Raw genomic sequence first — 83814 nt, forward strand, 5'->3', positions numbered from 1 at the left:
ACACCCAGCCAACCAGACACCCCAATCACAGGCCGACAGCAGCTGACCGTTCTACACCCTCAATCATGAAGAGCCCTGTTAGTCGCGAGAACGACAGTCCCGAGGAAGTAGCTCTGTTTCGATTCGTAACTAGTCTTGAGGTCGTTCCAAAAGTCGACTACTTGCTGGCGGTCGTTCTTAGTGTCTGAGCTCGGCCTCTCCTCGATGGTCGACCATGAGTATGAGCGTTGATAGAAAGGCACCGCCAACGATTCGGTACGGAGTAACGCCGCGATACCCGAGGCCTCGTACTTCAGGAACTGCTGTTCGACCATGGCACCTCGTTAGTTGACGCTTGGGACTGCGGTCAGGTTCAACAATCCAATCAGATGGTCGAGTGTCGCAACCGAGGGGATTGGTGACGCGCTTCAAAGCTGCCGCGGACGTAAGCGGACCGCTTGGAGGGCGCGTAATTGACGGCGCGGAACCCCTTTGGGGGTGCTGTTGTTTGATCCCCTCCCCAAACAACCCCGAAACCATCTGCCCGATATTCGTTCTCGGCCACGCCGGATAGCCCCGCCTCGAATGAGACGCGGCTGAGCTGTGGCGCACGGGCGAGGTGATCAATCGTCGCGGGTGCGGCCCGCGGCGCAGGCGGGGGATTGGGCTACTGCGCGCAGGCGGGTTATTGCGTCGAGCTCTGCTAAAACGACGCTGGCCCCCGCACGATGGTGTGCGGGGGCGTGTGTTCGTCCTAGATGTGCGTCGGGCCAGTGAGCGTGTAGGCGATGGGCATGAGCTCGTCGAGCTCTGCGGCGGCGGCCAGCGCCCGGGCGGCGTGACGCCGCAGGCCGGCGGCGTCGAGGTGAACGTCGGCGAACATGGACATTGCGCCACGTGACGCTCTCGGCGTCCTGGAATCCGGCAATGGTCAGCTCGACGCCGGCGGTGCTGCGGCGGGTGCCGCGGAAGTATCGGTCATAGTCGCCGGTGTCGAAATCGTCGCGCCAGTCTCGACGTGCTGGGCGTCGACTGGCGCGGCGATGGCCGCGAGCGTGGCGGGTACGTCGCATTCGGCGGTGTGGTCGCCGATACCCCCGCAGCAATGGCGGGTGGCGCTGTCGACGGCCAGGCTGGATCTGCCCATGCTTCGTCGGTTGCGATTCTGTCCAGAGAGGCCGGTGATTTGGCCATGTGGCGTGGTTCCCGTCTATCGGGAAGCTCGCTCAGGGGCAATGTGGTGCAAATGTGGTGCAAGCTCTATGTAGCCGGGCTATCTACCTTGTTTGACCTGCACGAACTGTGGTGCGCGATACTGGGATTGAACCAGTGACCTCTTCCGTGTCAGGGAAGCGCTCTCCCGCTGAGCTAATCGCGCCGGGTCCAACTTTTGGAGGTGGAGACGGGAATCGAACCCGTGTGCACGGCTTTGCAGGCCGTTGCCTCACCACTCGGCCACTCCACCGCTGGGGTTGATGCCACTGCACCTTCGAGCGGATGACGGGATTCGAACCCGCGACCCTCACCTTGGCAAGGTGATGCGCTACCAACTGCGCTACATCCGCGTGCCTCGGGTGAGATCGTCACCCGGTGCGGGAAGGAACATTAGTCCAACCATGCGAAGAACCACAAATCACTTGGAACCGAAGGGCAATCAGAGTCAAAACAGCTGGTAAATCTCCCGTGAGAGGGAGAACCCGTGGCCGCTGGTCGTATCGCGACAGGCGATCCCGGCCTCGGAGCTGTCGCACGTGAGCCGCCCACGGGTCAGCGAGTCGCCGTAGCCGAGCACCCGTTCGCCGCCCAGGGTGGTGTCGCCGGCGCAGACGAACGCCGCTCGTTCGCCCGGCGCCAGCCCGATGCCCTGGCCGTAGTCGAATTCGCAGTCGGCGGGCCGAGGCGGTGGGTTCCAGTCGCGGTCGACGATGTCGCAGCGGGCGTAGTCGGCATCCAGGACGCAGCCGACGTTGCCGCTCGGGGAGATGAACGTCACCAGATCGTCGGCGTCGGCCGCGGCCAGCGGGATGGACACGGGCAGCAGCGCACACGACCCGACGACGGCGGCGATAACGGCGGGCGTCCGGCGGTTCATCGGCCAGACGCTACCGCCGGGCCGGCGGCGTGGCTGGGTAACGGCTGTGAAGGCAGGTGCTGACGGTGCGATTCGGAGCCGGTGTCGGCGCCGTGCTAGTCTTCCCTCTCGTTCCCCGGTCTCGTAGCTCAGGGGGAGAGCGTCCGCCTCACACGCGGAAGGTCACTGGTTCGATCCCAGTCGGGACCACCACAACAACCCCACTCTCAGGTGGGGTTTCGTGGTCTCAGGCCGAGAAGATCGGCAAATCCACTCGGCCAATATCCGGCCAAACTGGCGGATGGTCGTGGACGGTGGGATCGGTCTCCGTTGCGAGCCGCTCGGGCCGCTTCGTCATTCAGTCACCGCCGGAAAGCTACCCGGCCATCGGAGTCTCGTCGGCTCGACCTTTCGTCCGAGCCCACCCAACTACTGGAGGAGTCTGCAATGACCGCTGCACTGAACCCCGGACGTCCGTTCACCGGTGGTGAGCGTGAACTACTGGAGGACACGCTGGACCTGCATCGTGCTGAGCTGGTGCGTGCGGTCGAGGACCTCTCCGATGCCGAAGCGCATGAGAAGCGGGTGCCCTCGCTCACCACGCCCATCGCGCTACTCAAGCATTGCGCCGTCGCCGAACGGATCTGGTTTCAGCGCACCCTGGGCGGCATGAGCGTCGGGCAGTGCGACGGTCCCGCGGAGGGTGGAGATCCGAGCTTCCGCGTCGCTGAGGGCGAGAGCCTTGCTGCGGCGATCGCCGAATACCGTGCCGCGTACCGACGTTCGCAGGAACTCGCAGCCGGTCGTGAGCTCGGTGACACGGTCGCCCATCACATCGTCGGAGCGGTGAGTCTGCGGTTCATCTATCTGGGCATGATCGCCGAGGTTGCCCGGCACGCCGGGCATGCCGACATCCTGGCCGAGCAGATCAGAGCGGACCGCGCTTATCGCTGAGGCGGCACCCCCGGAATCGACGGTGAGGCCGACAAGTGGCTGAGTTCCCTACCTCAAACCCGGCATGGGTCCGTGGTCCCTGACGTAGTCCTGCACTCCTTGGACGCAGCCGCGACGGAGCTCGCGGTTGCGGCGGAGGCGCGGATTGTCGCCCAGGTTGATCTTCCCGATCAACGCCAATCGACACGCGTCCTCCGGGGCCTGGCCCATTGAACCCAGCGCACCGGCCTTGTGATAGCCAACGTCGTAGCCCTCCTGGTACCAGTCCGTGGAGGACGTGTTCTGCGCCAAGAAGTACCAACCGACCCCACCCGCCAACAGGACGACGGCGGCGATCACCGCGAGCACTCGGGTGCGCTTCTTGTGCCTCGCCTGCGCAGCGGCCACATCGTGCACCCACTGCGGTGGCACGTAGGGTGCAGGCGCGCCGGGTGGATACGGATGTGCTTGCTGCGGAACGGGTTGGCGGTGCTCGGTCCACTGGTGCCCGTCCCACCAACGCACGCCACCGGTGATCGGATCGGGGAACCAGCCTGGGGGAGTGTCGGCGTTTTGAGTCATCTAGGCGTGGCTCGCACGCACGTAGGTGTGCCACCATTCGGCATAGGCCTGGGCCTGTTGCACGTCCTGGTTCAGCTTCTTGCGGGATTGCGAATTGTGAATGAGAGCAACCCAATTGAGAATCAGGATCGACAGGAAACTCCACCAGCCGACGATGAGGTTCTGGGTCTGAGCCGATCGCAGGGCGGCGTTGCATTGGGCATAGGTTCCCTGGACGGTTCGGCGCTGGTTGAACCAGAAGATCAATGCACCGATATGGCTCATCGTGGTGACCTGGAAGATCGGTACCTCCGGCGGCGGTGGATAGCCCGCGTACGGATTCGGCTGATGGTATGGGCCTGCCACGTGATCTCCCCCTGTTGTCGTGCTCCCCGTCTAGCAGCTTAAGGGCACGCCGGAGGTGGTCGAGACACGAATCCGGCCGAGCCGTTACCCCGTGACGGCGCTCAGGGCCGCATCCAACGTCGGCACCACGCCCAAGACACCCGCGAAGCCGATCAGATCGAGTGGGCGGCTGGTGGCCGGTCCATCGGCGACCACCGCGAACCGGATGCCGGCGGGCAGGGCATCGTGCGCGGCGACCAGCACGCCCATACCCGTAGAGGCCAGGAAGTCGACGGCGCTCAGGTCCACGATGATGGCTTGCGGAGTCTCCGCGATGGCCGCCGTCAATGCAGCCTCCAGCTGCGGTGACGTGATCATGTCGACGGTTCCGGTCACGGCCAGCACCGTGACGGCACCGATCCGGCGCTCGTCGATCGTGCAGGTGGCTGGATCTGGGGACATGGCCGCCTCTCGGTTGCTCTGCACTTCTTCAGGCGACGATAGTGGCGGGCGGGACCGGTGTGCTCAGCGGGTCAGTGCCGGCGGAAGGACATGAGTCTGCTTCCGATCCGAAGGAGCGGACAATCCACGTTGGAGCTAGTTGAAATTCACCGGCGTGAAGCCGCTGGCATCAGTGTACGTCGGAGGGAGCCAGGCCGGCTCGTCCGGCAGCACGGTCTCTGGCCGCACGGGGTACTTCTCCTTGCTGAAAATCTGCTCGTTGACCCAGTAACCGCCGCTCGACGTGCAGCTATAGGTACCGCAGCTTGTTCTGAACGGAACTTGGTGCGCGGGCGTCCAGATCATGCGAAAACGAATCCAACTGCCGTCAGCCAACATTGGGCCATCGCAAATGCTGCGCGTTTGACTACCGAGAAAACCCCAAGGCACTGACTGGCAGCCAGGGGTTACGTCGGCATTTGCTGACGCCGGTGAGATGAGCGTGGCTGTGGTGGCCAAGATTGCGGTCAGGCCAAATGTAACTCTCATCGTTCCCCCTTGTGACGTGGTAAAAGACCGTAACAGGGGGGAGTCGGGTGTCGCGGAAGTATGGAAAACTACCCGAGTGGCGCAAGTTGCTGTCGGTACCTGTGTGGTCAGAGTTGGCGGAGGTTCATCGAACTACGTGATAAGGCAACCAATTTGATGTCCAGGGCGATCGCAAGCCGCGATATCCCATAACTCGATCCACCGCACTGCTAGATTGTCGGCTGTGCTGGGCAACCGCGTCCCGGGATGGCTGGTAACACGAAACGCGTTTCGCTTAAGTATATTTGGACCGTCTGGCCAGGGGTGCCCAGTGGCAACTTGATGCGTCAATGTGTCGCGGTGTCAATCGTTGCCGGCCAAGGGTTAGTCAAGGAGGCCGGCGTGATGCCGCCGCAACGCCGCAGTGTCAGTCGTTCGGATGAACTTCAACGGTCGCGTTCGCATAGCGGCGGACGGACTGGTGGCTTTCAGCCGGTGAACACCGGCTCGGACACCGGTGCGGTCAGCATCGCCGCGAGCATGGTGATGATCTCGTCGACGGGCCCGACCGAGTCCGCCGAGCGCTCGCGCTCGGCGAGCAGGGCGAACATCGTGGTACCGAGGGCCGCGATGCGACGGCGCCGCGCCGCGGAATCCGTGGTCGGCACGGCGCGGGCCAGGCGGTCCAGCACCTCACCCCAGGCCGAATCCCGTGCCCCGTCGGTATCGGTGGGCAAGTACACCGCCGAAGCGCGGAGAAACGTTGCGTAGCAGTCGCTCTCGACGGTCGTCAGGGGGAGCACCAGCACGCGCAACAGGGTGTGGACATCGGCGGAAGGGCCGACCGCGTCGAGCATCAGCCGTCGTTCGCGCTCCATCGGCTCGAGTCGACGTCGCACCACGGCATCGATCAACTCCTGGCGGTTGCTGAAGTAGTAGTTGACCGCTGAGTTGTTGCGCTGGCCCGCGGCCAGTGCGATATCGCGCAGCGGCACCTGCGCGCCGCGCGCGGCGATCAGCTCCTCGGCCGCGTTCAGTATCGCGGTTCGGGCCTGCTCACCTCGCCTCATGGTCTGGAATGGTAATGGCGGCTGACAAAATAAGCGACTGTGCTTAAATTGCGTGTGACGAGCTGAGGAGGCGCCATGACGGCCGACATCGACGAGGTCCGGGAGATCGACACGGGTCGGCCCATGCAGCGCTTCGCGCGCGGCTGGCATTGCATCGGGCTGGCCGAGGACTTCCGTGACGGGACTCCGCATGCCGTCAACGCGTTCGGCACCCGGCTGGTGGTGTTCGAGGACTCACAGGGCCGCCTCCGGGTGCTCGACGCCTACTGCCGGCACATGGGTGGCGATCTGTCACAGGGGTCCGTCAAGGGTGATTCGGTGGCGTGTCCGTTTCACGACTGGCGTTGGGACGGTGCGACCGGCAAGTGCTCGCTGGTGCCCTATGCCAAACGCACACCGCGGCTGGCCCGCACCCGGCGCTGGCTCACCGGTGAGGTGAACGGCCAGCTACTGGTGTGGCACGACCCCGAGGGCTCCCAGCCCCCGGCTGAGCTGTTCCCGCCGACCATCGATGGTTACGACGAGGGCCGGTGGTCGCCGTGGTCCTGGAATTCGATCCTCATCGAGGGTTCGCACTGCCGCGAGATCGTCGACAACAACGTCGATATGGCTCATTTCTTCTACATTCATCACGCGTACCCCACCTACTTCAAGAACGTCATCGAGGGCCACACCGCCTCGCAGTTCATGGAATCCAAGGCCCGCCCGGATACCACCAAGCACTACGAAAAGCTCTGGGAGGGAACAAAGCTGCGCTCGGAGGCCACCTATTTCGGGCCGGCCTACATGATCAACTGGTTGCACAACGACGTCGCGCCCGATTTCACGATCGAGGTGGCCCTGATCAACTGCCACTACCCGGTGACCCACGATTCGTTCGTCCTGCAGTGGGGTGTCGCCGTCCAGCTGATCCCGGGTATGCCACCGGAGAACGCCGCCAAGCTCGCCACGGCGATGAACCGGTCATTCGGCGAGGGCTTCCTGGAGGATGTCGAGATATGGAAGCACAAGAGCCGCATCGACAACCCGCTGCTGACCGAGGAGGACGGCGCGGTGTATCAGCACCGGCGCTGGTATGAGCAGTTCTACGTCGACCTCGCCGAGGTCACCAGCGATATGACCGATCGTTTCGAGTTGGAGGTGGACACCACGCACGCCAACGAGTTCTGGCAGCGCGAGGTGGCCGACAATCTCCAGCAGGCCGGGGCGTGATGGCCGACCTGCAAGACAAGGTCGCGTTGGTCACCGGGGCCTCGTCCGGTCTCGGAGCTGAGACCGCCCGGTTGTTGTCGCGCAGGGGCGCAACGGTTTTCGGTATCGGCCGGGATGTCGCTCGCCTGGCGGAGGTGTTCGCCGACGTGCAGCACGGTTCGTATGCCGTCGTCGATGTGACCTCGGCGCAGGCTTGCCGCGACGCGGTCGACGCGTGCGTCGCGCGGTGGGGCGCACTCGACATCCTGGTCAACGTGGCGGGACGGCATCAGATGCGCCGCACGGAAACACTGACCGACGAGGATTGGGCCGACGACATCGCCGTCAATCTGACCGGTCCGGCGTCGCTGTGCCGGGCCGCCTTACCGCACCTGCTCCAACGCGGCGGGAACATCGTCAACGTCGCGTCCATCGCCGGCGTGGAGGGCCAGGCGTACTCGGCCGGGTATTGCGCGGCCAAACACGGCCTCATCGGGCTCACCCGGGCGCTCGCGGTCGAGTACACCAAGGACCGCCTGCGGGTGAACGCCGTCTGCCCCGGTGGGATGCTGACCCCGCAAATCGAGCAGTTCAGCCCACCCGAGGATCCGGACTTCGACCTGATCCTGCGTTCGGCCGCGCCACGCGGATTCATGCAGCCGCTGGACGTGGCCAACGTGATCGCCTTCCTGGCCAGCGACGCGGCGGCCGCCATCCACGGTGCGGTCTACCGGGTCGACAACGGCAAGGGCGCCGGTTAGCGGTCAGCCCACCACGGTCCCGACGAGAAGTCCGATCGCGTAGGTGATGGCCAGGGCCAGACCACCGCCGACGATGTTGCGAAGAACGGCTCGACCTCGCGGCGCACCGCCGAGGCGAGCCGACACCGAGCCGGTGATCGCGAGGGCCACCAGAACAGCCACCACGGTCACCGGGATCCGCGCGCTCGGCGGCGGCAACAGGATCGCCAGCAGCGGCAGCAGAGCCCCGGTGATGAAGGCGGCCGCCGAGGAGAAGGCGGCCTGCCAGGGGTTGGTGAGATCGTCCGGGTCGATCCCGAGTTCGGCCTCGACATGGGCCGCGAACGCGTCATGGGCGGTGAGTTCGGAGGCCACCGCCTGAGCCGTCGACTCCGACAGGCCCTTCGCCGCATAGATCTGCTTGAGCTCCTCCAGCTCGGCCCTCGGGTCGTCGCGCAGCTCGCCGCGCTCCTTCGTCAGGAGGGCCTTTTCTGTGTCACGCTGCGTGCTCACCGACACGTATTCGCCCAGTGCCATCGAGACCGCGCCGGCGGCCAGCCCCGCGATACCCGCCATCAGGATGGGCCCGCGGTCCACCGTGGCCGCGGCGACCCCGACGACGATGCCTGCGGTGGAGACGATTCCGTCGTTGGCGCCGAGCACCCCGGCCCGCAGCCAGTTCAGCTTCGAGGAGACGGAGCCGGTATGCGGCTCGGCAGGATGCGACATAGCCATCAGATTATGCACCGCGGAACCGTTCTGCCAGCAAACGTAGCCTCACCAAAGTGTTGGCGGGCAACGTCATTCGGCTGGCTATGCGAGCCCGCCGACCGGATTTAGTGACTTTGTGCCCTAGTTCCGGCCGCCACCGTTGCCCAGAGTTGAGACGTTCGGGCGCCAGCACCGCGACATGGCTGTGCCGTCGCCAAGCCGTCGTGGAAAGAAGGTCGCGTGGTAGCCGAAGCGCCCCCGATCGGAGAACTTGAGGCACGGCGTCCGTTCCCGCAGCGGATGGGCCCCAAGGGCAATCTGGTGTACAAGCTGATCACGACGACCGATCACAAGCTGATCGGCATCATGTACTGCGTCGCGTGTTTCATCTTCTTCATGGTCGGCGGGCTGATGGCGCTGCTGATGCGTGCCGAGCTCGTCCGGCCGGGTTTGCAGTTCCTGTCCAACGAGCAATACAACCAGTTATTCACCATGCACGGGACGGCAATGCTGCTGTTCTACGCCACCCCGATCGTGTTCGGTTTCGCCAACCTGGTGCTGCCGCTGCAGATCGGTGCCCCCGACGTCGCCTTCCCGCGGTTGAACGCGTTGTCGTTCTGGCTGTTCGTCTTCGGTGCCTTGATCGCCCTTGCCGGGTTCATCACCCCCAACGGTGCGGCCGATTTTGGTTGGACGGCATACACCCCGCTCTCGGATGCCGTGCACAGCCCTGGTGCCGGGGCCGACTTGTGGATCCTGGGGATTGCCGTCGGCGGTCTGGGCACCATTCTGGGCGCGGTCAACATGATCACCACCGTGGTGTGCATGCGTGCCCCGGGTATGACGATGTTCCGGATGCCGATCTTCACCTGGAACATCCTGGTGACCTCGGTCCTGGCGCTGGTGATCTTCCCGCTGCTGACCGCGGCCCTGTTCGCCTTGGCCGCCGACCGCCGGCTCGGCGCCCACGTCTACGACCCGGCCAACGGTGGCATGGTCCTCTATCAGCACCTGTTCTGGTTTTTCGGCCACCCCGAGGTCTATGTCATCGCGCTGCCGTTCTTCGGGATCATCAGCGAAGTGGTGCCGGTGTTTTCCCGTAAGCCGATCTTCGGCTACACCACCTTGATCTACGCAACGTTCGCAATTGGTGCGCTGTCGGTGGCGGTGTGGGCGCACCACATGTACGCCACCGGCGCGGTGCTGCTGCCGTTCTTCAGTTTCATGACGTTCCTGATCGCGGTGCCCACCGGGATCAAGTTCTTCAACTGGATCGGCACTATGTGGAAGGGCACACTGACGTTCGAGACACCGATGTTGTTCTCGGTGGGCTTCATGGTGACATTTCTGCTCGGTGGCCTGTCGGGTGTGCTGCTGGCCAGCCCGCCGCTGGACTTCCACGTCACCGATTCGTATTTCGTGGTGGCGCATTTCCATTACACGTTGTTCGGCACCATCGTGTTCGCCACGTATGCGGGCATCTACTTCTGGTTCCCGAAGATGACCGGCCGCCTGCTCGACGAACGGTGGGGCAAGCTGCACTTCTGGCTGACGTTCATCGGTTTCCACACCACCTTCCTGGTGCAGCACTGGCTCGGTGATGAGGGCATGCCGCGCCGCTACGCGGACTACCTGCCCACCGACGGGTTCACCACGCTGAACGTCGTCTCCTCGATCGGCGCGTTCATCCTGGGTATCTCGACGCTGCCGTTCGTGTGGAATGTGTTCAAGAGCTGGCGCTACGGCGAACCGGTCGTGGTGGACGACCCGTGGGGTTACGGCAACTCGCTGGAGTGGGCCACCTCGTGCCCGCCGCCGCGGCACAACTTCACGGAGCTGCCCCGGATCCGTTCCGAGCGGCCGGCGTTCGAGCTGCACTACCCGCACATGGTGGAGCGGATGCGCGCCGAGGCGCACGTGCGGGCGTCCGGCCACACCGGCGAATCCGGAGCGCCCGATCGACTGACGTCACATCGTCCGGGGTAGCGCCGCAGCGACCGCCTGCTGATCCACGTCCTGGCGCGCGACCAGCACCGCCAACTCAGCGCGATCGGCGTGTGCGGCGCCACCCATGATCGATGCGATATCGGATGAGCGGACGCCCTCGACCACCACGACGCCGCCGATATCCGGGTTGGCATGTAAGAACTGAGCGATCCCGGTGGTGGTGGAAATCGGGTAGATGCGCAATGTCGGGAATCGGTGCTGCCAATCCGACACCAGATCGTCCAGCGCCTTCTCGGGCTGCGCCGCATGCCCATGCGGCGCCACCCCGACCGCCAACACCGGCCAATTCCGGTACCGTGCCTCGGCCGCAGCGGCGACGACGATGGCCGAATCGTCCGTTCGGCCATCCACCGGCACGATGATCCACGGCTGTGGTTCGCCGGCGGGCGTGCCCTCACCACGGCGAATGATCCCCACCGGGCATGCCGCCAACTCGGCGAGCGTTGCCGCCGTCGATCCCAGCACCGACCGGGCCACTCTGCCCATGCCCGACGATCCGACACAGATCATCGCGGCGTCGCGGGATTCGGCGAGCAGCACACCGGACGGGGAGCCTTCTGCGATGGCCGACTGCACCGTCACGCTCGCGTCGAGTCGATCGACGACACGCCGCGCCGATTCCAACGCATCCTTGGCTTCGTCGACTTTCTGCCGGTACTCGTCGGCCGACAGCATGCCCGTCAGATCGGTACGGATCACATAGACCAGCCGAAGAGCGGTGCTCTGGCGTAGCGCCTCCTCGACCGCCCAGCGGGCCGCATTCTCGGCCTGTGCGGAGCCGTCGATCCCGACGATGATCGGCTTGGTGGCGGTCGTTGACATCTGATGTCCTCCCAGTTCGGATCGAATGCGGCGGTCAGCGTGTGGATCCGGCGGATGGTCGTTGCGGCATCCATCCGATCAAGGCCAGGTACAAGCCGAGCACACCGACGAGTACAAAAACGATGCGCCAGAGGGTTTCCGCGCCGATCGTGTGCTCGGCAATCGTGGCGAAGACGGCGGGGAAGGCCAGTAGCAGGATGCCACGCACCACCATCATCCAGCCGAGCAGCGACACCACGATCGCCGCGAAGCCATGCCAGTACGGATGCAGGGACACGACGACGAGTCCGGCCAGCAGTACGAAGGCGCCGACCACCCACGACCAGACCGGCGTGGATTCGAAGTCGTCGAGGAGGCGCTTCATGTCCCAGCTGCGTGCCGTGACGGTGACGGCGACGATGGCGAAGAACGGACCGAGGACGCGTGCGAAGGCGCGGGTGGCGGCGGCCGGCGACGATGCTGTGGACATCATGGCGGGTATCCTTCTGTCCGAAACTCCATCACATGTGAAAGCGGCTTGCGCGGCGACAGGGCGAGGGGCCAGGACGACGAATTCATCGACGTGCCATTGACTTCCGTCCCGGCTTGCCCAACCCTGACGAGAAGCTGCGGGGTGCCGCGCTGGCCGATCAATGCGCGGAGCAGTTCCCTGGGCTGTGCGAGCTCGGTCAAGTGGGACAGCGTGCAGGAAGCGTGGCCGGCCATCGTACATTCGAGCAGAACGGCCGAGAGTGCCTCGCCGCAGCGCAGTAGATCGTGGTGCGAATCTCCTTGGGAGGTGGACAGCACCACGACCTCGGAGCGGTCGCCATCCGGACTCCACCAGGCCACCTCGGACCCGTAGGTGTGGTCGTTGTGGCGGAGTTCTGCAGTGAGCCTCGACATTTCGGCTAGCTGCGGCCGGTCGACAGCCAATACCGTGTCGAACATGACGTGGTAGGGAATGACCGCCTGGCGCAGCCTCACCTCCAGGTCCGGCCAGTCCGCCGGCGCACGGAAGTGGTTCAGGTCGGTTCGGCGAGCCAAGATCGCCTCGGCGCGCGCACACGCCCGGTGCGACACCTCACCGGTCATCTCGTGGACGTGGATGGTCGCCAGGTGCAGCGGCACATCAGGGTTCGGAAATCGCTGTACATCGGCTTCCCACCCCGAAGCCGACAACGCGACCACCAGATGATCGAGGGCCGCACCACAGCTCAGATACACCTCGCGGCCGAGGGGATCGATGTTGGTCAGTGCCCGCCCGATGTCGGCATACAGGTGAATCGTCGATGATCCTTCGGCCACCCAGCGCCAGGGCTGACTGTTGTAGAGCGACGGTGCGCGACAAGCCATCTCCACCGCATCGCACAGGACTCGTGCCTTGAGCTCGGTTCCGATCATGCCGGATACCTCCTCCGGACGTCCGGAAAAGCCCCCCGCGCCCGGTGGCGCAGGGAGTCCAGGTCGAACACGTCGAAGCCGCCAGGTGTCGTGACGAGCCACCCCCGCTCGACGAACTTGGCGAGCGCTTGGCTCACGGCCTCGCGCCTGGCACCGGCAAGCTGCGCGAACTCATGCCTCGTGAGCGAGTGGTACACATGCACGGTCCCGCGAGCATCCTGGCCATCCTGGCCGAATCGGTCGGCGAGACTGACGATCTGCCGCGCAACCCGGGTTGCAACGTCGGCGGCCACCACGCCGGCCATCTCGGCTTCGCGGTTCTGCAATTGACGAGCAAGCGCCTGTAGCCACCGCTGTGCGAGGTCGGGATACCGGTCGGCCAACCGCCGCAGCGACGCGCTGGTCAACCATCCGGTCCGTACCAGTGTTTGGCACGTAGCAGTCTCGCTCCGAGGGCCGGGGTCGAACATCGACAGTTCGCCGACGACATCGCCGGGACCCCTGATGTCGCGGACCACCTCGTTGCCGTGCGCCACCGTGCAGGACATCTTCACCAGGCCCGAAATGATCACGTATACCCGGTCGCCGGGCTCGCCCTGACCGAAGAGCCGATGACCGGAGGGGAAGTCAGCGAGGTGAAAGGCGGTACCGCAGATGTCGTCGAGATGCGTTGCCATCATCGTGTCCTGCCCGTCGAACAGCCAACTGCGCATGACGACGGACTCCCACGTCGCCCGGGGTGTTGCCCGAGTCGCTGCTGGGTGTCGCATCTGGCGTGACATCGGTGCGCGCGGATGCAATCGGGCGACAGCGGTGCCATCGGTCTGGACGCTCATGGGTCGACTCGCTCGGTGGTGTGCTTCACGGCGACCGTCCCTTCGGTGTCGGTTCTCTTCCCGCAAACCATCGTGCATCGCGGGGCGGCTCACAAAGGAGGGTCCAAAGTCCTCAGTCGGGTGGCGGAGTAGCTCTTCACCCATTCGGGACCTTCGCCTCTACGCGCCGGTCGGTCCTGGGCGAAGAGTCGCTGCATGGATCACTTGTCACCTTTGGACGCAGCATTTCTGGAGGCCGAGGACGCCGACCGGCACGTGAGCCTTGCTCTCGGGGCCGTGGCGGTGCTCGAGGGCCCGATGCCGGCCTATGACAGCGTCGCGGATTCGATCGCGACCCGGGTCGCGAAGGTGGCACGGTTACAGCAGGTCTTGCTTACCCATCGGCTGGATCTGGCCGCGCCACAATGGAAAGCCGATCCACACTTCGACCCGCATCACCACATTCACCGCGCGGCACTTCCGCATGGTGGTGATGACGGGGCGTTGTTCCGGTTCGTTGCCGACGTCATGGAACGCCGCTTGGACCGCGATCGGCCGCTCTGGGAATGCTGGATCATCGAGGGTGTCGAGGACGGACGCTGGGCATTGTTGATGAAGATGCACCATTGCATCGCCGACGGAATCGCCACCGTGCACATGCTCTCCGGTCTGAGCGATCAGGGAAATCGCGGCACCTTCGCCACCGAGATCCGTGCCGCAGCGGCGACAGCCGACGGCGATCCGAAGGTGGCAGGCGTGAGCCTGAACCCGTTGGTTTGGGTGAATGCGCTGTGGCGGGGCGCGGCAGCGCTGCCCGGTGCGGCGGCTACGGCGGTCACGGGCGCCGCGCAGCTCGCGATGGGACTGCTGGATCCAGCCGCCGGGTCGTCCCTGAGGGGGCCGGTCACCACGATGCGGCGCTACAGCGCCGCGCGGGTTCGGCTGCGGGATGTCGAGAAGATCGCCGGTGTCTTCGACGTCACGCTCAACGACGTGGCCTTGGCGGCCATCACTTCCAGCTACCGCGACGGCCTTCGGCGTCGTGGCACCGAGCCACAGCGAACGTCATTGAGGACGCTCGTACCGGTATCCGTCCGTGGCAGTAATGCGTTGGACAGCACCGACAATCGGGTGTCATTGATGCTGCCGCTGCTTCCGGTCGAGAAGCAGGATCCGGTACAGCAGCTCCAGTCGGTGCATCGCCGACTGGCGAGATCGAAGAAGACTGGCCAGCGGGAAGCGGGCAGCATTTTCGTGGGTGCGGTCAGCGCGCTGCCCTTCCCGTTGACGGCTTGGGCGGTACGGGTGCTCATGCGATTGCCGCAGCGTGGTGTCGTCACCTTGGCAACCAATGTGCCGGGCCCCCGGCGCCGGCTCAAGATCATGGGCTGCCGGGTGCTGCGCATCTTGCCCGTTCCGCCGATTGCCCTGCAGCTGCGCACGGGGATCGCGATCCTGAGTTACGCCGACGGGCTGTACTTCGGCATCACCGCGGATTATGACGCGGCCTCTGACGTCGACGAGCTGGCACGGGGCATCGAGCTGGCGGTGCAGCGGCTCAGCGCGCTCGCAGCACATCGGTAGCTGGCACCGGCACGATGACCGAGAGGGGGACCATCGGCCACCGCAGGTTGGGACTTTGGTCGCTATTCCCTTATGGGAGCGGTCAATACCGTTGGCCACGTAGGTAAGTCCACTTTCCGAAGGAGACACGATGACCCAGACCACGAAATCCCAGCCACCGGCGACTCAGCCGGCCGATCTGTTCGATGAGGTTCGAGAATCAGCCCGGGCGGGCCAGCACGCGGCCGCTGAGGCGCTGCGCAAGTTCAGTCGGACCCTCGACGAGGCGATTCCCGAGGCGGTCCATCCGCTGCGGACCAAGATCATCGACGCGGCAGTCGACTTGGCCGATACGCTGGCGGCCGCGCAATACCAATTCAATCGCAAGCTCATCCGCAGTGCGGACCGTGCGTTGACCCGCACAGATGGCGACGAGAAGTAAACCGCGCCGGGGCGAGCCGTGACCCGACGCGGCTCGCCCCCCGGCCGCTCGGGATCGCCAGGGAACAGGACGTGCCGTGACCACCTTTTTGCGCAACAGTGACGCGTTCATCTGGTCCATCGGTGCTGATCCCCGCATGCGATCGACGATCGTCTCGTTGATCCTGCTGGACCGATCACCCGACTTCACAACTGTTGTCGGACGTTTCCAGAATCTGAGCCGCAGCGTGCCGATGTTCCGTGGCCGCGTGGTGCCCTCACGGTGGCCGCTACCACCGCGCTGGCAGCCAGACCCCGAGTTCGATCTCGCCTTCCACGTTCGCCGGGTGGGTGCCCCGGGCGCCGGCGACCTCGATGCGGTCCTGGAGCTTGCCCGGGTGGCCGCGATGGCCGATTTCGATCCGGCCCGTCCGCTATGGGAAGCAACGCTCATCGACGAGATGGCCGGCGGGGGAGCAGCGTTGCTGTGCAGGATGAACCACGCGCTCACCGACGGCGTGGGTGCTGTCGAGATCAGCCGGCTTCTTTTCGATGATCCGCAACAGCTCGGGTGCCGGCCGCGGTGTGCCGCCACCGTTCCGCTCGAATCCGCCTGGCCTCCGCTGATAGGCCCAATCGGCGAGGTTGTTTCCGCGTCGGCCGGTGCAGCGGTGCGGGCACTGCAAGGTTCGTTGCGAACAATGCCGGGACTGCTCGTTCATACCACCCGGCATCCGGCCGGCTCGGTACGGTCGGCCGGCGCGACCGCCGCATCACTGTGGCGCGCCGCCGGCCCGCACCGGCGCGGATCGTCGTCGATGTGCCGGCGCGGCAGCGTTCGCGCGATCTTCGTACACGAGGTTCCGACTCAGGCGCTGCACCGGGCCGCGGCGATCGCCGGTGGCTCGCTCAACGACGCCTTCCTCGCCGCCGTCACCGCAGGGTTACGGCGCTATCACGCCGACCGTGGCACGGTGACGGAGTTCATGGTGACCATGCCGATCAATCTGCGGAACGCGACGGATCAACTGGGCGGAAACCGGACAACGTTGATGCGGTTCCGCATTCCCGCCGGACCGGCCGATCCCGCGGTGCGGATGCACGACATCCACCGGTTGACCGGCGCCCAGCGCGCGGAGAAATCTCTGGCTTACACCTCGGTGCTGGCCGGCGCGGTAAACCTGGCACCGCGCTGCTACATCCGATCCCAGTTCGGGAATGTCGATTTCATCGCCAGCAACGTGCCCGGCCCGGCCGCGCCGGTGAGTCTTGGCGGTGCCACCGTGCGGCGTCAATACGCCTTCTCGCCCACGCTCGGGTCGGCGTTCAACGTCACGCTGCTGTCCTACAACGAGGTGTGCGGCATCGGGTTCAATGTGGACACCGCGGCGATACCGGACGTCGAGTTGTTCCGCGGGCACCTCATCGCTGGTTTCGCCGAGTTACTTGCGCTGCACAGGTGAGCCTGCGACTCGATTCACCAATAGCCAAGTTCGTTATCAGCCGGCGCTTCCCGAGCCAGGTGGACCGCGGTCACCTTGTATTCGGGCGTGTGCGTCGTCGGGTCACGGCCCGTTCCCAGCAGTGCGTTCACCGCGACGTCCGGACAGCCGAAAGTGGTGAACACCGTTGCAGACGGCAGGCCGTCGTCGAGACGGCACGGCATGGTCACGGTGCCGTGGCGGCTGCGGATGCGGACCGTTTCTCCCTGGACCAGGCCCAGGGCCGTCGCGTCCCCGGGTGATATGTCCAGAACCGGTGTACCGCTCAATGCTGCCGTCGCGGATCGGCTCGTCATGGTTCCGGCATTGAACGTGTATAGCTGGCGGCCCGTGACGAGGGTGAACGGGAAGCGTTCGTCGCTCATTTCGGCGCTGCGTCGATAGTCGACGCGACGCAAGCTGGCGCGTGTACCGATTCCGGGGAATGCGTCGACGTGCAACACCGTCGTTCCGGGATGTGAGCCGTCCGGACACGGCCACTGGAGGCCGCCGGGGTGGTCCAGGCGGGCGTAGGTCATGCCGGCGCCGGCCGGCCAGACACGACGGATCTCATCCCAGACATCCGCGGGTTGCCGATACGAGAATGCCGGCCCCCACCCGCATGCGGCGGCCGCTCGGCTGATGATCTCGGCGTCGCTCTTGGCCGATCCCGGCGGCCGCACCGCAGCGCGGAATCGTTGGACACGGCGTTCGGAGTTCATGAAGGTGCCGTCCTTCTCGAAAGCCGAGGCCGCCGGCAGGAAGACCGTGGCGCAGTGCCGGGCGGTCTCGTTCAAGAACAGATCCTGTACCACGAGCACGTCCAACTCGTCCAGGGCCTGCCGCACGACGGTGGTCTGGGGTTGGGTCAGCAGGATGTCCCATCCGATCACCCAGAGGGCCTTCAGCGTGCCGCTACCGGCGGCATCGAGCATCTCCATGGCGTCCAGACCGGTCGCGTCGGGAATCGGAGCCCCCCAGATGGCGGCGGTGTGATCCTTGGCCGTTTCCAGGGGGACGGAACCGGTCAGGTGGTGCGGTTCGCATCCCATCAGGGCGGCGCCTTGGACATTGTTCTGGCCTCGCAGGGGATTGCACCCGGTACCCGGCTTCCCGATATTGCCGGTGAGCAGGGCCAGATTGGCCAGGCACATGACCGCCTCGGTGCCCTGCACCTGCTCGGTCACGCCCAGGCCGTGAAACTGCAGCGACGGGCCCTGCTGGGCGTACAGGCGTGCGGCGCGCCGGACGTCGGCGGGATCCAGGCCGGTCACTTCCGCGGTCCGCTCGGGCAGATAGGCCGCGATGAACGCGCCGAAGTCGTCGAACTGGTCCACCCGCCGAGCGACGAAATCCGCTGCCACCAAACCCTCGTCGAGAATCGCGGCCGCCATCGAGTTCAACACCGCCACCGAGGTTCCCGGCCGCGGCTGGAGATGGACGTCGGCGGACGCGGCAAGCTCGATGCGACGCGGGTCGATGACGATGAGGTGCGCACCGCGCAGGACTGCCTGCTTGATGCGCGCTCCGACGATCGGGTGCGCCTCGGTGGCGTTCGAGCCGCACACCATGATGGTGCGGGCCATCTCGATGTCGTCGAATGAATTCGTTGCCGCACCGGTGCCGAACATCGACTTCAGGCCCGCGGCGCTCGGCGCATGACATACTCGCGCGCAGCAGTCGATGTTGTTGGTACCCAATGCGACCCTGGCGAATTTCTGGGCCAGATAGTTCTCCTCGTTGGTCGCTCGTGCCGAACTCAGCACTCCCACCGCCGCCGGGCCCCTCCGGTCGAGGACCTTCCGGAAGCCGGCGACCGCCGCTTCGATGGCTTCATCCCAGCCGACAGGACGCCACCGACCGGCGGTGTCGCGCAGCATCGGCGTGGTGATCCGATCCGGTGCGTGGGTGAAGCCGTACCCGTAACGTCCCTTGACGCAGAGGTGGCCCCGATTGACCGGCGCGTCGACGAGCGGGCGGATCTCGGTGATCCGACCGTCACGGGTACCGACCGACATCTCACATCCCACCGCACAGTACGGACACGTGGTGCGGGTCCAGTCGGTCGGCGGCGCTTCGGACGCCGAACCGCTATCGGTGAGGGCCTCGGTCGGACAGGTGTCGACGCACGCTCCGCAGGAAACACACGAACTCGCAGCCAGGGTGGTGCCCGAGTCGGGCACGACCTCCGATTCGATTCCACGGCCCTCGATGCGCCAAGCGAATTGGCCTTGCAGCTCGTCGCAGATCCGCACACAGCGCCAACAAGAGATACAGCGGTTCAGGTCGACGTGGATTGCCGGATGCGAGTGATCGATCAGGTCGATCACCGCAGTGCCGGTCGGGACGACAGTGTGGTCGGCGAGAAGCCGATGGAACGGCAGGTCGGGGGAGTCGGACACCGCGCTGGCCGGATAGCGCCCAACCAGCATCTCCAGCAGGGTCTTTCGGAGTGCGTGCAGGGTCGGGGTAGCGGTACGCACGACCATCGCGTCGGTGACGGGTGTGGTGCAGGCGGCGGCCGGCCGGTGCGCACCCGCGACGTCGACCACGCAGAGCCGGCATGTGCCGGATGGGCGCAGTCTCGGGTCGTGGCACAGGGTGGGGATGTCGATGCCCGCCGCGTCCGCTGCCGACAAGATCGAAGTGCCGTCGGGACAGGTCACCGCGAGCCCGTCAATGGTCAGTCGGGGCACCGTAGAGCTCCTTGCCGTAATGGGTGATCACGCTGAGGGCGAACTCAGCAAGGCCGCCGCCGTGCCCACACAGGCTGGTAGCGGCCAGTGCTTGCACGATGGATTCCCATTCGCCGCGCTCCGAGCGGGCCAGCGGCCGGCTGAACAGGGTTTCGATGCGGGCCGTGCCCACCCGGCAGGGGGTGCAGGCACCGCAGGATTCATAAGCTCCGAACCGGAACACGTGGTGTACCAGATCAACGATCGAGGTGCTGTGGTCGAAGGCGATGATCCCACCGTGACCGACACCGGCACCGATATTGCGCAGCGGGTCGAACGCGAACGGCACGTCGAGACTCCCGGGGGGCACGACCCCGGCCAGCGGACCGCCGACGATGACACCGCTCAGTTCGCCGGCCACGCCGCCACCGAGACGTTCGACTATCTCCCGCAACGGGATTCCGAATTCCACCTCGTAAAGCCCGGGGCGTGCGAACAGCGAATTCAGTGCTACCGCCTTGGTGCCCCGGCTGGATCCCGATCCCATGGCGGCGAACTCGCGGCCACCGTGGCGCAGAATCCACGGCACCCCGGCCAGGGTCTCGACGTTGTTGACGACGGTGGGCAACCCGAACAGCCCGGACTGCGCCGGATACGGGGGGCGCGGTCGGACCATCGGCCGCCGGCCTTCCAGGGCGTTGAGGAGCGCGGATTCTTCACCGCAGACATAGCTGCCGTGACCCTGGACAACGGTCACCGTCAGACCACGCGCGGGGCCGAACACCGCCGGGCCGAGGATTTCGGCGTCCTCGGCCTCGGCCACCGCGGCACGCACGGCCGCCAGCGCGCCCGGATACTCCCGCCGGACATACACATACGCCAGTTCGGCGCCCGTGGCGAAGGCTGCGATGGCCAATCCCTCGAGCATCGCGTGCGGGTCGTTCTCCAACAGGATGCGGTCGATGTAGGCGCCGGCGTCGCCTTCATCCGCATTCACCACGACCACCCGCGGGCCTGCCGGGCCCGTCCGGGCGGAACGCCATTTACGGCCGGTCGGGTAGCCGGCTCCACCCCGCCCGCGCAACTGTGATTCCTCCACCTCGGCCAACGTGGCCTCGGCGCCGATGCTCAGGGCACGTCGCAGCCCCTCGTAACCCCCGTCACGGAGGTACGCCTGCAGTTCGGGAGCTCCAACCGTTGCGCAGCGGCCGAGGACAACAGCGGTGCTACAAGCGATCTCGACGACCGGCTCGGTCGTGTCATCTCCACGTGCGGGAGCGTCATAACAGCGGCCCAGACAGTACAGCCGTGGGTCGGCCGACTCCGCGCCGACCCACCGTTCGGGATCTCGGTGGCGGGCCACAAAGCACGCCGTTCCCTGACAGGGCTGGGCACCGATATCGACCGCCGAAAGGTGGTAGAACGATCGCGCCAACGGCGGGCGGCGGTCGTCGTGCCGTGGTGTCGCCACACCGACGAGTCTCGGCCTGGCCCGCCCGGCCCGCTAGGGGCCAAAGTCACCTCACCATGGGCCGTACCGGGGAGCGATGAGCACCGAGCAGTTCAGGTCGGTGAGTGCGGCATAAAGGCCTGGGTCGCCGAGTTCGGTCAATTGATTGGCGGTGTCATGACCCAGTACGACCAGCCCGACGGTATCGACGTGTTTGGCCAGGTAATTGATGGGGCTGCCGGCCACCGCGACCGCCTCGATATCGACTTCCGGATACAGCCGGCGATACCGGTCCAGCGCGTGCTCCAGGTTCAGTTTGGCATGCCTGGTGCCCTCGGCAGTGGCGTGACTGTCCTGGATGTCGGTGAATCGGGGTCGCCAGCCGGTCACGACTCGCAGCGCGGCGTGGCGTAGTCGGGCTTCGTCGATCGCGTGCCCGAGCACGGTGGGACATTCCGGGGAGTCGGTGAAACCCGTGACAATGGAACGATTCCGGTGTGCGGGTTCCTCTCCGTTGACGATGGCGACCAGGCAATGGGATTGGTCGAGCAACTGCCCAAGTACCACGCCACGGTGTGTGCTCGGAGCTTCACCGAAGCAGGCAGCATCGACGCAGAGCATTGCGGCCGACTGCGATGCCTTCGCCAGTGCGGCGAGCAGGCGTTCGTAGACGATCTCGACTTCGATCTTCACCGGGCGGTTGGTCGATTCGATGGCCATTGCCGCGTGCCGTACGGCGCTCTCGGCGACGGCGAAATCGTGTGCGGTGCAGAGACTGTCGAGCTGAGCCGGCTCATGCGGCTCGATCGCGTACAGGAGCCGCAGCGGAAGGTCTCGGACCAGCGCCTCGTCGACGGCCCACAGGGCAGCATTGAGCGCTCGGCGTGACCCGTCGATGGCGACGACGACGGCCGGGGATGGGGGTGCGATATCGCGCATCTGGTACTCCGTAGCGGGCTTGTTGGTGCTTGCCCTCGAACCTAGGTTCCCACGCCGCGGCGGGACGAGGGCCGAAGGTCCCTTCGAGGTCGCCGTTGATCACCGCGATGGCGGCACCGATGGGTGATTGATGACTTTGGGCCCTCGTGGCCCGGTCCACCGGGGACCAGAATGCTCCTCAAAACGTACCCGCGCGGACCGGAGGTGCTCACCATGAACCGTGCTGACCAAGTGACCGGAAAGCGGTTCGGCGTCATCGTCGGAGCCGACGGATCACCCGCTTCCCGGGTCGCGGTCGACTGGGCGGCCCGCGAGGCCGAGTCACGCCGCAGCACACTGACCGTGGTGCATGTGGTCCCGACGGGCACGATGGTGTCCTGGATGGACGTGCCGATCACCGAGGGCTACTGGGCCGAACGCGACCGACGCGCCGAGAAGGTGATCACCGACGCCCTCACGCTGGTCGCCGACGCGATCTCGGATCGACCGGCCATTACGGTTGCGCGCCGCATCATGGAAGCTCCCACCATCCCCACATTGGTGCAGATGTCCGCGGCAGCCGAGATGGTCGTGGTCGGATGCCGTGGTCTCGGCGGCGTCAGCCGACTGCTGCTCGGCTCGGTCTCCACCGGTTTGGTGCACAGGGCACACTGCCCGGTTGCCGTCGTGCGCGACGAAGATCCGTTGATGCCGGATCCGGCGCATGCGCCGGTGGTGGTGGGAACCGACTGCTCACCGGCGTCCGATTTGGCCACCGACATCGCATTCGACGAGGCCGCACGCCGCGGTGCGCAACTCGTCGCCGTGCACGTCTGGAGCGACCAGATCGACGATCTCGCCGATTACCTCTGGACCGACGGCGAGCAGTCGGCCCGACGTGCGCTTGCCGAGTACCTCGAACGCTGGACACTTCGGTATCCGAAGGTGGCGGTTCGTGCCGTGGTGGAGCGCGACCACCCTGCACGACGCCTGCTCGAGCACGCCGACAAGGCGCAGTTGCTCGTCGTCGGCAGCCACGGCCGGGGAGGCTTCGAAGGCATGGTGCTCGGATCGGTGAGCTCTGCGGTCGTGCACGGGGCACGGATGCCGGTGATCGTCGCCCGGCGATCGTGATCTCCCCGCGCACCGCTTCCCGCTCAGGTGTAGCCGCCGCCCTCCTCGGGATCGGCCGCCCACAACCGTTCGTCGTCATCGTCGACGGTCGTGCGCTGTTCGAGCACATCGGCCGGATCGGCCTCGATGCTGCCGATGGGCTCGTCGGCGAACAATGTGGGCGCAACCATCCCGTCGGATTGCTCGGCGAGGTCGGCTTCGTCGGCGCGGGGGATCGCCTCCATCAGGTTCGGGCGCGGCTGAGGGTGATGTCCCGGCTGCGAAGTGGGCAAGGCCGTCGGATTCTTGGTGCCATTGCCGGCGTAGCGTCTGGCGAGCAGCGTGCCCCACGACTGCTCGGCGGCGGCCAGAACCGCACCTCGTATGCCTGGCGTGATCGTGTCGTCCACCATCGCCATGAGCGCTTCGGCCAGCTCGATGACCGAGACGTTGTGACGTTTGGCCGCATCGACAAGCTCGGCGAACGCGTCATCGCGGTGGCATTGTCCGAGCGCGACGAGAACGCCCTCGGCAGCGCCGAGGCTGCGCCGTGGGTCTCGCACGGTATCTCTGTGAGAGCTGCGATGTCCCGATGATTGCACGTTCGCTCCGTTCCTCGTGTTAGTGCGGTCGCGTCAGTCGTTGCGCGCAACGATCAGTGGCGTATCGATTTCGTGGGCGATCACCGAACTCACCGACCCGAGCAGCATGCCGGCGAAACCGCCGCGGCCGTGACTGCCGAGGACCACGAGCTGCGCCGTTTCCGACTGCGCCAGAATATGTTCGACTGGGTGGTCGCGCACGAGGATCTTCCGTACGGCGACGTCGGGGTAGCGTTCCTGCCATCCGGCCAGCCGTTCGGACAGGATCTCACCGGCCTCGGCTTCGACCGCCGACCACGGTACGGGCATCACCTCCGGCCACTCCACATCACTGAAGGCATGCAGTGCGACCAGTTCGGCGTGCCGCCACGAGGCCTCGTCGAAGGCCAGCGCCGTCGCACGCTCGGATGCGGGCGATCCGTCGACACCGAGCACCACCGGCCCGTTCTCGTGTGCCGCGGCAACGGTGCCGCGGATGATCGCCACCGGGCAATGCGCGTGGTGCAGCAGCGCGGTGCTGACCGATCCCAGGAGCGCACGGCCCACCGCGCCCATCCGTCGACTGCCGACCACCACCATGCCGGCTTGCTTGGTCAGGTCGATCAGCGTGGGCACCACTGCGGCAACCGGTGTCTCGGTGTTGATGTGCAGCTCGACGCCGGGCACGCTTTCGCGGGCGATGCGCACGGAGTCGGCGATGATCTGGTCGGCTTGTTGTTGCTGCCAAAGGCCGAATTCCTCGCTGATCGGTGAACCGAACATCCCGGGACCGGACCAACCGGCACTGAGGGTGCTGATCACGTTGACGATGGTCAGGTCCTGGCCACGCCGGGCTGCCTCGGTGGCCGCCCAGCGCACCGCGTCGTCGGAAGCTCCCGACCCGTCGACCGCGGCGAGGATGCCCTGCTGGAGTTTGGTGTTGAGGCTCATGAACTATTCCTTTCATTGTGGGGATCGATGGTGTGCTCGGTGGAAGTCAGCGTGGATATCACCGCACGACCAGAACCGAGCACCGGCCGTGGGGGAGAGGTGAATAACTCTGTGGGCCAATAATTGTGGCCACCTTGTCGGCGTCATCCGCACCGAGTACGGCCAGTTGGATCTGTCCGTCGGCGTTGTCGGCGAGGAACCGGGGCAGGTCGGCCAGTGTCGGCACCGGGTAGACATGCACATCGGGGTAGCGGTGCGTCCACTGCTCGACGCACTGCTCGAGCGCCGTGTACGGGGTCTTCCCGAAGTCGTCTTGCCAGACTCCCACCGCTATCAGCGGTGCGTGCCGATTCCTGGCTTCGTCCAAGGCAGCACGGAAGACGGCATCGTCGCGCTGCGCGCGTCGGAAGCCGACCACGATGACCCCACCGTTGCGGTTCGTCGTGACGGCATCATCGTGCCGTACGACGGCCACCGGGCAGTCCGCGTGTTCGGCCACCGACTCGGCCGTGGAACCGAGCACCTTTCCGGCCACCCAGTCGATCCCGGTCGATCCGACGCATACCAGGGCCGCATCGCGTGATTCCGCGATCAGCGCGGCCGCGGAATGCCCGCGCCGGACCACCGGGTAGGTGGACACCGGTTTGCCCGTTGCCGCAATGGCTTCGACGGCGTGCTGCAGCGCGCGCTCGGCGGACTCGTTCTCGATCTGGGTGTCAGCGTGAACGGTTCCCGGCAAACGTTCGTCGTCCACAACATAGACCAGTCGTAGCGGCGCGTCCCGCCTGATCGCTTCGTCGACACCCCATAACGCCGCATTCACCGCGGCGTCGGATCCGTCGATGCCCACGACCACCGGTGGGTTACCGGAACGCCGGCGCATCAGGAACTCCGGTGTCCTTGCGGCAATCGGTGACTCGACCACCGTCGAGGACGGTCATGGGCGTCGGTGGCCAGGTGCGGTGGTCGCCGCACGGGTGCACACCACGGGCCGTCCGCGGCCGGTGATGGGCGCGGTAGAGGACCGCGACGCCGACCGTGGCCATCAGGCCGGCGAGAACGGGACGTTGTTTGCCCATGGTGACCCCGTACCTAGAACGACATGTTCACTTCGACGATTCGACCGTGACCCGCTTCTCGGGTGTCGCGGGTTCCGTGAGCGGAACCGACACGCTGAGGATGCCTTTGTCGTAGCTGGCCTTGATGCCGTCCTCCTCGGCCCCGGCCGGCAGCGTCACCGAACGCGTGAAGGATCCATAGGAGAACTCCGAGCGGCCGTTGGATTCCTTCTTTTCACTGCGCTCGGCCTTGATCGTGAGTACTCCGCCCCGGACGGTGATCTCCACGTCCTTGTCCGGATCGACCCCGGGGAGTTCGGCCTGCAATTCGTACTTGCCGTCCGCGATGGCGTCTTCGACCTTGATGATGTGGCCGTTGAACATCGGTCGAAGGGTGGACCAGGACGGGAAGCCCGACAGGAACTCGGACAGATCCGGCCACGCCGGCCGATGGTGCTGCGCAACTGCGACGTTGTTCATGGTGTGCTCCTTGTATCGATTGGCGTTCTGCCATCACGAATTCGACCACTGGGCGCAGTGCCTGACTAGGGACCGAAGTCCCTGGCCTGGAGGCCGTTTGTCGGGCGAATAGGGTCTGCTGCACCAGTCGGGAATGCCCTTCCAGGCGGTGCCGGCGTACTCGCCGGTGACCTTCGGCCCTAACGATGCGGGCACGTAGGGCGTACCAACGAAGGCATGACTGACGTGCCGCAGGCCGCACCTACCTTCGACGTTGAGATTTCCACCGACGGTGACTTTCCGGATGTCGGTGACTACGCCCGCACCAAGTTGGGCAAGCTTGCCCGGCTCACCCACGTACCGGTGTCTCATGCTCGGCTCAGGCTGAGCAGGCACCGCGACCCGGCCGTCGACCATCCTGTCGTCGCGCAGGCATGCCTTGATGTCGGTGGGCGGGTCATCTGCGCCGAGACGGAAGCAGCAACGGCGGGCGCGGCCATCGACGAGCTGGAATCGCGGTTGCGGGTCCGGCTGATGCGCGTGTTGGAGGCCAGAGGCTGGCGGCACCGTTCCCAGGACGCTCCGCCGTGGCGGCGGCCGACCGAGCGTGTCGATGCGCCTTCCGAATCGGTTCCCGGCATCGCCCGGCGCAAGTCCTTCGCGATGGCTCCGTGCACCGTTGACGTCGCCGTCGGTGAAATGGAGTTGCTTTCCTACGATTTCCACCTCTTTCACGAGATCGGTTCCGGCACAGCGGCCCTGGTGTACCGCGGCGGTCCGACCGGTTACCGGCTGGCCTTGGTGGCACCGGGGCTGGCTGCGCAGGTGGCCGCGTACCGACGGCTGGTGACGATCAGTCCCCATCCGCTGCCGTGCCTCACCGAGTGCGAGGCACGCGATCGCCTGACGCAACTCGATCTCCCCTTCGTGTTCTTCATCGAGGCCAGTCAGGGGCGCGCCTGCGTGCTGTACCGCCGCCACGACGGTGACTACGGGCTCATCACACCGGCGGGCCAGCAGCAGCCGGTCGTCTTCAACACGAAAACATCTATGACGAAACGGAGTGACTCATGACCACTGCACGGGCTCTGGGCGGGCATCAGCCCAGGCGAATGTTCCGGGATCGCCGCGAGGCCGGTCGTGTCCTGGCCGAGTTGCTGGGTAGCTACCGCGGCAAGGAAGGCGTCGTCGTGCTCGGCCTGGCCCGCGGCGGCGTGCCGGTGGCATGGGAAGTCGCTGCGGCACTGGGTGCTCCGCTGGACACTTTCGTCGTCCGGAAGTTGGGTGCGCCCGGACACAACGAATTCGCGATGGGTGCGCTGGCCACCGGTGGCCGGGTGGTGGTCAACGACGACGTCATCCGGGCGCTGCGGGTCACCCCACAACAACTGCGTGACGCCGCGGAACGAGAAGGCCGCGAACTCGCGCGGCGCGTCGGCGCCTACCGAGCGGGCCGGCCACCGGTGGAATTGGCGGGTAAGACGGTGATCTTGGTCGATGACGGTCTGGCGACCGGGGCCAGCATGTTGGCCGCCGTCGAGGCACTGCGCGAGATGGATCCCGCCGAGATCGTCGTCGCGGTTCCCGCGGCCCCCGAGTCGACATGCCGCGAGTTTGCGGCGCTGGTGGACGATCTGGTCTGTGCGTCGATGCCCACGCCGTTCCTCGCCGTGGGAGAGTCGTTCTGGGACTTCGAACAGGTCACCGATGACGAGGTGCGTGAACTTCTCGCCACGCCGACCGTGGGCATCGCCACCGCCAAGCTTCGGATCGCCGAAACACCGGCAGAGATCATCGCCCGCTGCGCTGTCGATGCCCCTTCGGGTATACCGCCGACCGAGGCGCTCGAGGAGATCATCGGCGATGCCAGGGTCGTCCTGATCGGCGAGGGCTCACACGGCACCCGCGAGTTCTACGAGGCGAGGGCGGAGATCACCAAATGGCTGATCCAGGAAAAAGGCTTCTGTGGTGTCGCCGTGGAAGCCGACTGGCCGGACGCGTATCGGGTGAATCGGTACGTCCGTGGCTACGGGGCTGACGCCTCTGCAGACGAGGCTTTGAGCGGGTTCGAACGCTTCCCCGCCTGGATGTGGCGCAACACCGTGGTGCGCGACTTCGTCGGATGGCTTCGCTTGCACAACACCGAGCGTCGGGCGCAGGGCCGGCGCGAGGCCGGTTTCTACGGGCTGGACCTCTACAGCCTGCACCGGTCGATGGACGAGGTCATCAACTACCTGGAGAATGTGGATCCCGACGCGGCCCAACGGGCCAGGGAGCGATACGCCTGCTTCGATCGCACGTCCGGCGACGACGGACAGGCCTACGGTTTCGCCGCCGCGTTCGGCGCCGGCATGTCGTGTGAGCGACAGGTGGTCGAGCAGTTGGTCGAGCTGCAACGTGCCGCGCTGCAGTACGCGCGTCGCGATGGTCTGTTGGCCGAGGATGCGTTGTTCTATGCGCAGCAGAATGCGCAGACCGTCCGAAACGCCGAAGTGTACTACCGGGCCATGTTCGGCAGCCGCGTCACGTCGTGGAACCTGCGGGACCAACACATGTTCCAGACCCTCAAGACCTTGCGTGCCCATCTGCACCGACACGACCATGATGAGCCGGTCGGGATCGTGGTGTGGGCACACAACTCTCACGTCGGAGACGCCAGGGCGACCGAAGTCGGTGCGGACGGGCAGCTGACGCTGGGTCAACTGGTGCGGGAGAGTTACGGTGAGCAATCCCGGCTGATCGGCTTCACGACGTACAGCGGCACGGTCACCGCCGCCAGCGAGTGGGGCGGCGTGGCCGAACGCAAGGTGGTCCGGCCGGCGTTGAACGGCAGCGTCGAAGAACTCATGCACGAGGTCGACAGGCCCGAGTTCCTGGTGTCGTCACAGATCACTCGTGACGTCGCCGAGCCGCTGGACGCCGTCCGTCTGGGGCGGGCGATCGGCGTCATCTACCTGCCGGCCACCGAGCGGCAGAGCCACTATTACCACGTGCGGCCCGGTGACCAGTTCGACGCGATCATCCACATCGACCGGACCACCGCGTTGGAGCCCCTCGAGCCCACCAGCACGTGGGCCGCCGGAGAAACACCGGAAACCTATCCCACCGGCCTCTGAGGGATCCGGTGATTCTCACCCTGACGATGAATCCGGCACTCGATGTCACCGTCGAGGCTGGTCATGTCCGACCTACGGACAAGATCCGTTGCCGTGCAGAGCGATACGATGCCGGTGGTGGTGGCGTCAACGTGGCCCGATTCGCCCACGCCCTGGGCGCCGACGTCCTGGCGGTCCTCACCGCGGGTGGGTCGACGGGGACACACGTCGTGGAACTGGTCGATGCGGCGCACGTGCCCAATCTGCCCATCGCCGTAAACGGGATCACCCGGCAGAGCCTGACCGTGAACGAGTGTGCAACGGGACAGCAGTACCGTTTCGTGTTGCCCGGGCCCGTTCTGACTGTCGAGGAACAGCGGCGGTGCCTCACCCTACTGGCGGACGCCGCGGTGTCGGCCGACTTCGTCGTCGCGAGCGGTAGCCTGCCGCCCGGCGTCCCGCCCGACTTCTATCAGCGGGTGGCTGACATCTGCCGCCTGCGGAATGTCCGCCTGGTCGTCGACACCTCCGGCGGAGGGTTGACACACATCACCTCGGGCGTGTTCTTGCTGAAGCCGAGCCTGCGGGAGCTGCGCGAATGTGTCGGTCGTCCGCTTGCCTGCGAAGCCGATCAGGTGGCTGCGGCGCAGGAACTCATCGACGCCGGCAGGGCCGAAGTGGTTGTGGTTTCGCTCGGCGAGGAGGGCGCGCTTCTGGTGACGGCACACGACAGTTCACGCATCGCTGCCATTCCGGTGTCCGCGGTCAGTGGGGTGGGCGCCGGAGATGCGTTGGTCGCGGGTCTGGTCGTCGGGCTGGCCCGGGAATGGCCGCTTCCTGCGGCGGTGCGCTACGGGATTGCGGCGGCGACGGCGAAACTACAGACACCGGGCACCTCGGCGTTCAGCCGGACCGAGGTCGACTGCCTTTTCGATGGTTTCGACGCTACTGCGGGGCGCTGAACGCGATCGCAATCACGGTTTCCAAGGACCATCAAGCCGCCACGGCGACATCGATCGACAGGGCATCAGCCAATGCGTGCGCCGCGGCCCAGTTGCCTTCGCACACCGTGCGGGCGAAGTCCGAGGCGATGCTGCTGTGCACCCCGAGTTGTGCCAGCCAGTTCGCCACCGTCGTGTCGAGCTGATCGGCCGATACGCAGACACAGCGTTCCCGGTGCAGGCGATCGGTGAGAATGTACCTGGTGGCCGGAGTGGTGCCCTTGCGCCGGCCCAAGCAGATGAAGGTCTTCATCGGTAGCTCCTCGGTGAGTCCGTCTCCCAATCACATCAATTCGGATCGCCGTCGGATACGGCCGTATATCCCTGCCTTGGAGAGCCTTTGGTCCCTGGTGTCGGTGTGGCGACGGGACGGGCGCCGTCGTCGAGACCGCAGACCCATAGCGGATCGGGCCGGCCGGTTCAGGACGTGGCGACGCCGACCAGGTGGCGGATGAACCAGTCCCGGGCCAACAGTGCTGCCTGCTCCAGGGTGCCGGGCTCCTCGAAAAGGTGTGTTGCGCCGTCGATGACAGCGATGCGGCATTCGGCCGTCATTGCCGCCTGGGCGCGGCGATTGAGTTCCAGCACGATTTCGTCGCGTCCGCCGACGATCAGCAAGGTCGGTGCGGTGACATCGGCCAGTCGCGGGCCTGCGAGATCAGGACGTCCTCCGCGGGACACCACTGCCGCGATGTCGATTCGCTCGTCGGCGGCCGCCGCCAGCGCCGCACCGGCTCCCGTACTGGCGCCGAAGAACCCGATCGGTAATCCGGCGGTGTCCGGATGGTTCGTGAGCCAGCCGGTGACATCGATGAGCCGGTGCGCCAGCAGCCCGATATCGAAGACATTGGCGCGGTCGGCTTCCTCGGCTCGGGTGAGCAGGTCGAACAGCAGTGTCGCGAACCCGGCGTCGTTCAGCACTCCTGCGACGTACTGGTTGCGCACACTGTGCCGGCTGCTACCACTTCCATGTGCGAATATGATTGCGCCGCAGGGGTTGTCTGGGATGGTCAGGAGACCATCGAGTTCGGCCGTGATGGTTGTCACCCGCACCTGCGCGGTTGTGAAAGCGTGGGACTGCTGCATGTGAGTGCTCCCTGGTAAGCCCGGTCCGAACCGGATCATTCATCGACCACAAGACTTTGGTCGGCGTTCTCGATCACGTGCACGGCGGCCTCCTCCGCAGACGCGGCTCCACCGCAGATGCCGACGTCCGTTGCGACGAGTTGTGCTTCGGTATCCTCACCGTGTCCGAGGTCGGGGGCGACGAGTCGTCCGGCACGGGCGCGTCCCACCTCCTCATGCCGGGGGAACTCGGCCTCCTGCTCGGCGGCATCGGAGCGGTGCAGTTCGGCCTCGTCCAGCGGCACGTTGAGGCGTGCTGCCGGATCGGGCTCCTCCTGCGCAAGAAGACGATCCATATCGCCCGACGGTATGAGGGCGGCCGTTCCGACCGGCCGTTCCGGCGCCGAGAACCCCTCGTCGAGCGCGTCGGTGACGCCGCGGTCCACCAGCGTGTCCTGGGGCTGCAGCTGATCCTCCATGTCAGTGGTGTCTGGGCCGGTGACAGGAGCGCCTGTCAGTTGCGAGTCACTCATCTGCCGTTCCTCGTGTGTACGTGTCATGACTGGTTGTTGCCGATCCTGGGCCGTTGGCGAGGCGCCGCTCTAGGGTCCTTGGACCCTCGATGACGCGGCCCTCGGATAGCGCAGCAGCGCCCCCACTCCGTCGGTGAGCGACGGTCCGTCTGGTACCCGAACCACAGATGCGCCCGAGAGCACGGCCAAGAAGGGCAGGGCTTCATCGGCCGGTGCTACCCCAACAGGCGCTTCGCCGAACTCGGAAAGGGAGTCGGCATCCGGAGCGATGATGCCGAGATCGTGTCCGGTGACCACCGTGGCGCTACCCAGCGGCCCGACCATCAGCGTCTCCACGGCACCGTCGGACAACGCCGCACATACGTCCGGCAACCCCTGGACTGCCAGCCCCGACCGGCGCGCCGTCTCGGCCTCGTATCGGGCCACCGCGTCGGCGACCCGTTCCTGCTCCAGGCGTGCGAATTCCGCGGCCACTCGTTCGGCGACCTCCCGTTCGGTGGTGCGGCGGCCCTGTGCACCGCCCGGAAGGGGGACGGCCAGCGTGCCGACCCGGGCTGGCAGCGCCGAGATGAGCTCGGTGCGGGCCCGCACTTCACCGCAGACGAAGACGATGGCGGCATCGCAGCCATCGACGGCGGCGGTGACCTGCTCGGCGACGAAACGGATGTTCATCCGCACCGCCTCCTCGGCGGAATGTTCGACATCGCCGTAACCGTGCCAGCCGGCGGCGGCCGGTTTGTGGACCGGAAAGCCCGGTCCCTCGACGGTTTCCGTGCGAGTTCCGTGGTGTCCGTGCACTGCGAGATCGGCGCCGAGATGATCGACGGATACGAACACGTACGGCCGGTGTGCGGCCGAAACGGCCAGCACGGGCAACAGATACGGGTAAGAGGACACCCGCAGTATCGTGGCCACCGGCACCGTGGCGAGCTGCTCGTCGAGCAGCACGCCGTCGGGCCCGGCGATGATCAACCGGCCCTTTCGGCCCGCCGCTGGGAGACTGCGCACGACGGCCCGTTGCAGGGTGGCGATCACGTCTGCGGACACCGCGTTGTCCTCCAGTTCCCTGGCGATGACCGTCCAGCGGGCGTGTGCCTGTTGCGCCGCGTCGTGTGTTTCGTGGCTGTCGTCGACGAGCAGCGAGACGAACGGCCCGCGTGCCTTGGTGATTGCGTGCAAAGCGTTATCGGTCATGTCCGGCCTCCTTGGTCTCGGGCGCCAGGTCGAATTCGGCGAACTGGTCGATTCCGAATCGTTCGAATACCTGCCGACGTCGCTCAGGCAGCGCGGCAGCGGCCACCGCACTGTCGACGACGCGTGGGCTGACCACCTCGCAGCGTTCGCCGCCGGCGGTGACGGTGGCGGTTCCGGCGGCGCGGGAGTTGAGGAACCAGTCCGTGTCGGCGCCGTAGGGCAGCGGGATGAGTACGCCCGTCGCGGTCCGGATCGCCACGACCGGGGTCCGATGAACGATGCCGGTGCGGCGCCCGACGTGCTGGATCACCGCGGCGTACCAATGTTTGCGACCCGCCAGTTTGAGCATCAGCGGATTGAGTAGATGTTTGTTGAACCTGCGCATCGTCGAATGGCCTGGGCGGGTGGAGTTGTTCGGCATCTCTCGATGGTGATCGAACGTGGCTCCCGTGAGCAGGGGTAAAGGGCACCCGCCGTTGAGGACCAAAGTCCCTTCGGTGCACTGGTGACTTTGGTCTCTATGCCCCGTTCGGTCCACCGGAACACGATGGATCAGCACCGGTTCCGGAGGGAGTGACGATGGGTACCGCGACCGCCAGAGTCAGCCTGACTCGAAGCCAGCTCGACGACGTGGCCTGGCAGTTTCTTCGGTCGGAGTTCACCGACGATGTCTATGCGCACTGGCCCATCGACCGTCGGCTCGACGTTTTCCTGCTGCATCGTGGCTACCGCCAATTGCACGACGACGGTTCGGCGTGCAGCGCATTGCTCGACCGGGTGATGGACAATTTGCCGGTTGCCGCGCAGATCGGTGTTCTACCGGTACGCAACGCCGGACAATCGTCGTGAACGTGGTCACCGAAGAGGTCAAGGACTTGGCCGTCACCCCGAGTCTCGTTGACCACGGCGCCAACGACGACCACACGGTCGAGCGGCAGATCGACCTGGACTGGTTGAAGGTCCTTGGCGGGGTACACCCGCGGTTCGGCTTCGACATCCCCGAGTTCGACCACGACAGATTGCAGAGCCTGGCCGACATACTCGGGTACGTATTCAGTCGAACGGAACTTCGCCCGAGGTCTTCCCCCGCCTGAGGCGTGCATCCGCGGCGCGCTGACGTGCCGCGAGGGCGTGCAGGCGGGTTTCGGTGGCCTGCTTGCGTGCTTTCCGCGCGCGGGCGACGGTGCGCCGGGCGAGCACTTTGCCGTCGCCGGGATCTCCCTGACTCCGCCTGCGGTAGGCCCGCTGCCTGCAGGCGCTGCCGCAATATTGCGCGTCGGCACGACCGTAGAAGGTGGTGCCGCATTGCCAACAGTGCAACCGCTGCGCGGGCATAGTCCAATATGTTACGGCTATCCGTAACGGCACCTCATCGTTCGCATTCTGTCTGCAATTGACGCCGGCGACTCTTTTCCGGGGTCGATTTGGCTGGCACACTCCAGAAGGGAGTAATCCAGCACCGCAGGGGACCGGATGACGGAGGACAGCAGACCGAGCTCGGCTTTCGCGTGGCGGCGGCCGGACGAGCTGCGGCGCATCCACGATCAGCTCGACGAGCTTGCGGCCGACCGGGATCAACTGGGACTGCTGCTCCAACTGGCCATCGAGATCAGCTCCGATCTGGAGCTGGATCCGACACTGCATCGGATCGTCCACGCCGCGCTCACGCTGACCACGGCACGCTACGGCGCGATCGGGGTGTGGGGGCCCGATAACCTGCTCACCTCGTTCGTGCACGAGGGTATGGACCCGCGCACCGTGCAGCGCATCGGTCACCTGCCGGTCGGCAAGGGGATATTGGGGGCGCTGCGGGAACGGACGGATCTGTTGCGCCTGGAGGATCTCGCCGAACACCCCGCCTCGGCCGGCTTTCCGGACGGTCACCCGCCGCTGCGGTCTTTTCTCGGCATGCCGATCCGGATTCGGGGTGAACCGTACGGCAGCCTGTACATGGCCGATGACCGGCCCGGGCACCGCTTCACCGCCGCCGATGAGCTGACGGTCCGCGCGCTGGCGTCGGTGGCAGCGGTCGCGATAGACAATGCGCGCTTGTTCAAGCAGATGCGGATGGCCGCGTCGTGGACGAATGCCAGTCGGGAGATCACCGCCGCAGTGCTCTCCGACGACCATCCCGAGTTGCTACGGCCGCTGCGGCTCATCGCCGAACGCGCTCTCGAGCTCACCGACGCTGAGCAGGCCATCGTGCTGATCCCCGATGACCCGGATGCCGTCGTGGACGAGGTGCAGACGTTGCTGGTGTCCGCCGCCGTCGGCACGTATGCCGACGACGTGCTCGGGCAGCGCATCCCGGTGAGCGGCTCCACCACCGGAGAGGTCTTCCGCTCCGGTGAGCCGATGATCACCGAGACGTTCCGCCGGCCGATCGAGGCCTTCACCGATGCCGGTGAACGTCCGGCGATCGTCGCACCGTTGCGGGCCGAGCAGCACACCCTGGGCGTGATCGCCGTGGCACGCAACGCTTCTGCGCCGCCGTTCGACACCTCCTATCTCAGCCTGGTGCGCGACTTCGCCGGCCATGCGGCCATCGCGCTCACAATTGCCAGGGCCCGGCGCGACACCGCGGAACTCAACCTGCTTTCCGACCGAGAGCGCATCGCCCACGACCTGCACGACCAGGTGATCCAACGCGTGTTCGCGGTGGGGATGGATCTGCAAGGGGTCATCGCCCGCATGCGTAACCCCCAGTTGGTCCAACGGGTTTCCCGGTCGGTCGACGAACTGCAATCGGTGATCACCGATATCCGCACCACCATCTTCAATCTGCAGAAGTCGTCGGCAACGCACGAGGGTTTCCCGTCGCGTATCCATGACCTGTTCGAAAGCCTCACCGAAAACATCGATGTGGCCGCCTCGCTGAACGTCAGCGGTCCGCTGAGCGTCGTCACGGCCACCCTCGCCGACCATGCGGAAGCCGTTTTCACCGAGGCGCTGAGCAATGCGATCCGCCACTCGGGCGCCACCGAGATCATCGCGAGCATCACGGTCGATGACGAACTGTCCATCACGGTCTCCGACAACGGCAGAGGCATACCGCCCGACAACCGGCGCAGCAGCGGGCTACGCAATCTGGCCCGGCGGGCCGAGTCGGCCCATGGCGAGTTCACCGTCGGAGATCGCGCGGGTGGCGGTACCGAAGTCGTATGGAGTGTGCCGCTCACCGTGGAATGAATCCGCGCCGGTGCGGCCCGCGGCGTCCGGGGTTCGGTGAGCGGTCGTGGGACCAAGGTCCCCACGCGCACAGACCAAAGCCAGTCGTGATGGACCCTCACGCGGTCATAGCCTCAGGTGATCACTGACGTGTTCGGATGACCGAAAGTCTTGCCCATGGACGCCTCCACCCCGCCGGTCGTTGCCTACGTCGACGGATCGTCGTCCTCGAAGGCTGTTGTACGGTACGCGGCACGGGAGGCGACCGGCCGCGGAACCGGCCTATTGCTGCTCGCCGCGCTGCCGGTTTTGGACGGCACCCGTACTACCCGCGAACGGCAGGCCGCGGAGGTGCTCCGCTCGGCAACGACGGAGGCTCTCGGTGCGGCGGGTGCCGATCTGCGGGTCGGTACCCGAGTCGATTGCGGCGCTGAGGCAGACATTCTCGTCACCCGCCCGCACCGGGCAGCGCTGCTGTGCCTCGACGCGCAGGACGCGCGAGCATCAGCAGTATTGGGTGCGGCGCGGTCACCGGTGCTGTTGTTATGGAATCCGCAGCGACAGCGGTGGGCGTCCGAGGACGGATGGGTGGTCGCGGTCATCGCAACGGAGGCGGCTGCGGCGAGGGTGCTGCACGCTGCGATGCGCGAGGCGCGGCTGCGCGACAGTGCCGTGATGGTGCTGGCTCCGCACGGAACAGAACCCGATGCGTATACGCGCGAGGCCCGATCGGTCTGTCCGGAGGCTGATCTCGATGTATGGGTGATGCCGCGGCCGACGGACCTGATCGCGATGGTGTTGCAGCATCCCGATCTGGATCACCTGATCGTCACCACAGCCGATGACACGGCACTGCTGGCTTCGCTGGTCGGAAACCGGGAATTGGACGCGATGCAGGCGCGGCTGGAGGTACTCGTGCTGCCACGGGCAGAGAACGATGACGAACGATGCGACGACGACAAGTCAGGGCCAGAGATGACATTCGGCCCTGTTCGACGCGAGTTCAGCGGGATTACCGTGCATGACAACCGAATAGAAGGGCTGCGACGATGAACGATTCGAACCAACCGGGCCGAGATCGGGCTGTCGGCGTGTGCGTCGACGAGCACGTGCGGTCGTCGCGCTGAATCATGACCACGATTCGCGCGTCCCGGCGTCGTTGGTATCGCTCGGTGGCGGCGGTAGCCGCTGTCACGTTCGGTGTCGCCGGGCTGGTCGTCGCGGCGATGGTGGTGATCGGTCGGTCCGGCGCCCCGCAGGACACGGGCCATATCACCCGGTCCGAGCGTGCGGCGTTCGTGCAATGGTGGTCGGTCACGTACGGCGAGGTGACGGCGTTACAAAATGCGCTCGACGAAGCGCAGCGTTCGGTGCAGCGCGGTGACCGGCCCGGACTCACCGCGGCATGCCAGAGGATGCATGACATCGCCGCCGTCGAACTCGTCGCCCATCTGCCCGCACCGCAACCGGATCTGAGCGCCGAACTCGAGGCGGCGGCCACAGACGCTCACGCCGCGGCGCATATGTGCCTGTCGGTATTGGAGCAGACGCAGAACAGCTACGACGCGGAGTTCGTGTCCGATGTCGATCAGGCGGATCGGCAGTTGAGAGCCGCGGTGGAGAACGCCGACAAGTACCTTGCCGGGGAGTCCACAGAATCGGCCGGCCAATGACCGTCGATGGTGTCGTGTCCGGATCGGGTGGTGACCGAGTGCTCCTGCGTCCGGCCAGTTCTCGCGGATAGCGTCGACACGATGAGATCGCCACTGCACGGAGTGCTCCGACCGCTCACCCGGACCGGTGGGTACTACGCACGGTCCTGGCGGGACTACCTGTACGGCGACTCACCGGATCTGCCCGTCGCCCGGCCGACGTTGGCCCTGACGGCCGAGGCCCTCCGCGATGAGGTTGCGTTGATCGGTCTTCGCGCCCGCCGCCCACTCGGCGACGAGCATGAGTTCGAGCGGATTCACGGCGAAGTTGTCGCCGCGCTGGAGTTCTACGGTGCCCGCGGGTGTTTGGCCGAGCCCACCAGCTTCTTCACCGCGCCAGGTCCGTTGGCGGATGTCGAGGTGACCCCAGTACGGCGCGGAAGCCGGTTCTACGCCCGGATGCGCTGGGAAAGCGGCTTTGCTCCGGGCCCAGGTGAGCCCGGCGGGACGCGATGGACCACGTATCGCGCGAACGCCAGGGCATATGGACTTCTGCTGCGCCACCACGAGCCGCGTCCGTGGTTGGTGTGCGTGCACGGAACCGAAATGGGCCGGGCGGCCATCGATCTCGCATTGTTCCGGGCCTGGTATCTGCACGATGCACTGGGGCTCAATGTGGTGCTCCCGGTGCTTCCAATGCACGGACCCAGGGCCAAGGGATTGCCCAAAGGTGCGGTCTTCCCCGGCGCGGACATTCTCGACGATATCCACGCGACAGCGCAGGCCGTATGGGATATCCGCGGTCTGTTGGCCTGGATCCGCCAGCAGCAGCCAGGGGCCGCGGTCGGACTGTACGGACTGTCACTGGGTGGTTTCATCGCCGCGCTGGTGGCAAGCCTTGATCGGGACCTGACGTGTGCGGTGCTGGGCGTGCCGGTCGCCGACCTCATCGACCTGCTGAGCCGGCATTCCGGTCTGGGCCGCGATGATCCGCGACGCCGAACAATCCTGTTGGCCACCGCGCTCGGTCGGATGATCTCACCGCTTGCCCTGTCGCCACGTGTCCCGCCCGCCGGGAGATTCATCTACGCGGGTCTGGCGGATCAGGTGGTGCACCCCCGCGAACAGGTCACCAGACTGTGGGAGCACTGGGGCCGGCCGCAGATCGAATGGTATAGCGGTGGGCACACCGGGTTCTTCCACTCGCGCCCGGTGAACCGCTTCGTGGTCGATGCGTTGGTGCGGTCCGGCCTTGTCGCGCAGGGCGTCGGTCTGCCGGGTCCCGCTGAGTTGGCCGACTCTGCCCAGACGACAGTCAGCGCGAGCGCACCACCACGATCGGTGCCTTCGCCGCCTGGGCCACGGTGCCGCTGACGGAGCCCAGAAGGGCTCCCGTCACCGCCCCGTATCCATGACTTCCGACGACGACAAGTTGCGCGGTGTCGGACAGTTCGACCAGTCGTCGGGCCGGCTGGTCGGGAACCACCACGCGCTGCACGTTCACCTGTGGGTAGCGGCGTTGCCAGGAGGCCAGCTGTCCGGCGACCTCGGCATCGACGTCCGGTCGCAATTCATCCCAGTCGAAGCCGGGCAGCTCGAAGGCCCCCGCGGACCACCACGCGTGCAGGGCGACGAGATCGACACCGCGGCGACCAGCCTCCTCGAACGCCAGGGTGGTCGCTTCCTCGGACGCGGTGGACCCGTCATAACCCAGCAGGACCGGGGCACGGGAGCCCGACGGCCGGTGTCCGTCGTGAATCACCGCCACGGGGCAATGGGCGCGATGCACAACGGCGGTGCTGACACTGCCCAGAACGGTACGGGCGAGCGCTCCGCGGCCACGTGCCCCCACCGCGACCATTCCGGCCGTGCGTGACGCGTCGATCAACGCGGCGGCCGGCGCTGCCTGCGCGTACTCGCTGACCACGTCGACGGATCCGTTCGTCGCCTCGCGCACGGTGCGGGCAGCCGCGTGCAGAATGTCCTTGCCACGGTCGAGCTGCCATTCCAGATATCCGCTCGGCGCCGGTGCCACCGGCCAGGCGGCGATCGGCGGCGCGGCGGCGTGCAACAGGACCAGCGTTGCACCGTGCAGCGCCGACTCGGCGGCGGCCCACTCCAAGGCGACCTGTCCGGGATCCGAACCATCCACGCCGACAACGATTTTCTCGATCTTCACGTGTTGCCCTGCCGTCCTCTCTCGGTTCCGGGAACGAGCGGCTGCCCAGGACTCTAGTCGTAGCGCTCGACCGCGACCTAGAGCCATATGTCCCACATGCGACCGCGCCCGTGAAGGGACTTCAGGCCCTAGTGCCCGGGTCACACGGGGTGATGTGATTCCCCGACGTCCCGCGACACGCCGGGGACGAGCGAACAAGGAAGTGGGCTGATGGATACTTCGACTGGCGTCTCGGCGGAGAAATCTGTCTCAGAGCGGCGCGGCGGAAGCCCCGTGTGGCTCAACTGGCTGTTGGCGCTGTTGACCGTGCCGGTTGCGATGGCGGTGATGCTGTTCGCTTTCGCCGCCGTGATGGGCCTTGCGCGATGCACCGAGGGTGCGTGCCCCCATATGGGTCCCGGGGAATTCTGGTTCGGGATTCTCGGGTACGGCCCGCCATTCGTGGCTTTGGCGGCGATCGTCGCATCATTCTTCACCGCATCGCGCAAACACGCGGTCTGGGTCCCGGTGGTGGCACTCGGACTTCTGGCCGCCGATCTCGCCGTCCTGGCGATCACCTTCCGGGCATAGGTCCCTTGCCCCGACGACCTCCGACCCTTGACGGCGCCGCTCATCGAACGCGCATAGTCGAAGGGCAGCACCATTCGAAGCAGAGGTACGGCCATCATGTCCGGTTATCGTCTCGACGCCGAAACGGCGAATGCCGCGTTGTCACTGGCAACGCGCGCGCCATCGGTACACAATTCACAACCCTGGCACTGGCGCGTCGGACCGCACAGTGTGCACTTGTTCGCCGAGCGGTCATTGCAGCTCGAGCACACCGATCCTGATGGCCGCGACCTTGTCGTCAGTTGCGGCATCGCGCTGAACCATTGCACCGTCGCGCTGGCGGCACTGGGCTGGCAGGCCAAGATTCATCGGCTTCCCAACCCAGAAGAGCCGGATCACCTCGCGTCGCTGGAGCTTCACCGCAGCCCGGCCGGGGAGACGGATATCTCACTGGCGTCGGCGATCCCGCGCCGCCGAACCGACCGGCGGCACTTCAGCGCGTGGCCGGTACCACCGGGGCACGTCGCCATGATGGGTGCCCGCGCAGCGAGAATGGGTGTCACGATGCGGCGCATCGATCCCGACGAGGATTTCCGCGCAATCCTGGAGCGCGCCCGGCGCCGGCACGGCGAGGACGCCGGCTACCTGAGCGAACTGGCGGCGTGGAGTGGGCGTTACGGTGCGGTGGCAGGCGTTCCTGCGCGTAACACCCCGGAGCCGGACCCGGCCGCCCAGGTGCCCGGGCGTATCTTCGCGGGTGCGGCGCTGTCTCAGCCCGAGGATTCGACCGCCGCGGACGATCACGGCGTCGTGCTGGCACTCGGGACCGCCGCGGACGATGCGGTGGCGCGTCTGCGAGCCGGTGAAGCGACCAGTCAGATCCTGTTGACTGCAACATCCATGGGACTGGCAAGCTGCATCTTCACCGAGCCGTTGGAGCTTCCCGAGACACGTGATCAGTTGCAGGCCAAAGTGTTCAGCGGTAGCCATTTCCCCCAGGTGTTGCTACGCATCGGTTGGCTGCCGCCGAACGCCGACCCGTTGCCTGCGACCCCCCGGCGCGCGATCGGTGATGTTGCGGGCCGACTGGACGGCGAACCGTTGGACTAGCACCCTGGCCAAAGGTCGACCCAGGCGGTGACCTTGGACCCTAAGCGTTTTGGCCAACGTCGGACATGCTGGGGACATCACTACCGGTCGGCTATTGGAGGAGCGGACGTGGACAGTTTCATCATCGGTCTCGGCGGCGTTGCCGGAGCCCGCTTGCTCAGTCGTAATCCGCTGGTGCGAATCAGCGACCGAATCGAGGATCTGGCCATGGTTCTCGCGATGGTGTTCGTCGTTTTGGCTACACCGGTTGCGGCGGCCGTCGGTACCGCGGTCCACGACACCCAGGCACACCGGTACGCCGACCAGGCGGCAACCCGCCACCTGGTGCAGGCCACCGCCCAAGACGACACCACGGTCGTTCAGCAGCGCACCCAGAGCACCGAGAGCACCGAGAGCACGTACGCCGCGCGGGCTCGCTGGACCGCCGCCGGCGCCGAACACGAGGGCGTGGTGCCCTGGCCGGGCCCGGCCGAAGCCGGTGCACAAACTGATATCTGGGTGGATTCGGCGGGCCTGAACACCAAGGCTCCGACCGATGTCCGCCAAGCGGTCTCCGACGCGGTGGCGGTGGCCGCGCTGCTGTGGGGCGGCACCGCCGCCGCATCGGCCGGCTCCGTTTGGGTGGTGCGGCGGCGCCTCGACCGGGTCCGACAGGCAGCGTGGGATCGGGAGCTCGCCGCGGCGCTGGACGGACCCGGCGGCCGGGCACCACATCGGTTCGACAGCTGATGAGTCTCAACACCACGGACCACGGTCCGGCACCGTCGCTGCTGGGGGACGAGCTGGACGGCTTGGTATCCATGCTGGCGACGAGGTTTCCCGGGCACTCCCGGATGGAGATCACCCAGCTGGTGACGACGACGTATCACCGACTGGCGGGCGGTGCGCGCATCACCGCCCATCTCATTCCGCTCACCCTCAACGTCAGTCGGCGAGCGCTGACCCGGCAGCAGCGGTCGCCGGCTGGCTCATCGGATATGGATGGACTGCCCCGAGGCCAAACGCTGAACGTGGCCCCGGCATTCGACCTCGATAGTGGGTGCCCCGGTGGGATCGGCGGTGACGTCGGCTTCCCGCCCGCTGATCACCAGATGCAGACGGTGGCCGCGGTACCACAGTGAGCACGTCAGCTGACCCTCGGCCTCCGGCCACATCGGGCCCAGCACCAAGCGGTCACCCCGGGTCTCCAGGCCGGTAAAGCAACGCTGCAACAAATCGACGCTGCCCGCCATGGCCGCCAGGTGAATGCCTTCGGCCGTCGAACCGTGTTGAACGTCGGAGATATCGGACTTGAGCACCTCTGCGAAGTACCGCATGGCCTGATCGCGGTTGCCGCGCGCCGAGACCCAGGAATGCACGACGGCGCTCAAGGTGGACCCGTGCGACGTGCGGGCCGCGTAATACTCGACGGTCCTGGGAATCTGCCACGGGCGGAAGCGGTAGCCCAGTCGGGCGAAGATGTCACGGAGCTCGTCTGCGGACAACAGGTAGAACAGCATCAGCACGTCGGCCTGCTTGGCCACCTGATACCGGTTCACATCGTCGTTCTCCGATTCCAGAATGCGGTCCAGCCGCCCGATGTCGCCGTAGCGCCGGCGGTAGGCGGCCCAATCGAGCTCGGCCAGATTCTGATACCCCTCGAACTGGCTGATGACCCCGTCGTGGAAGGGAACGTACATGCGCCTGCTCACCGCGTCCCACTGCGCCAATTCCGCCGCGGTGACGTGTAACCGCTCCAGCAGATCCAATCGGTCCGGCAGCGGCAGCGCGTCGAGCGCATCGAAAGCGCGCAGGATCACCCACACCGCCATGACATTCGTGTAGGCGTTGTTGTCGATGCCCTGGCCTGGCGCATCCGGGTAGCCGGAATGGAACTCGTCGGGTCCGATCACACCGTCGATCACGAACCGGTGCCGCTCGCCGTCATGCCGGGCGCGGCTGGCCCAGAACCGGGCAATCTCCACGATGATCTCGGCCCCGTGGTCGATCAGGTACTGGCGGTCGCCGGTGATCTGGTAGTAGTGCCACGCGGTGTAGGCGACAGCGGACCCGATGTGATGGGCCAGGTGACTGCTGTCCGGAATCCAGCGTCCAGACAGCGGATTGAGGTGCAAGCGCTGGCTCTGCTCGCTACCGTCGCTGCCGGATTGCCACGGGAACATCGCACCCACGTACCCGGCGGCGGCCGCGGCCCGGCGGGCGTGCGGCAGCCGCCGACTGCGGTAGGCCAGGGCACAGCGCGCTGTCTGGGGTAAGCGCAGGCTGAGTAGGGGGATGATGAACAGCTCGTCCCAGAAGATGTGGCCTCGGTACGCCTCGCCGTACAAACCGCGCGCGGGTACCCCGGCGTCCAGGTCCACGACACTGCCGGGAACCGATTGCAGAAGATGCATGATGTGCAGGCGCAATATCGTCTCGGACTCCGCCGCGGCCGGCATGCCGAAATCGAACTTGTGCCACAGCTGCGTCCAGACGATGCGGTGGTCATCGAACAGCTGGGCGTACCGGCCGAGATCCGGCAGCCGCTCAGCGGCAGTCTCCCCGGGAACCGATATCGCGCGGGCGCGACCGGTCACGATGACGGCGCACTTCTCGACGGTCAGCGGGCGGCCGGCGACGATGTCGGTGGTGATGTCGTGGCCCGCGCCGGACGGATCGTTGCGGAATGCAGACGTCATCTCGGCCGCGCGGTCGGGCTCCCACACGGTGGTGCGGGCAGCCACCGCGATCGGGATGTGCGACTGCGTCGTTCGTGCCTCCACGAGCACTGCATGACGGGGAAGTTCACTGATCGAGATGGCTTCGAGATGCCGGCCGGACAGCGCCCGGTAGCGCGCTACACCGGAATTGGTGGTGGTCGAGTCGATGGTCGAGCGGATCTCGACACTGCCCGACCAGTTCTCGGCGACCAGTGTCATCTGCAGCGCGCAGACGTGCGGGTTGTGCATGGACACGAACCGTCGCTGGGTTACGGAGGTACGACGACCCGCGCCGTCTTGAAACCGTAACTCGCGCCGGCATTCCGCGTTCCGGATGTCGATGGTTTGACGGTAGGAGAGCAGCTCGGCGGTGTCCACGTCGAACCATTGCCCGCCGTCGATGCGGAAGGTCAAGGGCAGCCAATTGGGGAGGTTGACGATGCTCTCGTTGCTGACCGGTACGCCGTCGACGACATCGGTCAGCCGGTTGTACACACCTGCGGCGTAGGTGCCGGCGTAGTGGGCGGCGGAATGGCCACCATCGGGTGCGGTGGCGCGGCTCGCCAGAGCGCCGTTACCGACAGCACACAACGCCTCACGCAGTCGCTCGGTCTGCGGTTGATACCCCTCGAAGGAGATGAACCAGCCTTCGGCGGCCGACCGCGCAGGGGACAACGCCACCGCCAGGTGGGTGAGCAGCCGGGTGGTGCCGTCGACCCCTTTCAGGGTGAATTGAGCTGCGGTACAGCGATCGCCGTCTTGGTGCCGGACCAGGATGCCGATGCCGTCGCGTCTGACGGCGTCGAACGCCACCTCGTCGGTCCGTCCGTCACCGATGTAGATCGGCAGAATCCCGTGGTCGGCGGTGAGTTCACCGACGATCGACCGCACCGCTCCCACAACATCGGCGATCTGGTTTCGATGGAGGAGGCCGTTCGGGTCGAGCACTTCCGAACCGTGTGAACCGGCGTACCACAAGCCGGGTATCCGCACTGCAGCTCTGACGTCGGACAGGGTACGGCCACTGATGACCGTGACGGGGCAGACGGCGCTCAGCGCGCGTACCGCGTCGGCGGCTTCCGGACCCAGCGCCGCGGCGGTGGCATCTCCGCCGGCGTGCGACAGCGCGCCGTCGAAATCGAGGAAGACGGCCGGTCGTCGGCCGGCCAGGACCGAATCGATCTGGTGCAGGCTGTCCAGGGCGTCGGGCAGCGTGCCGATACGGCGATCGGTCCGATCGGTGCCGACGGCAGCGGCGTCTGCGATCACGCCGTCGGCTCCCGCAGCGGGTAATTCTCGGTCATGATGGCCGTGCTCACTCCCGTACGACGATCACCGGTACGGAGGACAGCTGTGCCACGGTGGAACTCACCGAGCCCAGAAGCATCCCGGAGAAGCCGCCTCGGCCCCGGTTGCCGACGATCACCATTTGCGCCGTGCGTGATTCGGTCACCAACCAGTGCGCGGGACGGTCACACGGTAGCCTGCGCTGAACGTCGACGTCCGGATACTGCTCCTGCCAGCCGGCGAGGCGCTCGGCCAGGGTTTCGTGTGCCTGCTCCTCGTAGAGGTGCCAATCCATCTCCACCGCCGGGAACACGGCGGTGTCGCTCCACGCGTGCATGGCCACCAGATCGACACCCCGCAGCGACGCCTCTTCGAACGCGAGCCGGATCGCGGCTTCCGACGCGGGCGACCCGTCGACGCCGACCAGGACCGGGGCGGTGGTATCGGTGTCGACACCGGCCCGCACGACGACGACGGGGCAGTGGGCATGATGAAGCAGGCCGGCGCCGACCGATCCGATCGGCAGATGCCGGTGCGCGCCGGTCCCGCGATTTCCCACCACCATCATCATCGCGTCCTTCGACACCTCATAGAGGGTGGGGATGACCGGCGAGGGTACGGACTCCGTGCGCACCGGGGGCACATCGGCATCACCGGCGGCCGCGTGGAAGATCTTCTGCGCCTGTTCGAGGACCTGTCGTGAGTTGTCGTCCTGCCATTCGGCGATCTCAAGCTGTGCCGTGGTGATCGGCCAGGTCACGATGAGCGGTGCGATGACATGAAGCAGCGTGACCGGGGTCTGGCGCAGCGCGGATTCCCGTGCGGCCCATGTCACGGCGGCCTCCGATGCCGGCGAACCGTCGACGGCGACCAGGATGCCGTATTTCTTTGCTGGCGTGGACATCGAGGTGCTCCTTCGCTGGATGACGCTGTATAACCCTGTCGCAGTTCATCGTTTCGCGGATCGGCACCGGTCGATAGGGCAGAAAGTCATCACCGCGGAGCGGTCGTCGTGCCTTGCAGCAGGGTGAAGTAGTTCTCCTCTTCGGCGATGAAATGCACGGCCAGCAACTCGTCCAAGCCGTACAGGCAGGCAAGCAGGTCCTCGTGCTGAGCTTCGCCGATGCCACCCCGATCGTCGGCCACGGTGACGTGGGTGTGTAGCCGGCGCACCAACCGGTCGATCTCGGCGTGCATCCGGCTCATCGTCGCGGTGGCTTCCGGTCCACCCAGCGGGGCGGCCAGTGCGGGATACAGGCCGCGGTCTTCGGCGCGCTCGTGCGGCAAGACGACCTGTTGGGCGAAGGCGTCGGCGCGCCGCACCATCGGCAACGCCCCTACGAGGTCGCCGTCGGACAGGCGATGTGCCGCCGCGCGAAAGACGCCCAACTCCCCGCGCATGCGGTCGTGCTCCGCGGAGAAACGACGAAGTAGTGCTTCGGTGTCAGGCGCCAAGGCGGGTCCGCCGACGCCCGGCGTGTTCAGCGCCCGCAGTGCGTTGAGGATGACCGCCAGATCGATCATCTCCTGTAACAAGGCACCGATGGTGGGCGCCAGTAGCCCCAGCGCGGCCAGACCCATGGCCAGCAGTGATAACCCCATTCCGATGCCGGCGCTCTGGATGGCGATGCGCCGTGCTCGGCGCGCAATCAGCATCGCATCGGCCAGTCGGTCGATGCGCCCGGTCGCCAACACGACGTCGGCCGCTTGTGAGCTCGCCGTCGATCCGTATCCGCTGAGCGCGATTCCGACCGAGGCCGCCGCGAGGGCCGGCGCATCGTTGACGCCGTCACCCACCATCGCGGTGACGGCTTTGTCCCGCTCGGCCCGCACGCCCGCCACCTTGTCGGCCGGGGTTTGCTCCGCCCGCAGTTGATCAAGCCCCAGTACCGCGGCGATGTGTTCGGCCGGAGCGAGGCGGTCACCGGTCAGCATGACCATGCGGTTGATGCCTGCGGCGCGCAATCGACGAAGGGTGCGGGGTGCGTCCACCCGCAACGGGTCCTGCAACAGGATGGCACCGATCAACGCGTCATCCGCCGACACCCACGCAATGACTGATCCGTCGAATGCCGCACGGGTCAATGCGTTACCCGCCCACTGGGGTGGGCTCGACGGCAGCGACCGGCTGCCGACCGTCACTCGCGTCGCCTCCACGGTGGCCGCCGTGCCGGTCCCGGCGCTTTCCACGACGTCTTGCGGCATACCGAGGACGATTCCGCGGCTGTGGGCTGCCTCGACGATGGCCTGGGCCAGTACATGTGGCGAGAACCGGTCAGCGGTGGCGGCCAACCGCAGCACCTCGGTCTGCGTCCACCCCGGTGCGGTCAGGACGTCGGATCCGATCGGCCGGCCGGTGGTGAGTGTGCCCGTCTTGTCCAGCACCAACGTGGTTGCTCGCCCGAGGTTTTCCAATGCACCACCGCTGCGGACGATCACTCCGATCCGGGCGGCCCGCGACAATCCCGACACGATCGCCACCGGAGCCGCGAGCAACAACGGGCATGGTGTCGCGACCACCAGGACAGCGACGGCACGCTCGGCCGATCCGCCGAGCAACCACGCAGCACCGGCCACCGCGAGCGTCAACGGCAGAAACCAGGCCGCAAACCGGTCCGCCAAGCGGACCACCGGTGCACTCTGGGCGGCCGCTTCCTGGGCCAACCGTACGATGCCCGCATAGGTGCTGTGCTCGGCGGTCGCCGTGGCCTCGATCTCGATCGCCGCACCGGCATTCACGGCTCCGCTACGCACCGCGTCACCCGATTGTCTTTCGGCATAGACGGATTCCCCGGTGAGCACCGACTCGTCCAACGTCGCCGCATCGGAGGAAATCAATCCGTCGACGGGCACCACCTCGCCGGGGCCGACGATCAACCGATCGCCGGCCACGAGGTCCTGCAGCGGTACGGTCGTCACCCCGTCTTCGTCGACTCGTCGCGCGTGATGTGGCACCCGCTCGGTGAGTGCGCTCAGGTCGCGGCGGGCGCGCCGCTCCGCCGCGGCATCCAGCGCGCGGCCGGTGGCCAACATGACGGCGATCAACGCGCCGGCGAGATGCTCGCCGATCGCGAGTGTGCCGAGCAGACTCAGCACGGCGATCACGTCAGCCCCGAACCGGTGCCGCCTCATCGCGGTGATCACCCACCACGTCGCCGGCACCAGGGCCACCAAAGTCCCTGCGCTCCAGAACCGCTCGGCGAGGCCGCGGTCGCCCAGCCACCGAGCGAGCCCACCGCTCGCCAGGGCGGCGAGCGTGAGCACCAACAGTGCGGCGGGAACACGCCGGGCGACCTGGTCGGCCACCGCCTTCCATCGCATCGTCACGGCACGACCGCCGCCACCGCGGCCGGCTGCGCCGATCGTTGTTCGGCTGCGCGTTTGACGGCCAACAACAGCCGCCGATTGGCGGCGGAAATCAGCGGGCCGGCGAGCGCGGTCACCAGAAACTCGGCCGGATGCCGCAACCCCACCCGGGTCCGGACGAGCAACCGGCACCGGTCATCCCAACGGGGCGCCAGGTGGATGGACCACACCACCTCCCAAGGCACCGACGGTGGGGCTCCCTGCAGCACGATCACCGCATCGGGGGTCACGTCGACAACCGGTAACGCGATACCGTCGCGCGAACCGAATCGGCCGGGCGGGACAAGCCACGCCACGTCACCGACTGCGAGTTTTCCTTCGCCATCGGCGCGCAGCAGCCGCACCACCGACGGCCACACTTGGTCCACGGGCCGGTCGACCCACACGCCCTCTGTCGACGTCACCCGCGGAGCATGCAGTCGCTCGTCACCGGTCAGCGCCGTCCCGCATTCATCCTTCGTCGTACCCCAATTGCGCCAGTAGCGCCGCGCCCCGTAGAGCACCGCCGCCAACGCTGCCAGTCGCACCACGCAGATCCTCATGGGTACACCATGGCGCTGGGGACCGGCCCGGCACTAGGGCCACTGGTCCCCACACTGGAAGCCACGCTGGGAAGGGACTTCAGTCCCTAGCGCAGTCGCCGCGGGTGTAGTCGGATGGAGCTATGAATCCGCCCGGCGCGTTATGCCCGCACACCGATGGCGAAGACAGTGGCAAGCACTGGACCATCGACGTGCGCTTCGACGAGTACCAGGGACAAACCCGCGCTCGAGCGGAACTGCGGCGGTTGGGCAGGACATCGACCGGCGTCGGGTTCAGCCGGGTCGGAAACCGTAATCCCAGAGTTGTCGCCATCGTCGACGAACTGGCTGCCGCCCGTGCCCTGGCTGATCTGGCCAACCGGTTGACGGCCGAAGGCGCACACGACATGGATTCGGTCACAGGTACACCGTGAGGGCGTCGAATCGACGGGTGCCTATTCTGCGTCTTCGTGCCTGGGCTGATCGAGCTTGGAGATGAACACCGCTGCCTGGGTGCGTCGTTCCATTCCGAGCTTGGTGAGCAAACGTGACACGTAATTCTTGACGGTCTTCTCGGCCAAGAACATCCTGGCGGCGATTTGCTTGTTGGTGAGCCCTTCACCGATCAGTTCGAGCAGCACACGCTCCTGCTCACTGAGCTTCGACAGGGGATCGGAGCGTCGCGTCGTGCCGCGCAGCTTGGCCATCAGCACAGCGGCCGCGCGATTGTCCAGCAGTGAACGGCCCATCCCGACGTCCTTGATCGCCTGGGCCAGTTGCATGCCCTTGATGTCCTTGAGCACATAGCCGCTCGCGCCGGCCAGGATGGCGTCCAACATGGCCTGGTCGGAGGTGAAGGATGTCAGCATCAGGCAGCTGAGTTCGGGCAACTGCGAGAGCAGGTCGCGGCACAGCTCGATGCCGTTGCCGTCCGGCAGACGCACGTCGAGGACCGCCACGTCGGGTCGGGTAGCGGGAATCAACGTCATGGCTTGGGCCACCGAACCGGCCTCGCCGACGACGCGCAGTTCGGGGTCGGCGCTGAGCAGGTCGACCAACCCGCGCCGGACCACCTCATGGTCGTCGACGAGAAAGACCCGCAGGGCCCGGTCCTCCGTGGCGTTGTCCGCACTCATGGTATCGACGTTAGCGGGCTTCCACGGGTGCGGCGGCGGAATATGACAGGCGGTGATCATGACGCTTTGCCAGTCACCGAACCGAGACGCGTTCGCCGGTCACCAACTGGATCTCCGAAGCGGTCGCGGCGTAGAGCTTGCCCGCGATGTCCGACAATGCCCGCGCGATGGCGAGATTCTCGCCGACCTCTTCCGGGAAATGATCTTCCGGATCGAGGGTGGTCCGGCCTCGGCCGACCAATTCGCCGTCCTCCCAGTCCATCCGGGCGACCGCTGTGGTGCCTTCGCCGACCCGGTCCACGTCGATCTTGACGGTCAGCTGGGCTATGTGCTTCTTGGAGTGCTTGTGGCTCATGGCGTTTCCTTTCGAGTGACTGGCCCGCGGGCTCAGCGATTGACAATCAGGACTTCGGCCAGCGGCCGGCGCGGGGTCGGGGAAGGCGCCTGGTCATCGGCGGGTGCGGTGCCCACCCTGATCAGCACTTCCGGCAGCGGGTGGCCGGTCAGTGAGCTGACGATGTCGCTGCCGGCCGGCACCTCGGTCAGATGGGTCAGTGTGCACGTCGCGTAGCCGTCCATGGTGGCCGTCAGCAGCGCCGCGGATAGTGCTTCGCCGCAGCGGAGTACGTCTTGGCGGGTGTCGTCATAAGCGGACAGCACCACAATCAGCGAGCGGTCCTGTGGCACTTCGCGCCGTTGTTCTTGGTGGTGGGTGACCGGGAAACGGCGGCCCAGCTCGACCCGGTCCCGCTCTGCTGCTGAGACCAATGCGCTGTGCGGGATGCCGGTGGTGGGATCGAGAGAGGAAGTCCACCAATCCAATTCGGCATGGTAAGCGGAGTCGTACAGTCGTGCCGCCTCGGTGCCGGCCGCTGCTCTGACGAGGGCCGGTCGGGCGTCGTCGCCTAGGACGTCGAGGATGGCGGCATCGGCCACGGCCTGCCGCAATGCCGTCGCGATGGCATCGGCATTCGTCGGTGCGGCGAACGGGAGCCGATCCGTGCGGCGGCGGCCGATGGCCTGCGCCCGCAGGTGGTGGCCCTCGGTGACGTATTCCAGCGGGGCGAAGTCGATCGAGGCGAGATGGCGGTGGTCGTTCGGGTTCGGATAACGGTCGACGAACGATGTCCATCCGGCGGCTGCCATCGCCACCTGCAGGTGGTCGAGCACGGCACCGCAGCTGATCAGGGCCTGACGACCCGAGGAATCGGATCTGACGAGCCGGCTGGCATCGAGATGCAGCTCCAGCGTGCCCGATTCGGCGACCCAACGCCACGGCTGGCTGTTGTGAATCGACGGAGCCCGGCATGCCAGGTGCACCGCCTCCTTGAGGACGTCGGTGCCCACCGTGGTCTGCGGCATGATCGCTCCCTTCATCGTCGCTGTCGGCACGTCTCCACCATGGCGTCGATGCGAACCGCGCGTAAGGGCCATAGGTCCCACAAATCGGTGAACCCGGCGGCAACCCCGTTGAAAAGAGTCTTTGTGCCCTGAACAACGAGGACCATCGGCGCGCTACGCGGGCCCCTGGACCGCTGTCGTTGGCCGGTGCCGACGGCCAGCATGGTGGATATGCAAGCAGCACCGGACGCCGCGGCCGTTCACGAAACACACACCGGTGTGGTGGTGTTGGTGGGTGACCGAGCTTTCAAGGCGAAGAAACCGGTGGTCACCGATTTCCTGGACTTCCGGACCGTCGAGGCGCGCGAAAACGTCTGCCAACGCGAGGTACAGCTGAACCGCCGACTGGCCCCGTCGAGCTATCTGGGAGTGGCGCACCTCAGTGGTCCGCAGGCCGGCACCGCGGAGCCGGTCATCGTCATGCGGCGTCACCCCGACTCGGCGTGCTTGGCCACCTTGGTCACCGGTGGCCGATCCGTGACCGCGGAGCTGGACCGCATCGCCGCGGTGCTGGCGGCGTTCCACCGTGACGCCGAGCGCGGCCACGCGATCGACGCCTGCGCGACGGTGGATGCCGTCGCCGACCGCTGGCACGAAAACCTGACCGAACTCACCCGGTATACCGGCGACATCCTGGCCCCTGACGCCGTCGTGGAGGTCGAGCGGCTCGTCCAGCGGTTCATCGCGGGTAGGCAGCATCTCTTCGCGCAGCGCGTCGCGGATCGGCGGATCGTCGACGGCCACGGCGACCTGCTGGCTGCCGACGTCTTCTGCCTGCCCGACGGTCCGGCGCTGCTGGACTGCCTGGAGTTCGACGACCACCTGCGCTACGTCGACGGCATCGACGACGCCGCCTTCTTGGCGATGGATCTGGAGTTCCTGGGCCGTAGAGACCTCGCCGAGCATTTCATCGCGCAGTACAGCATGCTCGCCGGCGACCAGGCACCGTCGGCGCTGACGGACTTCTACATCGCCTACCGCGCCGTGGTACGTGCCAAGGTGGACTGCATCCGGGTACACCAAGGGCGGGAAGAGGCACGTGCCGACGCCCGCCGGCATCTTGCCATCGCGCTCGCGCATCTGTTGGACGGTGCGGTCCGGCTGATCATCGTCGGTGGCGGTCCGGGCACCGGGAAGTCGACGCTGGCACAGTCGTTGGCGCGTGAGATCGGAGCGCACGTGGTGTCGACCGATGACGTTCGCCGGGAATTGCAGCGTTCCGGACGCATTGGCGGGGCCACCGGGGCCCTGCATGCCGGCCTGTACACCACTGAGAACGTCGATATCGTCTATGACGACGTGCTCCGGCAGGCCCGGCTGTTACTGGACAACGGTCAGACCGTGATCCTCGACGGCACGTGGCGCAATCCCGACCACCGCGCGCAGGCCCGCCGGCTCGCCGCCCGCTGCTCGGCGACGATGCTGGAATTCGTCTGCACCACAACGCTCGACGATGCCAAAGCGCGAATCTCGGCACGCGGTGTCACGTCGTCGGATGCCACGGCAGAGATGGCGGCTCCGTTGACCGTCGATGCCGACTCCTGGGCCGGTGCGCACCGCATCGACACCAGCAGACCGATACAGGACAGCATCGCCGAAGCGCGAAAGCTGTGCTGTGTCACCATCTGACACCCAGTCCGTCGAACGCGTCAGTCGGAAGGAGTCCCACACATGAAAGCTCTTGTCTACCAAGGCCCTGGGCAACGGTCGTGGCAGGAGGTGGCCGATCCGCGGATCGAGAGCCCGACCGACGCGATCGTCCAGGTTGACGCGGTCACCATCTGCGGCACCGATCTGCACATCTTGAAGGGGGATGTCCCCGAAGTCGAGCCCGGCCGCATCCTCGGCCACGAGGCGGTGGGTACCGTCACCGCCGTCGGCTCCGCGGTGCAGAACCGCAAGGTCGGCGACCGGGTACTGGTGTCCTGCATCAGTGCCTGTGGGCGGTGCCGCTACTGCCATGAACGGCACTATGGGCAGTGTCTCGGTGGCGGCGGCTGGATCCTGGGCCACCTTATCGACGGCACCCAAGCCGAATATGTCCGAGTTCCGTTCGCCGACAATTCCACCCACCCGGTCCCGGCCGGGGTGTCCGACGATCAGATGGTCATGCTCGCCGACATCCTGCCCACCTCCTATGAGGTTGGGGTCCTCAACGGGACTGTCCGGCCCGGGGATGTCGTCGCCATCGTCGGAGCCGGCCCGATCGGCTTGGCCGCCATCCTCACCGCACGCTTGTACAGCCCCCGCACCATCGTCGCGATCGACGTGGCCGATTCGCGATTGGACGCGGCGCGCAAGTTCGGCGCGGACGTCGTCGTCAATCCTGCAGCGAAAAGCGCACGTGCGATGCTTGATTCACTGACCGACGGGCTCGGCGCGGATTGCGTGATGGAGGCCGTCGGCACCCCCGGCACGTTCGAGGAATCGGTCCGGCTGGCCCGGGCGGGCGGGCACGTCGCGAACATCGGGGTGCACGGCGCCCCGGCGACTCTGCATCTGGAAGACATCTGGATCAAGAACCTGACCATCACGACCGGGCTGGTGGACACATACTCCACCCCGACGCTCATCGACCTGGTCGCGGCTCACCGTATCGACACCGCGCCGATGATCACCCATCGATTCGCCTTCGACGAATTCGAGGCAGCCTACGACGTGTTCAGCCGGCCGGCCCAGACCGGTGCCCTGAAAGTGCTCTTGGCGGCCTCGAAATGAACACATCGATGAGCACGTCACCCGCGCCGGTGCGAGATGCGACGGAGACCTGTGCCCCGGTCCGGGACCTCGCCGACATCCGGCTCACCGATGCCGATCAGGCCGGTGGAAAGGGCGCCAATCTCGGGGAGCTCATCGCCGCCGGCTTGCCGGTGCCGCCCGGATTCGTCGTGACGTGTGACGCCTACCGGGCCTCGATGCGCGCCGGTGGTGTCGACGCCGAACTGGCTGCCGTGCACCGCGAAGCACTGGGAATCGTCGACGACCCGGCACGTCTGGACGAACTGTGCAGGCGCATGCGCGAGTTGGTGCACAGTGCAGACCCGACCCCGGAACTCCGCGACGCCATCGTGGCGGCCTACCACGCGCTCGGACCGCATGCGCTGGTGGCCGTCCGTTCTTCGGCGGCCGGCGAAGACGGCAGGGATGCCTCGTTCGCCGGCATGAACCGGTCGGTCACCAACATCACCGGCGAGCACGACCTCCTCGATGCGGTGGCCGGCTGCTGGGCGTCACTGTTCACCCCGAGAGTGCTCACCTATCGGGCCGCCCGCGGTTTCACCGAGGCGCCCGAAATGGCGGTCGTCGTCCAGCGCATGATCGCCGCGGATCGGGCGGGCGTCGCCTTCACGGCCGATCCGAGCACCGGAAACCGCGGTCATCTCGTCATCGAAGCCGCATTCGGCCAAGGCGAAGTCGTAGTGTCCGGGAAGGTCCAACCCGACACCTACGTCGTCGAGAAGGCCACCGGGCGGGTCGTCGACACCAACATCGGTATCAAGCCGTTCAAGATCGTGCGCGGCGACGACGGGCGTGACGCGGTGGTGGAACTGGATCCCGACCATGTCAACGCTCAGGTGCTCTCCGATGAGGATCTGCACCGCATCACCGAACTGGCGATCGCCGCCGAACGGCATTACCGGGACCCGCAGGACATCGAATGGGCCATCGAGGGTGAAGCCGCATGGCTCGTGCAGGCCAGGCCGATCACCACGCTGGGTTCGGCACCGACGGCAACGGTGGCGCCCGATGAGCGTCCGTCGCGTGACGGTGTGCTGCTCAACGGTCTACCCGCTGCGCCAGGTACCGCCGGCGGCCGGGTGCGGGTGCTGCGCACCCCCGCAGACGGTCCGTTGTTGCGGGACGGCGAGGTTCTGGTGGCACCGATGACCAACCCGGATTGGCTGCCCACCATCCGCCGCGCTGCCGCACTCGTCACCGAGAGCGGCGGCATGACCTGTCACGCGGCGATCGTGGCCCGCGAGCTATCGGTGCCCTGTGTGGTGGGGGCCCGCTCGGCGACCACGCTGCTGAAGACCGGTGCCCTGGTGACGGTCGACGGCACACACGGCCAGATCCTGGACAGCGCCGTGGCCGCACCGGTCTCGGTGGTCACCGCGCCGCCCGGCGGTTCGGCAGCGCCCGTCACCGCGACCCGGATCTACGTGAACCTGGCATTTCCGGACACCGCCGAGGCCGTGGCCGCCGGCGATGTCGACGGCGTCGGATTGCTGCGCGCGGAGATGATGCTCACCGACGCGCTCGGCGGTCGGCACCCGCGCACCTTGATCGCCCGCGGCGAGCAGTCCACTCTGGTCACCGCGATGACCACGTCGATCGGCCGGATCGCTGCTGCCTTCGCGCCTCGCCCCGTCGTCTACCGGGCCACCGACTTCCGCAGCAACGAGTTCCGTAACCTCGCCGGCGGCCAGGACTTCGAACCCGTCGAGCACAATCCGATGATCGGCTACCGCGGCTGCTACCGATATGTCAAAGAGCCCGACCTGTTCACGTTGGAATTGACCGCGCTGGCCGAGGTACGGGATCAGTACCCCAACGTGCACTTGATGATTCCGTTCGTGCGGACCCGCTGGGAACTCGACGAATGCCTGCAGCTGGTGGACGGCTCCCGGCTGGGCCGGCAACGCGGGCTGCATCGCTGGATCATGGCCGAGGTGCCGTCGGTGGTGCACTGGCTTCCCACCTACATCGGGATGGGCATCGACGGAGTGTCCATCGGCAGCAACGACCTCACCCAGCTGATGCTGGGGGTCGACCGTGACTCGGAGATCTGCGCAGAGGTGTTCGACGAAGCCGATGCCGCGGTGCTGGACGCGATCGGCAGCATCGTCGCCACCGCACGCAAGTTCGATATTCCGTCATCGCTGTGTGGTCAGGCGCCGTCCAGCAATCCGGCTTTCGCCGAACGTCTGGTGCGGATGGGTATCACGTCGATCTCGGTGAACCCGGATGCCGTCGCCAAGACACGTCGTGCGGTGGCGGCAGCCGAACAGCGGCTTCTGCTCGACGTGGTCCGGCACCAGGACGACAACTCGAAAGGAAATCAGCCGAGATGACCGATCTGGCAAGTCCTGTCGTGGTGGGTGTCGACGGTTCGATCACCTCCCTGCATGCCGCACGCTGGGCCGGGGCGCTCGCCGCCAGGCTCGGTGCACCGCTGCAGATCGTGCATGCCAAACCTTATGCCGCGCACAATTTGACCGATGCGATGGCCGCCGTTCGCGCCGCGTACATCGACGTGCAACAGGAGGCGGCACCGAGAATCCTGCAGTCCGCCGCCGGCCGGGTCCGCAACGCGCATCCCGATCTGGAGGTCACCACCACCGCTTCGAGCGATCCGGTCGAGGAGACGCTGCTGACCCTGAGCAGGCACGCGCGGCTGTTGGTGATGGGCGGTGATGACGTCGCACCGGCGTCGGCCCTGTTGGTGGGTTCGCTCACCCTGGAGATGACCGCCCGCGCCGCATGCCCCGTCGTGGCGTGGCGGGGCGAATCACTGCACCCCACAACACAACCGATCGTGGTGGGCGTGGATGGGTCCAGCTACGGCGCGCTTGCGCTCGCGTTCGAACTGGCAGACGTGCTGAGCGCCCCGTTGCGGGTCGTGCACGCCTGGTCCACCCGGATGCCGCCCGGTGAGGTGTCCATTCCCTTCCTGATCGACTGGGAAGCACTGGAGAATCTGCAGTACGAGGAGCTCGGTCGCGCCGTCGAACCGCACCGCAGGCTGCATCCCGACGTCGAGGTCAGCCTGCTGGTCGACCCGTCGAAGCCGCGCCGGGCCCTGTTGCAGCGGCTGGACGACGCGCAACTGGTCGTGGTCGGCACGCGCGGCCGCAATACCCTGACCGCGACGGTGCTCGGATCGACCAGCCTCAACATGCTGCACCACTCGCCCGTGCCGGTGCTGGTGTGCGGCCCGAACAGCAACGCCCGGTGACCTCGCTCTCGACTCGGCGGCGAGGCGACGACGTCGCCGCGCCGCCCGTGTGCCAGCTAAGTGCCGACCAGGCCGCCGCGCAACCGCTCGAGGCGGTGTTCGTCGCCCTGGCCGGCAGCGCAACGGGGCTGACCTCGGGCGAGGCGCTGCTGCGGCAAAAGCGGTTCGGCCCCAACGCGGTCCGCACCCACCGGGTGAGCGCCGTGGCCGTGCTCATCCGCCAACTGCGCAGCGCCCTGCTACTCCTGCTGGCCGCGACCGCGGTGATGTCCTTCTTTCTCGGTGACCCCACCCAGGCAATCATCATCGGGGTCATCCTGTTGGCAAGCATCGGCTTGAGTTTTGTCAACGAGTACCGCGCCGAACGGGCCACCGCGCAGCTGCATTCGCAGGTGCACCACTTCGCGTTGGTTCGCCGCGACGGCCAGTTCGTGAAGGACAGCGTGACGCATCTGGTGCCGGGGGACGTGGTCCGGCTGACCCTGGGCGAGGTCGTGCCCGCCGACATCCGGTTGATGGACGTCGATGGGTTGGAATGCAACGAGAGCATCCTCTCGGGTGAATCCACCCCGGCGCAGAAGTCCGCCGTGACCATCGAGGGCGCCCGCGGCTTGGCTGATGACGCGAACCTGGCACTGATGGGAACCGTCGTCACCGCCGGTGAGGCGGTGGGCGTGGTGTACGCCACGGGGGAGCACGCGCAGTTCGGTCGGCTCGCGGCGGGACTGGGGGAGCGGCACCCCGAGACGGATTTCCAGCGTGGGCTGCGCAGGTTTTCGTATCTGCTGCTCTGGGTGGCTCTGACCCTCACCGCTTTCATCTTGGGCATCAACATCATGTTGGGCCGCCCGCTCATCGATTCGGCCCTGTTCGCGCTCGCGATCGCGGTGGGCATCACACCGCAGTTACTGCCCGCGGTGGTCAGCACCAGCCTGGCCACCGGGTCACGCCGGCTCGCCGCGCTGCACGTGCTGGTGAAGCGGTTGGTGTGCATCGAGGACCTCGGCGATATCGACGTGTTGGTCACCGACAAGACCGGCACGCTCACCAACGGGCGCATCACCTACATCGGTGCGCTCGATTGCCATGGGGCTCAAGATCTTTCCGTGTTGCGGTACGGTCTGCTGGCCAGTGATGTCGATGAGGCCGGCGGTGCCAGCGGTAATCCGCTGGACGCCGCCCTGGCCGAGGGTGCTGTCGGTTCCGTGACACTCGGCGATGTGCGCCGCGTCGCCGCGCTGCCATTCGACCATGCTCGGCGGGCGACATCGGTGCTCGTCGATGACGACGGGCGACGGCTGCTCATCGTCAAAGGCGCCCCGGAACAGGTACTCGCCCGCTGCGCGGTGGTGCCCGACGGTGCGCAAGCCACCCTCGACGGACTCTTCGGCGACGGCCGCCGCGTGGTGGCCGTCGCGAGCCGGCCGGCTCCCGAGCTGAGCCTGCTGACCGCCGCCGACGAGTGCGATTTGACCTTCCACGGCTTCCTGTGCTTCGCCGACGAACCCAAACCCGCTGCCGCAGAATCGCTCCAGGCATTGGCCACGCTGGGTATCGAGGTGAAGGTTGCCACCGGCGACAATCCCCGGGTCGCCGAGAAGGTCTGTGCCGAACTCGGATTACCCACTCGCGGCACGATCACCGGAACCGAGCTGCAGAACCTCGCTGCGGACGACTATGCCGCAGCCGTGCAGAACAACACCATCTTCGCCAGGGTCTCACCCGAGCAGAAGGCCGCACTGATCGCCGCGGCCCGGCGCACCGGCCGATCGGTGGGCTTTCTCGGCGACGGGGTGAACGACGCCCTTGCACTGCATGCCGCGGATGTCGGCATTTCGGTCGACACGGCCAGCGACGTCGCCAAGGACGCTGCGGACGTGGTGCTGATCGAGAAGGACCTGAGCGTGCTGGCCGCCGGCGTGGCCGAGGGACGCCGTATCTTCGCCAACACCATCAAGTACGTATTGATGGGCACCTCAAGCAATTTCGGCAACATGTTCAGCGCAGCGGCGGCTTCGTCGATTCTGCCGTTCCTGCCCATGCTGCCCAGCCAGATCCTGCTGAACAATCTGCTCTATGACAGTTCGCAACTGGCCATTCCGACCGACCGGGTGGACGCCGAACAGCTGCGCGCCCCGTCGCATTGGAACATCGCCTTCATCAGGCGATTCATGCTGACGTTCGGCCCGGTCAGTTCGCTCTTCGACTTTTTGACCTTCGGTTTGATGCTGGGCGTGCTGCACGCCGCACCGCCGGAGTTTCGCACCGGGTGGTTCGTGGAGTCGTTGGCTACCCAGACCCTCATCATCTTCGCCATCCGCACCCGACGGATTCCGTTCACCCGCAGCAGGCCGGGCGGGCTCTTGACATTGTCGACGGCGTCGGTCATCGCCGCCGGCATCGCCGTCACCTACTGGCCGCCGGCACGACATCTCGGATTCACCCCGCTGCCCTGGCAGTACTTCGCGGCGCTGGCGGGTCTGACCGGCGCGTATCTCATCCTGGTCGAGGTCACCAAATCGGTGTTCTACCGGGAGCCCGTCGGTGCGCCGGCCGGCCGGACCCGCGGAGCCGAGAACCGGATACATCGCCGTGCCGCCCGGTTCAGCCACCACGGCCGGTTGTCGGGGAAGGACTGATGCTCTCGGGTTGAGGACCAAAGACCGTACCGGGGCGTTCGATGCGCGCTTAGCGTGGAAGTGACCCGCAGTCGTCCAGCCAGCCGGAAGTGCACCATGACCTCTTCATCGCAGTCCGCATCCCCGTCGTCTTCGCCGCTGCCCATTGTCGTCGGGATCGACGGATCCAAATTCGCTCGGCGGGCTGCCTTCTGGGCTGCCGAGGAAGCGGTGGGTCGTCAGGTTCCGCTGCGATTGATCTATGTCGTGGAGTCCGATGACCCCGACTCGGACGCGGTGGCCGTGGAGGCCGCCGATGCGTTGCGGTCGGTCGCCGAGGCGCTGAACGCCAGCGGACTACAGGTCAAGGTCGAGACCGACATCTTGCAAGGAGATCCGGTCGACGTGCTGGCCGAAGCATCACGTTCGGCCGGGCTGATATGCCTGGGCTGGAAGGGCACTCACGATTCCGGGCCGGGACGGCGAGGGTCGACCGCTGCGCTGGTGGCGCAGGCCGCAGAGTGCTCCGTGGCGGTTGTGCATCGCCGGCATGCGCGTGAGGCCCCGGGACCGCACCGGTGGGTGGTGGCCGTCCTCGACGACCGGCCACACCCGCGGGCCATTCTGCAGAAGGCGATCGAGGAAGCCGGCCTGCGGGACGCCTCGATCCTGGCGCTCACCCCATGGCCCGCGGAGTCGGAGCGGTCCGAGAGCATCCGGGCCGAGATCAAGGCCTACCTCGGCGATCCGGACCCCGACAACCCCGACGTGCTGGTGTGCGTGCTACCCCGGCCCGCAGATGTCCCCAATCTGCTCGCCCAGAGCGCCGACATCGACCAGCTGGTCATCGCGCAGGGCGACGATCCGCAACTGATCGCCCAACTCGTCGACCCGGCGACGGCGGCGATTCTGCGCGGGACCGATTGCTCACTACTGGTCTTGCGTGATCAGGTCTAGATCGACGTCCACGTTGAGGACGGACTCGCACCGCTGAATCGAGATCGGTAGGTGCGACTCCGTGAGCAACCGCAGCATGGCGTTGTTCTCCGCCAGCACCTCGGCCACGAAATGCCGGACCCCGGACTGCCTGGCAATCCCGATGAGCCGGCCCAGCAATGCCGTTCCCACACCTCGATCGTGTTGGTAACGCGCCACCAGAACCGCCACCTCCGCGCGGTGTGGCTCGGTCGTGGGGATGTAGTTGGCCACGCCGACCAGTTCGCCATGGTCGTAGGCGCCCAGCGCGATGGCGCCCGCCGGGGGATCAGTCAGTGACTTGGCCCAGTCGGCGATGTGGGAAGGGTGGAGGGTGAAGAAGCGGAGATAGCGTTCCTCGTCGCTGAGCGTATCGGCCAGCTCGACAACCGCATCGAAATCGTCGGCGTTCAGCTGTCGCACCATCGCCGTTGCGCCGTCGTGCAGACAGACGGCTTGGCTCTGCATTCACCCGCCCCTGGTGACGATGACCGGAACATCGGAACGCTCGGCCACCGCGGTGGCAACCGAGCCGTTCAGCAATGCCGATACGACTCCTCGGCCATGACTACCGACCACCACAAGACCGGCATGCTCGGCTTCCTTGACGAGCCAGTGAGCCGGGCGGTCGCAGAACACCTTTTCGGTCACCGTCACATCGGGATATCGCGCCCGCGTTTTCAGCAGGGCGGCGCGTAGCGCCGTTTCGGCGTCCGCGCGGTAGCGATCCCAGTCGGCCCCGATCAGCTGGAGGACATTCTCGTCGCTCCAGGCGTGCACAGCCACCAACTCGACGTGGCGGCGGGCAGCCTCTTCGAAGGCCATCGATACGGCGTGGTCGGAGGCCGCAGAGCCGTCGACTCCGACGACGACCGGGGCGCTTTGTCGTTCGTGATCATGCGTGTGCACGATGGCTAGCGGGCAGTGCGCGCGGTAACTCAACGCGGCGCTGACCGAGCCGAGCCTCCGGCCGCCCCACGATCCGTGGAAGCGGCTGCCCACCACCAGCATTGCGGCGTGTTCGGAGATCTGGGTGAGAATGTGGACAGGCTGGGCCGCCTGTAGGACCGTCGACACCGCGTCGGCGTCCAGCGGTGTGCGGTCCACCAGGTGGGCCTTGATATCGGCGAGAAGTTCTCTGGCGCAATGTATGCGCCACCGCTGGATACGTGCGCGCAGGACGGGGTCGTGGGTGTCCACGTACACCGGCGCGACGGCGTGCACCAACGTCAATGGCCGCGCGTGTAGGAGCGCTTCCTCGGCTGCCCATTCGATCGCCGCCCTGCTCGCCGGTGATCGGTCAACGGCGACGACGATCGCCGGCTCGGCGTTCGACGGTGACACATCAGTTTCCGGGCACGGGGCCGAATGTGAAGCGCCGACCGGTGATTCGCAGCGGTCGGATCCGCACGAAATGCGGCTTCGGGGTGGCCGTCCAGGGATACAGTCCGGCGCGTTCGGCATCCCGGATATCGTCGTCGGTCCGGGGCGTCCGGGCAGTGCCTCTGAGGACGACACTCCAGCCTTCACTGATCGTCGTATCGTCGGCCTCGAACAGCACATTCCTGTTGATTGCCGTGCTCGACAGCTTGGTACCTTCCGCCGTGCGGAACAGCACGGTGCGGTGTTGCACCACGAAGTTGACCGGGAAGATCTCCGGCTCCCCGTCGACAGTGGTGACGAGGCGGCCCAACGTCACACCGCCCAGCAGGCTCCAGCATTCGCTCTCGGACAGAATCGTCACCGGCGTGGTCTCTGACATCATGGTGGCGACATTACGGATCCGGGCCACGGTGCGACCAGGGTCATAAGTCCCCAGTAGCTGGGCTTCAGCCGATCCGCAACACCGCCGCGCCGGCGATCCGGCCGGAGCTCAGGTCGTCCAGCGCGGCGTCGGCCCGATCCAGCGGGTATTCGGGTCCGCTCACCGCAAGGTGGTGGCGCCCGGCGAATGCCAGGAACTCGCGTGCGTCGACACGGGTATTCGACGTCACCGACCGCACCTGTCGTTCCTGGAACAGATGACGTTGGTAATTCAGCGGTGGGATATCGCTGAGGTGGATACCGGCGATCGCCAGGGTGCCGCCGCGGTCGAGCGCCTCCAACGCGGGGAGCACCAGATCACCCATGGGCGCAAAGAGAATGGCTGAATCCAGCGGTACCGGAGGACGGTCGGCCGGGCCCTGGGCCGAGGCGGCGCCCAAGGACAGGGCGAGGTCGCGGGCCGCGTCCCCACGGGTCATCACATGCACTTCGGCTCCTTGGGCCAGGGCCACCTGAGCGGTGAGGTGCGCGCTGCCGCCGAAACCGTAGATGCCCAGGCGCCCGCCGGGCGGGAGGTCGGCGCGCAGCAGTGAGCGATAGCCGATGATGCCCGCGCACAGCAGCGGCGCGAGTTCGGCGTCGGAGTAGCCCGCGGGTAGCCGGTGCACATACGGTGCCGGCGCGGTGACATATTCGGCATAGCCGCCGTCGGCGTCCCATCCGGTGTAACGCGATTGCGGGCAGAGGTTTTCCCGGCCGGCCAGGCAGTAGCGGCATTGCCCGCAGGTGTGCCGCAGCCAGGCTACCCCGACCCGGTCGCCGACGGACAGGCCGGTCGCTGCTGGTCCGAGGGTGACGACTTCACCGACGACTTCGTGCCCTGGTGTGACACGAGGTCGATGCACGGCCAGATCGCCCTCGGCGACGTGCAGGTCGGTGCGGCACACCCCGCAGGTGTGTACGGCGATCAGGACTTCGTCGCCGTCGGGTTCGCCGACGGCGGTGGTGACCAACTCCAGCGGTCGGGTGTGCATGGGTCCTGGCGTTCGGACCCGCCAGGCCCGCATGGTGGGTGCAGCCATGGCCACACGTTAGCGCTGGGCGTGGTCCCGCAGCGCGGTAATGCGTTGCCGGTACTCGGCCTCGTCGATCTCCCCGCGGGCGAATCGGCCGGCCAGGATGTCCTCAGCGGTCGGCTGATTCCCCTTGGCGGAGGAGGCCTGGCGTTCGCCGATGAGATACACCGCGGTGACGATGACCCCGAACAGGACAGCGGCCCAGAACACCGCCATGCCCACACCCATTCCGGCGAAACCCCACCAGCCCATATCGTGGTTATAGAACATCATGCTCCTCCGATTCGCTTGTGCCGCAGGACTAACCGGCCAGTAACAGGAGATTGCCCAGCCGCCGTGAGTGTCGGGCGGCCGCGGCGATGGACACCACGTGCGCCACCCCGGCCTCGATTCCACGAGCCAGTTCGTCCGGGCCGACGGGACTGTCGACGTCGGCGATCACCCCGAAGACCAGCTCGTCGTCGTAGCTCAGGATGGCGATGCCGGTGCGAAGATGCACGGCGATCGGCGGAACGGGGAGCAACGCCCGAATCTCGCACCCCGCGAACCGCAACCGGCGATGCGGTCCGGGCACATTGGTGGCGACGGTGACCACCCCGCGTTGCGGCAGCCGGCTCAGCAGCCGCACCACCGGCGCGGTGACGGCGTACGGCAGCAGTCCGGCCGCCGCCACGGCCAGCGCACCTGCGCCGACCTGCCCGCCCGATTTCACAGCCGTCATACGCTCGTGGACCGCCTGCAGCCGGCGCAGCGGGTCGGCATACTCGACCGGCAATTGCGGCAGCGTCACAGCGATCCGATTGTCGGGGATGTGCAATGCATCCGGGGTGCGCAGCGAGACCGGCACCGCCGTGCGCAGGGAGTGGGCCCGCGGCGTCTGGCCGCGCCGCAGCATCGCCGACCGAAAGCTGTCGGCAATGGCAGCCAGCGCCACGTCGTTGACCGTGACCCCGAGCCGTTCGCTGACCATGCGGACATCGGCCAGCCGCACCCGCGCGGCGCTGTAGCTGCGCAGGTCACTCAATGGGCCGGTATAGGACCGCGGTGTCGAGGCGAACAGGGCGGACGCCAATTCGGCTGCACCGGACGCCACCCGCAGCGCGGTGCGGGACGCATCCGTGGAGACCTGCATGGCCGTTCGCAACCAGTCGACCGGATTCAGGCTCCACCCGGGGGTGCCCTCGGTCCCCGGTCGCGGATGCTCCATCCCCGACACCACCGACGCACCGTCGTCACAGATCCGCTCCAGCATCGCGGTCGCCGCGATACCGTCGGCGATGCTGTGGTGAATCTTGATCAGGATCGCCCACCGGTTGCCGGCAAGGCCGTCGATCACCCAGCATTCCCACAGCGGTCGCGACCGATCCAGTCGCCGTTCCATCGCCTGCCCGACGACGGCGTACACCGCGGCGTCGTCGCCGGGTGAGGCGACGGCCACGTGCCGAACATGGTGAGTGATGTCGAAGGAGCGGTCGGGGACCCACTGCGGCGCGGCCAGGCTCATCGGCATTTCGTGCAGCACTTCCCGGCAGCGGGGAAGCTCCGCGGTGCGTTCGTCCAGCACCCTCAGCAGGGTGGCCGTGTCGGGGGCGGGGCCCTCCAGTACGGCAAGCGCAGCGAGGGCCAGGCTGACGTGGCCATCGGCATCCTCGGCCTGCAGGTAGCCCGTTTCCAGGACGCTCAGGCGGCGACCGGTCATCACTTCTCCTCGTTCTCCAACACCCCCAGCTTGAATCGGGCCACCACCCACGGCTAGGGCATTAGGTCACCCGTTCGGCCGCAGGTCTCTCTCCCCGTCGCTTCGCTCGCCCGGGGTACTTTCTCCCGTCGCTTCGCTCGCCCCGGGTCCTATGCTCGTCGTGAAGGGAGTGAGCGGTGCGCAGAGACCGAGGCGATCTGGAGAGCGCGGTGATCGCTGTCATGGCCGGCGGAGCGGCGATGACGGTGGCCGAGGTGCGCGCCGAACTGGATGCCGACCTGGCGTACACCACGGTGATGACGGTGCTCACCAGGCTGGCCGACAAGGGGGCGCTGACTCGGCAGCGCTCGGGCCGATCGCACCGATACCGGCTGGTAGCCACGCCGGGCGACCTCCCTGCCCTGCAGGCGGCGTTGCGTATGCGCCGCGAGCTCGATGGCGAGCATGCCCGCGCGGATGTGCTGTCCAGTTTTGTGGCGACTCTCTCTGCCGAGGATGAGGCCTTGCTTCGAGAAGTACTGTCCCGCAATGACACCGGTGGTGAGAAGCGGTGAACATCGGCATATTGCTCACTGCGCCGTGGCTGGTCGCGGCGGTGCTGACCTGGCAGTTGCCCCGGCTGGCGTCGCGGTTTCACCCCGACTGGCAGGTACCGGTGGTGGCCTGGCTGGCGGTGACGTTGGCGGTGAGCAGTTGGGTGTCCCTGGCCGCGGGCGCCACGGTGCTGTCGAACCAATCCGATATCGCGGGCCGCGCTGCGGGTTCGGCGTTGGTGGTGGCTGCCGCAGCCGGCGTATTCAGCGCCGTCCGGCATGCGCGAAGCGTACGGACGTCGGTGCGCGTGAATCGTGCCTTCCGTGCCTCCCCTGGCCGCATCGGCGATGAGTCCGGGGTGCTGGTGCTCGACGATGCCCGCCCTGATGCGTTCGCGGTGCCCGGCCGCGCCGGGGGACTGATCGTGCTCACGACCGGTCTGGCGGGGGCGTTGACGGCCGATGAGCGCCGCGCGGTGATCGACCATGAGCGTGCCCATCTTCGGCACCGTCACCATCTGCATGTGCAGGCGGTCGAACTGGCCAGCCGGGTCAATCCGGTACTGAGGCCGTGGCGCCACGTCGTGCGGTTGGCCGCCGAACGTTGCGCCGACGAGTTCGCCGCGCGCCGCGATCGCCGTGCCGCCGCACAAGCCGTTGCCCGCGCCGCGCTGCTGTGCGCGCATGGGGTCACGCCGGACGTTTGTCGCATCACCGGCCGCCCGAGTGACGCACGCGCGCGCGTGGTGGCCCTCACGGGTGCGCCGCCGGCGCGCCAGCGCCCGCGTGCGGTACTGGCCGCCGGCCTTGTCGCCCTCGCGCTCAGTGGCCAGAGTTACCTGGCGGGCGATGTCATCCAGGATCGGCTGGTACCGGAAGCCGGCGAGTCGCCCGCGACGGTAATCGGCTGAACCTCAAGGCGATTCACTTCCCGGACGTGTCCGCCACCGCGTCGCCCCAAGCCGATCGGGCGCCCGAGTCGCCGATCCGAACCACCTGAACCGTGGTGGCGACGGCGGTGATGACGATGACCGCCGCGAGGATCCAGCCGAGAAGCGGTTTGACCGGGCGTTCGCGATGTTCGCGCACGTGGACAACGGCGAGCAGCACCGCCGCGACCAGCAGCGCCACCGCGAAATACACCATGGTGTCCCCGAGTTCGGCGTGTTCATGCAACAGCGGTGTGCGTTGCGTCTGGTGTTCGAGCCATTCCCCGGCCTCGGTGGTGAGCGGTGTCAGCACCGTGGTCGCCGCGGCCAAGACGACGACCAGCCAGACCAGCCGCCGGCGCGCCGCGGGCCATACGGCGCAGACGATGGCCAGCAGTGCGGTGAGCGGGGCCAGCACCACGATGAAATGCACGAACAGGACGTGGGCGGGCAGCCCCTGAATAGTCGACAACCTTTGCCTCCGTATGACTGATCTGATGCGCTGATACTACACAGTTAGTAGTAGTTGGGCCTGTGACGTCGCTGGCGTGATACTGGCCGCACTGCTTACACGCGGTGGTGCGCTGCACGGTTCGAGACGTCCGCCCGGGACAGCGCGGAATGGCAGTGGATGGGGAAGAGCAGTCTCTCCGGCGGTCAGGCTGCCCTGCGGGAGGCGTCGATCGAGCCACCACGCCTGCGAGTTGGCGGCCGTCGCGTGCTATTGGGGATGCGTCGCCAGATAGTCAGTCACGGGCATCGGTGCGTCGGCGGCATAGCCGATCGGCAGCACCACGTCGCCTGCGGTGGTGAAGTAATAGACGTCCCAACGGTAAAAGGTGAGGAATGCCGCAGGGTCCGCGCCGATCAGCGCGGCATAGTCGGTCACCGCCCGCACATACTCGTCGGCGTTGTTGTACCGGAACAGCGCGTGGTCGGGGTCGTGCGCGAAGCCGTTCGCGGCCAGATAGCGCCCGGCGGCCATGATGCTGTCGCGCGGAGAGCGGATGTCGCCGCCGTTGCCATACGCGGCAAACGTGGCGGGCATGAATTGCATGGGACCCTGGGCACCCGCCGCGCTGTCGCCGGAGATGCTGCCGAAGTGGGTTTCGATCAGGTTGATCGCGGCCAGGTAGTTCCAGCCGACGCCGGAGGCCGCTTCCGATTCGTGGTAGGCAGCGAGCAGCTCCTCGGCAGCGGGTGGCGCCGCGATACGCCAGGCCGGCAGGGTGTCCTTGGGATGGGCCATGGCGGCGAGTTGGCGGCGGGCGTCGACGTTGCGGTCGTAGGTCTCCAGGAGATCATCCGGGACCCGGGGGCGGATGAGTGCATCCCATTCGGGGTGACGGCCGACGGCGCGGTAGGCCACCTGCTGGCGGCGCGCCGCATCGACCAATGCCGGCTCCGGCGTGGTCGGGTCGCGCAGCGCGCGCTCATCGGCGACCAGGTCGTCGGCCAATTGCATCGGGTCGTCGGCCAGGCGCGGCTGTGCATCGGGCACGGTGGTCGCGTCGAGCGGGGCGGCGCTGGGCGGTCGGATGGCCGATGACGACTCCGCGGGCGGCGGAGCGGTAGGGGTCGGGGAGGGTACTGTGCATCCGGCGAGCACGACGAGCACCGCGGCGAGTGCCGGCCTGATCACCGGCGAACGAGCGGGTCGGGGTCGCGGCCGGTGAGCAGCACCTCCGCGCCTTCGGCTCGGGCCCGGCGCGCGATGGCAAGGCCGATGCCCGCATCTTCGCCGACGAGCAGGACCGTTTGTCCGGATTGTCTCTGCGACATGATCAACCCGCGGCCCACCTCTTGGCCTCGGCCAGCCGGTCGAGGGTGAACAGCGCGAGCTCGCCGGGGACCATCCACGCCAGTGCATGCAGTGTGTGGCGCACCCATTCCTTGTCCGACACCACGGCGATGCGGTTGAACGCCGAATGGTGCTGCAGTAGCGCACCGAAGCCCAGCTTGAGGTCGGCCGCGAGCCCGCCGGGGCCGAAGCCTTCGTAGTCCGGCGCGATGACTTCGACGATCCGGATCTCGCCCGATCTGCCCAGTCGCTCCATGGTCGGGGTGAACGCACGCAGATCGTCACCACTGATCCGGCCCGATACCCGGATTCCGGTCACGCCGTCGGGCATATCCGACATCACCTCGATCATCAGACCTCCCTGTCGGTCATCGGGCCGGCCGCCTCGACGATGTCGCGAAAACCTCGGATACCAAAGCTATCTGGCGGGTACTCCGTCGTATCGGCTGACGTGGCGCCGGGCGGGCCGGCGTAACGCACATCGCCGGCGCAGCGAAGAAGCACGGGGGACGTCACGGCGAGCGCGGTACCGCACCTGCCGAATGATACGGACGTTTCTCGCGTCCCGGGCTCGGTTATAACGATTCCCGCGCCCCTTGGTTGCTATTCGATAAGCGAGACCGCAAGGAGAGTGTTGGCAAACTATGTTCGCCAAGTGGATCGTCGTACCGCCCTCAAACTGCCCCTTCTACTGGCCGCCGGAGCGGCGCTGACCCAGACCCCCTTCGCCTCGGCAGATCCCGGGCGGTGGCCGGCGGAGCGAGCCAATGCCTGGTACAAAGCTCAAGATTGGCTGGTAGGCGCCAACTACATCCCGGCAAACGCCATCAACCAGATCGAAATGTGGCAGTCAGGCACCTACGACCCGCGACGCATCGATGGCGAGCTACGGGTGGCGCGGCAGATCGGGTTCAACACCATGCGGGTGTTCCTCCACGACCAGCTCTGGACCCAGGACCGTTCGGGGTTTGCGCGCAAGCTGGCCCAGTTCGTCGGGATCGCGGCCGGCCACGGGATCAAACCGCTGTTCGTGTTCTTCGACTCCTGCTGGGATCCGAACCCCAAGCTGGGCCCACAGCACGCTCCGGTCCCCGGTGTGCACAACTCGGGCTGGGTGCAGAGCCCGGGGGCGGCCTTGCTGGGCGACGAGCGTTACCGGAAGGTGCTGTACGACTATGTGACCGGTGTCATCAGCCTGTTCCGCAACGACAACCGGGTGCTGGGCTGGGATCTGTGGAACGAGCCCGACAACCCGGCGAAGGTGTACCGCAAAACGGAGCGCTCGGACAAGATCGCGTTGGTGACGGCGCTGTTGCCGCAGGTGTTCCAGTGGGCGCGTGCGGTCAATCCGGTCCAGCCCCTGACCAGTGGGGTCTGGCAGGGCAGTTGGGCGCCGGGCAAGCTCAGCGCGATGGCCCGCATCCAGTTGGACAATTCCGACGTCATCAGCTTCCACTCCTACGGCAAGCCGGCCGACTTCGAAGACCGCGTCGATGAGCTCATGCCCTTGGGGCGGCCGTTGCTGTGCACGGAGTACCTGGCTCGCCCGGAGGGCAGCACGATCGAGGCCATCCTGCCGATCGCCAAGCGTCGCAACATCGCGATGTACAACTGGGGCCTGGTGGCCGGTAAGACACAAACCTATTTCCCATGGGATTCCTGGGACCACCCGTCTGCGGCCGAACCGAAGCTGTGGTTCCACGACCTGCTGTATCCCGACGGACGCGCGTACCGGGACAGTGAGATCCAGACCATCCAGTCGCTGACCGGACGGGTCGGGCAGACCTAGCGCAAGTGGTCCAGAATGGCTGCGGTAACCGCCCCCGGCTGGTCCACCTGCAGGAAATGCCCTGCGCCAGGGATGATTTGGATCTTGCTGCCGGGCGGAAGCAGGTCCAGTGCGCCGTCGAGGTAACCGACCTGCATGCAGCCATCGGTATCGCCGTGCAGCAACAGAACCGGGACCCGCGGCAGCCTCAGCCGGTAGCGGTGCAGCTGCTTGTAGGGCTTGGATGCCGGCGTGAACCGGATGTTGGCGCGGTAGTAGGCGATGGCAGCCCGGCGGTGGGCGGGCGTGGGCAGCGCGGCGAGCGTCCTGGCGACATCGCCGTCGACGTCGGTGTCCGGCGGGGACCAGTCCTTCCACAGCCGAGGGATGACGCGGTCCAGCACCCGCTCCGGCACCAAAGGGGTCTGGAAGAACAAGATGTACCAACTCATTCGGAGCTGGCGGACTCCCATCTTCGTCGCCCGGGCCAGTCCGAGCGAGGCATTCGAGATGGCCCGGATGGGCGGCAGTGCCAGCGAGATGTGGGCGGCGAAGGGGGATTCCGGGGAGGCGGCCAGCGCGTTGGCGGTCCAACCACCCCAATCGTGGCCGATCAGCACGGCGTCGCGGGATGCTCCGAGCGTCGTGTGCAACTCGACGAGGTCGGACATCAGCGCGCCCAGGTGATAGTCCCCGTCGGGTGCGGGACCGGTGGGTGCATAGCCCCGGGTGAACGGCGCGATCACTCGGAAACCCTTATCCGCCAGCATCGGAGCTACATGGCGCCAACTGTGGGCGCTGTCCGGGAAACCGTGCACGCACAGCGCGAGACGGCCATCCGACGGGCCCCATTCCAGAGCGCTCATGCGCAGGCGGGGCAGGTCGAATTCCAGGACACGGGGGTCGGCCACTTCCTGACCATACAAGGCTGCTTTTTGTGTAGTGTCAGTTTGAGCCGGTGGGTCCTCGTGGCCGCCGTGCTGATTCGCAGGTTTCTGCCTGCATGTTTCACTTTGAAATGGCATCTTTTGGCATAAATGCCAGATTAAAGGGGAATGTGGATAGTCAGGCTATCTGGAAGCGGTGCGAGGTGTCAGATTAAAGGCGATTGCGCGGGCGACGGGTTGCCCCTGGAACAGCCGCGGCCCCCGCTACTTCGCCGGTTTGACTCAGGTCCGTGCGACAGGGCGACCGGCGCATTTTGACGGCGCCTAATGTGCGGCTTCGAATGCCTCGACAACCTCAGCCTTGATCCGTCCGCGGTCTGAAACCTCGTAGCCACTCTTGCGAGCCCATTCCCGGATCGCTGCCAACTGCTCTCTCGAACTTGCGCCACGCGGTGCCCCCTTGGTGGCCGTGCTTCGGCGACTCCCGCGCACTCGCGTGCCTGCTTCGATGAACGGCTTCAGCGCTTTGTCGAGCTTGTTGGCGTTCGTCGGCGAAAGGTCGATCTGGTAACTGATACCCCGGATTGAAAATTCAATCCGCTCGCCCTTATCGATCGGAATCTCTGAACCGTCGAGATCGTCAATAAGTTGGTGGATGATGCGCTCTGCCATGATTACTCCTCGGTGAGTCAGAATCTGGCTTCACACAGTACCAGTCCTCAACAACGCAAATATTCATCGATCTGGATTTGTTTGGGGGTAATCCGTCGGGAATCGTGCGGACGGCATTGACCGCGAGTGCGCTGGGGGCGGCCGTGTTGGGGTGGTGCGTCAGAAGGGCACCGTCGGTAGGTATTTGCCGTCGAGCGTGATGACGGCGCGTTCGCCTCCGGTGGGGTCCGCCACTTTCTTCACGTCGAGCCGGAAGTTGATGGCGGAGATGATGCCGTCGCCGAATTGCTCGTGTATGAGTGCTTTGAGGGTGGTGCCGTAGACCTGCAGTATTTCGTAGAAGCGGTAGATGGTTGGGTCGGTCGGTATGCCACCGGGGATGGAGCCGCGAGTCGGAATGGTCTGCAGCAGCCGTACTGCGTCCTCATCCAGCCCCAGCAGAGCGCCGACGGCCTTCGCTGATGCTTCCGGAAGCGCGTGCTGACCCAGAATGGCTGCGGTGGTGAAAGCTACGGACAGTTTAGCGGCGTCGGCGATCTGCTGCCACGACAGGTCCTTGCGGGTCTTGGCCTCGACGGCCGTGGCGGCCAGGAGTTGGCGTGCGGTGGGATCGAATTGGGCGTGAATCATGATTTGGGTTCCTTCCTGGGGAGTGATGCGTCGAACGGGAGGCCGAGGAAACGAGAACGGACAGTCACAGACCGAGTTCGGACAAGCCTGGATGGTCCACCGGCCGAGGCGCATTCCGGTCCCAGAAGAACTTGCGCTGCCCCTCCTCGATCGGCACATCGTTGATGCTGGCGTGGCGGTGTGTCATCAGGCCGTGCTCGTTGAATAGCCAGTTCTCGTTGCCGTAGGCGCGGAACCATTGTCCCGTGTTGTCGTGGTACTCATACGCGAAGCGGACCGCAATGCGGTTGTCGCTGTGCGCCCAGATTTCCTTGATGAGGCGGTACTCGTGTTCGCGGTCCCACTTGTCGCTCAAGAACTCGATGATCTGCGCGCGGCCTGTCACGAAGACGGAGCGGTTGCGCCAGACGCTGTCGACCGAGTACCCCTGCGCTACGCGCTGTGGATCGCGGCTGTTCCAGGCGTCTTCGGCCAGCCGGACTTTCCGTACAGCAGACTCGTCGGTGAACGGCGGAGTCGGAGGTTTGACATCGATGGCAGAAGTGACGGTCATAATCGTCGTCTTCCTCTCGGAGAGTGGATCGAGTCGCCGATCCATGTAGACGGATCTGTCTACATGGGCAGTACGGTAACGCATGTAGACGGACCTGTCTACCCGTATCCGTGTCGATGTGTACCGACCTGTCTACAATGATGGGCGTGAGCATCGCCCAGACCCTCGATCCACAAGTCGATCTGCCGACCCTTCCAGCTCGGGAACGGATACTGACCACCGCATACCGGCTCTTCTACCGCGACGGAATTCGAGCCACCGGCATCGACAAGGTGATAGCCGAAGCCGGCGTCACCAAGGTGACTTTTTACCGTCATTTTCCAAGTAAGGACGCACTGATCTTGGCGTTCTTGGACTTGCGGCACCGGCGCTGGATGGACTGGTTTGTCGACGCGCTCGATCGCCACGCTGCCGGCAAGCGCCGCCGGCCAGCGGTGGTATCCGCCATCGAAGAATGGCTGACCGCGGAGTCGTTCCGGGGGTGCGCCTTCATCAACAGCGTCAACGAGATCGGCGCCGAACTGCCCGAGGCCCACGCCATCACCGCCGGACACAAGGCAGACATGGTCGCAGCCATCAAAGCGACACTTCCCCCGGGCGCGAACCGAACCCGCACCGCACAAGCGCTCGGCGTGGCAATCGACGGTGCCATCGTGCAAGCGCAGTATCAGCGCGACGCCACTTCAGCGGTGAAAGCGCTATCCACGATCGCGTCAACGCTGCTGGCGGCGAATCTATGACGCTGTGATCGCCTTATCGTGGCGAGGCCGGTGAGTATGTCGATGAGGGCGACGATCGCAGGTCGTTTGGCGGTACTGGTCCGGTTGATTGCTTCGACGTGGGGGGCGACGTTGACCGGTCACGAGATGATCGAGAACATCACGATGCTCTGATCGCGGTGCGGGTCGCGCAACATGTCGCAGGCCAGGGCAAGTGGGCCGAGGGTGTGGTGGTTGACGTACTTGATCATGTGCGTGCCTGCCACAGCCGTTGCGTCGTTCCACAATTCGACGAACTCTGGGCTGCTGTTGCACAGGTCATTGATCAGCTTCTGCGTCTGTTCGTCTCGTGGATACCGGGCCAGCGTGGCGCGCAACTGGCCTGCCACCATGCGCGAGAACTCCTCGGCGTGGGTCATGCCGTAGTGCGGTGTGATGTGCCCCGGCGGCAGAAAGTGCCGCCGGGCGACATTGCGCTCCGACGGAACGATGGCGCCGAAATCCTCCATCAACAACTCTGCCTGCGGATTCCACGCCAATACGTCGAACCGGGCGCTCAACACAATGGCCGCCGTCGAACCGAGGCCCTGGACCAGCTTGGCCACACTGGGGGTGACCTCGGTGCTCGGCTCGCTACCCCAGGGAACTGCACGTCCGATCAGTTCGAACAGGTGCCGTCGCTCGTCGTCGTTCATCCGCAGCGCGTCGGAGATGGCGCTGACCACCTGATCCGACGGTCCCGCACCGCGGCCGCGCTCCAGGTTCATGTAGTGCTCCACCGAAATGTGCGCAAGCCGTGCCACCTCCTCGCGCCGCAGCCCCGGTGTCCGGCGACCGCGGTCACTGAATCCGAAGGCGCGTGGATCACGACTGTCGCGAACTGCCCGTAGGTAGCGGCCTGCCGCCTGTCCGTCCATGTATCGATACTGGCACTCTTCTCACCAGGGAACGAGTTCTCCCTCGTCACTGAAGAACCGGCCGGTCGGGAGCGGCTCTGAGAAAGCAACCCCGATGATGCCCGCGGCGCCGTCGGCTGGGTCGCCCGCGCCCTCCATCGGTTCGCCGTTGCTGAGCCCGGTGGCCCGGTAGCCGGGGCTCACCGACACCACCGCAATGTCCTCTCCGGCAAGCTCTTTGGCGTAGAGCACGGTCAGCATGTCCAGCGCACTCTTGGACGCCTGGTACGCAGCGGCCGCCACGCCGCTGAACGGCCACTCGGGGTCGTTCACCAGCCGGGTGGACCCCAGCTCGCTCGACACGTTCAACACCCGGGGTCGAGACGAGGCCCGCAGCAGCGGCAGGAATCCGTTGGTGACAGCGGCGACGCCCGCCACATTGGTGTCGTAGGTCCGCAGCAGGGATTCACGGCTGACGCCCGACGCGGGCCGCAGATCACCGGCGATAGCCGCATTATTGATCAGCAGGTCCAGCCGTCCGTGGCTCTCGCCGACTCGACGCACCGCTTCGGTGATGGTCTGGTTGTCGGTGACATCGAGGGTCAGCTGCACCACCTCCAGCCCCTCGGCAGCGAGCTTGTCCGCAGCTTCGGTACCGCGTCGGGGATCGCGGCTGCCGAGCAGGACCCGGACGCCGGCTTGGGCGAGCTGACGTGCGAGATGGAATCCGATTCCGGTATTGGCCCCGGTCACCAGGGCGACGGTGTTCTGTGGAGTGGTCATGTCTCCAGTCCAGCCGACATCGGGCCGGCCTGGCAGGGACAATCTCTACACCCATGGGACGGGAATAGATCACGAGGTGCAGATCACGCCGTTGTGCGGTGAGGACTTCGCTGTGCCCACCAGTGGCGGGGCTTGTATGCGAGTGCCGGCGGGGGAGTTGCCGTGCCCATGCCCTGCTGGAACCTGCGAGGTCGTTCACCGGGGCGCTGTGTCCCGTCACCCGGCGTCGTTGCCACGATGGCTAGCGTCCCGCCGTCGAGGCCCAGGTGGGGGTGAAGGTGGCCTCCAAGGTGATGGGTACCTGCAGCGCCTTCGAGATCGAGCAGCCGGTGCGGGCTTCCTCGGCGATCTCGCGGAACCTCTCTTCGGTGGTGTTCAGGCTGGCCGCGACGATCAGGTGTACGCCGTCGACGGAGTAGCCGCGGTCGTCGGTGCCCATCGTGACGCGGGCGGTTGTGGTGATGGTGTCGACGGCGATGTCGTTGTGCCGCGAGATGTTGGCCAGGGCATGGTTGTAGCAGCCGGCGTGGCCGGCGGCGAGCAGCTCCTCGGGGATGGCGCCGGGGGCGCCTTCGAAGCGGCTGGCAAAGGTGTAGGGGGCGGCGGGCAGTGTGTCACTGCTTTGGGTGGATAGCGTCCCGGTGCCCTCGGTGAACGATCCGTGCCATTCGGCGTGACCGTCGACGGTGCGTGCCATGGTGGTTTCTCCTTCTGTCCCAAGCGGGGTGGGGTGGGTTGGTGGGTTAGTGCAGGGGGTTGTTGGGGGCGATATCGGCGATGTCGGCGCCAAGGTGGTATTCGAGGGGGCTGCGGTCCTGCAGGCCGCCGTCGAACAGGGCCTCGGCCACGGCCTGGAACCGGGGTTGTCGGGCGGCGCCCCAGAACGCGTCGGAGTGCAGGGGATACTCCGCGTCGGGCAGGCGGGTGTACTTGTTGATGAAGGCCTTGATGTCGGCTATCGCCTGGTGGTCCCACCGAGCCACCCGGTGGGCGTAGGCGTCGACGAATTCGACGAACTCGTCGTCGGGGACCGCCCGGTTGACGTAGCCGTAGCGTTCGGCCGTCTCGCCGTCGTAATCGCCTCCGCCGAGCAGGATCTCGAACGCCCGGCCTCGGCCGACCAAGGCGGGCAGCCGGCCCGAGGCACCGCCGCCGGGGACGGCGGCGAACCCGACCTCCATCTGGCCCAGGATGGCCTTCTCGCGGCTGGCGAAGCGGATGTCGGTGGCCAGCGCGAATTCGCTGCCGGCCCCGCGGGCGATGCCGCGGACGGCGCTGATGGTGACGGCAGACAGGTTGGAGATGCGGACGGTGACGTCGACCCAGGCGGCGTAACCGGTGAGGCTGGGCAGTGCCTCCGCGACCGAGGGGTCGGCGGCCAGGTCGTAGTGGGCGAGGTAGAAGTCCTCGTCGGCGCTGTCGAAGACGACGACGTTGACGGTGTCGTTGGACTCGAGCTCGGTGAGCAGCGTCTTGAGGTCGGAGATCATGTCCGGCCCGATCACGTTGACCGGCGGGTTGTCGAACGTCACCCGCCAGAAGGTGGGCGACTCCGCGGTGAGCGTCAGATGGGTTGGGGCGAACTCCTCGATGAAGGTCATGTCACACCCAAACACTCTAACTACGAAAACACAAGTGTGATGAATGGGATCGGCACCGTCGCGCGCTCCCTGGTGGACCGCCGGCGCCCCTGGCGATCGCACGGAATCTTCGCTCATGGGTAAGGAACTAGCTCGGCTTCCAGCGCGGGTGGGCTATCTGACAGCCGTCGCGATGGTCGACCGATTGGTCGGGCACAGTCCGTGCTAACTCGGAAAATCCTAGTTAATAGCGATAGCGCGCCTCATCGCAGCGGACCGCCCGGCGCTGATGGAAAAGGGCAGCCCGTAACAGTCGCGGGTTCCGGCTGGCACTCGCAGTGTCCGGGAAGCGGGCACCGAACGGACATCTGAATGCAATAAATGAAGTCAGGCCGCGTAGAATCCGGAGTCATGGCGCGCAAGAACGTCGATGAATGGAGTTGCTCCGTCGCTCGTAGCCTCACGATTCTCGGTGAGAGATGGACTCTACTGATCCTTCGGGAGGCGTTGTTGGGCACTACCAGGTTCGTGGATTTCCAAGCCAACCTGGGTATCGGCCCTGACATACTGTCCGACCGGTTGGCGACGTTGGTCGAGTACGGCGTGCTCGCCAAACAGACCTACCAGGAGCCCGGGCAGCGGCAGCGCCCGGAATACGTGCTCACCCCGGCGGGGCGTGAACTGCACGTGCTGATCGGGGCGCTTCAGCAGTGGGGCGATCAGAATCTTCCTCGTCCGCAAGGCCCGTCGATGGTGCGCCGAGCGCGTCGCACCGACCGGCCGGTCCACGTCGCGTTCATCGACGACTTGGGCTACGAGGTTCCTGCCGACGACGTGGCGACCATCTCGACTGGGAATTGAGTCGATTCGCGTCGCGGCTGGAATGGGGTCAGTGACCGACCCGTACGGGAGCCAATTCCAGCGCCAGTGCCGCCGTGAGCGCCGGCATCGCATTGGTCAGGGCCGAGGCAATGCCCAGTCCCGGTGCGACGCGGCCGGCGCCGGTACCGCCCATCAACACCACTGACCCGCCCGCACGCGGTGCACGGCGTGGCGCGCTACCCGTCACCGCGAGCGCCGCGTGATCACCCTCGCGTGGCGTACGGCGTCTGCATCCATCTCCAACAACGGCCCGTAGCGCGGAGCACCCGCGGTAAGCAACACGTGATCGATCGCCGATAGCCCACCAAAGAACGCGCCGAGTGCAGCTTCGTCGGTAACGTCGAAGGAGGCCGTGTGCGCGACTGACACCTCTGTGGCGGCACGGGCCAGACGCTGTGGGTCACGCCCGGTCAGTATCACGCGTGCCCCTGCCACGTGCGCGGCCGGCGCGGTCTCCAATCCGACACCGGCACTACCGCCCAGCACCACCACGGTCTGATCGGCCAGCGCCCTACTGGGTGGCCCGCCAGGTTGCTCCATCGTGGGATCCACAACGTGGCGACGGTCCATGCCGATCTCCCTCTGTGTCCGCTCGGCGGTATCAGATCGTGGGCGGTGACCTGTGGTCACGGTATCCAGGGGCCGGTGCCGCCGACCTTCTCGATGTGGACGCGGGCGATGAAGCCTGGCGGCGCATCCGCCGGCGGGAAGGTGACGTCGGGGTTGCCGACGACCCTGTCCAACTCGGTCAGCAGCTGCGGTGCCCCGCCTTCCTCGATGACAGCGGTACCGGTCAGCTTGAGGTAGGGGCGCACGTAGCCGTGGAAGTGTTCGTGATCAAGGATGGTGAGCACCACGTGCGGGTTCTGCCGAAGGTTGCGAACCTTGATGTGTTCGCCGAGGTGCCCGGACAGAATGTCATCCCCGGTGTCGGTCGTGTCCAAGGCCACCCACACCACGCTGACATTGGGAGTGCCGCTGGGGTTGGTGGTGACGATCGTGGCATTGGCGCCCTTGCCGATCAGATCACGGGCGGCTCGGTTGAGTTTCATCGGGTGCGTGCTCCTACGGTCGACGGGTCTTGCAGGTGAAAACTGTTGTGCAACAGCAATATAGGTTGGACCGAGGCGGGTCGATCGATCGCGAACCGATATCGGGAGTCGCGCCCGGCGGCAGGAGTCTCACGCAGCCAGGACGGGCGTGCGGCCCTCCAGCAGGTGCAGGTAGGCGATCGCGTACTCCGAGGCCGACTGCTGGTTTTGCCCGGTGATCAACTTCCCGTCGATGACCACGCGCACACCCCACGGCTGAACGTGAACGAAGTCGATACCCGCGGCGATCATCGTCGGCTCGGGGAAGTGGGGGATGAAGTCGACACCGTAGATCTGCTCTGCCTGCGCGTCCTCGGCGCGCGAGAACCCCGTGGCGCGAAGGCCTTTGACCAGGTCCGGGATGTTGGCCAGCACGATCGAGCCGTGACAGATGGTGCCAACGACCTTGTCTGCCCGCCAGAAACTCGTCAGCAGACCGGCCACCTGCGCGTTGGGGTACATGTCCACGGCTGGACCAGCTCCTCCGACCACGTGGACACCGTCGTAGTCGGTGACGTCGACCTCACCCAGTGGCAGGGTCGCCTTCAGTTTCGCGGCGAGCGTGTTGCTGGACAGGAAACCTCTACTGACCAGGTCGTCTGCCTCCCAAGAGCCGTCGCTGTCGGGCAGGCTCATAGGATCTGGTCGCACCGCGCCTCCGGCGGGGCTCGCGATGTCGACCTCGTACCCGCGTTCGGTGAAATGCCAGTAGGGATGGGTTAACTCGGCCAGCCAGAACCCTATGCGGGCGCTGCTGACGAGACTCAAGATCCTCACGCGAAACTCCCACTGGTGACTTGGAAAACAAAAGATAGAGTGCTACTTGCACAGTAGGTGCGCGGTCCTGCGACGTCAAGGTGCTCCATTTCCGCGCCAACACCGAGGAGTGGTCGCGCCCTGGTGTGCCGACAGCTGTACTCGCACGTTCTGGTGGCCGATCGGCCGAGCAAGCACCGTGAACGAGATAACGGCGGCCCGCGTCAACGGAATCAGGCTGTCGAACAACAGAACTCGATCAGTCTGGATCCCCAGCGACAACAGCATGCAAAGAGTCGACCCACGCCGTGCTGGTCGCCAGGGAACTCGGGCTGCGTGCGGCGAATGCCGGCAACCCGCGCTCATTGGCGCCGCGGGGGTTCGCCCCGACGGTGGATCGACGTGTGAGTCCAGGGGCAAAATGTGATTGCCGCCGCGGCCGAGTGACTTGGCCCAACCGTGGGTTGAAAGACGGCACAGCGAAACGGATTCATTTGACTTGGAGATGACAAGGCAGTAGCGGATGGCTACTGTGTTCCATTTCGCGGCGGATCCTGTCCGGCGGTCGCCTAAAGCGGTCATCCAACGGCCGCCATCAAGCGTCGCGTGCCATTCCCGTTGTCCTACCGACGATCAGTTGCGGTGTCAGCACGGAGACGATCGCCTCGGTGCGGCCCGAATCGAGCTGCTCGGTCAGGGCGGACACGGCGCGGTCGGCTTGTTCGAGTGGTGCCTGGCTGACGGTGGTCAGATCGAGGTGGCTGAGCCGGGCCAACGTGCTGTTGTCGTAGCCGGTTACGGAGACCTCGAGCGGAACTTCGACACCGGCTCGCCTCATCGTGTCGAGAATGCCGATGGCTATGCGGTCATTGGCGGCGACCACTGCGGTCGGCAGCTCGGCTGCCGTGAGGAGCGCTTCGGCTGCGACGACGCCCGATGTCTCGGTGAAGTCGAGTCGACGATGTGGATCGCGTCGCCGCTGCAGTGCGCGAAGCCGGCGACACGATACTGATGGAACGGTTCACCATCGCCGGTGTCGGACACCTCATCTTCTTCGGTGATCCAGCCGGCAACGCCATCGGAGCAATGGAGTACGACGCTGATGCCGAGTGAGTGAGGTCAGCGCACCAACGATGAAACTTCTTCGGGTGTATCGGAATCACCATCGCGGTCGGTCAGGCGACTGCCTTGTGGAAGCCGGCGCCAGCGCGGACGAGAGCGACTGGATGTGGTGCGTTGACGGCACGCCGGCGAGCTTGCGCCGCGTCGATCAACTTGCAGGAGATGGCGACACTCGCCGCGCGCGAACCGAGTCCCTTCGTGACTGTTACGTTCGGCGAAGGTGAAGCTGCTTCGATAGGAAGCGGAGCGCCTCGACCAGCATCCCGAGGTTGAATGCGAACCGTTGCACGGTCGCCCGGCGGAAGCGAGCTGCCCGGCCAACCGTCGCCCATAGTGCGCCCCAGATGGCTGCTTGAACTGCGACCAAAGCGAGGCCGGGAACCAGCAGTCGCGGGCGGAACTTCAGCGCGAGAATGGTCTCTCCTCGCCCAAAGTTGAAGTATTGCCGGAACGCGGTGGAGAGGTCGGTGTGCTGCAGCTTGTCCACCACCGCGTCGGGCACCAAACGCATCGTGTATCCGGCCCGCTGGGTGCGGCAGAAGAATTCCACTTCGTCGGCAGTGCCTATCAGGTTCTCGTCGAAACCGCCGACCGCGTCGAATACCTTGCGCGTAAATCCGCAGTTCGTCGCGTTCGCGTACTGGGCCCCACCCACCTGCGACCAGTACAACTTCGACTCCCGGCTCAGGACCGTGCCGTCGGCCAACACGCGGTTCAACCCACCGCCGACCGTGTCGGCGCCATTGAGGAACGCTTCCCAGTACGCCTGGATCCAGCCGGGGTGCACTACGTCATCCGCGTCTGTCAGCAACACAAATTGACCATGGGACACGGTTATTCCCACGTTGCGGGCGATGTTTGCGCCGGGGCCACGTGACGCGTCGGCAATGCGGACCCGCGGATCCCGCAGCAGGAACTGTCGAGAAATTGCCACAGTTTCGTCGGTTGATCCGTTGTCCGCGACGATGACCTCGAAAGTCGCCTGTGTCTTTTGGTTGAGCAGTGCCTCCAACTGTTTGCTGATGAACGCCGCGCCGTTGCGGACGGGTATCACGACGCTGACGTCTACGGTGCTCACAGGAGTGAACCTAGCAGCGCCCGCCGAGGTCGGGCAATATGATTGTATTGCCCTACGAGCTAACACGGCGGGTGATTCTCTGGGCGTCGCGGCCATCCGAGACGAGAGCGGCCGCCGGCCATCTCTGTTGGAATCTGGTCCGGCGGGATCGTTCGATCAGGTGGCGAGATCGAGGGTGGTGAAGCGGTGGCGGGACCAGAGTCTGCGGGAGGCCTCTTCTGGGTAGGGCTGGTCGGTGGGCTCGGTGGCGTATACGCGTGTTGTGCGGGCCGGAGATTGGTGGTGTGACCATCGGGATGGTCCGTCGGCGGCGAAGCGAACCCAGTCGGTGCGCATGGTGCGGGAGAGGCGCTCGTATTCGGCGATGGTGTCCGGGTGGGTGGTCGGTTGCCTGGTGATGTCGGCGGGGGTGAGTGTGCCGAAGATCAGCAGCATGTCCAGACTGTGAGAGGAGCCCTCGTCGGTGTTGAAGTTCCAGGTCAGTTCGTAGAGCCAGGCGGTACCGCCGCCTGCATGCTGCGCGGCGGCCAGGTGCTGGCACGGCATGCGAAACAGCCAGTCGGCGTTGACCGTTTCGTAGAGCTGCGACGGCCCCGCCGCAGGGTAGGCGGCCCGGTAGTCAGCGAGGCCACACGTCCTTGGTGCGAGCAGGTTGATGGTGTCGGTCAGCAGAGAGTCGGGCAGTGGTTTTGCGCGCCAGGGATTGAAGAGGGAGTACTCGTCGCGGGTGTGTCCGATGAGCACCGCGCCGTTTCTGAGATAACTAACCAGTTCGGGGTTCTAAATGTCCTCATCTGAGCTGGTGGGCTTGGGGTGAGTGT

Annotated in this window: 92 protein-coding genes, 4 tRNA genes and 3 pseudogenes; 35 read left to right on the forward strand and 64 right to left on the reverse strand. The window is 66.3% G+C overall.

Features of this window, described 5'->3' with window-relative positions:
* Nucleotides 1–59: 59 nt before the first annotated feature.
* The 7 genes from AWB94_RS05090 to AWB94_RS05115 form a co-directional block, all read right to left on the reverse strand.
* Complete coding sequence (locus AWB94_RS05090; protein WP_062655023.1) at nucleotides 60–314, reverse strand: DUF262 domain-containing protein; 255 nt, start codon at nucleotides 312–314, stop codon at nucleotides 60–62.
* Between the two features lie 419 nt (nucleotides 315–733).
* Complete coding sequence (locus AWB94_RS36065; protein ID WP_264022697.1) at nucleotides 734–868, reverse strand: hypothetical protein; 135 nt, start codon at nucleotides 866–868, stop codon at nucleotides 734–736.
* A gap of 42 nt (nucleotides 869–910) precedes the next feature.
* The gene (locus AWB94_RS05095; protein ID WP_062655022.1) at nucleotides 911–1126 is read right to left on the reverse strand and encodes a hypothetical protein; all 216 of its coding nucleotides are present in this window, start codon (nucleotides 1124–1126) and stop codon (nucleotides 911–913) included.
* A 156-nt stretch (nucleotides 1127–1282) separates the two neighbouring features.
* Nucleotides 1283–1357: transfer RNA gene (locus tag AWB94_RS05100), tRNA-Val, on the reverse strand.
* A gap of 13 nt (nucleotides 1358–1370) precedes the next feature.
* A tRNA-Cys gene (locus AWB94_RS05105) sits at nucleotides 1371–1444 on the reverse strand.
* Nucleotides 1445–1471: 27 nt separating this feature from the next.
* Nucleotides 1472–1544: transfer RNA gene (locus tag AWB94_RS05110), tRNA-Gly, on the reverse strand.
* A 95-nt stretch (nucleotides 1545–1639) separates the two neighbouring features.
* A complete protein-coding gene (locus AWB94_RS05115) occupies nucleotides 1640–2071 on the reverse strand; it encodes a DUF6636 domain-containing protein (RefSeq protein ID WP_234811628.1) in 432 nt (143 codons plus the stop codon).
* Between the two features lie 117 nt (nucleotides 2072–2188).
* Here AWB94_RS05115 and AWB94_RS05120 point away from each other — a divergent pair.
* Together AWB94_RS05120 and AWB94_RS05125 are read left to right on the forward strand one after the other, a co-directional pair.
* A tRNA-Val gene (locus AWB94_RS05120) sits at nucleotides 2189–2263 on the forward strand.
* 234 nt (nucleotides 2264–2497) lie between these two features.
* A complete protein-coding gene (locus tag AWB94_RS05125; RefSeq protein ID WP_062655021.1) occupies nucleotides 2498–3004 on the forward strand; it encodes a DinB family protein in 507 nt (168 codons plus the stop codon).
* A 48-nt stretch (nucleotides 3005–3052) separates the two neighbouring features.
* Here AWB94_RS05125 and AWB94_RS05130 read toward each other — a convergent pair whose 3' ends face one another.
* The 5 genes from AWB94_RS05130 to AWB94_RS05150 form a co-directional block, all read right to left on the reverse strand.
* Nucleotides 3053–3565: a DUF2510 domain-containing protein gene (locus AWB94_RS05130; RefSeq protein ID WP_084394981.1), complete on the reverse strand. Its 513-nt coding sequence runs from the start codon at nucleotides 3563–3565 to the stop codon at nucleotides 3053–3055.
* Complete coding sequence (locus AWB94_RS05135) at nucleotides 3566–3910, reverse strand: hypothetical protein (RefSeq protein ID WP_062655019.1); 345 nt, start codon at nucleotides 3908–3910, stop codon at nucleotides 3566–3568.
* 84 nt (nucleotides 3911–3994) lie between these two features.
* Entirely contained in the window at nucleotides 3995–4351 is a 357-nt protein-coding gene (locus AWB94_RS05140; RefSeq protein ID WP_062655018.1) for an STAS domain-containing protein, read from the reverse strand.
* A 135-nt stretch (nucleotides 4352–4486) separates the two neighbouring features.
* Nucleotides 4487–4879 carry a CDGP domain-containing protein gene (locus AWB94_RS36225; protein ID WP_062655017.1) on the reverse strand — a complete coding sequence of 131 codons (393 nt, stop codon included), beginning with the start codon at nucleotides 4877–4879 and terminating at the stop codon, nucleotides 4487–4489.
* Nucleotides 4880–5346: 467 nt separating this feature from the next.
* A complete protein-coding gene (locus AWB94_RS05150; protein ID WP_062655016.1) occupies nucleotides 5347–5928 on the reverse strand; it encodes a TetR family transcriptional regulator in 582 nt (193 codons plus the stop codon).
* A gap of 75 nt (nucleotides 5929–6003) precedes the next feature.
* Between AWB94_RS05150 and AWB94_RS05155 the strand changes: the two genes are divergently transcribed.
* The gene (locus AWB94_RS05155; protein WP_062655015.1) at nucleotides 6004–7140 is read left to right on the forward strand and encodes a 3-ketosteroid-9-alpha-monooxygenase, oxygenase component; all 1137 of its coding nucleotides are present in this window, start codon (nucleotides 6004–6006) and stop codon (nucleotides 7138–7140) included.
* The gene (locus AWB94_RS05160; RefSeq protein ID WP_062655014.1) at nucleotides 7140–7880 is read left to right on the forward strand and encodes an SDR family NAD(P)-dependent oxidoreductase; all 741 of its coding nucleotides are present in this window, start codon (nucleotides 7140–7142) and stop codon (nucleotides 7878–7880) included. Before AWB94_RS05155 ends, AWB94_RS05160 begins: the two co-directional genes overlap by 1 nt.
* A 3-nt stretch (nucleotides 7881–7883) precedes the next feature.
* On the opposite strand, the gene AWB94_RS05165 is transcribed toward AWB94_RS05160, so the two are convergent.
* The gene (locus tag AWB94_RS05165) at nucleotides 7884–8594 is read right to left on the reverse strand and encodes a VIT1/CCC1 transporter family protein (protein WP_062655013.1); all 711 of its coding nucleotides are present in this window, start codon (nucleotides 8592–8594) and stop codon (nucleotides 7884–7886) included.
* A 216-nt stretch (nucleotides 8595–8810) separates the two neighbouring features.
* Here AWB94_RS05165 and ctaD point away from each other — a divergent pair, with 216 nt between their 5' ends.
* Nucleotides 8811–10556: an aa3-type cytochrome oxidase subunit I gene (gene ctaD, locus AWB94_RS05170; RefSeq protein ID WP_062655012.1), complete on the forward strand. Its 1746-nt coding sequence runs from the start codon at nucleotides 8811–8813 to the stop codon at nucleotides 10554–10556.
* Here the strand turns inward: ctaD and AWB94_RS05175 are convergent.
* From AWB94_RS05175 to AWB94_RS05190, 4 genes are read right to left on the reverse strand one after another with little or no spacing between them, the layout of a single operon-like run.
* Complete coding sequence (locus AWB94_RS05175; RefSeq protein WP_062655011.1) at nucleotides 10539–11399, reverse strand: universal stress protein; 861 nt, start codon at nucleotides 11397–11399, stop codon at nucleotides 10539–10541. The genes ctaD and AWB94_RS05175 overlap by 18 nt on opposite strands.
* 34 nt (nucleotides 11400–11433) lie before the next feature.
* Nucleotides 11434–11871, reverse strand: coding sequence for a hypothetical protein (locus AWB94_RS05180; RefSeq protein ID WP_234811630.1), 438 nt, complete (start codon nucleotides 11869–11871; stop codon nucleotides 11434–11436).
* Nucleotides 11868–12782, reverse strand: coding sequence for a nitroreductase family protein (locus AWB94_RS05185; RefSeq protein ID WP_062655010.1), 915 nt, complete (start codon nucleotides 12780–12782; stop codon nucleotides 11868–11870). Before AWB94_RS05185 ends, AWB94_RS05180 begins: the two co-directional genes overlap by 4 nt.
* Nucleotides 12779–13495: a Crp/Fnr family transcriptional regulator gene (locus AWB94_RS05190; protein WP_062655009.1), complete on the reverse strand. Its 717-nt coding sequence runs from the start codon at nucleotides 13493–13495 to the stop codon at nucleotides 12779–12781. Before AWB94_RS05190 ends, AWB94_RS05185 begins: the two co-directional genes overlap by 4 nt.
* Before the next feature lie 318 nt (nucleotides 13496–13813).
* On the opposite strand from AWB94_RS05190, the gene AWB94_RS05195 reads away from it, so the two are divergent.
* The 3 genes from AWB94_RS05195 (at nucleotide 13814) to AWB94_RS05205 (ending at nucleotide 17043) form a co-directional block, all read left to right on the forward strand.
* Nucleotides 13814–15181 carry a wax ester/triacylglycerol synthase family O-acyltransferase gene (locus tag AWB94_RS05195; RefSeq protein ID WP_062655008.1) on the forward strand — a complete coding sequence of 456 codons (1368 nt, stop codon included), beginning with the start codon at nucleotides 13814–13816 and terminating at the stop codon, nucleotides 15179–15181.
* 130 nt (nucleotides 15182–15311) lie between these two features.
* Nucleotides 15312–15602 carry a hypothetical protein gene (locus AWB94_RS05200; protein ID WP_062655007.1) on the forward strand — a complete coding sequence of 97 codons (291 nt, stop codon included), beginning with the start codon at nucleotides 15312–15314 and terminating at the stop codon, nucleotides 15600–15602.
* A 76-nt stretch (nucleotides 15603–15678) separates the two neighbouring features.
* On the forward strand, nucleotides 15679–17043 hold the full coding sequence (locus AWB94_RS05205; RefSeq protein WP_062655006.1) for a wax ester/triacylglycerol synthase domain-containing protein: 1365 nt from the start codon (nucleotides 15679–15681) through the stop codon (nucleotides 17041–17043).
* Between the two features lie 14 nt (nucleotides 17044–17057).
* On the opposite strand, the gene fdhF is transcribed toward AWB94_RS05205, so the two are convergent.
* Genes fdhF through AWB94_RS05220 form a run of 3 tightly spaced genes read right to left on the reverse strand, consistent with a single transcriptional unit; the run spans nucleotide 17058 to nucleotide 22125 of the window.
* The gene (gene fdhF, locus AWB94_RS05210) at nucleotides 17058–19757 is read right to left on the reverse strand and encodes a formate dehydrogenase subunit alpha (protein WP_062655005.1); all 2700 of its coding nucleotides are present in this window, start codon (nucleotides 19755–19757) and stop codon (nucleotides 17058–17060) included.
* Nucleotides 19738–21207 (reverse strand): NADH-ubiquinone oxidoreductase-F iron-sulfur binding region domain-containing protein, encoded by a 1470-nt coding sequence (locus AWB94_RS05215; protein WP_064961226.1) that lies wholly within the window; start codon nucleotides 21205–21207, stop codon nucleotides 19738–19740. Before AWB94_RS05215 ends, fdhF begins: the two co-directional genes overlap by 20 nt.
* 51 nt (nucleotides 21208–21258) lie before the next feature.
* Nucleotides 21259–22125 (reverse strand): universal stress protein, encoded by an 867-nt coding sequence (locus tag AWB94_RS05220; protein WP_062655004.1) that lies wholly within the window; start codon nucleotides 22123–22125, stop codon nucleotides 21259–21261.
* A gap of 213 nt (nucleotides 22126–22338) precedes the next feature.
* On the opposite strand from AWB94_RS05220, the gene AWB94_RS05225 reads away from it, so the two are divergent.
* Entirely contained in the window at nucleotides 22339–23238 is a 900-nt protein-coding gene (locus AWB94_RS05225) for a universal stress protein (protein ID WP_062655038.1), read from the forward strand.
* A 23-nt stretch (nucleotides 23239–23261) separates the two neighbouring features.
* Here AWB94_RS05225 and AWB94_RS05230 read toward each other — a convergent pair whose 3' ends face one another.
* The 5 genes from AWB94_RS05230 to AWB94_RS05250 all read right to left on the reverse strand — a co-directional run bounded on the left by AWB94_RS05230 (nucleotide 23262) and on the right by AWB94_RS05250 (nucleotide 26287).
* Nucleotides 23262–23780, reverse strand: coding sequence for an ANTAR domain-containing protein (locus tag AWB94_RS05230; protein ID WP_062655003.1), 519 nt, complete (start codon nucleotides 23778–23780; stop codon nucleotides 23262–23264).
* A 72-nt stretch (nucleotides 23781–23852) separates the two neighbouring features.
* Nucleotides 23853–24749 carry a universal stress protein gene (locus AWB94_RS05235; protein WP_062655002.1) on the reverse strand — a complete coding sequence of 299 codons (897 nt, stop codon included), beginning with the start codon at nucleotides 24747–24749 and terminating at the stop codon, nucleotides 23853–23855.
* A 58-nt stretch (nucleotides 24750–24807) separates the two neighbouring features.
* Nucleotides 24808–25632 (reverse strand): universal stress protein, encoded by an 825-nt coding sequence (locus AWB94_RS05240; protein WP_062655001.1) that lies wholly within the window; start codon nucleotides 25630–25632, stop codon nucleotides 24808–24810.
* Nucleotides 25613–25828: a hypothetical protein gene (locus tag AWB94_RS05245; protein ID WP_062655000.1), complete on the reverse strand. Its 216-nt coding sequence runs from the start codon at nucleotides 25826–25828 to the stop codon at nucleotides 25613–25615. Before AWB94_RS05245 ends, AWB94_RS05240 begins: the two co-directional genes overlap by 20 nt.
* A 27-nt stretch (nucleotides 25829–25855) precedes the next feature.
* Nucleotides 25856–26287 (reverse strand): Hsp20/alpha crystallin family protein, encoded by a 432-nt coding sequence (locus tag AWB94_RS05250; RefSeq protein ID WP_062654999.1) that lies wholly within the window; start codon nucleotides 26285–26287, stop codon nucleotides 25856–25858.
* Between the two features lie 216 nt (nucleotides 26288–26503).
* Between AWB94_RS05250 and AWB94_RS05255 the strand changes: the two genes are divergently transcribed.
* Genes AWB94_RS05255 through AWB94_RS05265 form a run of 3 tightly spaced genes read left to right on the forward strand, consistent with a single transcriptional unit; the run spans nucleotide 26504 to nucleotide 30323 of the window.
* A complete protein-coding gene (locus AWB94_RS05255; RefSeq protein WP_062654998.1) occupies nucleotides 26504–27340 on the forward strand; it encodes a sigma 54 modulation/S30EA ribosomal C-terminal domain-containing protein in 837 nt (278 codons plus the stop codon).
* Entirely contained in the window at nucleotides 27337–29382 is a 2046-nt protein-coding gene (locus AWB94_RS05260) for an erythromycin esterase family protein (protein WP_062654997.1), read from the forward strand. The genes AWB94_RS05255 and AWB94_RS05260 overlap by 4 nt, the downstream gene beginning before the upstream one ends.
* 8 nt (nucleotides 29383–29390) lie before the next feature.
* Nucleotides 29391–30323 carry a 1-phosphofructokinase family hexose kinase gene (locus AWB94_RS05265; RefSeq protein WP_264022714.1) on the forward strand — a complete coding sequence of 311 codons (933 nt, stop codon included), beginning with the start codon at nucleotides 29391–29393 and terminating at the stop codon, nucleotides 30321–30323.
* Between the two features lie 31 nt (nucleotides 30324–30354).
* On the opposite strand, the gene AWB94_RS05270 is transcribed toward AWB94_RS05265, so the two are convergent.
* The 5 genes and pseudogenes from AWB94_RS05270 to AWB94_RS05290 form a co-directional block, all read right to left on the reverse strand.
* Nucleotides 30355–30615 carry an Rv2628 protein family gene (locus tag AWB94_RS05270; RefSeq protein WP_062654996.1) on the reverse strand — a complete coding sequence of 87 codons (261 nt, stop codon included), beginning with the start codon at nucleotides 30613–30615 and terminating at the stop codon, nucleotides 30355–30357.
* 167 nt (nucleotides 30616–30782) lie between these two features.
* A pseudogene (locus AWB94_RS05275) lies at nucleotides 30783–31382 on the reverse strand (dienelactone hydrolase family protein); the annotation flags it as partial.
* Nucleotides 31383–31483: 101 nt separating this feature from the next.
* Nucleotides 31484–31960, reverse strand: a complete 477-nt coding sequence (locus AWB94_RS05280; protein WP_062655035.1) for a DUF5709 domain-containing protein — start codon at nucleotides 31958–31960, stop codon at nucleotides 31484–31486.
* A gap of 69 nt (nucleotides 31961–32029) precedes the next feature.
* Nucleotides 32030–33154: an Rv2629 family ribosome hibernation factor gene (locus AWB94_RS05285; protein WP_062654995.1), complete on the reverse strand. Its 1125-nt coding sequence runs from the start codon at nucleotides 33152–33154 to the stop codon at nucleotides 32030–32032.
* Nucleotides 33144–33575, reverse strand: coding sequence for a nitroreductase family deazaflavin-dependent oxidoreductase (locus AWB94_RS05290; RefSeq protein WP_062654994.1), 432 nt, complete (start codon nucleotides 33573–33575; stop codon nucleotides 33144–33146). Before AWB94_RS05290 ends, AWB94_RS05285 begins: the two co-directional genes overlap by 11 nt.
* A 158-nt stretch (nucleotides 33576–33733) precedes the next feature.
* Between AWB94_RS05290 and AWB94_RS05295 the strand changes: the two genes are divergently transcribed.
* From AWB94_RS05295 to AWB94_RS05320, 6 genes are all read left to right on the forward strand, one after another.
* Nucleotides 33734–34003, forward strand: a complete 270-nt coding sequence (locus AWB94_RS05295; RefSeq protein ID WP_062654993.1) for a hypothetical protein — start codon at nucleotides 33734–33736, stop codon at nucleotides 34001–34003.
* On the forward strand, nucleotides 34000–34248 hold the full coding sequence (locus tag AWB94_RS05300; protein WP_062654992.1) for a hypothetical protein: 249 nt from the start codon (nucleotides 34000–34002) through the stop codon (nucleotides 34246–34248). The genes AWB94_RS05295 and AWB94_RS05300 overlap by 4 nt, the downstream gene beginning before the upstream one ends.
* A 379-nt stretch (nucleotides 34249–34627) precedes the next feature.
* Entirely contained in the window at nucleotides 34628–36343 is a 1716-nt protein-coding gene (locus tag AWB94_RS05305) for a GAF domain-containing sensor histidine kinase (protein ID WP_084394977.1), read from the forward strand.
* Between the two features lie 264 nt (nucleotides 36344–36607).
* On the forward strand, nucleotides 36608–37375 hold the full coding sequence (locus AWB94_RS05310) for a hypothetical protein (protein WP_131805198.1): 768 nt from the start codon (nucleotides 36608–36610) through the stop codon (nucleotides 37373–37375).
* A gap of 77 nt (nucleotides 37376–37452) precedes the next feature.
* Nucleotides 37453–37995 carry an ABC transporter ATP-binding protein gene (locus AWB94_RS05315; RefSeq protein WP_062654990.1) on the forward strand — a complete coding sequence of 181 codons (543 nt, stop codon included), beginning with the start codon at nucleotides 37453–37455 and terminating at the stop codon, nucleotides 37993–37995.
* A gap of 81 nt (nucleotides 37996–38076) precedes the next feature.
* Nucleotides 38077–39348 carry an alpha/beta hydrolase family protein gene (locus AWB94_RS05320; protein WP_234811631.1) on the forward strand — a complete coding sequence of 424 codons (1272 nt, stop codon included), beginning with the start codon at nucleotides 38077–38079 and terminating at the stop codon, nucleotides 39346–39348.
* Here the strand turns inward: AWB94_RS05320 and AWB94_RS05325 are convergent.
* Nucleotides 39290–40153, reverse strand: a complete 864-nt coding sequence (locus AWB94_RS05325) for a universal stress protein (protein ID WP_062654989.1) — start codon at nucleotides 40151–40153, stop codon at nucleotides 39290–39292. The genes AWB94_RS05320 and AWB94_RS05325 overlap by 59 nt on opposite strands.
* Nucleotides 40154–40363: 210 nt before the next feature.
* On the opposite strand from AWB94_RS05325, the gene AWB94_RS05330 reads away from it, so the two are divergent.
* From AWB94_RS05330 to AWB94_RS36230, 4 genes and pseudogenes are all read left to right on the forward strand, one after another.
* Nucleotides 40364–40723, forward strand: coding sequence for a hypothetical protein (locus tag AWB94_RS05330; protein ID WP_062654988.1), 360 nt, complete (start codon nucleotides 40364–40366; stop codon nucleotides 40721–40723).
* Between the two features lie 96 nt (nucleotides 40724–40819).
* A complete protein-coding gene (locus AWB94_RS05335) occupies nucleotides 40820–41812 on the forward strand; it encodes an Acg family FMN-binding oxidoreductase (protein ID WP_062654987.1) in 993 nt (330 codons plus the stop codon).
* A gap of 108 nt (nucleotides 41813–41920) precedes the next feature.
* A complete protein-coding gene (locus AWB94_RS05340) occupies nucleotides 41921–42541 on the forward strand; it encodes an Rv1733c family protein (RefSeq protein WP_062654986.1) in 621 nt (206 codons plus the stop codon).
* A pseudogene (locus AWB94_RS36230) lies at nucleotides 42541–42705 on the forward strand (three-helix bundle dimerization domain-containing protein); the annotation flags it as partial. The gene AWB94_RS05340 and the pseudogene AWB94_RS36230, both read left to right, overlap by 1 nt.
* 75 nt (nucleotides 42706–42780) lie before the next feature.
* Here the strand turns inward: AWB94_RS36230 and AWB94_RS05345 are convergent.
* The 4 genes from AWB94_RS05345 to AWB94_RS05360 all read right to left on the reverse strand — a co-directional run bounded on the left by AWB94_RS05345 (nucleotide 42781) and on the right by AWB94_RS05360 (nucleotide 49706).
* Nucleotides 42781–45780 (reverse strand): trehalose-phosphatase, encoded by a 3000-nt coding sequence (locus tag AWB94_RS05345; protein ID WP_084394975.1) that lies wholly within the window; start codon nucleotides 45778–45780, stop codon nucleotides 42781–42783.
* Nucleotides 45781–45826: 46 nt separating this feature from the next.
* Nucleotides 45827–46702, reverse strand: coding sequence for a universal stress protein (locus AWB94_RS05350; protein ID WP_062654985.1), 876 nt, complete (start codon nucleotides 46700–46702; stop codon nucleotides 45827–45829).
* An 89-nt stretch (nucleotides 46703–46791) separates the two neighbouring features.
* Nucleotides 46792–49119: a heavy metal translocating P-type ATPase gene (locus AWB94_RS05355; RefSeq protein WP_062655032.1), complete on the reverse strand. Its 2328-nt coding sequence runs from the start codon at nucleotides 49117–49119 to the stop codon at nucleotides 46792–46794.
* Between the two features lie 2 nt (nucleotides 49120–49121).
* A complete protein-coding gene (locus AWB94_RS05360) occupies nucleotides 49122–49706 on the reverse strand; it encodes a hypothetical protein (RefSeq protein WP_062654984.1) in 585 nt (194 codons plus the stop codon).
* A gap of 122 nt (nucleotides 49707–49828) precedes the next feature.
* Here AWB94_RS05360 and AWB94_RS05365 point away from each other — a divergent pair, with 122 nt between their 5' ends.
* The gene (locus tag AWB94_RS05365) at nucleotides 49829–50119 is read left to right on the forward strand and encodes a dsRBD fold-containing protein (protein WP_062654983.1); all 291 of its coding nucleotides are present in this window, start codon (nucleotides 49829–49831) and stop codon (nucleotides 50117–50119) included.
* Between the two features lie 21 nt (nucleotides 50120–50140).
* On the opposite strand, the gene AWB94_RS05370 is transcribed toward AWB94_RS05365, so the two are convergent.
* From AWB94_RS05370 to AWB94_RS05380, 3 genes are all read right to left on the reverse strand, one after another.
* A complete protein-coding gene (locus AWB94_RS05370; RefSeq protein ID WP_062654982.1) occupies nucleotides 50141–50821 on the reverse strand; it encodes a response regulator in 681 nt (226 codons plus the stop codon).
* A 73-nt stretch (nucleotides 50822–50894) separates the two neighbouring features.
* Nucleotides 50895–51176 carry a dsRBD fold-containing protein gene (locus tag AWB94_RS05375; protein ID WP_062654981.1) on the reverse strand — a complete coding sequence of 94 codons (282 nt, stop codon included), beginning with the start codon at nucleotides 51174–51176 and terminating at the stop codon, nucleotides 50895–50897.
* A gap of 32 nt (nucleotides 51177–51208) precedes the next feature.
* Nucleotides 51209–52183, reverse strand: coding sequence for an Acg family FMN-binding oxidoreductase (locus AWB94_RS05380; protein WP_062655031.1), 975 nt, complete (start codon nucleotides 52181–52183; stop codon nucleotides 51209–51211).
* 210 nt (nucleotides 52184–52393) lie between these two features.
* Between AWB94_RS05380 and AWB94_RS05385 the strand changes: the two genes are divergently transcribed.
* From AWB94_RS05385 to AWB94_RS05410, 6 genes are all read left to right on the forward strand, one after another.
* Nucleotides 52394–53851: a bifunctional aminoglycoside phosphotransferase/ATP-binding protein gene (locus tag AWB94_RS05385; RefSeq protein ID WP_084394982.1), complete on the forward strand. Its 1458-nt coding sequence runs from the start codon at nucleotides 52394–52396 to the stop codon at nucleotides 53849–53851.
* 42 nt (nucleotides 53852–53893) lie between these two features.
* Complete coding sequence (locus tag AWB94_RS05390; RefSeq protein ID WP_062654979.1) at nucleotides 53894–54940, forward strand: zinc-dependent alcohol dehydrogenase family protein; 1047 nt, start codon at nucleotides 53894–53896, stop codon at nucleotides 54938–54940.
* 8 nt (nucleotides 54941–54948) lie between these two features.
* On the forward strand, nucleotides 54949–57297 hold the full coding sequence (gene ppsA, locus AWB94_RS05395; RefSeq protein ID WP_062655030.1) for a phosphoenolpyruvate synthase: 2349 nt from the start codon (nucleotides 54949–54951) through the stop codon (nucleotides 57295–57297).
* Nucleotides 57294–58181: a universal stress protein gene (locus AWB94_RS05400; RefSeq protein WP_062654978.1), complete on the forward strand. Its 888-nt coding sequence runs from the start codon at nucleotides 57294–57296 to the stop codon at nucleotides 58179–58181. The genes ppsA and AWB94_RS05400 overlap by 4 nt, the downstream gene beginning before the upstream one ends.
* Nucleotides 58178–60820, forward strand: coding sequence for a magnesium-translocating P-type ATPase (gene mgtA, locus AWB94_RS05405; protein WP_234811632.1), 2643 nt, complete (start codon nucleotides 58178–58180; stop codon nucleotides 60818–60820). Before AWB94_RS05400 ends, mgtA begins: the two co-directional genes overlap by 4 nt.
* A 96-nt stretch (nucleotides 60821–60916) precedes the next feature.
* On the forward strand, nucleotides 60917–61756 hold the full coding sequence (locus tag AWB94_RS05410; protein WP_062654977.1) for a universal stress protein: 840 nt from the start codon (nucleotides 60917–60919) through the stop codon (nucleotides 61754–61756).
* On the opposite strand, the gene AWB94_RS05415 is transcribed toward AWB94_RS05410, so the two are convergent.
* From AWB94_RS05415 to AWB94_RS05440, 6 genes are all read right to left on the reverse strand, one after another.
* The gene (locus tag AWB94_RS05415) at nucleotides 61730–62242 is read right to left on the reverse strand and encodes a GNAT family N-acetyltransferase (protein ID WP_234811633.1); all 513 of its coding nucleotides are present in this window, start codon (nucleotides 62240–62242) and stop codon (nucleotides 61730–61732) included. The two genes, AWB94_RS05410 and AWB94_RS05415, sit on opposite strands and share 27 nt — an antisense overlap.
* The gene (locus AWB94_RS05420; protein ID WP_062654976.1) at nucleotides 62243–63118 is read right to left on the reverse strand and encodes a universal stress protein; all 876 of its coding nucleotides are present in this window, start codon (nucleotides 63116–63118) and stop codon (nucleotides 62243–62245) included.
* Between the two features lies 1 nt (nucleotide 63119).
* The gene (locus AWB94_RS05425) at nucleotides 63120–63539 is read right to left on the reverse strand and encodes a pyridoxamine 5'-phosphate oxidase family protein (protein WP_062655027.1); all 420 of its coding nucleotides are present in this window, start codon (nucleotides 63537–63539) and stop codon (nucleotides 63120–63122) included.
* A 64-nt stretch (nucleotides 63540–63603) separates the two neighbouring features.
* Nucleotides 63604–64620 carry a zinc-binding alcohol dehydrogenase family protein gene (locus AWB94_RS05430; protein ID WP_062654975.1) on the reverse strand — a complete coding sequence of 339 codons (1017 nt, stop codon included), beginning with the start codon at nucleotides 64618–64620 and terminating at the stop codon, nucleotides 63604–63606.
* A gap of 9 nt (nucleotides 64621–64629) precedes the next feature.
* Complete coding sequence (locus AWB94_RS05435; RefSeq protein WP_062654974.1) at nucleotides 64630–64887, reverse strand: SHOCT domain-containing protein; 258 nt, start codon at nucleotides 64885–64887, stop codon at nucleotides 64630–64632.
* A gap of 28 nt (nucleotides 64888–64915) precedes the next feature.
* The gene (locus tag AWB94_RS05440) at nucleotides 64916–66313 is read right to left on the reverse strand and encodes a wax ester/triacylglycerol synthase family O-acyltransferase (protein ID WP_062654973.1); all 1398 of its coding nucleotides are present in this window, start codon (nucleotides 66311–66313) and stop codon (nucleotides 64916–64918) included.
* Nucleotides 66314–66489: 176 nt separating this feature from the next.
* Here AWB94_RS05440 and AWB94_RS05445 point away from each other — a divergent pair, with 176 nt between their 5' ends.
* Together AWB94_RS05445 and AWB94_RS05450 are read left to right on the forward strand one after the other, a co-directional pair.
* Complete coding sequence (locus tag AWB94_RS05445) at nucleotides 66490–66867, forward strand: BlaI/MecI/CopY family transcriptional regulator (RefSeq protein WP_062654972.1); 378 nt, start codon at nucleotides 66490–66492, stop codon at nucleotides 66865–66867.
* The gene (locus AWB94_RS05450; RefSeq protein ID WP_062654971.1) at nucleotides 66864–67757 is read left to right on the forward strand and encodes a M48 family metalloprotease; all 894 of its coding nucleotides are present in this window, start codon (nucleotides 66864–66866) and stop codon (nucleotides 67755–67757) included. Before AWB94_RS05445 ends, AWB94_RS05450 begins: the two co-directional genes overlap by 4 nt.
* Nucleotides 67758–67770: 13 nt before the next feature.
* Here the strand turns inward: AWB94_RS05450 and AWB94_RS05455 are convergent, their stop codons facing one another.
* The 4 genes from AWB94_RS05455 to AWB94_RS05465 form a co-directional block, all read right to left on the reverse strand.
* Nucleotides 67771–68247: a DUF2231 domain-containing protein gene (locus AWB94_RS05455; RefSeq protein WP_062654970.1), complete on the reverse strand. Its 477-nt coding sequence runs from the start codon at nucleotides 68245–68247 to the stop codon at nucleotides 67771–67773.
* Nucleotides 68248–68496: 249 nt separating this feature from the next.
* Nucleotides 68497–69240, reverse strand: a complete 744-nt coding sequence (locus AWB94_RS05460; protein ID WP_276055035.1) for a lytic transglycosylase domain-containing protein — start codon at nucleotides 69238–69240, stop codon at nucleotides 68497–68499.
* A 173-nt stretch (nucleotides 69241–69413) separates the two neighbouring features.
* Entirely contained in the window at nucleotides 69414–69557 is a 144-nt protein-coding gene (locus tag AWB94_RS35695) for a hypothetical protein (protein ID WP_234811634.1), read from the reverse strand.
* Nucleotides 69558–69559: 2 nt separating this feature from the next.
* Entirely contained in the window at nucleotides 69560–69928 is a 369-nt protein-coding gene (locus AWB94_RS05465; RefSeq protein ID WP_062654968.1) for a SpoIIAA family protein, read from the reverse strand.
* A gap of 303 nt (nucleotides 69929–70231) precedes the next feature.
* On the opposite strand from AWB94_RS05465, the gene AWB94_RS05470 reads away from it, so the two are divergent.
* On the forward strand, nucleotides 70232–71365 hold the full coding sequence (locus tag AWB94_RS05470; RefSeq protein WP_062654967.1) for a glycoside hydrolase 5 family protein: 1134 nt from the start codon (nucleotides 70232–70234) through the stop codon (nucleotides 71363–71365).
* Here the strand turns inward: AWB94_RS05470 and AWB94_RS05475 are convergent.
* The 4 genes from AWB94_RS05475 to AWB94_RS05490 form a co-directional block, all read right to left on the reverse strand.
* Nucleotides 71362–72255, reverse strand: a complete 894-nt coding sequence (locus tag AWB94_RS05475; protein ID WP_062654966.1) for an alpha/beta fold hydrolase — start codon at nucleotides 72253–72255, stop codon at nucleotides 71362–71364. The genes AWB94_RS05470 and AWB94_RS05475 overlap by 4 nt on opposite strands.
* Before the next feature lie 300 nt (nucleotides 72256–72555).
* Nucleotides 72556–72903, reverse strand: coding sequence for a histone-like nucleoid-structuring protein Lsr2 (locus tag AWB94_RS05480; protein ID WP_062654965.1), 348 nt, complete (start codon nucleotides 72901–72903; stop codon nucleotides 72556–72558).
* 159 nt (nucleotides 72904–73062) lie between these two features.
* Nucleotides 73063–73533 (reverse strand): cyanase, encoded by a 471-nt coding sequence (gene cynS, locus AWB94_RS05485; RefSeq protein ID WP_062654964.1) that lies wholly within the window; start codon nucleotides 73531–73533, stop codon nucleotides 73063–73065.
* 64 nt (nucleotides 73534–73597) lie between these two features.
* Entirely contained in the window at nucleotides 73598–74086 is a 489-nt protein-coding gene (locus tag AWB94_RS05490) for a nuclear transport factor 2 family protein (protein ID WP_234811635.1), read from the reverse strand.
* Between the two features lie 146 nt (nucleotides 74087–74232).
* On the opposite strand from AWB94_RS05490, the gene AWB94_RS05495 reads away from it, so the two are divergent.
* Nucleotides 74233–74826, forward strand: coding sequence for a TetR/AcrR family transcriptional regulator (locus AWB94_RS05495; RefSeq protein WP_062655025.1), 594 nt, complete (start codon nucleotides 74233–74235; stop codon nucleotides 74824–74826).
* A gap of 119 nt (nucleotides 74827–74945) precedes the next feature.
* Here the strand turns inward: AWB94_RS05495 and AWB94_RS05500 are convergent, their stop codons facing one another.
* The 4 genes from AWB94_RS05500 to AWB94_RS05515 form a co-directional block, all read right to left on the reverse strand.
* Nucleotides 74946–75722: a helix-turn-helix transcriptional regulator gene (locus AWB94_RS05500; RefSeq protein WP_064961225.1), complete on the reverse strand. Its 777-nt coding sequence runs from the start codon at nucleotides 75720–75722 to the stop codon at nucleotides 74946–74948.
* Between the two features lie 21 nt (nucleotides 75723–75743).
* The gene (locus AWB94_RS05505) at nucleotides 75744–76484 is read right to left on the reverse strand and encodes an SDR family NAD(P)-dependent oxidoreductase (RefSeq protein WP_062654963.1); all 741 of its coding nucleotides are present in this window, start codon (nucleotides 76482–76484) and stop codon (nucleotides 75744–75746) included.
* A 241-nt stretch (nucleotides 76485–76725) separates the two neighbouring features.
* On the reverse strand, nucleotides 76726–77181 hold the full coding sequence (locus tag AWB94_RS05510; protein ID WP_062654961.1) for an OsmC family peroxiredoxin: 456 nt from the start codon (nucleotides 77179–77181) through the stop codon (nucleotides 76726–76728).
* A 46-nt stretch (nucleotides 77182–77227) separates the two neighbouring features.
* A complete protein-coding gene (locus AWB94_RS05515) occupies nucleotides 77228–78085 on the reverse strand; it encodes an enoyl-CoA hydratase/isomerase family protein (RefSeq protein WP_062654960.1) in 858 nt (285 codons plus the stop codon).
* A 390-nt stretch (nucleotides 78086–78475) separates the two neighbouring features.
* Here AWB94_RS05515 and AWB94_RS05520 point away from each other — a divergent pair, with 390 nt between their 5' ends.
* Nucleotides 78476–78925: a winged helix-turn-helix transcriptional regulator gene (locus AWB94_RS05520; RefSeq protein ID WP_062654958.1), complete on the forward strand. Its 450-nt coding sequence runs from the start codon at nucleotides 78476–78478 to the stop codon at nucleotides 78923–78925.
* Nucleotides 78926–78953: 28 nt separating this feature from the next.
* Here AWB94_RS05520 and AWB94_RS36070 read toward each other — a convergent pair whose 3' ends face one another.
* From AWB94_RS36070 to AWB94_RS05540, 5 genes are all read right to left on the reverse strand, one after another.
* A complete protein-coding gene (locus tag AWB94_RS36070; protein WP_264022744.1) occupies nucleotides 78954–79079 on the reverse strand; it encodes a hypothetical protein in 126 nt (41 codons plus the stop codon).
* Between the two features lie 50 nt (nucleotides 79080–79129).
* Nucleotides 79130–79516 (reverse strand): SDR family NAD(P)-dependent oxidoreductase, encoded by a 387-nt coding sequence (locus tag AWB94_RS05525; RefSeq protein ID WP_062654956.1) that lies wholly within the window; start codon nucleotides 79514–79516, stop codon nucleotides 79130–79132.
* 56 nt (nucleotides 79517–79572) lie between these two features.
* On the reverse strand, nucleotides 79573–79998 hold the full coding sequence (locus AWB94_RS05530) for a pyridoxamine 5'-phosphate oxidase family protein (RefSeq protein WP_062654954.1): 426 nt from the start codon (nucleotides 79996–79998) through the stop codon (nucleotides 79573–79575).
* Nucleotides 79999–80127: 129 nt separating this feature from the next.
* A complete protein-coding gene (locus AWB94_RS05535; RefSeq protein WP_165605266.1) occupies nucleotides 80128–80814 on the reverse strand; it encodes a type 1 glutamine amidotransferase domain-containing protein in 687 nt (228 codons plus the stop codon).
* Nucleotides 80815–81388: 574 nt separating this feature from the next.
* On the reverse strand, nucleotides 81389–81778 hold the full coding sequence (locus AWB94_RS05540) for a substrate-binding domain-containing protein (protein ID WP_084394968.1): 390 nt from the start codon (nucleotides 81776–81778) through the stop codon (nucleotides 81389–81391).
* Between AWB94_RS05540 and AWB94_RS05545 the strand changes: the two genes are divergently transcribed.
* A complete protein-coding gene (locus tag AWB94_RS05545) occupies nucleotides 81757–81906 on the forward strand; it encodes a VOC family protein (RefSeq protein WP_201029479.1) in 150 nt (49 codons plus the stop codon). The two genes, AWB94_RS05540 and AWB94_RS05545, sit on opposite strands and share 22 nt — an antisense overlap.
* Nucleotides 81907–81912: 6 nt before the next feature.
* On the opposite strand, the pseudogene AWB94_RS36235 reads toward AWB94_RS05545, so the two are convergent.
* From AWB94_RS36235 to AWB94_RS05555, 3 genes and pseudogenes are all read right to left on the reverse strand, one after another.
* A pseudogene (locus AWB94_RS36235) lies at nucleotides 81913–82154 on the reverse strand (IS256 family transposase); the annotation flags it as partial.
* Nucleotides 82121–82993 (reverse strand): glycosyltransferase, encoded by an 873-nt coding sequence (locus tag AWB94_RS05550; RefSeq protein ID WP_234811637.1) that lies wholly within the window; start codon nucleotides 82991–82993, stop codon nucleotides 82121–82123. The pseudogene AWB94_RS36235 and the gene AWB94_RS05550, both read right to left, overlap by 34 nt.
* A 156-nt stretch (nucleotides 82994–83149) precedes the next feature.
* The gene (locus AWB94_RS05555) at nucleotides 83150–83737 is read right to left on the reverse strand and encodes a carboxylesterase/lipase family protein (RefSeq protein WP_062654948.1); all 588 of its coding nucleotides are present in this window, start codon (nucleotides 83735–83737) and stop codon (nucleotides 83150–83152) included.
* Nucleotides 83738–83814 lie beyond the last annotated feature (77 nt).

This window comes from Mycolicibacterium canariasense (assembly GCF_002101555.1).
Taxonomy (GTDB): Bacteria; Actinomycetota; Actinomycetes; order Mycobacteriales; family Mycobacteriaceae; genus Mycobacterium; species Mycobacterium canariasense.

Coding starts and splice junctions, on each gene's coding strand:
- AWB94_RS05500 (WP_064961225.1), bottom strand. CDS start 75,722: ATGGACGGACAGGCGGCAGGCCGCTACCTACGGGCAGTTCGCGACAGT.
- AWB94_RS05520 (WP_062654958.1), top strand. CDS start 78,476: ATGGCGCGCAAGAACGTCGATGAATGGAGTTGCTCCGTCGCTCGTAGC.
- AWB94_RS05295 (WP_062654993.1), top strand. CDS start 33,734: ATGGGTACCGCGACCGCCAGAGTCAGCCTGACTCGAAGCCAGCTCGAC.
- AWB94_RS05125 (WP_062655021.1), top strand. CDS start 2,498: ATGACCGCTGCACTGAACCCCGGACGTCCGTTCACCGGTGGTGAGCGT.
- AWB94_RS05360 (WP_062654984.1), bottom strand. CDS start 49,706: ATGAGGATCTGCGTGGTGCGACTGGCAGCGTTGGCGGCGGTGCTCTAC.
- AWB94_RS05245 (WP_062655000.1), bottom strand. CDS start 25,828: ATGGGCAAACAACGTCCCGTTCTCGCCGGCCTGATGGCCACGGTCGGC.
- AWB94_RS05270 (WP_062654996.1), bottom strand. CDS start 30,615: ATGAAGACCTTCATCTGCTTGGGCCGGCGCAAGGGCACCACTCCGGCC.
- AWB94_RS05510 (WP_062654961.1), bottom strand. CDS start 77,181: ATGGCACGCACCGTCGACGGTCACGCCGAATGGCACGGATCGTTCACC.
- AWB94_RS05355 (WP_062655032.1), bottom strand. CDS start 49,119: ATGCGATGGAAGGCGGTGGCCGACCAGGTCGCCCGGCGTGTTCCCGCC.
- AWB94_RS36070 (WP_264022744.1), bottom strand. CDS start 79,079: ATGGGCGGTACCGGCGCCGGCCGCGTCGCACCGGGACTGGGCATTGCC.
- AWB94_RS05415 (WP_234811633.1), bottom strand. CDS start 62,242: ATGCAGAGCCAAGCCGTCTGTCTGCACGACGGCGCAACGGCGATGGTG.
- AWB94_RS05515 (WP_062654960.1), bottom strand. CDS start 78,085: ATGACCTTCATCGAGGAGTTCGCCCCAACCCATCTGACGCTCACCGCG.
- AWB94_RS35695 (WP_234811634.1), bottom strand. CDS start 69,557: ATGTCGCAGAGACAATCCGGACAAACGGTCCTGCTCGTCGGCGAAGAT.
- AWB94_RS05190 (WP_062655009.1), bottom strand. CDS start 13,495: ATGCGCAGTTGGCTGTTCGACGGGCAGGACACGATGATGGCAACGCAT.
- AWB94_RS05165 (WP_062655013.1), bottom strand. CDS start 8,594: ATGGCTATGTCGCATCCTGCCGAGCCGCATACCGGCTCCGTCTCCTCG.
- AWB94_RS05260 (WP_062654997.1), top strand. CDS start 27,337: ATGACCACTGCACGGGCTCTGGGCGGGCATCAGCCCAGGCGAATGTTC.
- ppsA (WP_062655030.1), top strand. CDS start 54,949: ATGAGCACGTCACCCGCGCCGGTGCGAGATGCGACGGAGACCTGTGCC.
- AWB94_RS05130 (WP_084394981.1), bottom strand. CDS start 3,565: ATGACTCAAAACGCCGACACTCCCCCAGGCTGGTTCCCCGATCCGATC.
- AWB94_RS05530 (WP_062654954.1), bottom strand. CDS start 79,998: ATGAAACTCAACCGAGCCGCCCGTGATCTGATCGGCAAGGGCGCCAAT.
- AWB94_RS05375 (WP_062654981.1), bottom strand. CDS start 51,176: ATGAGCCACAAGCACTCCAAGAAGCACATAGCCCAGCTGACCGTCAAG.
- AWB94_RS05115 (WP_234811628.1), bottom strand. CDS start 2,071: ATGAACCGCCGGACGCCCGCCGTTATCGCCGCCGTCGTCGGGTCGTGT.
- AWB94_RS05320 (WP_234811631.1), top strand. CDS start 38,077: ATGAGATCGCCACTGCACGGAGTGCTCCGACCGCTCACCCGGACCGGT.
- AWB94_RS05235 (WP_062655002.1), bottom strand. CDS start 24,749: ATGAGCCTCAACACCAAACTCCAGCAGGGCATCCTCGCCGCGGTCGAC.
- AWB94_RS05350 (WP_062654985.1), bottom strand. CDS start 46,702: ATGTCCACGCCAGCAAAGAAATACGGCATCCTGGTCGCCGTCGACGGT.
- AWB94_RS05505 (WP_062654963.1), bottom strand. CDS start 76,484: ATGACCACTCCACAGAACACCGTCGCCCTGGTGACCGGGGCCAATACC.
- AWB94_RS05160 (WP_062655014.1), top strand. CDS start 7,140: ATGGCCGACCTGCAAGACAAGGTCGCGTTGGTCACCGGGGCCTCGTCC.
- AWB94_RS05335 (WP_062654987.1), top strand. CDS start 40,820: ATGTCCGGTTATCGTCTCGACGCCGAAACGGCGAATGCCGCGTTGTCA.
- AWB94_RS05390 (WP_062654979.1), top strand. CDS start 53,894: ATGAAAGCTCTTGTCTACCAAGGCCCTGGGCAACGGTCGTGGCAGGAG.
- AWB94_RS05330 (WP_062654988.1), top strand. CDS start 40,364: ATGGATACTTCGACTGGCGTCTCGGCGGAGAAATCTGTCTCAGAGCGG.
- AWB94_RS05315 (WP_062654990.1), top strand. CDS start 37,453: ATGACCACGATTCGCGCGTCCCGGCGTCGTTGGTATCGCTCGGTGGCG.
- AWB94_RS05430 (WP_062654975.1), bottom strand. CDS start 64,620: ATGGCTGCACCCACCATGCGGGCCTGGCGGGTCCGAACGCCAGGACCC.
- AWB94_RS05440 (WP_062654973.1), bottom strand. CDS start 66,313: ATGACCGGTCGCCGCCTGAGCGTCCTGGAAACGGGCTACCTGCAGGCC.
- AWB94_RS36225 (WP_062655017.1), bottom strand. CDS start 4,879: ATGAGAGTTACATTTGGCCTGACCGCAATCTTGGCCACCACAGCCACG.
- AWB94_RS05285 (WP_062654995.1), bottom strand. CDS start 33,154: ATGACCGATAACGCTTTGCACGCAATCACCAAGGCACGCGGGCCGTTC.
- AWB94_RS05525 (WP_062654956.1), bottom strand. CDS start 79,516: ATGGACCGTCGCCACGTTGTGGATCCCACGATGGAGCAACCTGGCGGG.
- AWB94_RS05250 (WP_062654999.1), bottom strand. CDS start 26,287: ATGAACAACGTCGCAGTTGCGCAGCACCATCGGCCGGCGTGGCCGGAT.
- AWB94_RS05150 (WP_062655016.1), bottom strand. CDS start 5,928: ATGAGGCGAGGTGAGCAGGCCCGAACCGCGATACTGAACGCGGCCGAG.
- AWB94_RS05385 (WP_084394982.1), top strand. CDS start 52,394: ATGCAAGCAGCACCGGACGCCGCGGCCGTTCACGAAACACACACCGGT.
- AWB94_RS05095 (WP_062655022.1), bottom strand. CDS start 1,126: ATGGGCAGATCCAGCCTGGCCGTCGACAGCGCCACCCGCCATTGCTGC.
- AWB94_RS05240 (WP_062655001.1), bottom strand. CDS start 25,632: ATGCGCCGGCGTTCCGGTAACCCACCGGTGGTCGTGGGCATCGACGGA.
- AWB94_RS05155 (WP_062655015.1), top strand. CDS start 6,004: ATGACGGCCGACATCGACGAGGTCCGGGAGATCGACACGGGTCGGCCC.
- AWB94_RS05410 (WP_062654977.1), top strand. CDS start 60,917: ATGACCTCTTCATCGCAGTCCGCATCCCCGTCGTCTTCGCCGCTGCCC.
- AWB94_RS36065 (WP_264022697.1), bottom strand. CDS start 868: ATGTCCATGTTCGCCGACGTTCACCTCGACGCCGCCGGCCTGCGGCGT.
- AWB94_RS05090 (WP_062655023.1), bottom strand. CDS start 314: ATGGTCGAACAGCAGTTCCTGAAGTACGAGGCCTCGGGTATCGCGGCG.
- AWB94_RS05365 (WP_062654983.1), top strand. CDS start 49,829: ATGAATCCGCCCGGCGCGTTATGCCCGCACACCGATGGCGAAGACAGT.
- AWB94_RS05140 (WP_062655018.1), bottom strand. CDS start 4,351: ATGTCCCCAGATCCAGCCACCTGCACGATCGACGAGCGCCGGATCGGT.
- AWB94_RS05185 (WP_062655010.1), bottom strand. CDS start 12,782: ATGATCGGAACCGAGCTCAAGGCACGAGTCCTGTGCGATGCGGTGGAG.
- AWB94_RS05180 (WP_234811630.1), bottom strand. CDS start 11,871: ATGATGTCCACAGCATCGTCGCCGGCCGCCGCCACCCGCGCCTTCGCA.
- AWB94_RS05380 (WP_062655031.1), bottom strand. CDS start 52,183: ATGCCGCAGACCACGGTGGGCACCGACGTCCTCAAGGAGGCGGTGCAC.
- AWB94_RS05280 (WP_062655035.1), bottom strand. CDS start 31,960: ATGAGTGACTCGCAACTGACAGGCGCTCCTGTCACCGGCCCAGACACC.
- AWB94_RS05480 (WP_062654965.1), bottom strand. CDS start 72,903: ATGGCAGAGCGCATCATCCACCAACTTATTGACGATCTCGACGGTTCA.
- AWB94_RS05200 (WP_062655007.1), top strand. CDS start 15,312: ATGACCCAGACCACGAAATCCCAGCCACCGGCGACTCAGCCGGCCGAT.
- cynS (WP_062654964.1), bottom strand. CDS start 73,533: ATGATTCACGCCCAATTCGATCCCACCGCACGCCAACTCCTGGCCGCC.
- AWB94_RS05490 (WP_234811635.1), bottom strand. CDS start 74,086: ATGACCGTCACTTCTGCCATCGATGTCAAACCTCCGACTCCGCCGTTC.
- AWB94_RS05195 (WP_062655008.1), top strand. CDS start 13,814: ATGGATCACTTGTCACCTTTGGACGCAGCATTTCTGGAGGCCGAGGAC.
- AWB94_RS05465 (WP_062654968.1), bottom strand. CDS start 69,928: ATGATCGAGGTGATGTCGGATATGCCCGACGGCGTGACCGGAATCCGG.
- AWB94_RS05460 (WP_276055035.1), bottom strand. CDS start 69,240: ATGCAATTGGCCGACGACCTGGTCGCCGATGAGCGCGCGCTGCGCGAC.
- AWB94_RS05220 (WP_062655004.1), bottom strand. CDS start 22,125: ATGCGCGATATCGCACCCCCATCCCCGGCCGTCGTCGTCGCCATCGAC.
- AWB94_RS05290 (WP_062654994.1), bottom strand. CDS start 33,575: ATGCCGAACAACTCCACCCGCCCAGGCCATTCGACGATGCGCAGGTTC.
- AWB94_RS05175 (WP_062655011.1), bottom strand. CDS start 11,399: ATGTCAACGACCGCCACCAAGCCGATCATCGTCGGGATCGACGGCTCC.
- AWB94_RS05425 (WP_062655027.1), bottom strand. CDS start 63,539: ATGATGTCAGAGACCACGCCGGTGACGATTCTGTCCGAGAGCGAATGC.
- AWB94_RS05305 (WP_084394977.1), top strand. CDS start 34,628: ATGACGGAGGACAGCAGACCGAGCTCGGCTTTCGCGTGGCGGCGGCCG.
- AWB94_RS05370 (WP_062654982.1), bottom strand. CDS start 50,821: ATGAGTGCGGACAACGCCACGGAGGACCGGGCCCTGCGGGTCTTTCTC.
- AWB94_RS05400 (WP_062654978.1), top strand. CDS start 57,294: ATGACCGATCTGGCAAGTCCTGTCGTGGTGGGTGTCGACGGTTCGATC.
- AWB94_RS05225 (WP_062655038.1), top strand. CDS start 22,339: ATGAACCGTGCTGACCAAGTGACCGGAAAGCGGTTCGGCGTCATCGTC.
- AWB94_RS05435 (WP_062654974.1), bottom strand. CDS start 64,887: ATGATGTTCTATAACCACGATATGGGCTGGTGGGGTTTCGCCGGAATG.
- AWB94_RS05255 (WP_062654998.1), top strand. CDS start 26,504: ATGACTGACGTGCCGCAGGCCGCACCTACCTTCGACGTTGAGATTTCC.